The sequence below is a fragment of the Luteimonas endophytica genome (assembly GCF_029887875.1).
Classification (GTDB): Bacteria; Pseudomonadota; Gammaproteobacteria; order Xanthomonadales; family Xanthomonadaceae; genus Luteimonas; species Luteimonas endophytica.
Genome location: NZ_JARXRM010000025.1, coordinates 114,604 through 224,532, shown reverse-complemented (window position 1 = coordinate 224,532; position 109,929 = coordinate 114,604). Strand labels below are relative to the sequence as shown.

General features: G+C 72.6%; 104 protein-coding genes (2 of these 104 cut by a window edge). 48 read left to right on the top strand and 56 right to left on the bottom strand.

Features of this window, described 5'->3' with window-relative positions:
• Positions 1–2,207: the beginning of a putative Ig domain-containing protein gene (locus QFW77_RS06735; protein ID WP_280573656.1), read on the bottom strand. It extends 2,995 nt beyond the left edge of the window; only the first 2,207 of its 5,202 coding nucleotides appear in the window; it begins with the start codon at positions 2,205–2,207; its stop codon lies beyond the left edge, outside the window.
• Positions 2,208–2,582: 375 nt separating this feature from the next.
• Between QFW77_RS06735 and QFW77_RS06730 the strand changes: the two genes are divergently transcribed.
• The 4 genes from QFW77_RS06730 to QFW77_RS06715 all read left to right on the top strand — a co-directional run bounded on the left by QFW77_RS06730 (position 2,583) and on the right by QFW77_RS06715 (position 4,884).
• On the top strand, positions 2,583–3,131 hold the full coding sequence (locus QFW77_RS06730; protein WP_280573655.1) for a phage tail protein: 549 nt from the start codon (positions 2,583–2,585) through the stop codon (positions 3,129–3,131).
• A 48-nt stretch (positions 3,132–3,179) separates the two neighbouring features.
• Positions 3,180–3,710 (top strand): phage tail protein, encoded by a 531-nt coding sequence (locus QFW77_RS06725; RefSeq protein WP_280573654.1) that lies wholly within the window; start codon positions 3,180–3,182, stop codon positions 3,708–3,710.
• 75 nt (positions 3,711–3,785) lie between these two features.
• Complete coding sequence (locus tag QFW77_RS06720; protein ID WP_280573653.1) at positions 3,786–4,325, top strand: phage tail protein; 540 nt, start codon at positions 3,786–3,788, stop codon at positions 4,323–4,325.
• Position 4,326: 1 nt separating this feature from the next.
• Positions 4,327–4,884, top strand: a complete 558-nt coding sequence (locus QFW77_RS06715; protein ID WP_280573652.1) for a GNAT family N-acetyltransferase — start codon at positions 4,327–4,329, stop codon at positions 4,882–4,884.
• Here the strand turns inward: QFW77_RS06715 and QFW77_RS06710 are convergent.
• Positions 4,877–5,164, bottom strand: a complete 288-nt coding sequence (locus tag QFW77_RS06710; RefSeq protein WP_280573651.1) for a DUF6916 family protein — start codon at positions 5,162–5,164, stop codon at positions 4,877–4,879. The genes QFW77_RS06715 and QFW77_RS06710 overlap by 8 nt on opposite strands.
• Before the next feature lie 214 nt (positions 5,165–5,378).
• Here QFW77_RS06710 and QFW77_RS06705 point away from each other — a divergent pair, with 214 nt between their 5' ends.
• The 6 genes from QFW77_RS06705 to QFW77_RS06680 all read left to right on the top strand — a co-directional run bounded on the left by QFW77_RS06705 (position 5,379) and on the right by QFW77_RS06680 (position 9,648).
• Complete coding sequence (locus tag QFW77_RS06705) at positions 5,379–6,167, top strand: ABC transporter ATP-binding protein (protein WP_280573650.1); 789 nt, start codon at positions 5,379–5,381, stop codon at positions 6,165–6,167.
• Positions 6,168–6,201: 34 nt separating this feature from the next.
• On the top strand, positions 6,202–6,948 hold the full coding sequence (locus tag QFW77_RS06700) for an MlaE family lipid ABC transporter permease subunit (protein ID WP_280573649.1): 747 nt from the start codon (positions 6,202–6,204) through the stop codon (positions 6,946–6,948).
• Positions 6,949–7,021: 73 nt separating this feature from the next.
• Positions 7,022–7,561: an outer membrane lipid asymmetry maintenance protein MlaD gene (mlaD, locus tag QFW77_RS06695; protein ID WP_280573647.1), complete on the top strand. Its 540-nt coding sequence runs from the start codon at positions 7,022–7,024 to the stop codon at positions 7,559–7,561.
• Complete coding sequence (locus QFW77_RS06690) at positions 7,558–8,226, top strand: MlaC/ttg2D family ABC transporter substrate-binding protein (protein WP_280573646.1); 669 nt, start codon at positions 7,558–7,560, stop codon at positions 8,224–8,226. Before mlaD ends, QFW77_RS06690 begins: the two co-directional genes overlap by 4 nt.
• Positions 8,210–8,509, top strand: a complete 300-nt coding sequence (locus tag QFW77_RS06685; protein ID WP_280573645.1) for an STAS domain-containing protein — start codon at positions 8,210–8,212, stop codon at positions 8,507–8,509. The genes QFW77_RS06690 and QFW77_RS06685 overlap by 17 nt, the downstream gene beginning before the upstream one ends.
• A gap of 35 nt (positions 8,510–8,544) precedes the next feature.
• Positions 8,545–9,648 carry an MlaA family lipoprotein gene (locus tag QFW77_RS06680; RefSeq protein WP_425603287.1) on the top strand — a complete coding sequence of 368 codons (1,104 nt, stop codon included), beginning with the start codon at positions 8,545–8,547 and terminating at the stop codon, positions 9,646–9,648.
• A 46-nt stretch (positions 9,649–9,694) separates the two neighbouring features.
• Here QFW77_RS06680 and QFW77_RS06675 read toward each other — a convergent pair whose 3' ends face one another.
• Complete coding sequence (locus tag QFW77_RS06675) at positions 9,695–11,101, bottom strand: DNA recombination protein RmuC (RefSeq protein WP_280573643.1); 1,407 nt, start codon at positions 11,099–11,101, stop codon at positions 9,695–9,697.
• Positions 11,102–11,286: 185 nt separating this feature from the next.
• Complete coding sequence (locus QFW77_RS06670; RefSeq protein WP_280573642.1) at positions 11,287–14,160, bottom strand: TonB-dependent receptor; 2,874 nt, start codon at positions 14,158–14,160, stop codon at positions 11,287–11,289.
• A 132-nt stretch (positions 14,161–14,292) separates the two neighbouring features.
• Between QFW77_RS06670 and agaR the strand changes: the two genes are divergently transcribed.
• On the top strand, positions 14,293–15,069 hold the full coding sequence (gene agaR / locus QFW77_RS06665; protein WP_280573640.1) for a transcriptional repressor AgaR: 777 nt from the start codon (positions 14,293–14,295) through the stop codon (positions 15,067–15,069).
• Between the two features lie 4 nt (positions 15,070–15,073).
• On the opposite strand, the gene QFW77_RS06660 is transcribed toward agaR, so the two are convergent.
• On the bottom strand, positions 15,074–16,204 hold the full coding sequence (locus QFW77_RS06660) for an amidohydrolase family protein (protein WP_280573639.1): 1,131 nt from the start codon (positions 16,202–16,204) through the stop codon (positions 15,074–15,076).
• A gap of 111 nt (positions 16,205–16,315) precedes the next feature.
• On the opposite strand from QFW77_RS06660, the gene QFW77_RS06655 reads away from it, so the two are divergent.
• The 6 genes from QFW77_RS06655 to QFW77_RS06630 all read left to right on the top strand — a co-directional run bounded on the left by QFW77_RS06655 (position 16,316) and on the right by QFW77_RS06630 (position 23,468).
• Positions 16,316–18,412: a glycoside hydrolase family 36 protein gene (locus tag QFW77_RS06655; RefSeq protein ID WP_280573637.1), complete on the top strand. Its 2,097-nt coding sequence runs from the start codon at positions 16,316–16,318 to the stop codon at positions 18,410–18,412.
• Entirely contained in the window at positions 18,409–19,326 is a 918-nt protein-coding gene (locus QFW77_RS06650) for an EamA family transporter (RefSeq protein WP_280573636.1), read from the top strand. The genes QFW77_RS06655 and QFW77_RS06650 overlap by 4 nt, the downstream gene beginning before the upstream one ends.
• A gap of 15 nt (positions 19,327–19,341) precedes the next feature.
• Entirely contained in the window at positions 19,342–20,631 is a 1,290-nt protein-coding gene (locus QFW77_RS06645) for a D-tagatose-bisphosphate aldolase, class II, non-catalytic subunit (RefSeq protein WP_280573635.1), read from the top strand.
• Complete coding sequence (locus QFW77_RS06640; protein ID WP_280573634.1) at positions 20,618–21,793, top strand: SIS domain-containing protein; 1,176 nt, start codon at positions 20,618–20,620, stop codon at positions 21,791–21,793. Before QFW77_RS06645 ends, QFW77_RS06640 begins: the two co-directional genes overlap by 14 nt.
• Positions 21,790–22,758, top strand: a complete 969-nt coding sequence (locus QFW77_RS06635) for an N-acetylglucosamine kinase (RefSeq protein ID WP_280573631.1) — start codon at positions 21,790–21,792, stop codon at positions 22,756–22,758. The genes QFW77_RS06640 and QFW77_RS06635 overlap by 4 nt, the downstream gene beginning before the upstream one ends.
• 140 nt (positions 22,759–22,898) lie before the next feature.
• Positions 22,899–23,468, top strand: coding sequence for a DinB family protein (locus QFW77_RS06630; protein ID WP_280573629.1), 570 nt, complete (start codon positions 22,899–22,901; stop codon positions 23,466–23,468).
• On the opposite strand, the gene QFW77_RS06625 is transcribed toward QFW77_RS06630, so the two are convergent.
• Genes QFW77_RS06625 through QFW77_RS06605 form a run of 5 tightly spaced genes read right to left on the bottom strand, consistent with a single transcriptional unit; the run spans position 23,465 to position 30,896 of the window.
• The gene (locus QFW77_RS06625; protein ID WP_280573628.1) at positions 23,465–25,534 is read right to left on the bottom strand and encodes a S9 family peptidase; all 2,070 of its coding nucleotides are present in this window, start codon (positions 25,532–25,534) and stop codon (positions 23,465–23,467) included. The genes QFW77_RS06630 and QFW77_RS06625 overlap by 4 nt on opposite strands.
• Positions 25,524–26,552 (bottom strand): alpha/beta hydrolase, encoded by a 1,029-nt coding sequence (locus tag QFW77_RS06620; protein ID WP_280573627.1) that lies wholly within the window; start codon positions 26,550–26,552, stop codon positions 25,524–25,526. The genes QFW77_RS06625 and QFW77_RS06620 overlap by 11 nt, the downstream gene beginning before the upstream one ends.
• Complete coding sequence (locus QFW77_RS06615) at positions 26,549–27,196, bottom strand: FMN-binding negative transcriptional regulator (protein WP_280573625.1); 648 nt, start codon at positions 27,194–27,196, stop codon at positions 26,549–26,551. Before QFW77_RS06615 ends, QFW77_RS06620 begins: the two co-directional genes overlap by 4 nt.
• Positions 27,196–28,608 (bottom strand): amidase family protein, encoded by a 1,413-nt coding sequence (locus QFW77_RS06610; RefSeq protein ID WP_280573623.1) that lies wholly within the window; start codon positions 28,606–28,608, stop codon positions 27,196–27,198. The genes QFW77_RS06615 and QFW77_RS06610 overlap by 1 nt, the downstream gene beginning before the upstream one ends.
• A 47-nt stretch (positions 28,609–28,655) precedes the next feature.
• Entirely contained in the window at positions 28,656–30,896 is a 2,241-nt protein-coding gene (locus QFW77_RS06605) for a TonB-dependent receptor (protein ID WP_280573622.1), read from the bottom strand.
• A 346-nt stretch (positions 30,897–31,242) separates the two neighbouring features.
• On the opposite strand from QFW77_RS06605, the gene QFW77_RS06600 reads away from it, so the two are divergent.
• Complete coding sequence (locus QFW77_RS06600; RefSeq protein WP_280573618.1) at positions 31,243–31,731, top strand: Lrp/AsnC family transcriptional regulator; 489 nt, start codon at positions 31,243–31,245, stop codon at positions 31,729–31,731.
• A 24-nt stretch (positions 31,732–31,755) separates the two neighbouring features.
• On the opposite strand, the gene QFW77_RS06595 is transcribed toward QFW77_RS06600, so the two are convergent.
• A complete protein-coding gene (locus QFW77_RS06595) occupies positions 31,756–32,718 on the bottom strand; it encodes a LysR family transcriptional regulator (protein ID WP_280573616.1) in 963 nt (320 codons plus the stop codon).
• Positions 32,719–32,808: 90 nt separating this feature from the next.
• Here QFW77_RS06595 and QFW77_RS06590 point away from each other — a divergent pair, with 90 nt between their 5' ends.
• Positions 32,809–33,816 (top strand): DMT family transporter, encoded by a 1,008-nt coding sequence (locus tag QFW77_RS06590; protein ID WP_280573614.1) that lies wholly within the window; start codon positions 32,809–32,811, stop codon positions 33,814–33,816.
• Positions 33,817–33,915: 99 nt separating this feature from the next.
• Here the strand turns inward: QFW77_RS06590 and QFW77_RS06585 are convergent, their stop codons facing one another.
• Both QFW77_RS06585 and QFW77_RS06580 read right to left on the bottom strand, forming a co-directional pair.
• Entirely contained in the window at positions 33,916–36,051 is a 2,136-nt protein-coding gene (locus QFW77_RS06585; RefSeq protein ID WP_280573612.1) for a gluconolaconase, read from the bottom strand.
• Entirely contained in the window at positions 36,048–37,232 is a 1,185-nt protein-coding gene (locus QFW77_RS06580; RefSeq protein WP_280573610.1) for a class I SAM-dependent rRNA methyltransferase, read from the bottom strand. Before QFW77_RS06580 ends, QFW77_RS06585 begins: the two co-directional genes overlap by 4 nt.
• Positions 37,233–37,476: 244 nt before the next feature.
• Between QFW77_RS06580 and QFW77_RS06575 the strand changes: the two genes are divergently transcribed.
• A complete protein-coding gene (locus QFW77_RS06575; RefSeq protein ID WP_280573608.1) occupies positions 37,477–38,436 on the top strand; it encodes a TerC family protein in 960 nt (319 codons plus the stop codon).
• A gap of 90 nt (positions 38,437–38,526) precedes the next feature.
• Entirely contained in the window at positions 38,527–39,321 is a 795-nt protein-coding gene (locus QFW77_RS06570; RefSeq protein ID WP_280573606.1) for a rhomboid family intramembrane serine protease, read from the top strand.
• 178 nt (positions 39,322–39,499) lie between these two features.
• Here the strand turns inward: QFW77_RS06570 and QFW77_RS06565 are convergent, their stop codons facing one another.
• From QFW77_RS06565 to QFW77_RS06555, 3 genes are read right to left on the bottom strand one after another with little or no spacing between them, the layout of a single operon-like run.
• Positions 39,500–40,264 carry a methyltransferase domain-containing protein gene (locus tag QFW77_RS06565; RefSeq protein ID WP_280573604.1) on the bottom strand — a complete coding sequence of 255 codons (765 nt, stop codon included), beginning with the start codon at positions 40,262–40,264 and terminating at the stop codon, positions 39,500–39,502.
• Positions 40,265–40,298: 34 nt separating this feature from the next.
• Positions 40,299–41,789, bottom strand: a complete 1,491-nt coding sequence (locus QFW77_RS06560; RefSeq protein ID WP_280573602.1) for an ABC transporter permease/substrate-binding protein — start codon at positions 41,787–41,789, stop codon at positions 40,299–40,301.
• A complete protein-coding gene (locus tag QFW77_RS06555) occupies positions 41,786–42,520 on the bottom strand; it encodes an ATP-binding cassette domain-containing protein (protein ID WP_280573599.1) in 735 nt (244 codons plus the stop codon). Before QFW77_RS06555 ends, QFW77_RS06560 begins: the two co-directional genes overlap by 4 nt.
• Positions 42,521–42,694: 174 nt before the next feature.
• Here QFW77_RS06555 and QFW77_RS06550 point away from each other — a divergent pair, with 174 nt between their 5' ends.
• The 3 genes from QFW77_RS06550 (at position 42,695) to QFW77_RS06540 (ending at position 46,767) form a co-directional block, all read left to right on the top strand.
• Entirely contained in the window at positions 42,695–43,771 is a 1,077-nt protein-coding gene (locus QFW77_RS06550) for a serine hydrolase domain-containing protein (protein WP_280573597.1), read from the top strand.
• 2 nt (positions 43,772–43,773) lie between these two features.
• Entirely contained in the window at positions 43,774–45,483 is a 1,710-nt protein-coding gene (locus QFW77_RS06545) for a M28 family peptidase (protein ID WP_280573595.1), read from the top strand.
• A gap of 219 nt (positions 45,484–45,702) precedes the next feature.
• Positions 45,703–46,767 (top strand): patatin-like phospholipase family protein, encoded by a 1,065-nt coding sequence (locus QFW77_RS06540; RefSeq protein ID WP_280573593.1) that lies wholly within the window; start codon positions 45,703–45,705, stop codon positions 46,765–46,767.
• Between the two features lie 66 nt (positions 46,768–46,833).
• On the opposite strand, the gene QFW77_RS06535 is transcribed toward QFW77_RS06540, so the two are convergent.
• Together QFW77_RS06535 and QFW77_RS06530 are read right to left on the bottom strand one after the other, a co-directional pair.
• Positions 46,834–47,316: a DUF2269 family protein gene (locus QFW77_RS06535; RefSeq protein ID WP_280573592.1), complete on the bottom strand. Its 483-nt coding sequence runs from the start codon at positions 47,314–47,316 to the stop codon at positions 46,834–46,836.
• Positions 47,304–48,587 (bottom strand): SDR family oxidoreductase, encoded by a 1,284-nt coding sequence (locus tag QFW77_RS06530; RefSeq protein WP_280573591.1) that lies wholly within the window; start codon positions 48,585–48,587, stop codon positions 47,304–47,306. The genes QFW77_RS06535 and QFW77_RS06530 overlap by 13 nt, the downstream gene beginning before the upstream one ends.
• Here QFW77_RS06530 and QFW77_RS06525 point away from each other — a divergent pair.
• Positions 48,513–49,169: a hypothetical protein gene (locus tag QFW77_RS06525; protein ID WP_280573590.1), complete on the top strand. Its 657-nt coding sequence runs from the start codon at positions 48,513–48,515 to the stop codon at positions 49,167–49,169. The genes QFW77_RS06530 and QFW77_RS06525 overlap by 75 nt on opposite strands.
• On the opposite strand, the gene QFW77_RS06520 is transcribed toward QFW77_RS06525, so the two are convergent.
• From QFW77_RS06520 to QFW77_RS06490, 7 genes are all read right to left on the bottom strand, one after another.
• Positions 49,057–49,584 carry a hypothetical protein gene (locus tag QFW77_RS06520; RefSeq protein ID WP_280573589.1) on the bottom strand — a complete coding sequence of 176 codons (528 nt, stop codon included), beginning with the start codon at positions 49,582–49,584 and terminating at the stop codon, positions 49,057–49,059. The genes QFW77_RS06525 and QFW77_RS06520 overlap by 113 nt on opposite strands.
• A complete protein-coding gene (locus QFW77_RS06515) occupies positions 49,581–51,128 on the bottom strand; it encodes an FAD-dependent oxidoreductase (protein ID WP_280573587.1) in 1,548 nt (515 codons plus the stop codon). The genes QFW77_RS06520 and QFW77_RS06515 overlap by 4 nt, the downstream gene beginning before the upstream one ends.
• Positions 51,129–51,317: 189 nt before the next feature.
• Positions 51,318–51,998 (bottom strand): glutathione S-transferase family protein, encoded by a 681-nt coding sequence (locus tag QFW77_RS06510; protein ID WP_280573586.1) that lies wholly within the window; start codon positions 51,996–51,998, stop codon positions 51,318–51,320.
• Entirely contained in the window at positions 51,995–52,411 is a 417-nt protein-coding gene (locus tag QFW77_RS06505; RefSeq protein ID WP_280573585.1) for a PaaI family thioesterase, read from the bottom strand. The genes QFW77_RS06510 and QFW77_RS06505 overlap by 4 nt, the downstream gene beginning before the upstream one ends.
• A complete protein-coding gene (locus QFW77_RS06500; protein ID WP_280573584.1) occupies positions 52,408–52,776 on the bottom strand; it encodes a nuclear transport factor 2 family protein in 369 nt (122 codons plus the stop codon). Before QFW77_RS06500 ends, QFW77_RS06505 begins: the two co-directional genes overlap by 4 nt.
• Positions 52,777–52,840: 64 nt before the next feature.
• On the bottom strand, positions 52,841–53,020 hold the full coding sequence (locus QFW77_RS06495; protein WP_280573583.1) for a hypothetical protein: 180 nt from the start codon (positions 53,018–53,020) through the stop codon (positions 52,841–52,843).
• Between the two features lie 61 nt (positions 53,021–53,081).
• Positions 53,082–53,546, bottom strand: coding sequence for an Lrp/AsnC family transcriptional regulator (locus QFW77_RS06490; RefSeq protein ID WP_280573689.1), 465 nt, complete (start codon positions 53,544–53,546; stop codon positions 53,082–53,084).
• Positions 53,547–53,682: 136 nt separating this feature from the next.
• Here QFW77_RS06490 and phhA point away from each other — a divergent pair, with 136 nt between their 5' ends.
• The 3 genes from phhA (at position 53,683) to QFW77_RS06475 (ending at position 57,312) form a co-directional block, all read left to right on the top strand.
• A complete protein-coding gene (gene phhA / locus QFW77_RS06485) occupies positions 53,683–54,573 on the top strand; it encodes a phenylalanine 4-monooxygenase (protein ID WP_280573582.1) in 891 nt (296 codons plus the stop codon).
• Positions 54,566–54,964, top strand: coding sequence for a hypothetical protein (locus QFW77_RS06480; protein ID WP_280573581.1), 399 nt, complete (start codon positions 54,566–54,568; stop codon positions 54,962–54,964). The genes phhA and QFW77_RS06480 overlap by 8 nt, the downstream gene beginning before the upstream one ends.
• Before the next feature lie 224 nt (positions 54,965–55,188).
• Entirely contained in the window at positions 55,189–57,312 is a 2,124-nt protein-coding gene (locus QFW77_RS06475) for a TonB-dependent receptor family protein (RefSeq protein WP_280573580.1), read from the top strand.
• A 57-nt stretch (positions 57,313–57,369) separates the two neighbouring features.
• Here the strand turns inward: QFW77_RS06475 and QFW77_RS06470 are convergent, their stop codons facing one another.
• From QFW77_RS06470 to QFW77_RS06460, 3 genes are read right to left on the bottom strand one after another with little or no spacing between them, the layout of a single operon-like run.
• Positions 57,370–58,062 carry a helix-turn-helix transcriptional regulator gene (locus tag QFW77_RS06470; protein ID WP_280573579.1) on the bottom strand — a complete coding sequence of 231 codons (693 nt, stop codon included), beginning with the start codon at positions 58,060–58,062 and terminating at the stop codon, positions 57,370–57,372.
• Positions 58,063–58,108: 46 nt separating this feature from the next.
• Positions 58,109–58,792, bottom strand: coding sequence for an NIPSNAP family protein (locus QFW77_RS06465; RefSeq protein WP_280573578.1), 684 nt, complete (start codon positions 58,790–58,792; stop codon positions 58,109–58,111).
• Positions 58,789–59,277 (bottom strand): hypothetical protein, encoded by a 489-nt coding sequence (locus QFW77_RS06460; RefSeq protein ID WP_280573577.1) that lies wholly within the window; start codon positions 59,275–59,277, stop codon positions 58,789–58,791. The genes QFW77_RS06465 and QFW77_RS06460 overlap by 4 nt, the downstream gene beginning before the upstream one ends.
• Positions 59,278–59,486: 209 nt before the next feature.
• Here QFW77_RS06460 and QFW77_RS06455 point away from each other — a divergent pair, with 209 nt between their 5' ends.
• The 4 genes from QFW77_RS06455 (at position 59,487) to QFW77_RS06440 (ending at position 62,749) form a co-directional block, all read left to right on the top strand.
• Entirely contained in the window at positions 59,487–60,596 is a 1,110-nt protein-coding gene (locus QFW77_RS06455) for a sensor histidine kinase (protein ID WP_280573575.1), read from the top strand.
• Entirely contained in the window at positions 60,593–61,225 is a 633-nt protein-coding gene (locus QFW77_RS06450; protein ID WP_280573573.1) for a response regulator, read from the top strand. The genes QFW77_RS06455 and QFW77_RS06450 overlap by 4 nt, the downstream gene beginning before the upstream one ends.
• Positions 61,226–61,289: 64 nt before the next feature.
• On the top strand, positions 61,290–62,003 hold the full coding sequence (locus QFW77_RS06445; RefSeq protein WP_280573571.1) for a 2OG-Fe(II) oxygenase: 714 nt from the start codon (positions 61,290–61,292) through the stop codon (positions 62,001–62,003).
• Positions 62,000–62,749, top strand: coding sequence for a UPF0149 family protein (locus QFW77_RS06440; RefSeq protein ID WP_280573570.1), 750 nt, complete (start codon positions 62,000–62,002; stop codon positions 62,747–62,749). Before QFW77_RS06445 ends, QFW77_RS06440 begins: the two co-directional genes overlap by 4 nt.
• 54 nt (positions 62,750–62,803) lie before the next feature.
• Here QFW77_RS06440 and QFW77_RS06435 read toward each other — a convergent pair whose 3' ends face one another.
• The 3 genes from QFW77_RS06435 to QFW77_RS06425 form a co-directional block, all read right to left on the bottom strand.
• Positions 62,804–63,244, bottom strand: coding sequence for a response regulator (locus QFW77_RS06435; protein WP_280573569.1), 441 nt, complete (start codon positions 63,242–63,244; stop codon positions 62,804–62,806).
• A complete protein-coding gene (locus tag QFW77_RS06430) occupies positions 63,241–64,008 on the bottom strand; it encodes a sensor histidine kinase (protein ID WP_280573567.1) in 768 nt (255 codons plus the stop codon). The genes QFW77_RS06435 and QFW77_RS06430 overlap by 4 nt, the downstream gene beginning before the upstream one ends.
• A 78-nt stretch (positions 64,009–64,086) precedes the next feature.
• On the bottom strand, positions 64,087–65,193 hold the full coding sequence (locus QFW77_RS06425; protein ID WP_280573566.1) for a PA0069 family radical SAM protein: 1,107 nt from the start codon (positions 65,191–65,193) through the stop codon (positions 64,087–64,089).
• Positions 65,194–65,679: 486 nt separating this feature from the next.
• Between QFW77_RS06425 and QFW77_RS06420 the strand changes: the two genes are divergently transcribed.
• A complete protein-coding gene (locus QFW77_RS06420; protein WP_280573565.1) occupies positions 65,680–67,005 on the top strand; it encodes a sigma-54 dependent transcriptional regulator in 1,326 nt (441 codons plus the stop codon).
• Positions 67,006–67,027: 22 nt separating this feature from the next.
• On the opposite strand, the gene QFW77_RS06415 is transcribed toward QFW77_RS06420, so the two are convergent.
• The 6 genes from QFW77_RS06415 to QFW77_RS06390 all read right to left on the bottom strand — a co-directional run bounded on the left by QFW77_RS06415 (position 67,028) and on the right by QFW77_RS06390 (position 72,706).
• Positions 67,028–68,434 (bottom strand): transporter family protein, encoded by a 1,407-nt coding sequence (locus tag QFW77_RS06415; RefSeq protein ID WP_331487875.1) that lies wholly within the window; start codon positions 68,432–68,434, stop codon positions 67,028–67,030.
• Between the two features lie 13 nt (positions 68,435–68,447).
• Complete coding sequence (locus tag QFW77_RS06410; protein ID WP_280573563.1) at positions 68,448–69,215, bottom strand: hypothetical protein; 768 nt, start codon at positions 69,213–69,215, stop codon at positions 68,448–68,450.
• 11 nt (positions 69,216–69,226) lie between these two features.
• A complete protein-coding gene (locus QFW77_RS06405; protein WP_280573562.1) occupies positions 69,227–69,925 on the bottom strand; it encodes a C39 family peptidase in 699 nt (232 codons plus the stop codon).
• 108 nt (positions 69,926–70,033) lie between these two features.
• Positions 70,034–71,530, bottom strand: a complete 1,497-nt coding sequence (locus QFW77_RS06400) for a FapB/FapC family functional amyloid domain-containing protein (protein ID WP_280573561.1) — start codon at positions 71,528–71,530, stop codon at positions 70,034–70,036.
• A gap of 37 nt (positions 71,531–71,567) precedes the next feature.
• A complete protein-coding gene (locus QFW77_RS06395) occupies positions 71,568–72,194 on the bottom strand; it encodes a FapB/FapC family functional amyloid domain-containing protein (RefSeq protein WP_280573688.1) in 627 nt (208 codons plus the stop codon).
• Positions 72,195–72,196: 2 nt separating this feature from the next.
• On the bottom strand, positions 72,197–72,706 hold the full coding sequence (locus QFW77_RS06390) for a FapA family amyloid fibril periplasmic chaperone (protein ID WP_280573560.1): 510 nt from the start codon (positions 72,704–72,706) through the stop codon (positions 72,197–72,199).
• Positions 72,707–73,030: 324 nt separating this feature from the next.
• Here QFW77_RS06390 and cls point away from each other — a divergent pair, with 324 nt between their 5' ends.
• The 3 genes from cls (at position 73,031) to QFW77_RS06375 (ending at position 75,631) form a co-directional block, all read left to right on the top strand.
• Positions 73,031–74,473, top strand: a complete 1,443-nt coding sequence (gene cls, locus QFW77_RS06385; RefSeq protein ID WP_280573559.1) for a cardiolipin synthase — start codon at positions 73,031–73,033, stop codon at positions 74,471–74,473.
• Positions 74,474–74,573: 100 nt separating this feature from the next.
• On the top strand, positions 74,574–74,843 hold the full coding sequence (locus QFW77_RS06380; protein WP_280573558.1) for a hypothetical protein: 270 nt from the start codon (positions 74,574–74,576) through the stop codon (positions 74,841–74,843).
• Positions 74,844–74,890: 47 nt separating this feature from the next.
• Positions 74,891–75,631 carry a pyridoxine 5'-phosphate synthase gene (locus QFW77_RS06375; RefSeq protein WP_280573557.1) on the top strand — a complete coding sequence of 247 codons (741 nt, stop codon included), beginning with the start codon at positions 74,891–74,893 and terminating at the stop codon, positions 75,629–75,631.
• 21 nt (positions 75,632–75,652) lie between these two features.
• Here QFW77_RS06375 and QFW77_RS06370 read toward each other — a convergent pair whose 3' ends face one another.
• The 11 genes from QFW77_RS06370 to dnaA form a co-directional block, all read right to left on the bottom strand.
• Positions 75,653–76,066 carry an ExbD/TolR family protein gene (locus QFW77_RS06370; RefSeq protein WP_280573556.1) on the bottom strand — a complete coding sequence of 138 codons (414 nt, stop codon included), beginning with the start codon at positions 76,064–76,066 and terminating at the stop codon, positions 75,653–75,655.
• 200 nt (positions 76,067–76,266) lie between these two features.
• On the bottom strand, positions 76,267–76,680 hold the full coding sequence (locus QFW77_RS06365) for an ExbD/TolR family protein (RefSeq protein ID WP_280573555.1): 414 nt from the start codon (positions 76,678–76,680) through the stop codon (positions 76,267–76,269).
• A 12-nt stretch (positions 76,681–76,692) separates the two neighbouring features.
• Complete coding sequence (locus QFW77_RS06360) at positions 76,693–77,115, bottom strand: ExbD/TolR family protein (RefSeq protein WP_280573554.1); 423 nt, start codon at positions 77,113–77,115, stop codon at positions 76,693–76,695.
• A 27-nt stretch (positions 77,116–77,142) separates the two neighbouring features.
• Positions 77,143–77,904: a MotA/TolQ/ExbB proton channel family protein gene (locus tag QFW77_RS06355; RefSeq protein WP_280573553.1), complete on the bottom strand. Its 762-nt coding sequence runs from the start codon at positions 77,902–77,904 to the stop codon at positions 77,143–77,145.
• A gap of 101 nt (positions 77,905–78,005) precedes the next feature.
• Positions 78,006–78,674, bottom strand: a complete 669-nt coding sequence (locus QFW77_RS06350) for an energy transducer TonB (protein WP_280573551.1) — start codon at positions 78,672–78,674, stop codon at positions 78,006–78,008.
• 153 nt (positions 78,675–78,827) lie between these two features.
• Entirely contained in the window at positions 78,828–80,024 is a 1,197-nt protein-coding gene (locus QFW77_RS06345; protein ID WP_280573550.1) for a tetratricopeptide repeat protein, read from the bottom strand.
• Positions 80,025–80,109: 85 nt separating this feature from the next.
• The gene (locus tag QFW77_RS06340; RefSeq protein WP_280573549.1) at positions 80,110–80,916 is read right to left on the bottom strand and encodes a M48 family metallopeptidase; all 807 of its coding nucleotides are present in this window, start codon (positions 80,914–80,916) and stop codon (positions 80,110–80,112) included.
• Positions 80,917–81,055: 139 nt separating this feature from the next.
• A complete protein-coding gene (gene gyrB, locus QFW77_RS06335) occupies positions 81,056–83,515 on the bottom strand; it encodes a DNA topoisomerase (ATP-hydrolyzing) subunit B (protein ID WP_280573548.1) in 2,460 nt (819 codons plus the stop codon).
• 123 nt (positions 83,516–83,638) lie between these two features.
• The gene (gene recF, locus QFW77_RS06330; RefSeq protein WP_280573547.1) at positions 83,639–84,724 is read right to left on the bottom strand and encodes a DNA replication/repair protein RecF; all 1,086 of its coding nucleotides are present in this window, start codon (positions 84,722–84,724) and stop codon (positions 83,639–83,641) included.
• A gap of 79 nt (positions 84,725–84,803) precedes the next feature.
• Positions 84,804–85,904, bottom strand: a complete 1,101-nt coding sequence (gene dnaN / locus QFW77_RS06325; protein ID WP_280573546.1) for a DNA polymerase III subunit beta — start codon at positions 85,902–85,904, stop codon at positions 84,804–84,806.
• Positions 85,905–86,162: 258 nt separating this feature from the next.
• Entirely contained in the window at positions 86,163–87,479 is a 1,317-nt protein-coding gene (gene dnaA / locus QFW77_RS06320; protein WP_280573545.1) for a chromosomal replication initiator protein DnaA, read from the bottom strand.
• 218 nt (positions 87,480–87,697) lie between these two features.
• Between dnaA and rpmH the strand changes: the two genes are divergently transcribed.
• The 5 genes from rpmH (at position 87,698) to QFW77_RS06295 (ending at position 92,644) form a co-directional block, all read left to right on the top strand.
• On the top strand, positions 87,698–87,838 hold the full coding sequence (rpmH, locus tag QFW77_RS06315) for a 50S ribosomal protein L34 (RefSeq protein WP_013536759.1): 141 nt from the start codon (positions 87,698–87,700) through the stop codon (positions 87,836–87,838).
• A 55-nt stretch (positions 87,839–87,893) separates the two neighbouring features.
• On the top strand, positions 87,894–88,322 hold the full coding sequence (gene rnpA, locus QFW77_RS06310; protein ID WP_280573544.1) for a ribonuclease P protein component: 429 nt from the start codon (positions 87,894–87,896) through the stop codon (positions 88,320–88,322).
• A gap of 13 nt (positions 88,323–88,335) precedes the next feature.
• Positions 88,336–90,039, top strand: a complete 1,704-nt coding sequence (gene yidC, locus QFW77_RS06305) for a membrane protein insertase YidC (protein WP_280573542.1) — start codon at positions 88,336–88,338, stop codon at positions 90,037–90,039.
• A 137-nt stretch (positions 90,040–90,176) separates the two neighbouring features.
• On the top strand, positions 90,177–91,523 hold the full coding sequence (mnmE, locus tag QFW77_RS06300) for a tRNA uridine-5-carboxymethylaminomethyl(34) synthesis GTPase MnmE (protein WP_280573685.1): 1,347 nt from the start codon (positions 90,177–90,179) through the stop codon (positions 91,521–91,523).
• 101 nt (positions 91,524–91,624) lie between these two features.
• Complete coding sequence (locus tag QFW77_RS06295; protein ID WP_280573541.1) at positions 91,625–92,644, top strand: energy transducer TonB; 1,020 nt, start codon at positions 91,625–91,627, stop codon at positions 92,642–92,644.
• 99 nt (positions 92,645–92,743) lie between these two features.
• On the opposite strand, the gene QFW77_RS06290 is transcribed toward QFW77_RS06295, so the two are convergent.
• The 6 genes from QFW77_RS06290 to QFW77_RS06265 all read right to left on the bottom strand — a co-directional run bounded on the left by QFW77_RS06290 (position 92,744) and on the right by QFW77_RS06265 (position 97,511).
• Positions 92,744–93,928 carry an ABC transporter permease gene (locus tag QFW77_RS06290; RefSeq protein ID WP_280573540.1) on the bottom strand — a complete coding sequence of 395 codons (1,185 nt, stop codon included), beginning with the start codon at positions 93,926–93,928 and terminating at the stop codon, positions 92,744–92,746.
• Positions 93,925–94,671, bottom strand: a complete 747-nt coding sequence (locus QFW77_RS06285; RefSeq protein ID WP_280573539.1) for an ABC transporter ATP-binding protein — start codon at positions 94,669–94,671, stop codon at positions 93,925–93,927. The genes QFW77_RS06290 and QFW77_RS06285 overlap by 4 nt, the downstream gene beginning before the upstream one ends.
• Before the next feature lie 100 nt (positions 94,672–94,771).
• Entirely contained in the window at positions 94,772–96,289 is a 1,518-nt protein-coding gene (locus QFW77_RS06280) for an alpha/beta hydrolase (RefSeq protein ID WP_280573538.1), read from the bottom strand.
• Entirely contained in the window at positions 96,286–96,486 is a 201-nt protein-coding gene (locus QFW77_RS06275) for a helix-turn-helix transcriptional regulator (protein ID WP_280573537.1), read from the bottom strand. Before QFW77_RS06275 ends, QFW77_RS06280 begins: the two co-directional genes overlap by 4 nt.
• The gene (locus QFW77_RS06270; protein ID WP_280573536.1) at positions 96,483–96,662 is read right to left on the bottom strand and encodes a hypothetical protein; all 180 of its coding nucleotides are present in this window, start codon (positions 96,660–96,662) and stop codon (positions 96,483–96,485) included. The genes QFW77_RS06275 and QFW77_RS06270 overlap by 4 nt, the downstream gene beginning before the upstream one ends.
• Before the next feature lie 84 nt (positions 96,663–96,746).
• Positions 96,747–97,511 (bottom strand): ferredoxin--NADP reductase, encoded by a 765-nt coding sequence (locus QFW77_RS06265; RefSeq protein ID WP_280573535.1) that lies wholly within the window; start codon positions 97,509–97,511, stop codon positions 96,747–96,749.
• 175 nt (positions 97,512–97,686) lie between these two features.
• On the opposite strand from QFW77_RS06265, the gene QFW77_RS06260 reads away from it, so the two are divergent.
• The 6 genes from QFW77_RS06260 (at position 97,687) to QFW77_RS06235 (ending at position 105,647) form a co-directional block, all read left to right on the top strand.
• Positions 97,687–98,670: an ABC transporter ATP-binding protein gene (locus tag QFW77_RS06260; RefSeq protein ID WP_280573534.1), complete on the top strand. Its 984-nt coding sequence runs from the start codon at positions 97,687–97,689 to the stop codon at positions 98,668–98,670.
• On the top strand, positions 98,667–99,467 hold the full coding sequence (locus QFW77_RS06255; RefSeq protein ID WP_280573533.1) for an ABC transporter permease: 801 nt from the start codon (positions 98,667–98,669) through the stop codon (positions 99,465–99,467). The genes QFW77_RS06260 and QFW77_RS06255 overlap by 4 nt, the downstream gene beginning before the upstream one ends.
• Positions 99,468–99,604: 137 nt before the next feature.
• The gene (locus QFW77_RS06250; protein ID WP_280573532.1) at positions 99,605–100,156 is read left to right on the top strand and encodes an ECF-type sigma factor; all 552 of its coding nucleotides are present in this window, start codon (positions 99,605–99,607) and stop codon (positions 100,154–100,156) included.
• A gap of 5 nt (positions 100,157–100,161) precedes the next feature.
• Positions 100,162–102,996, top strand: coding sequence for a protein kinase domain-containing protein (locus tag QFW77_RS06245; RefSeq protein ID WP_280573531.1), 2,835 nt, complete (start codon positions 100,162–100,164; stop codon positions 102,994–102,996).
• A gap of 151 nt (positions 102,997–103,147) precedes the next feature.
• Positions 103,148–104,977, top strand: a complete 1,830-nt coding sequence (locus QFW77_RS06240) for a YadA-like family protein (protein WP_280573530.1) — start codon at positions 103,148–103,150, stop codon at positions 104,975–104,977.
• 142 nt (positions 104,978–105,119) lie between these two features.
• Positions 105,120–105,647, top strand: a complete 528-nt coding sequence (locus tag QFW77_RS06235) for a hypothetical protein (RefSeq protein ID WP_280573528.1) — start codon at positions 105,120–105,122, stop codon at positions 105,645–105,647.
• A gap of 12 nt (positions 105,648–105,659) precedes the next feature.
• On the opposite strand, the gene QFW77_RS06230 is transcribed toward QFW77_RS06235, so the two are convergent.
• Together QFW77_RS06230 and QFW77_RS06225 are read right to left on the bottom strand one after the other, a co-directional pair.
• Entirely contained in the window at positions 105,660–106,463 is an 804-nt protein-coding gene (locus QFW77_RS06230) for a TatD family hydrolase (protein ID WP_280573527.1), read from the bottom strand.
• Positions 106,464–106,630: 167 nt separating this feature from the next.
• Positions 106,631–108,430 carry an endonuclease gene (locus tag QFW77_RS06225; protein WP_280573525.1) on the bottom strand — a complete coding sequence of 600 codons (1,800 nt, stop codon included), beginning with the start codon at positions 108,428–108,430 and terminating at the stop codon, positions 106,631–106,633.
• Positions 108,431–108,556: 126 nt separating this feature from the next.
• Here QFW77_RS06225 and hrpB point away from each other — a divergent pair, with 126 nt between their 5' ends.
• A protein-coding gene (gene hrpB, locus QFW77_RS06220; protein WP_280573524.1) for an ATP-dependent helicase HrpB crosses the window boundary here: on the top strand, positions 108,557–109,929 show its 5' portion. The gene runs 1,177 nt beyond the window's last position; 1,373 of the gene's 2,550 nt are visible here — the first part of the coding sequence; its start codon is at positions 108,557–108,559; its stop codon lies beyond the right edge, outside the window.

Here is a 109,929-nt window from a genome sequence, read left to right as displayed (position 1 = left end):
TTGGCGGTGCTGCCGTAGCCGACCGTGACCGTGACCGCGTTGGCCACCGGCACCTGGTCGGCGATGGCGATCGAGAAGGCCTGGCTGCCGCTGTAGGGCCCGGTGCCGGTGCTGGAATCGGTGGCGGTGACGGTGAAGTTGAAGGTGCCGAGGACGCTCGGCGTGCCGGACAGCGCGCCGGCCGACGTCAGCGACAGCCCCGGCGGCAGCGCGCCGGCGGTGACCGCGTAGGTATAGCCGGGGGTGCCGCCGGTGGCGGGGCCTACGGCGGCGCTGTAGGGCTCGTCGCGGGTGCCCGCCGGCAGGCTGGCGGCCGGCAGGGTCACGGTGGCGGCGGCGACCGTCAGCGTGTAGGCGCGGCTGCCGAGGTACGGCCCGGGCGCCGCGCTGCTGTCGGTGGCGGTGACGGTGAAGTTGAAGCTGCCGCCGGCGGTGGGCGTGCCCGAGAGCGTGCCGCCGGGAGCGAGCGCGAGCCCGGCCGGCAGCGCGCCGGCGGTGACCGCGAAGGTGTACGGCCCGCTGCCGCCGCTCGCGCTCAGCACCTGGCTGTAGGCGGCGGCGACCGCGGCACTGGGCAGGGTGGCCGGCGCGACCGAGACCGGCACGTCGTCGTTGAGGATGGTGCCGGTGCCGGTGGCGTCGGCGATGGAGGCATTGGTGGCGCCGCTCAGGCCGACGCTGAAGGTCTCGTCGGGCTCCGGGGTGGTGTCGCCGTTGACGGTGACCGACACGGTGCCCTGGGTCTGGCCGGCGGTGAGGGTCAGGGTGCCGCTGGTGGCGGCGTAGTCGCTGCCGGCGGTGGCGGTGCCGTCGGCGGTGGCGTAGCCGACGGTGACGGTCTGGCCGCTGGCGGCGGAGAGCGCGACGGTGAACGTGGCGGTGACGGTGCCGGCGTTGCCTTCGGTCACCGAGACGTCGTCGATGGCCAGCGACGGCTGCGGATCGTCGTTGACGATCGTGCCCGTGCCCTGCGCGTCGGCCACGGTCGCGCCGGTCACGTTGGTGACATTGACGAAGAAGGTCTCGTCGGGCTCGTTGAGGGCGTCGCCGTCGATCTGCACGGCGAAGGTGTACGTGCTGGCGCCCGCGGGAATCGTCTGCCCGGTGAGCGAGCGCGCCACGTAGTCGCTGCCGGCACTGGCGGTGCCGTCGGCAGTGGCGATGTCGAACGTCACCCCGCCAGGCCCGGCCGGCGCATCGAGCGACACCGTGAAGTCGGCGGTCTTGGTGCCGGCATCGCCCTCGGCCAGGGTGACGTTGTCGATCGACAGGCTCGGCAATGCCACCACTTCGAGCGTGTAGCTCTCGAGCTCGAAGTACTGGCCGGAACCGGTGCTCGAATCGGTCACCCGCAGGGTCACCGGATAGCTGCCCACCGCGGCGGCGGTGGTGCCGCTGACCACGCCCGCCGACGAGATCGAGATCCCGGCCGGCAGGGTGCCGGTCTCCAGCAGGTAGCTGTACGGCGCGACGCCGCCGCTGGTGGCCAGGGCCTGGCTGAAGGCGACGCCCTGGGTGGCGGTGCCGGTGGCCGGGGTCAGGGTGAGGGAGGGGTCCTGCACGGTGCCGGTATAGCCTTTGACCGTGGAGTCGCCGACGTTGTCCTCGACCAGCACGCTGAAGCTATAGGTCCCGCGCTGGGTCGGCGTGCCGCTGAGCAGGCCGCCCGAGCTGAGGCTCAACCCCGCCGGCAGCGCGCCGGTGGCCATGCTGTAGGTGTAGGGGGCGATGCCGCCGCTGGCGGTGAGGGTCTGGCTGACCGCGGTGCCGGCGGTCAGGGTGGGCAGCGACTCCGGCGCCACCACGATCGCCGAGGTCGGCGCTTCGATGGTGACGTTGACGGTGACGATCTCACCGTCGTTATCCTCCAGGTAGAAGGTGTCGCTGGTGGCGGCGTTGCCGTTGTGCACGTAGGTGACGAACTGCACCCCGCCGCTGTTGGGACCTATTGTGACGGTGCCGTGCTGGGCCTCGTATCCGTTGGGCCAAGGATCACTCATTCCGAAGTCGAACGGGCCGTCGCAGGTGCTCACGTCGATGTCGACCGAGCCGCCGTTGGCGACGGTGGCGCTGAGCGTCGGGCAGTAGGCCGACTGCGCCGAGGCCAGCGCCGGCCACAGCAGCAGCGCGGCCAGCAGCCAGGCGCAGGCGCGCGCGAAACGCGCGCGGCCGCGGCCGCACGGACGAAAGCCAGTGGTCTGATGCATCTCCCTATCCCCCCGAGCGCCACCGGGTCGCGGCGGCTGTCGCTCCAGGCGCGCGCCCGGAAGCTTCCTGCGGTGGCGGCCCGTCCGGCGGGCGCCCCACCCCTGCCGCCCATTGGAACAGAAATCCGCGCCGGCCAGAAGGCCGCCGACCGGCGGCACCAGGGCCGGGCGCGACCGCGGTGGCTCCCACGTGCGCGGCCGGGCCGCGGCTCTTGCCGCTCTCGTGCGGGGCCGGGCCGCGGCTTCGACCGTTGAGGCGGCGATGCGGTCCGCGCGCGGAAACTTGATCGCGATCGCTTGTGTGTCGGGCGGGCTTTCTTCACAGTGTCGCGCAAGGGCGGCCGGGGACCGGCCGTATCGGAACCAGGGGAAGCGATGAGCGATTTCTTCGTCGGCCAGATCATGCTGGCCGGGTTCGGCTTCGCGCCGAAGTACTTCGCCCAGTGCAGCGGGCAGTTCCTGCCGATCAGCCAGAACCAGGCGCTGTTCTCGCTGCTGGGCACCCAGTTCGGCGGCGACGGCGTCACCAACTTCGCCCTGCCCGACCTGCGCGGGCGGGCGCCGGTGGGCTACCCGCCCTCGGCCGCCGGGAACTGGCAACCGCCGCAGGTGCAGATGGGCGAACGGGCGGGCGCCGAGCAGGTCGCGCTGACGGTCGGCCAGCTGCCGCCGCATGTCCACGCGGTGGCCGCGGCCACGGCGCCGGGCGACAACCGCATCCCCGCCGGCCGCGCCTACGCCACCAGCAACGATCGCAGCGGCACGGCGCGGCCGCTGTACGCCGCCGCCGGCGGTGCGATGGTGTCGATGGGACCGCAAACGGTGGCCGAGACCGGCGGCAGCCAGCCCCACCCCAACCTGCAACCGTATGCCGCGATCAACTTCTGCATCGCGCTGAACGGCATCTTCCCGTCGCGGAACTGAGCCCGGGCGCCACCCCCGTTCCAGCGAACTGCACTGAAGGACACACCCATGAGCACCCCCTTCGTAGGCGAGATCCGCATGTTCGGTTTCGGGCGCACGCCGCTGGGCTGGCAGGCCTGCGACGGCAGCCTGCTGCCGATCTCCGAGTACGAGATGCTGTTCATGCTGGTGGGCACCACTTACGGCGGCGATGGCCAGAACACCTTCGGAGTTCCGGACCTGCGCGGCCGGCTGCCGGTCAGCCAGGGCCAGGGGCCGGGGCTGGGGAACTACACGCTCGGCCAGACCGGCGGCGCCGAGACGGTGACCCTGACGCAGACCCAGCTGCCGGCGCACTCCCACCCGCTGCAGGCCACCACCGCCACCGCCACCGCGGTGACGCCGGGGCCGGGCCTGCTGCCCGGCGCGGTCGGCGGCGACACCTTCTACGTGAGCACCACCGCGGGCAATACCGCGGCCGCGATGTCCAGCCAGATGCTCCGCCCCATGGGCGGCTCGCAGCCGCACGAGAACTGCATGCCGACCCTGACCGTGCAGTACTGCATCGCCACCGAAGGGGTGTTCCCCCAGCAGGCCTGATTCCCCGGCGTTCCATCCGGGACGACACCCATTCCATCGCGCGCCCCAGCACCGCCATCGAGCAAGGACACCGAGATGACCGAACCCTACGTCGGCGAAATCCAGCTGTTCGGTTTCAACTTCAATCCAGTCGGCTGGGCGTTCTGCAACGGCGCGGTCCTGCCGATCAGCCAGCACACCGCGCTGTTCTCCCTGCTCGGCGTGAACTACGGCGGCGATGGCCACAGCAATTTCGCGCTGCCCAACTTCGCCGCGCGCGCAGGCGCCGGGCCGGGCCAGGGGCCGGGCCTGTCGGAGCGCACCCTCGGCGAGACCTACGGCCAGGAGAGCGTGACCCTGACCGACGCGCAGATGGCGGCGCACGGCCACGGCGCCAACGCCTGGTCGCAGAGCGCGCCGGGCAGCGGCAGCAGCGCCCCGGTGGAGGGCGGCGGCCTGTCGTTCCTGGCCGCCAGTACCGGGTCGCGGACCTTCCTGGCCTCGCCGCTGGACACCCAGCTGGCGCCGCAGGCGATCGGCCTGCAGGGCCAGGGACTCCCGCACGCCAACCGCCAGCCCTACCTGGGTGTCAACTTCTGCATCGCGCTGCAGGGGGTCTACCCCAGCTTCGGCTGAGATGGGCCCGCCCCCGGTTCCGTTTCCTCCGCCGCCGGCCGATCCGCTTCCCACCCCCGCGGCGCTGGCCGCGCGCGGCCTGGCGCTACGCGCGGCGGCCGATGCCGACCTGCCCTGGCTGCGCCTGCTCTACGCCGGCACCCGCGCCGACGAGTTCGCCCCGCTGCCGTGGCCGGACGCGGTGAAGCGCGCCTTTCTCGACCAGCAGTGCGCGGCGCAGCACGCCCACTACCTGGCCCACTTCGCCGATGCGCAGTTCCTGCTGCTGGACGGCCCGGGCGGGCCGTGCGGGCGCCTGTACCTGCTGCGCCGCGCGCCCGAACACCGGCTGGTCGACATCAGCCTGCTGCCGGAATGGCGCGGCCGCGGCATCGGCGGCGCGCTGGTCGCCGCCGCGCAGGCGGATGCGGCGGCGCTGGGGCGCGGGCTGGCACTGCACGTGGCGCACGCCAATCCCGGCGCGCGGCGGCTCTACGCGCGGCTCGGCTTCCGCGCCGATGCGGCGGCGGAGTCCGCCACCCACCTGGCGATGCGCTGGCGGCCCGCGCCGCTCAGTTGAACACCGCCTGGTAGAGGAAGCCTTCGCGCTCGCGCGCGACCGGCACCAGGAAGATCCCCAGTTCGCCCAGCCGCGCGTGGCGCATGCGATAGGTCTGCTGCGGCAGCAGGAAGGCCGCGCCGTTACGGAACAGCAGCGAGAACGGCGCGCGCATGGCGCCGGGCCTGGCGGGCAGGGGCCGGGCCTCGACCAGCACGAACGGCACCTCGGCCTCGGCGAATGCCGCCTCGAAGGTGTCGTTCACGCAGCCGGCGAAATGTTCGAGGGTCAGCAGCTGCATCGGGGGGCCGGAAACGGTCGAGCGGGGGATGTTGGCGCGCGCGCCCGCGCCGGGCAAGTCGCCGCGGCCGGTTGCGGGATGGCCGGGGATGGGAAGTAGTGGCCCGCCACCGGGACAATTTCTGGACTCGCCGGTACAGCTGCTGGGGTAAGATTCAGGCCTTGCCCGCGATGCTGCGTGGGTTTCGCCGCCCCTTCGTCCTTCCGACGGTTCGATGACCGACGCCGATTCCATTGCCGTGCGCCTTTCCGACGTCCGCCTCGACCGCGGCACGCGCACGATCGTGTCCGGGATCGACCTGGCGGTGCCGCGCGGCAGCGTGACCGCGGTGCTGGGGCCGTCGGGCAGCGGCAAGTCGACGCTGCTGGCCGCGCTGACCGGCGAGCTGGCGCCGGCCGCCGGGCGGGTGGAAGTGCTGGGCCGCGAGGTCCCGCGGCGCCAGCGCGAGCTGCTCGAGCTGCGCAAGGGCATCGGCGTGCTGCTGCAGGGCAACGGGCTGCTCACCGACCTGACCGTGGCCGAGAACGTGGCCCTGCCGCTGCGCGCGCACACCCGGCTGCCGGACGAGGTGATCCGCCGGCTGGTGGAGATGAAGCTGCACGCGGTGGGGCTGCGCGCCGCCGCCGACCTGTACCCGCGCGAGCTGTCCGGCGGCATGGCGCGGCGCGTGGCGCTGGCCCGGGCGCTGGCGCTGGACCCGCCGCTGATGCTCTACGACGAGCCGCTGACCGGGCTGGACCCGATCGCCATCGGGGTGATCACCAGCCTGATCTCGCGCCTCAACGCCACCCTGGGCCTGACCAGCATCATCGTCACCCACCACGTCCACGAGACGCTGCCGATCGCCGATCGGGCGGTGGTGATCGCCAACACCGGGATCGTGTTCTCCGGCACCCCGGCCGAGCTGCAGTCGAGCACGGATCCGCTGCTGCGGCAGTTCCTGGACGGCCAGCCGGACGGGCCGATCGGCTTCGACGCGGCGCCGCGGGAGCGTGCGGCATGAGCGGCCGCTTCGACCGGGCCGGGGGGATGCGCTGATGGCCGTCGTCGACGCCATCCGCTCGGTCGGCCGGGCCGGGATGTTCTCGCTGTCGGTGCTGCGCGCCTCGCGCCCGAGCCGCGACTTCTTCGCCGAGCTGGTGCGCGAGATCTACAAGATCGGCGCGCGTTCGCTGCCGATCATCGCGGTGGGCGGCGCCTTCGTCGGGCTGTCGGTGACCCTGCTGGGTTTTCGCGCGCTGGAGACCTACGGCGCCTCCAACCAGGTCAGCGTGCTGGTCGGGCTGGGGCTGTACCGGGAACTGGCGCCGGTGCTGACCGCGCTGCTGTTCGTCGGCCGCGCCGGCTCGTCGATCGCCGCCGAGCTGGGGCTGATGCGCGCCACCGACCAGATCACCGCGCTCGGGCTGATGGCGATCGACCCGGTGGCCAAGGCGGTGGCGCCGCGGTTCTGGGCGGCGGTGATCACGGTGCCGCTGCTGACCGGCTTCTTCTGCAGCTTCGCCCTCAGCGCCAGCTACCTCGAAGCGGTGCACGTGCTCGGCATCGACAGCGGCATGTTCTGGCAGGCGATGAAGGACGCGGTGGATTTCCGCGGCGATTTCCTGAACGCGTTCTACAAGTCGGCGGTGTTCGGCGGCACCGCGGCGCTGGTGGCCTCGTACGTGGGCTTCCACGCCGAGCCGACCATCGAGGGCACCTCGGTGGCGACGACCCGGGCAGTGGTCAACGCCTCGCTGCTGGTGCTGATGTTCAACTTCGTGATGTCGGCGTTCCTGTTCTGAGCGGCCACGCTTCGACAATGCCGGCCTCCGCCCTTTTTCCCGCTTCGCGCGGGCGCTTCCAAGGTGACACCCCATGAGCAGTTCCCGTGGTCCCCGTCTCGAGTTCGCCGTCGGCGCCTTCCTGCTGCTGGCGCTGGGTTCGCTGCTGGTGCTGGCGATCGCCTCCACCAACGGCCGTTTCGGCTTCTCGGGCGACAGCTACGAGTTGACCGCGCGCTTCAGCAACCTCGGCCAGCTACGCCGGCAGGCGCCGGTGCGGGTCGGCGGCGTGACCATCGGCCGGGTCGCCGGGATCGAACTTGACCCGGTGCGCTTCGACTCGATCGTCACCCTGGCCATCGACGCGCGCTACCGCGACATGCCGATCGACACTTCCGCCAGCATCCTGACCGGTGGTCTGCTGGGCGAGAGCTACGTGGACCTGCAGCCGGGCGGCGACATGGAATCGCTGCAGCCGGGCGAGGAGATCGCCTTCACCTCGCCGGCCGTCGACCTGATGCAGCTGGTCGGCCGCTACATGTTCAGCGGCCCCGGCGCCGGCAATGCCGCCGAGCCGGCGGCCGAAGGCACCACCCCCGATCCGCTTCCCTCCCCCGAGGAGCCCACGCCATGACCCGCATGCCACGACAGATCCTGCTACCGCTCGCCATCGCCGCCAGCCTGCTGGCCGCGACCCCCGCCCTCGCCCTGGCGCAGGACGCCCCGGCGCGGGCCGCCCAGGCCCAGGGCACGCCCAGCAAGCTGGTGCTGGACAACACCCAGCGGGTGCTGTCCACGCTGGAACAGCGCCGCGCCGAGTTCACCGCCGACCGCAGCCAGCTCGAGGCCTTCGTCAAGAAGGAGTTCGAGACCATGTTCGACCGCGACTACGCCGCCCGCCAGGTCCTCGGCCGGCACGGCCGCGGCGCCGACGAGGCCGAGATCAAGCGTTTCGCCGACGCCCTGGCCGACAGCCTGCTGCGCCGCTACGGCGACTCGCTGCTCGACTTCAACACCCGGCTGCGCGCGCGCGTGCTCTCCGAGACGCCGCTGCCGCGCGGCCTGGGCGTGCGCGTCTCGACCGAGCTGCTGCGCCAGGGCGGCGAACCGATCCCGGTCAACTACCTGATGCGCCAGTCCGGCGGCAGCTGGAAGGTGTTCGACGTGCAGGTGGAGGGGGTGAGCTTCGTCAGCACCTTCCGCCGCCAGTTCGACGCCGAGCTGCAGCGCAAGTCGATCTCCCAGGTGGCCGACGAGCTGCGCCAGGGCCGGCTGCAGGCCGATGCCGAGATCGACTGAGCCCGCGCTGCGGCGCGAGGACGACGCGCTCGCCTTCTCCGGCCCGCTGCTGGTCGGCGGGGTGGCGGCGCTGTGGCCGGCGGCGCTGCGCGCGATCGCCGGCGCGCGCCGCTTCGACCTGCGCGCGGTGCCACGCGTCGACAGCGCCGGGCTGGCGCTGCTGGCGGCGCTGGCCGAGCGCGCCGGCGGCACGGTCGAGGTGGACGGGTCGCCGGAAGGGCTGGCCGAACTGCGCGCCGCCTACCGTCTGACCCCCACGCTGGCCTTCGCCGACGCGCGCTGACGCCACTACCGACCCAGGATGGAACCAGGACCATGATGCTCCGCCGCCACGTTTCCACGGCGCTGCTGCTCGCGTTGCTGTTGGCCGGCTGCGCCGGCGGCCGCGAGCAGACCCGCGCCGCGCCGCCCGCCGATCCCGGCACCCCCGCGCCGGCCGACGCCGCGCCGGGCTCCGGGGCCTCGGCCGTCCCGGCGGCCGGGTCGACCCGTGCCGACGCCGCATCGGCCGCCGGCGCGACGTCGCCCGCCGACGGTGCGGCCCCTGGCGCCGCGCCCGCGACGGCCGAGACGACGGCGCCCGGATCCATTGCGGCCGGCGACCAGGCCGCCGCGGCGCTCCCACCCACCCAGGCCGAACTCGACCACGCGGCGATCTACGGCGAGCCGGTCTACGACCCGATCGCCGATCCGACCCTGCCCGATCCGGCGCGCCTGCCCGGCGCCTACGATCCGTGGGAACCGTTCAACCGGCGCATGCATCGCTTCAACAACGCGATCGACCGCGCCATCGCCAAGCCGCTGGCCACCGCCTACGTGAAGGTGGTGCCGCGCCCGGTGCGCCTGGGCGTGAGCAATTTCTTCGGCAATCTCGGCCAGCCGGTCAGCGCGCTCAACGCGCTGCTGCAGGGCAAGCCGAAGCAGGCCGGGCAGGCGCTGGGCCGCTTCGTGGTCAACAGCACGCTCGGCATCGGCGGGCTGTTCGATCCGGCCAGCGACGCCAACCTCGCCAACCGCAGCGAGGACTTCGGCCAGACCCTGGGGGTGTGGGGCTGGGAGCGCTCGCGCTATCTCGAGCTGCCGCTGTTCGGCCCGCGCACGGTGCGCGACGTGTTCGGCCTGGCCGGCGATGCGCCGCTCTCGCCGACCCGCCAGCTCAACGACGACCGGACCCGGATCTTCCTGCAGGGCCTGCAGCTGGTCGACGTGCGCACCCAGCTGATGGCGGTCGACCGGATGCGCGAGGGCGCCACCGACGAGTACGCGCTGGTGCGCGACGCGTGGATGCAGCGGCGCCAGTACCAGATCTTCGGCGACCGCGAGGGCGACGACGACGAGCTGCTGCCCGACTACCTGCTCGACGACGAGGCCAACCCCACCGTGCCGGTCGACGCGATGCCGGTGATCCCGGGCACCCCGTAGCCCCTGTAGGAGCGGCCGGGCATAGCGCCGGCAGGACGGCGGACGCTCATTCCTCGCTGTCGGCGCCGCCCGGGGCCGGCGCGGCGTCCTCGCCGTCGCCGGTGCCCAGCAGCGCCTGCGCTTCGGCACCGGGCAGCGACTCGACGGTCTTGAGCTTGCGCTCGATCTGGCGGGTGCGCACCCCGGCGCTCTTGAGGCTGCGCTGCACCGTGTCGAGCTGGCCGTGCGCCTTCTCCAGCACGGTGGCGAACTTGCCGAACTCGCTCTTCACCGCGCCCAGTACCTGCCAGACCTCGCTCGAACGCTTCTCGATGGCGAGGGTGCGAAAGCCCATCTGCAGGCTGTTGAGCAGCGCGGTGAAGGTGGTCGGGCCGGCCAGTACCACGCGGTGTTCGCGCTGCAGCAGATCGACCAGCCCGGGGCGGCGGATGGTCTCCGCGTACAGGCCCTCGGTAGGCAGGAACATCACCGCGAAATCGGTGGTGTGCGGCGGCACCACGTACTTCTCGCAGATCGACTTGGCCTGTACCCGGATCGCGCGCTCCAGTTGCACCGCGTTGACCCGCACCGCTTCGGCGTCTCCCTTCTCCTGGGCGTCGAGCAGGCGCTCGTAGTCCTCGCGCGGGAACTTGGAATCGATCGGCAGCCACACCGGCGTATCGTCGTCGCCGCGCCCCGGCAGGCAGATCGCGAAATCCACCGTCTCGCCGCTGCCCGGCCGCACCCGCACGCCGCGGGCGTACTGCTCCTGGGTGAGGGTCTGCTCGAGGATGTTCTCCAGCTGCACCTCGCCCCAGCCGCCGCGGTCCTTGACGTTGCTCAGCACCCGCTTGAGGTCGCCGACGCCGGTCGCCAGCTGCTGCATCTCGCCCAGGCCGCGCTGGACCTGCTCCAGGCGCTCGGACACCAGCTTGAAGGAGGCGCCCAGGCGCGTCTCCAGCGTGGTCTGCAGCTTCTCGTCGACGGTGGCGCGCATCTGCTCGAGCTTGGCGGCGTTGTCGGCCTGCAGCGCCTTGAGCTGCTGTTCGAGGGTGGCGCGCATCTCGCCGATGCGCTGCTCGTTGCGCTGGGTGAGCTCGGTCAGGCGCTGGCCGAGTCCGTCGCCGAACCGCTGCTGCAGCTCGGCCGCCTCCTGCCGCGCCTTGCGCGCGTCCTCGATCAGCGCCTCGCGCAGCAGGTCGAGGCGCTGGTCGGTGCGGTTGCTCAGTTCGTCCAGGCGCTGGTCGGTGCGCGTGGCCCCGCCCTGCAGCTGCGCGCCGAAGGCGTCGATGCGCTGGGCCTGCGCGGCCGACAGGCTGTCGAGCTGCTGGCGCAGTTCGACCCGGCCCTCGCGCAGTTCCTCGCGCAGGGCGCGCTCGAGCGGGCCGTGGTCGGCCCGGCGGAAAAAGAGCGCCAGCTGCAATGCGATGACCGCCAGCAGCAGGCCGCCGAGGATGAGCAGACCGGGTTCCATCCGCGCAGTGTAGCCAAGCGCGTCGCAGATGCTGCTACACCGCGCGGCCCCGGCGCCGCCGATGCGCGGCCGGAGCACCGGCTGGTTCCCCGCAGGAGCGGCCCATGGCCGCGTTTCCCGTATCGGCGGCCGCGGCCGCGAAGGCCCGCGTGGCGGAGCGGCGGCCGGGCCGCTTGCCGTCCGGGCTAGAACCGGTAGCTCAGGCCCAGCGTGACCGAGCGGCCGTAGCGGTAGTAGCCCTGCGACAGCAGCGGGTTGCCGTTGATGCTGTAGGTCTGCTCGTCGTCGAGCAGGTTGCTGCCCTCCAGCGAGGCGCTGAAGCGGTCGTTGAATTCGTAGGAGACATGCGCGGTCAGCCAGGTCAACGCCTCGGCCTGCTCGTTGTAGCCCACGCCGAGCACGTTGATCGCGGTGACGAAGCCGTCGGTATGGTCGGCGGTGGCCCCGAGCGACCACGGTCCCTGCTCGTACATCAGCCCCAGCGAGTACACCGACGGCGCGATGCCCTCCAGCGGCCGCTCCTGGTCGTCGACCCAGCTCTTGGACCAGTTGCGGGTGTACTGGGCGCGCACGCCGAAGCCGTTGTCCCAGAAGTGCTGCAGGCCCGCCTCGATGCCGCGCACCTTGGCGTAGTCGCCGTTGATCGGGCGCTGCACGTTGAACAGGGTCGGGCCGGTGGTGACCGGGTTGCCGTCGGTATCGACGATCGGCCCGACGCCGATGTCCTGGCCCGGCTCCCAGCTGGTGGTGATCTGGTTCTCGATGCGCTTGTAGAACACCGCCACGTTGGCGATCGAGTTCTCGGCGAAGTACCACTCCAGCGAGGCGTCTGCCTGCCTGGCGGAGTACGGCTTGAGGTCGACGTTGCCTCCGTAGATCTGGGTGAACTCGCCCCAGGAGACGCTGGCGGTGGTGTTGGTCGGCGCGAGCATGTTCACCGGCGGGCGCGCCATGGTCTTGGCGGCGCCCAGGCGCAGCTGCAGTTCGTCGGTGAAGCGCCAGGTGAAGTTGCCCGAGGGCAGGTAGTAGGTGTACTCGCCGTCCTGGCGGATCTCGCCCGGCTCGTCGTAGGCCGCGGTGTAATTGAACGCGCCGTTCTCGACGATCCGCAGGATCTGCGCGTCCCAGGCCTGCGCGGTTGTGCTGGTCTTGACCATGCGTACGCCGGCGTCGGCGTTCCAGCGCTCGCCGGACATCTCGAGCTGCAGCCACAGGCTGTCGGTCTTTTCGGAGACGCGATAGCTTTCCAGCGGGTTCCAGGCCGGGGCGGCGTTGGCGAAGTCGTAGGGGCTGCCGTCGGCGCGCAGGTTGCCGTCGTAGGCGGCGAGCTGCTGCAGGTAGTTGGGCACGTCGAAGCCGAGGAACGAGCGCGGAAACACCGCGTGCACCCCGGTCATGAAGTTGGGCGGCGCGATCGACTCGCCGATCACCTCGCCGCCGAGCTGCGCGACGTTGATCGCGTTGGCGCCCGAGTAGTAGTCGGCGCCGGCGTTGAGGGTGTTGTTGATCAGCTCGCGCGACTTCTCGCGGTCGGTCCTGCCGACGCCGAACCGCAGCCGGTCCAGGAACGAGCGGCCGACGAAGAGGTCGCCGTCGATGGTGGCGCCGGTGATCTCGTCGACGATGTTGTCGCCGAGCAGCTCCATGTAGTGGGTGTTGAAGTCGGCGGCGCCGAACTGCGGCGCGCCGAACCCGTTCTCCAGCGAGCGCCCGTCGTCGAGGTCCACCCACACGTTCGGCACCGCGGCCCCGCCCAGCTCGACGCGCGCGCTGTTGGGCTGGTTCATGCGCAGCACCACGTAGGTGTCCTGGCCGCCGGAGTAGCGCTCGGAGGTCGAGCGGTAGACGTCGCCGGTCAGGGTCAGGTCGGCGGTGGCGTTCCACTGCGCGTTGACGCCGTACAGGTCGGTGTCGACCACCCGGTGTTCGGTGACGTTGAGCAGCTCGGGGTTGAGGCGCTGTTCCGGGTCGGGGTTGTCCATCGTGAAGCCGGTGACGATGCCGTCGCGGATCACGAAATCGGACCAGCGGCCGGGCGCGAACAGGGTGTAGTACGACTGTTGGTAGCCGACCTTGGGCGCGTCCAGGCGGGTGCTGAGCCCGTCGAACACGATCCGCAGTTCGTCGCTGGGCCGCCATTCGAGCTTGCCGGAGAGCGCGTGGCGCTTCTTCTCCTCCACGATCGAGCCGACCCGGAACTGGCCCGGGGCGATCAGGCCGTACTCGTCCTCGTCCAGCACGCCGTTGCCGTTGGGATCGATGTTGCCGCCCCAGGCGTTGCCCCACAGCCAGCTCTCGTCGGTGGGATCGGGGTTGCGGGTCCAGCCGCCGTCGTTGCCGGCGATGTCGGTGCGGTCCTTGCGCCTGCTGTAGACCGCGCCCAGCAGCACCCCGACGGTCCCGTCGGCGAAGGTGTTGCTGTAGGCGGCGGAGAACTTGCCGCCGTCGAGCTCGGACATCAGGTTGCGGTCGCCTTCCAGGCGGACGATGCCGTGCTGGCCGGTGCGGTCGAAGGGGCTGGCCGAGCGCAGGTTGACCAGGCCGCCCACCGCGCCCTCGGTGTTCGCGGCCTGCGCGCCCTTGATCACGTCGGCGCCGCTGATCACGTCCGCCGGCAGCACGTCGAAGGCGAAATCGCGGCCGGCGCCGTCGGTGGCGAGGATGCGGCCGTTGAAGGTGGTCAGGGTGTACTCCGGGCCCAGCCCGCGCACGCTGACCGTCTGCCCTTCGCCGCCGGCGGTGCGGCTGATCGCCACGCCGGTGATGTGACTGAGCGAGTCGGCGACGTTGTCGTCCGGGAACTTGCCCAGTTCCAGCGCGCTGATCGAGTCCTGCACGGTGCCGGCATCGCGCTTGAGTTCGATCGCCCGGGCCTGGCTGGCCCGCACCCCGGTCACCACCACCGCGTCCAGCGTCTCGGTCGCCGCGCGCGCGTCCGCCGCGTCCTCGGCCGAGGGCTCCTGGGGCGGGGCGCCGGCAGGCTGCTGCGCGAACGCAGTTCCGCTGACCAGCAGGGCGAGCGCGATTCCACGGTAGAGCGGGTGAGGTGCGGCGTTCACTGGGTTCTCCTGGGTGGCGCGACGGGTAACCTGCGATAAGCAACGAAATCGAGCGTATTACAGGTTTCGTTTTGCATCAATAGCGAAACACAACGAAATTTGGCATACTCCGGCGGTCCCGAGGACATCCCCATGGCAGCGACCCGCGACACCAGCCAACGCCGTCTCCAGATCAGCGAACTCGTGCGCCAGCAGGGCAGCGTCCAGGTCGACGCCCTGGCCCGGCGCTTCGGTGTGAGCATGCAGACGGTGCGCAAGGACCTGCGCTACCTGGCCGAGCGCGGGGTGATGACCCGGGCGTACGGCGGCGCGATCGACAGCGGCGTGGTCGGCGGCGCGGTCGAACCGCCCTACGAGGCCAAGCGCACCGTCAACCTGGACCAGAAGCGCCGCATCGGCCGGCGCGCGGCCACCCTGGTCAGGCCCGGCGACACCATCGCCATCGATTCGGGCACCACCTCGATCCAGCTGGCCGAGGCGCTGCCGGACATCGACGTCACCGTGGTGACCAACGACTTCGGCGTGCTCGGCGCGCTCACAGCCAAGCCCAACGTCAACATCGTCATGCTCGGCGGCGAGCTGCGGCGCAAGAACATGGCCTTCTACGGCGGGCTGACCGTCGAGGCCCTGGGCGCACTGCACGTGGACCGTCTGTTCCTGGGCGTGGACGGGTTCGATCTGGAGCGCGGCATCACCACCCACTACGAGCCCGAGGCGCTGCTCAACCGGAAGATGGTCGAAGCCGCGCGCGCCGTGGTGGCGATCACCGACAGCTCCAAGTTCGGCAGGGTCTGCCTGCACCGGATCATCCCGGTGAGCGCGATGGACACGCTGATCACCGACACCGGCGCGCCGGAGGAGATCGTCGAAGCCAGCCGGGAGCTCGGCTTCGAGCTGTTGCTGGCCTGACACCTCAGCCGCCCGCCGCGCCGGGCGGCGCCGCCGGCGCGAACACCCGCGCCGCGTTGGCGTAGTAGATCTTGTCCACCACCGCGCGCGGCAGCGCCAGCCCCGGCACGTCGGCGTCGATCGTCTCCACCCGCTGGCTTTGCGCGGTGGCCAGGTAGCGCCAGTCGGCGCGCCAGACCGCATGCGCCTGGCGCCTGAACGCCTCCGGGTCGGCGCCGGGGCCGAGCGTGAGATCGGTGCCGTAGAGCACCCGGTCCTGGTAGCGGATGAAGAAGTCCCGCACCCGCTCGCGGTCACGGACGGACTGGTATTGCACCTGGCTCATCCGCGCCGCCATGTCGACGGTGGCGCCGGGAAAGCGGTCCAGGAACGCCGCCAGGCGATCGACGTCGTACTCCAGGCTGCCCAGGTGCGCGCCGACGAAACGCAGCCGCGGGTGCGCGGCGACGAAGCGGTCGCGGGCGGCGATCTGGTCCTCGTAGCCCGGCTGTTCCGGGTGCAGGTACATGTGGTACTCGGGATGGTTGCGGAAGTACTCGCGATCGTTCTCGGTGGTCATCCGCTCCAGCGGCAGCCAGCAGTTGTGCGGCTCGCCCTGGTGGCCGATCAGCGCCACGCCCAGCGCGCGGATCCGTTCGGCGACCGGCGCCAGTCCGGGGTGGTCGAGCATGACCAGGCGCCCGCCGGCATCGCGCTCGACCATACCGACGTTCTTCCAGATCTTCACCGCGCGCGCGCCGCGGGCGACGTCGCGGGCCAGCGCGGCCGCGACCGCGTCGGCCCAGCCCGGCTCGCCGAACCCCTCCATCGCGAAGGTGGTCGCCCAGTGGAAGCGCGACGGCTCCGCCGCCGCCAGCGCGAGGGCGGCGGCACGCTGCGTCTCGAGGGTCGGGAAGTCGGGATAGTCGACGTTGATCGACATCAGCTCGAAGCCGTCGGCGCGCGCCTGTTCCAGGAACGCGGGGTCCGCGGTGTTGGCGTGGACGTGGGCGTCGTATTTCCGCACCCGCGGGAAATCGGCCATCGTGTAGGGCGCGGCCGCGGCACCGGCGCTGGCGGCGGGCGCGGTGGTCGTGCAGGCGGCGAGGCCGAGGGCCGCCGCTGCGGCGAGCAGCTGCTGCAGGATCCTGGGCACCGTGCTACCCCGCTCGATAACGAAACTTACTGAAACCATATCGCAACAAAACGCTTGCATCAACCGGCGCGGCTCGCGCAGAATCCGATCGACCTCGACCGGATGGCGACCATGGCACCGATTGAACGCCGCACCCTGTTGAAATTGATGGCCGGCAGCATGGTCGGCGCCGCCTCCTGGGCTGCGCTGGCGCCGGCGCGGGCCGCCCAGGGCGGCGGCAGGCTCGCCGACGCGCGCCTGGAGGACGGCGTCATTTCGATCGCCTTCGACCGGCAGCTGCGCACCCGGATCGGCACGCGCGGCCGGCGCCTGACCCCGTACCAGGACAGCGAGCGCCTGCTGCTGGCCGGCGACGCCGCCGAGGCGTTCGCGTTCACCGGCACCCGGCAGGTTGCGCTCGACGATGCGCGCCATGGCCCGGGCCGCCAGCTGCTGGTGAGCGGCCGCTCGACGCGCGGGATCGAGAAGCAGGTCGCGGTGTCGCTGTTCGACCGCGCCCCGGGGATGGCGGTGCTGCAGGTGCGCTACCGCAACCTGGGCGAGGCCGCGGTGGAGGTGGCCGGCTGGCGCAACGCCGCCCACGAACTGGCCGACGCCCCCGGCGGCTTCTGGAGCTACTCCGGCGCCACCCACACCGACCGCCGCGACTGGGTGCAGCCGGTCGGCGAGGGCTTCGAGCAGCGCAATACCCTGGGCATGGATTCCTCCGACTACGGCGGCGGCACGCCGGTGGCCAACCTCTGGCGGCGCGACGTGGGCCTGGCCGTCGGCCATGTCGAACCGGTGGTCCGGCTGCTGGACATGCCGGTGCGCAAGACCGCCGGCGGTGCCGCCATCGCGGTCGAATCGCGGGCACCGGCGGTGCTGGCGCCGGGCCGCACCCTGACGACCGACCGGGTGCTGTTGTGCGTCCACGCCGGCGACCACTTCGCGCCGCTGGCGCGGTACCGCGAATTCATGCGCGCCGAGGGCCTGGTCGCGCCGCTGGCGCCGGAGTCGGCGTTCGCGCCGGTCTGGTGCGCCTGGGGCTACGAGCGCGACTTCACCGTCGAGCAGGTGCTGGCGACGCTGCCCAAGGCGCGCGAACTGGGCTTCGAATGGGCGGTGCTGGACGACGGCTGGCAGACCAACGAGGGCGACTGGCGCATCGACCGGCGCAAGTTCCCGCGCGGCGACGAGGACATGCGCGCCTTCACCCGCGCGGTGCGCGCGCAGGGCATGCGCCCGCGCCTGTGGCTGGCGCCGCTGGCCGCCGACCCGGGCAGCGACGTGCTGCACGAGCACGTGGACATGCTGCTGCTGGACGAGTACGGCGCGTTCCAGACCGTGACCTGGTGGAACGCGCTGACCCAGTGCCCGGCCTACCAGCCGACCATCGACTACTACGTGGCGCTGGTGAAGAAGGCCATCGGCGACTGGGGCTTCGAGGGCCTCAAGCTCGACGGCCAGCACCTCAACGCGGTCGCGCCGTGCCACAACCCGGCGCACCGGCACGCCCACCCCAACGAATCGTTCGAGGGCCTGGCCGGCTTCTGGAACGCGATCCACGCCGCCGCGCGCGAGGCCAATCCCGAGGCGGTGGTCGAGCTGTGCCCGTGCGGGACCGCGTTCGCCTTCCACAACCTGCCGGCCACCGACCAGTTCCCGTCGTCGGATCCGCTGTCGTCGTGGCAGGTGCGCAGCAAGGGCAAGAGCATCAAGGCGCTGATCGGCGAGCGCAGCAGCTACGCCGGCGATCACGTCGAGCTGTCCGATGGCGGCGCCGATTTCGCCTCCAGCGTCGGCATCGGCGCGGTGATCTCGTCCAAGTTCACCTGGCCCCGGGATACCCAGACGCCCACCGCGCCGCTGCCGCCGGGCGGCTACGTGCTGACGCCGGAGAAGGAAGCGCTGTGGCGCAAGTGGGTCGAGCTGTACCGCCGCCATATGCTGCCCAAGGGCGACTACCTGGGGTCGCTGTACGACATCGGCTTCGACCGGCCGGAGGCGCACGCGATCGCCCGCGAAGGCGCCATGTACTACGCCTTCTACGCGGACGCCTGGCAGGGCAGGGTGGAGCTGCGCGGGCTCGGCGCCGGGCGCTATCGGGTCCGCAACCTGTTCGACGACACCGAGCTGGGCAGCGTGGATGCGGAGCGCAACACGCTCGAGGTCGCGTTCTCCGACTTCCTGCTGCTGCAGGCGGCGCCCGTGGCCGCGGCCGCATGAGCGCCGTCGCCATTGCCGGCGCGAGCCGGCGCCCGTGGCTGGTCTACGCCCTGACCACGGTGCTGCTGTGGGGGGTGTGGGGGGCGCTGTCGGGGCTGTCCGCCGAGCGCGGCTTCCCCGAGACCCTGGTCTACGGCGTGTGGGCGCTGACCATGATTCCCCCGGCGCTGTACATCCTGTGGCGCGGCGGGTGGGCGCTGGACCGCTCGCCGCGGGCGGTCGGCTTCGGCATGACCATCGGCCTGCTCGGCGCGGGCGGGCAGATGCTGCTGTTCCACACGCTGACCATCGGCCCGGCGTACTTCGTATTCCCGATCATCTCGCTGTCGCCGGTGGTCACCATCGCGCTGGCCTTCCTGCTGCTGCGCGAACGCACCGGCTGGCGTGGCGCGCTGGGGATCGCCCTGGCGCTGGTGGCGCTGCCGCTGCTGGACCTCTCGTTCGGCCGCGGCGCGGGCGGTGGGCTGGGCTGGTTCCTGCAGTCGCTGCTGATCATGGCGGCCTGGGGGGTGCAGGCCTATTTCATGCGCCTGGCGAACCACACGGTGCGCGCCGAGAGCATCTTCTTCTACATGATGCTGGGTGCGGTGCTGCTGGCGCCGGTGGCGCTGGCGATGACCGACTGGACGCAGCCGATCAACCTGGGCCTGGACGGCCCGTGGATGACCGCGGCGATCCAGCTCCTCAACGCCGTCGGCGCCCTCACCCTGGTGTACGCGTTCCGCCACGGCAAGGCGATCGTGGTCGCGCCGCTGACCAATGCCGGCGCACCGCTGGTCACCGCGGTGCTGGCGCTGCTGTTCGCCAGCGTGGTGCCGGGGCCGCTCAAGATGGTCGGCCTGGCCCTGGCCCTGGTCGCCTCGCTGCTGCTGGTGAGCGAGCCCGAGCGCGACAGCGCGACCGTCCCCTCCTGACCGGACCCGTCCCAGATGCAAGTGCTGCTCGACCTCGTTGCGCGCCATACCCAGGGTCACGCCACCGGCGTGACCTCGATCTGCTCGGCGCACCCCATCGTCATCGAGGCCGCGCTGCGCCATGCGCAGCGGGACGACCGGCCGTTGCTGCTGTTCGAGGCGACCTGCAACCAGGTCAACCAGGACGGCGGCTACACCGGCATGACCCCGGCCGGCTTCGTCGACTTCGTGCACGCGATCGCCGACCGGGTCGGCTTCGACCGCGCGCGGCTGGTGCTGGGCGGCGACCATCTCGGGCCCAACCCTTGGACCGGGCTGCCGGCCGAGGCGGCGATGGACAAGGCCGAGGCGATGGTCGCGGCGTACGTGGCGGCTGGCTTCCGCAAGATCCACCTGGACTGCTCGATGGCCTGCAGCGGCGATCCCGAACCGCTGCCCGAGGCCGAGATCGTGCGCCGCGCGGTGCGCCTGTGCCGGGCGGCGGAAACCGCCCATGCGCAGGCCGGCGGCGAGCCGCCGGTCTACGTCATCGGCACCGAGGTGCCGGTGCCCGGCGGCGCCACCGAGTCGATCGAAGGCCTGGCGCCGACCACGCCCGAAGCGGCGTTGGCCACGATCCAGGCGCACCGCGACGCGTTCGCCGCCGCCGGGCTGGATGGCGCGTGGCCGCGGGTGATCGCGTCGGTGGTGCAGCCCGGCGTCGAGTTCGATCATCACGAGGTGATCGATTACCGGCCCGCGGCCGCGGCGCCGCTCAGCCGCGCCATCGAGCGGGTGCCGGGGATGGTGTTCGAGGCGCATTCGACCGACTACCAGACCCGCGCGGCGCTCGCCGCGCTGGTGCGCGACCACTTCGCCATTCTCAAGGTCGGGCCGGGCCTGACGTTCGCGCTGCGCGAGGCGCTGTGGGGGCTGGACGCGATCGAGCGCGAATGGATCGACCCGCCACGGCAGGCGCGGCTGCGCGAGGTGGTGCGCGAGCGCATGCGCGCGCAACCGGACCACTGGCAGCGCTACTACCACGGCCAGGGCCGGGCGCTGGCGGTCGATCTGGACTACAGCCTCAGTGATCGCATGCGCTACTACTGGCCCGATCCGGCGATCGAACAGGCGCGCCAGCGGCTGTTCGACAACCTGCGCGCCGACCCCCCGCCGATCTCGCTGATCGGCCAGTACCTGCCCCACGCCCAGCGCGCGCTGCGCGGCGGACGCGCGGCCAACGACCCGCTCCGGCTGGCGATGGCCCATGTCGACGTGGTCCTGGACGACTACAACGATGCCTGTGAGCCCCATGAACCCCACTGAATCGCTCGGCATTCCCGAGCACGACCTGATCGCCGCCGGCGCCCTCTGGACCGCGCGCGAGATCGCGCAGCAGCCGCGCATGCTCGAACGCACCCACGCCCTGGTGGCGGCGCTCCACGCGCAGCTGCAGGCGTTCGTCGCGCCGGCGGCCGGGAACCCGAGCGCGCGGGTGATCCTCACCGGCGCCGGCACCTCGGCCTACATCGGCCAGTGCCTGGCGCCACTGCTGGACCGCAGCCTCGCCGCGCGCGTGGACGCGGTGCCGACCACCGACATCGTCAGCGCACCGGGCCTGTACCTCGACCCCGGCCAGCCGCTGCTGCTGGTGTCCTTCGGCCGCTCCGGCAACAGCCCGGAAAGCATCGCGGCGATGGAGCTGGCCGAGTCGCTGGTCGCCGACGTCCGCCACCTGGTGGTGACCTGCAACCCGGCCGGCGCGCTGTGCCGCGCCCCGGTCGCCACGGCGATGACCCTGCAGCTGCCGGAGGAGACCCACGACGCCAGCTTCGCCATGACCTCCAGCTTCAGCTGCATGATGTACGCCACGCTGGCGGCGCTGGGCGAGGCGGGGGCGATGGACGCGAGGATCGGGCCGATCGCCCGGGCGACACGGCGCGCGATGAGCGAGGCCCACGCCGTGCTCGGCGCGCTGGCCGGGGCCGGTTACGACCGCGTGGCCTACCTGGGCAGCGGCGTGCTGCAGGGACTGGCCCGCGAGGCGGCATTGAAGCTGGGCGAGCTCAGCAACGGCGCCGTGGCGACCTGCTTCGAGTCGCCGCTCGGGTTCCGCCACGGCCCCAAGACCTTCATCACCGCGCGGACCCTGGTGATTGTGTTCGTGTCGAACGACCCGCTCACCCGACGCTACGACCGCGACCTGATCGACGAATTGCGCCGGGACGGGTGCGCGGCGCGGGTCGTCGAAGTGACCGCCCAGCCGCGCGCCGCCGACGGCCCGCACGCCACCGCGCCGGACACCATCGCGGTCCCCGGCATGGCCGGCGCGGCCGACGTCGACCTGCTGTGGCCGTTCGTGGTGCTCGCGCAGCTCTATGCGTTCGAGGCCTCGCGCGCGCTCGGCCTGTCGCCGGACAACCCGAACGCGCAGGGCCTGGTCAACCGGGTGGTGCAGGGCGTCCGGCTGTACGCACCGGGCGCATGACCGGCGCGCGCTTCCTCGGCGTGGACGGCGGCGGAACGAAGACCCGTTTCGCGCTGATCGACGGCGAGGCCCGGCTGCTCGCCGAGGCGCGGCTGGGCACCACCTACCACCCGCATGCCGGGCTCGACGGCGTGCGCGAGATCCTCGCGTGCGGCGTGGAGCGGGTGCTCGCGCAGGCGGGCGCGCGGCCGGCCGAGGTGGCACATGCGTTCTTCGGCCTGCCCGCCCATGGCGAGGACAGCCGCATCACCCCGTTGCTGGATGCGATGCCCGCCGCGATCCTCGGCCACGAACGCTACGCCTGCGACAACGACATGGTCTGCGGATGGGCCGGTTCGCTCGGCTGCGCGGACGGCGTCAACATCGTCGCCGGCACCGGCTCGATCGGCTACGGGCAGCGACAGGGGCGCTCGGCCCGCGCCGGCGGCTGGGGCGAGGCCTTCTCCGACGAGGGTTCGGCCTACTGGATCGCCATCCAGGGCCTGAACGCGTTCTCGCGCATGAGCGACGGGCGGCTGGCGAAGGGCCCGCTGCACGCCATCTTCAGGGAGGCGCTGGGGCTCGGGCACGACCTGGACATCTGCGCGCACGTGTACGGCACCCGGAACTACGCCCGCGGCGAACTGGCCCAGCTCTCGCCGCTGGTGGCGCAGGCGGCGCAGGCCGGCGATCCGGCCGCGCTGGGCATCTACCGGCAGGCGGCGCAGGAACTGGCCGCGATCGCGGCCTCGCTGCGCACGGCATTGGAATTCGAGCCGCGCGAGAGCGTTCCGCTGTCGTATTCCGGCGGCGCCTTCGCCGCCGGCGAGCTGCTGCTGCAGCCGTTCGCCGCCGCCCTGCACGCGGCCAGTCCGGCGTTCGAACTGCGCCGGCCGCTGCACCAGCCGCACTACGGCGCGGCACTGTATGCGAGGAAGCTCGCGCACGACCGGCCACACGGGGCCGCTGCCGGGGCCGTCGGCTAGCGCCCGGTCTCCGGACGCGCGGCGCGGCGGCGCGCGCACGGCGATTGCAATCGGTCCGGTGCATCGGGCAGGCTTTCCGGGCGCGTGGGCCCGGCATCGCCGGCGGCCCCGCGGCGTTGCCGCCGACCACGGAGCGCACGGTGTCCCGAACCGATCATGTCGCGCTGATGGCGCGCTACAACCGCTGGATGAACGAGCGCCTGTACCGCGCCGCGGCGACGCTGCCGACGGCGGAGCTGGCGCGCGACCGCGGCGCGTTCTTCGGCTCGATCCTGGGCACCCTCAACCACCTGCTGGTGGCCGACCTGATCTGGCTGCGGCGCTTCGCCGCCGCGCCCGGCGCGCATCCGCTGCTGGCGCAGCTGGAGGCGATGCCGGTGCCGCGGACGCTGGACGCCGTGCTGTTCGACCGGCTGGACGCGCTGGCCGACGCGCGCGCGCGCGTCGACGCGCTGATCGAGGCCTGGGCCGGCGCCCTGGACGAGGCCGCGCTGGCCGCGCCGCTGCGCTACCGCAACACCGCCGGCAAGGCGTTCGGGCGCGAGGCGTTCGGCCTGCTGATGCACCTGTTCAACCACCAGACCCACCACCGCGGCCAGGTCACCACGCTGCTGTCGCAGGCCGGCGTGGACATGGGCGTGACCGACCTGCTGGCGCTGCTGCCGGTGGCGGACGCGCCGGCGGCGGGCGACGGCACCCACCCGCACTAGTCCCGTGCGCGCTCGACCGGTGCGGCGGGCGCGGCCGCGAGATGCCGGTCGAGCCAGCCCAGCACCCGCTCGAGCACGTCGCGCTGGTGCTCGCGCTCGCGGAACCAGTGCGGTTCGCGCGGATAGCGCACCATCTCCACCGCAGTGCCGTTGAAGCGCAGCGCGCCGTACAGCATCTCGCCCTGCGACAGCGGCACCCGGGCGTCCTCCTCGCCGTGCAGGATCAGCACCGGCACGCCGATGCGGCCGGCGTGGCGGATCGGCGAGTGGCGGTCGTACACGGCGCGCGCGGCCAGCGGGTCGCCGAAATAGCCGGGCAGGTAGTCGGGGGTGTCGGTGGTCAGCGCCATCGCACCGATGTCGGTCACGCCGGCGCCGACGATCGCGGTGCGGAACCGCCCGCTGTGCGCGACCGCCCAGGCCGCCAGGTACCCGCCGTAGCTCCAGCCGCCGATCGCCACCCGCTCCGGGTCGGCGATGCCCTCGCCGACCACCAGGTCGAGCCCGTCGAGCACGTCCTGGAAGTCGCCGCCGCCCCAGTCGGCGCGCGCCAGCCGCGCGAACTCCGGCCCCTGCCCCTCGGAACCGCGCGGGTTGGGCAGCAGCACCGCGTAGCCGTGCGCGGCCAGAAGCTGCGCCCATTCGTGCCAGGAGCCCAGCCAGCCGGACCACCACGCCCACGCGGGGCCGCCGTGGATCTGCACCAGGGTCGGCAGCGGACCGTCCCCGGCGCGCCACCCCGGCGGCAGGACCAGCACGCCGTGGATCTGGCGGCCATCGCGCGAACTGCGCCACGACAGTTCGCGAAGCTGCCCGCGCGCCCAGCCGGCGACCTGCGGGTTGTGGTCGCTCAGCGCTTGGCGGGCGGTGCCGTCGAGCAGCCAGACGTCGCCGGGGCGCGCATCGCCCATGCCGACGAAGGCGATGCGGCCGTCGGGCGCGAGATCGAACTCCGGCGCGGCGGCCTGGGCGTCGGCGAATTCGCGCCACGCGCCGGTCTGGGCATCGATGCGGAGGAAGCGCGCGCGGACCCCGCGCAGGCCCTGGCCCACCAGTCCGCCGCGGCCGTCCCACTGCGCCCGCCACAGCGTGCCGGGCCAGTCCGGGGCCAGCGCGACGCGGGTGTCGCGGTCGAGGTCGTGGACCACCGCCTGCGCGGTCATGCCGTGCGCGCCGAGCACGCCGTAGAGCAGCCGCCGCCCGTCCGGCGACCACTGCGGCGGGGTCGCGGACGCGCGCGGGTGCAGGGTGCGCAGGTGGCGGCCGTCGGCGGCATCGACCAGGACGATGCGCGAGCGATACCAGTAGTCGTTGAGGCCGGGGCGGTCGGAGATGCGCAGCGCCAGGCGCCGGCCGTCGGGCGACCAGGCCAGGTCGTGCACCTGCAGGCCGGGCGCGGTCAGCGCGCGCGGTGCGGCGCCGGGTTCGGCCGGATCCTGCAGCCACAGGCGCGCGCTGCGGCCGGCGCGATGCACCTCGACCGGATCGTCGCGGCGCTCGCGCCGCAGCCGCGCGGCCGGCGGCTCCGGCTCGGTGGCCAGATACGCCAGGCGCCGGCCGTCGGGGGACCAGGCGAAGCCGGTCACGCCGCCCGGGGCCGCGGTCAGCGCGGCCGCGGCATCGCCATCGGCGGCCACGCGCCAGACCTGCACCGTCGGCGGCGGGGCGTCGCCGGCGACCGCTGCGGCTTCGCCGCGCCGGCGATCGGACAGGAACGCCAGCGCATCGCCGCGCGGCGACCAGGCCGGGGCGTGGTCGCTGGCCTCCGCGGGGGCGGGCAGTTCGCGCGGCTGCGCGCCGGCGGCGAGGACGCGTCGCCAGATCCGCTGGCGCGGCGGCCGGCCCTCGGGCTGCGGCGTCGCCACCACCCAGGCCAGGCGGTGGCCGGCGGGGTCGAAACGCGGGCCGGTCACCTGGCGCAGGGCGACCAGGTCGGCGGCGTCGAACGCCGCGGCCGACGCCGACCCGCAGGCGATCAGCAGCGGCAGCGCCCACCGCGCCAGCCGACGCCGCTGCGGGGGCGGTGGTGCGCCCGTCATCCGCGCCGCGCCGCGCTCATCGCGCATCTTCCGGCGATTCGCCGGCCTGCGCCGGATCGCTGCCTCCATCTTCCTCGTCCCCCGCGAACAGCCGCCCACGCAGCCAGTCTGCACTCTCGGCGATCGCGCGGCGCGCCAGCGGCGCGACCGACATCGCCTCCAGGAAGCTGTGCGCGGCGCCGGCATAGGCGCGCAGCGCGGCGGTACCGCCCGCTGCCCACAGGCGGCGCGCCAGCTCGACGCTCTGGCCGTACAGCAGATCGCGTTCGGCGGCGACCAGCAGCGCCGGCGGCAGCCCGTGCAGCGCGGCGCGCAGCGGCGCGGCCAGCGCGGGCACGCGTGCCGGATCGTGCGGACCGAGGTAGTCGTGCCAGTAGCCGTCCATTTCCGCGGCGGTCAGCATCGCGCCCTCGGCGCCCAGCAGCGCGCGGTCGCCTGCCGGCATCACCGGGTCGTAGCCGCCATAGTTGAGCAGCAGCGCGCGCAGGCCGGCGGAGGTGCCGGCATCGCGCTGGCGCAGCGCCGTTGCCAGCGCCATGTTGGCGCCGACCGAGTCGCCGCCGAGGGCGATGCGCAGCGGGTCGATGCCGAACGCGGGCGCGGAGGCGCGCAGCCATGCGAGCGCTTCGCCGATCTGCTCCAGGGCCACCGGGAACCGGTGCTCGGGCGCCAGCGCATAGTCGACGCCGAGCACCGCGATGCCGGCGGCCGCGGCGTACTCGCGCATCAACCGGTCGTGGGTGTCGATGCTGAACATGCACCAGCCGCCGCCGTGCAGGTAGAGCAGGACCGGCAGCGGCCGCGCCGGCGCCGCGGGCAGGTACAGGCGCAGGCGGAGCGCGCCGACCGCGCAGGCCAGTTCGACTTCGCGGGTGACGGCCATCGCCGGGCCGCCGGCGCGCCACGGCGCGCGCACCCGCTCCGCGATCGCCCGCGCTTCGGCCAGATCGCGCGCGCCGGCGCCGCGCAGCCGCGCCGATTCGCGCATCACCGCTTCGGTGAAGCGGCGCACGTCGGGGTCGAGGCGGTCGTCGCCGGTGCTCATGCGGGCGCATCCCCGGCGCCGCCGCGGCTGTCGAACGCGCGCATCCAGCGCACCAGCGCATCCTCGCCGTTGGCGGCCAGGCCCTGCAGGATCTGCCCGAAGTCGTGCTCGGCCTCGTCCTGGCCGAGCTTGAAGGTGGCGCGCACCTCGACGATCTCGCCGCGCAGCGCGGTCACGCCGCTGGCGAGCCGGGCATAGCGCGCGCCCATCTCTTCCAGGTGCCAGGCGTCGGCATGGCCGGCCTCCATCTGCGCCACCAGCGCCTGCAGCTCGGCGGCGATGTCGTCCGGCGCCTCGCTCAGGGACACGCGCAGCGCGAACGCCGCGGCGGCGTAGTTCCAGGTCGGCGCCTGGGTGCGGTCGTCGAGCCAGCGCGGCGAGACGTAGGCCTGCGGGCCGAGCAGCAGCGCGTGCGCCTGCGGATCCCGGCGCAGCCGCGCCAGGTGCGGATTGCGCCGCGCCAGGTGCCCGCGCAGCGCCACGAGTGCGCCGTCGCGGCCGCGCTCGGCGCGCAGCGGCAGCGGCGTGAACGCCGCATCGGCGCCGCCGGGCGAGACCAGCCACGCCAGCGGCTGCGCCGCCAGCAGCTCGATCAGGTCGGCCTGCGAGCGTGCGCCGTAGCGCGGGTCGCGGGCGTGTCCCATCAGTCCGCCCCCTTCGGCGTCGCGGCCGGCGGCCAGCGCCCGTGCCAGGGCGCGGCGGCCTCCAGCTCGCAGGCCAGCGCCAGCAGCGTCTCCTCGCCGCCGCGGTCGGCGGCGAACTGCACGCCCAGCGGCAGGCCTCCGGCGCCGGCGGCCAGCGGCAGCGAGATCGCCGGGGTGCCGGCCAGGTTCTGCAGCGGGGTGTACGCCATCCAGTCGAATACCGCCTCCAGCAGCGCCGCGAAGGGGCGGTCCGGGGCCAGGGTGCCGAGCGGCGGCGGCGGGGTCCGCACCACCGGGGTCAGCAGCACGTCCCAGTCGCGGTGAAAAGCGGCGAACGCCGCCGGCAGCGTGCCCAGCACCGCGAACGCGCGCTCCACCGCGCCGGTGTCGCAGTGCGTGCGGTGCCAGCTTGCCAGCTGCTGCGTCCAGGGTTCGAGCGTACGCGTCGCTTCCGCCGCACCGATGCGCGCGACAGTACGCTCGACGCCGTCGGCGGCCAGCTGCGACCACAGCGTGCGCAGGGCCTCGCCGGCTTCGCCGACGTGCACCGGCAGGCGCGTTTCCTCCACGCTGTGGCCCAGCCCGGCGCACAGCGCTGCGGCGCGCGACACCGCCTGCGCCACCTCCGGATGCGGCGTCACGCCGCCCAGGCCCAGCGTCGACACGCCGATGCGCAGCCGCCGCGCTGCCGGCCCGGAGATCGGCGCCGAGGGCACCGGCCGGCACGTGGCGAACGCCCAGGCCGCGTCGCGCACGCTCCGCGCCAGCAATCCATCCCCGACCAGCAGGTCCTCGAGCAGGTGCGGCGCGCGCGCACGGACCACGCCGCCGCGCCCCGGCTTGAGCCCGACCACGCCGCAGCAGGCGGCGGGCATGCGGATCGAGCCGGCGCCATCGCTGCCGTGGGCCAGCGGCACGAGGCCGGCGGCCACCGCCGCGGCGGCGCCGCCGCTGGAGCCGCCGGGCGAGTGCGCCGGCGACCAGGGGTTGCGGGTCACCGGTCCCGACAGCGGTTCGGTCGAGGGCAGCAGGCCGAACTCGGGCATCGCGCTCTTGCCGATCGCCACCAGCCCCTGCGCGCCGAGCCGGCGCGCGAACTCGGGCGCCGCGGCCGCGGCCGCATCGCCGACGCTGCGCGAGCCGCCGCGGGTGGGCATGCCCGGCATCGCCAGCGAATCCTTGGCCAGCCACGGCACCCCGGCGAACGGCGCGTCCGGCGGCAGCGCCGCGGCGGCGGCGCGGGCGGCGGCGAAGGCGCGGTGGCTGAGCGCGCCCAGCGACGGATCGAGCAGCTGCGCGCGCACGATCGCCGCCTCCACCAGCTCCGCCGCCGCCAGTTCGCCGGCGCGCACGCATGCGGCCTGGGCGTGGGCGTCCAGCCGGCCCAGCGCCAGCGCGCGTTCGTGCGGCACGCCGCCGTGCGGCGCCTGCGGCTCAGCACCCCGAGATGCCGCCATGCTCAGAACCGCCAGTGGGCGGTCACGCCGAAGGTGCGCGGGCGGACGATGCCCTGGCCGAGGCCGTTGGCCTCCGGCACCGTGCGGGTCACCCCGCGCTCGTCGAACAGGTTGCTGCCGAACAGGGTGACGTCGGTGTTGCCGAAGCTCATGCGCAGGCGCAGGTCGACCAGGTGGTAGTCGCCCTGCTCGTTCGGCACCACGCCCGGCACCGCCGAGTTGAGATCGCTGATGCCCTCGGACAGGTACTGGTGGGCGAGCATCAGGGTCGGATACCAGCGCCCGGCGAAGCGCCAGGTCGCGGTGTTGCTCACCGACCAGTCCGCCGAGCCCGGCAGCCGCGCGCCTTCCGGCGCGGTGCCGTACCAGAGGATGAACAGATCCTCCTCCAGCCGCGCCTGCTGCCAGGTCACCGCGCTGTGCAGGTCGAACGTCGCGTTGGGCCGCCATGCCGCCGCCATCTCGATGCCACGGCTGCTGGCCTGGCCGCCGTTGGCGGCGTAGTTGAAGTTGTCCGGCGTCTGCAGCCGCAGCTGGATGTCGCTCCAGTCGACGTAGAACGCGGTGGCGTCGAGCAGCAGCCGGTTGTCCAGCCAGGCGGTGCGCACGCCGAGCTCGTAGTTGGTCAGTTCGTCGCTGCCGGAGCCGTCGGGAATCGGGTATGCGCTCAGGCCCGGGGTGTTGGGCGTGCCGAAGCGGAAGCCCTCGGAGACCAGGCCGTAGACCATCAGGTCCTCGCGCGGGGTCCAGGTGAGCGCCGCCTTGGGATTGAAGCCGCTCTCCTCGGTGCGCGAGGTGGACACGCGCGGCGCCCCCGGATAGGTCCCGAAGCCGGCTTCGGTCGAGGTCTCCTCGACCTCGGTGCGGAACGCGCGCCCGCCGAGGGTGAGCTTCCAGCTGGAAGCGAAGTGCAGCGAGGCCTCGCCGAACACCGCCCGCTCGCGGCCGTCCAGATCGGTGTAGAAGGCATTGAAGATCTCGCCGTCCGGGGCGATCGCCGCGCCGCTGCCGGGGCCGTACAGCGGCGAGCGGTCGAACGCGCCGGCGGCGCCGGCCGCGCCGAGCTGCTCGAACAGCGCCTTCTCGGTGTCGAACAGCATCGCGCCCACCAGCCACTCGAAGCGCTGGCCGGAGGGCGAGGCCAGGCGCAGCTCGATGCTGCGGCCCTCGCTGTCGCCGCCCGAATTGATGTACAGGGGCTCGCTCAGGTCGAGGCCGAGGTCGGCGTTGTAGGCCGCGCGATAGGGCGTGAAGTCGAAGCGCCAGTCCTGCGACTTGTCCTGCCAGGCGGCCAGCGCGGTGAACCCGGCCCAGCCGAAGTCGTGGTCCAGGCGCAGGCTGTGCACGGTGATGTCGGTCTGGGTGTACTCGGGGATCGCGGTGTCGCGGACCAGGTCGCCGAGCGCGGGCATCCGGTACGCGTTGTCGTCCGAATCGATCTGCTGGAACAGGCTGAGCCAGGACAGCGTGGTGGCCTCGCCCGGGCTGAGCACCGCCGACAGCCGGCCGCCGCCGACGCTGGCGTCGTTGCTGCCGTCGACCCCGGTCCCGACGTTGTCGATGTAGCCCGGGTCGTCGCGGTAGTTGACCACCGCGCGCACCGCGAACACGTCCTCGGCCAGCGGCAGGTTCACCATCGCCTTGCCGCTGGCGCCGAGATCGGCGTTGCGGGTCTTGCTGAGCGTGCTCTCCAGCGCGGCGTCGAAGCCGCCGGCATCGGCGGTGTTGGCGATGTAGTTGATCGCGCCGCCCATCGAGGCGGAGCCGAACAGCGTGCCCTGCGGCCCGCGCAGCACCTCCACCCGGTTGAGGTCGAAGGTGTCGATGTCCGGCACGGCGATGGTCCAGCCGGGTTCGGTCAGCGGCACGTCGTTGAGGAAGTACCCGGTGGTGGTCTGGCCCTGCACGTTGCCGGCGCTGGTGGCGATGCCGCGCACCACCACGTGCGAGACCCCCGGCTGGTAGCTGTTGAAGACCACGCCCGGGGTGCGCTGCACGTAGTCGGCCAGGCCCTGGGCGCCGCTCTCGCGCAGCTGCTGGCCGGTCACGGCTGACACCGAGCCGGAGACCTCGCGTACCGATTCCTCGCGCTTGCCGGCAGTGACCACGATCCGATCGAGGGTCACCGGATCGGCGGCATCCGCGGCGGCGGCAGCGGACTGCGCCATCGCCGGCGCTGCGGAGAGCAGGCCCAGGCAGCAGCAGACCGCGAAACTGAGCGGGTGGACGGCGGGTGTCTTCATGGTTCGGTTCCCCTGGTTGCGGCAGGCGGCACTGCGGAGCTGGGAGGACTGCGGCCGGGGCGAGGACCACCGGTGCAGGGACGCCTCGCTGTTTTCATCAGAGATGACCGGCGCCACCCTGTCCACCACCGCCGGCGCGCGCCGCGATGCCGGTAAAGCGTTGCGCTCACGCGCTTTGCGGCCGGGCGCGGGGTGCGGTCCTGCGCCTGCGCGGGCCAAATAACGCAGGATGTCCGGTGCGCGGGTTGCAATTCCACAGGATCTGCGGCGGGGAACCGCGTTGCAGCGGCGCCAGGGCCGCCGCGAAGGCCTAGACTCGGGGGGCCGCCACCCGCTCCGGACCCCGATGCCGCCCCGCAGCCTCGACCGCACCGACCTGAAGATCCTCAACGTGCTGCAGCAGGACGCGCGCATCACCAACCAGGCGCTCGCCGACAAGGTGGCGCTGTCGCCCAGCGCCTGCCTGAGCCGGGTGCGCGCGCTGGAGGCGCGGGGCCTGATCAACGGCTATCGCGCGCACGTGGCGGTGGACCGGATCCGCTCGGCGACGATCGTGCTGGCGCAGGTGTCGTTCAAGGACCACGCGCTGGACGGTTTCAGCGCCTTCGACCAGCGGATCCTGGCGATGCCCGAGGTGGTGGAGGCCTCGCGGGTGAGCGGCGCCTACGACTACATGCTGCGGGTGATCGTCAACGACGTGCACGAGTGGAAGGACATCGCCCGGATCCTGCTCGGCGGCGACTACGGCGTGGAGAAGATCGTCTCGCACTTCCTGATGGACGAGGTCAAGCCGTTCAGCGGCTACCCGCTGGCATCCAAGCCCACTCGCGCCTGAGCGCGCCCCCGACGACCGGCGCGATCAGCGGCGGCGCATCGCCGCGGCGGCGGGCGGCCGCCGCCACCCCGGCGACGCCCGCCAGGCCTCGGCCATGAAGTCGACGAACGCCCGCGTCTTCGCCGGCACCTGGCGCCGTGCCGGCATCACCGCGTGTACGTCGAGGCCGGGCAGGCTCCACTCCGGCAGCACCCGCTCCAGTTCCCCGCCCGCCAGCGCGTCGGCGACGGCGAAGGCCGGAATGCGGGCGATGCCGGCGCCGGCGATGGCGGCGGCCTTCAACGCCAGGCTCGAGTTCGCATCCAGGCGCGCGCCCAGGGCCACGCGCACCGTTTCCCCGGCGCGCTCGAATTCCCAGGTGCGGCCGCTCGCTGCGAGACTGAAGTGCAGGCAGTCGTGCCCGCCCAGCTCGTCCGGGCGCAGCGGCCGGCCGGCGCGCTCGAGATAGGCCGGCGCCGCGCACAGCAGCACCCGGCTGCGCGCGATGCGGCGGGCGACCAGGCTCGAATCCAGCAGCCGGCCGACACGGATCGCCAGGTCGAAACCCGCCTGCACCGGGTCGAGCTGGCGGTCGTCGAACTGCAGGTCCAGGGAGACCGCGGGATGGCGGGCCAGGAACGCGGCGGCATGCGGAGCGACGTGCAGCAGGCCGAAGGTCATCGGCACCGTCACCCGCAGTCGGCCCTGCGGCTCGCGCTGGCTGCCGGCGACCGCGTCCTCGGCCGCGCGCGCCTCGGCGAACGCGCTCTGCGCGTGCTGCAGGTAGAGCTGGCCCGCCTCGGTCAGGCTGAGCCTGCGCGTGGTCCGGTGCAGCAGGCGCGCGCCAAGCCGCCGCTCGAGCGCGGAGACCTGCTTGCTGACCGCGGCCTTCGACAGACCCAGCGCGTCGGCCGCACGCACGAAGCTGCCCAGCTCCGCCACGCGTACGAAGGCGAGCAGGCCGGGCAGGTCGGGGGTGGGCAGTCGCGCCTGCGGGATTGTTGACATGGGGAAACAGTCTAGCCACTCCCGGGCCGGTTATCCGCGTCGGCCGCCTCGCTACCTTGGAACCGCACCCCCGCCCACCGGAGCGCTTCCATGAACGCCATCGCACAACGCTTCGCCCTCACCCTCGCCGCCGGCGGCCTGATCGGCAGCGGCTTCGTCGTCGCCAAACTGCTGCTCGACGCCGGGGCCAATCCGGCGGCGATCGCACTGGTCCAGGTCGGCGGCGCCGGCCTGTTCCTCGGCATCGCGCTCAAGCTCGGCGGCGGCACACTGCCGTTCCGCCGCGACACCTGGCGCTACCTGCTGATCTCGGCGTTGATCGGCATCGCCGCCGGACCGCTGCTCGGGCAGTGGGTGCTGGCGCGCATCCCGGCCGGCATCTTCACCGTGGTGGTGACGCTGTCGCCGCTGTTCACCACGCTCGTCAGCGCCACCCTCGATCGCCGCTTGCCGACAGCGACCACCACGTTCGGGATCGGCCTCGGTCTGGCCGGGGTGCTGCTGGTGCTGGTGCCGCGCGCGCAGGCGGTCGGCCCCGAACAGGGCCTGGCACTCGCGTTGGCGCTCGGCGTGCCGGTGCTGCTCGCGGTCGGCAATGTCTACCGTTCGCGCCGCTGGCCGGACCGCCTGCCCGCGCCCGCAGCGGCGACCGGCACCCTGCTGGTCCAGGGGCTGCTGCTGTTGCCGCTGTTCTTGGCCCGGCCCGCCGCAGGAAGCGCCGAACTGCTGCCGCTGTGGCCGCTGCTGGCCGCGCTGGTGACGATCGCCATCGCCGGCAGCCTCGCCGCCTCGACCCTGCAGCGCGTCGCCGGCGCCGCCGCCTTCAGCCAGATCGGCTACGTGATCGCGCTGACCGGCGTGGCCGCGAGCGCGCTGGTGTTCGGCGACGCGCTCGGCACGCTGTTCTGGCCGGCACTGGCACTGGTGTTCGCCGGCATCGCGATCGGCAACCGTCCTGCCGCGGCGGCGCCCGCGACGGCGGGGCATCCGGTTCCCGCTCGTGGATCATCCCCTCGAGGCGACCGGCTCGGACTGCACTCGCCGAGCTGGCCGCAGCTGCGCTCGTCCAGCACTCGGCAGAGCGCGGCCTTCAGATAGCGCGACTCCGCCGGCCAGGAACGGTTCGCCGCCCTGCACGACGGCGCCGACCTCGTCCGGCTGGACAGCGTGTGGTCGCGGCCGGGGCTGATAGTGCCGCTACGGCATCGAGGCGAACACCGTCACCGGCAGGTCGCGGCTGCCGACGGCCTGGTTGCCGCCGTGGTCCTCGCCGAAGGCGCGGATGATGTAGTCGCCCGGCGGCAGCTCGGCGGGCTGCCAATGCGACACCGCCAGGTCGTCGGCGCGCACGCGATTGCTGGCCACGTACAGGAACCGGGTGCGGGCGGCGCCGTGCACGGTGATGCCGCTGTTGGCGGCGTACGCGACCTTGACCGCATCCGGATGCGCGGGCATGCGCGAGAAGTCCAGGTTCATCGCCGGCGCCGCCCGGCCCGGCAGCATGCTGCCGTCTGCCGCGAGGATCTGGTAGCCGACGCGGTGCAGCCCGAGCCGGCGGCGGGCGAGGTTGCCGTTCACCTGGTCCCAGGCATCGACCACGATCTGCACCCCGCCGCGGTCCTGCGGCACCAGCACGCGCCCGTCCTCGCGCCGGTCGAGCGGCTGGTCGCGCTCGTCGAGCAGGAACACGCCGTCGATCCGCGGCGGCACGCTGTCGACGAAATTGCGCAGGCCCAGCCGGATCGCGTTGTGCTGGTAGCCGTAGGGGCCGACGATCAGGTGCACGTGCGCCTGCGCGTTGACCGTGCCCAGCGCGTCGCCGGCGGCGAAACGGGTGCCGCGCGGCACCCGCACCCGCTGCGGGTGGCCGTCGTCGCCGTCGAGGATCTGGAACTTCTCCGGATCTAGATTGCGCCCCTGCGGCGTGCGCCCGGCCCGCATGTGCACATAGGCCAGTTCGTCGACCGCGAAGCCCTCGGCCTGGCCGCCGAAGCTCCACGCGGCCAGCGGGGAGGCGACCTTGGCGTCGGCGATGGCCAGCACCCGGGCCCCCACGGCGCCGCGGATGTCCAGGCCGTTGTGCAGGTGGCTGCGGCGCTCGCCGCGGAAGTTGCCGCGCACCTCGCCGAGCGTGCCGACGACCTCGTGCCAGCCGTCCTGTGGCGCCAGCGGCCAGCGCTCGCCGGTCTCGGGCAATGCGCGCCCGGGCGCCGGACCCACGGGACCGTCGGCGGCGCCGCCGGCCCGTGGCGCCAGCCGGTGCAGGCGGTGGCCCGCGGCATCGGCCAGCAGCAGGCTGCCGTCCGGCTCCAGCCACAGCGCCGAGGGCCGAGCGAACCAGGGCCCGGCCCCGCCGCCGGCCAGCACCCGGCTGCGGCCGTCGCCGGTCAGCTGCAGCACCCGGCCCGGCGAGAGCTCGGCGACGTAGAGATGCCCGTCATGGGTGACCGCGAGCGCCAGCGGGCGGCCGAAACCGTCGCGCTCGTCTTCCCGCCACTCCCATGGCGCAGGCCGCCAGGTGTCGACGGCGCCATCCGGGTCGATGCGCCGCACCGCACGGTTGCCGGTGTCGGCGATCCACACGGTGCCGTCCCCGGCCACGGCGAGCGCCGCCGGCGTATCGAAGCGCGCGTTCGCGCCCCAGCCGTTGCGGAATCCGGGCCGGTCGCCGCCGGCGATGGTGCGCACCTGTCCGTCGGGCTCGATCAGGCGGATCCGGTCGTTCCAGGTGTCGGCGACGAAGACCCGTCCGGCCGCGTCCACCGCCACCCCCATCGGCGCATGGAAGCGCGCCTGCGCCGCCGCGCCGTCGCGGAACCCGGCCGTGCCGTCGCCGGCCAGCGTGCTCACCTGGCCGTCCGGCGTGATTCGCCGGATCGCGTGGTTGCCGGTGTCGGCCACGTACAGATTGCCCACCGCATCCACCGCGAGCGCGGACGGGGTATGGAAGGCCGCCGCCGCGCCACGGCCGTCGGCGAAACCCTCGCTGCCGCCGGCGAAGGGCAGCACCCGGCCGTCGGGCGCGATCCGGCGGATGCGGTTGGCCTCGCCGCCGTCGGCCACGAACAGGCTGCCGTCCGGCCCGCGCACCAGTCCCCAGGGCTCGTCGAAGCGCGCACGCGCCGGGCCGCCATCGCGCAGGCCGCGCTGGCCGTCGCCGGCGAGCAGCGTGACGCGCGCCTGCCAGCCGAACGAGGTGGGGGTGGGGCCGGGGGCGGGGGCCGGCTCGTCCGGAGGCAGGAGGAAGGTCGCCGCCAGCGCCAGCGCCAGCAGCGCCGCGGCCCCGGCCAGTGCGCGCCGCGCCCAGCGGCGCGGCGCCCGGCGTCGGCTCAATCCAGCACGCGGCAGAACGCCGCCTTCAGGTAGCGCGACTCCTGCACGTCGGCCAGGAACGGGTGGTCGGCGCCCGCGCCGGACACCTTCAGCACCTGCAGGGTGCGCCCGGCGTAGAACGCGGCGCGGCGCAGCATGTCGAGGAACTGTTCCTCGCTGACCAGCCCGGTGCAGGAGAAGGTGGCGAACAGACCGCCCGGCGCCACCACGCCCAGCGCCAGCTTGTTCATGTCGAGGTACTTCTTCAGCGCCGGGATCACCTGGTCGCGGTCGCGGGTCATCTTGGCCGGGTCCAGCACCACCGCGTCGTAGCGCTGGCCGGCGGCGGCGGCGTCGCGCAGCCACGGGAAGATGTCCGCCTGCACCCAGCGCGGGCGCACGTCGTTGAGCTTGGCGTTGCCGCGGGCGATGTCGAGCACGTCCTGGTCGATGTCGACGCCGGTCACCTCGCTGGCGCCGTGCACCGCGGCGTAGATGCCGAAGCCGCCGGTGTTGCAGCACAGGTCCAGCACCCGGCGCCCGGCGGCCTGCTGCCCGAACCACTGGCGGTTGTCGCGCTGGTCGGCGAAGAAGCCGGTCTTGTGGGCGCCGGCGGGATCGGCGCGGAAGCGCACCCCGTGTTCGGCGATGACCGCCGGCGCGACGGTGCCGGTGCCTTCGCTGCTGAACGGCCGGCAGTCGAAGCTCTCCTGCTTCTGCACGTGCTCGTCGGCGAAGCCGTAGAAGCGGCAGCCGGGGAACTGCGCGCGCAGCGCCTCGTTGATCCATTCGCGGTGCCGGTACATGCCGGCGCTGAAGTACTCGACCACCAGCAGGTCGGCGTAGCGGTCGACCACCAGCCCGCTGAGCCCGTCGCCTTCGCTGTGGACCACGCGCCAGGCGTCGGAGACCTCGCCAAGGCGCAGGATCTCGCGGCGCAGCCGCACCGCTTCGGCGATCTTCGCGGCGAACCAGGCGGCGTCGACCGGCACGTCCGGGTCGCGCTCCAGGATCCGCACCGCGATCCGCGAATGGCCGTTGTAGAAGCCGCGGCCGATCCAGACCCCGTCCTGGCCGACGATGTCGACGATGCTGCCCGGCTTCGGCCGGGGCGTGGGCTTGTCCACCAGCTTCTGGAAGAGCCAGGGGTGGTTCGACCGCCAGGCGTTGCGCAGGCGGATGGTGGGCAGGGCGTCGGTCATCGCGCCAGTGTATCGCCCGGTTGACGGCGCGGGGCGCGCGCCGCCAGAATGCGCGCCGAAGGGGAGTAGCTCCCAGCGCGCCGGCCGTCATTTCGAGCAGTCATGCTCCGGTCCCGCGGCAGCCCACACCGGGCTGTGAGCAAGACCTTCGCCGCGTCGGCGAAGGTGCGTTCCCGGATTCCGTGCATGGACTCCGCGCCGCCCGCGCCCGCGGCCGTCCTCCACCTTTCGCCCGGAATCCTCGATGGAAACGATCGGCAACCTCTGGCTGTGGGCCGGCTTCTCCGGCCTGGTCCTGCTCGCGCTCATGGTCGACCTGGTGCTGATGCGCCACGGCGGCGCGCACAAGGTCACGTTCAAGGAAGCGGCGTGGTGGAGCCTGGGCTGGGTGGCCCTGGCGCTGGCGTTCAACGCCGCGCTGTGGTGGTACGTGGGCCAGGACGCCGGGCCGGACGAGGCACGCCGCGTCGGACTGGAGTTCCTCACCGGCTACCTGGTCGAGAAGGCGCTGGCGGTCGACAACATCTTCGTGTTCCTGATGCTGATGACCTACTTCGCGGTGCCCGAGGAGCAGCGCCAGCGGGTGCTGGTGATCGGCATCCTGCTGGCGATCGTGCTGCGCGCGATCCTGATCTTCGCCGGCGCCGCGCTGATCGCGAACTTCCACTGGATGCTGTACGTGTTCGGCGCATTCCTGCTGCTGACCGGCGTGAAGATGTGGTTCGCGGCCGGCAAGGAACCGGACCTGGAGAACAACCCGGTGCTGCGCTGGCTGACCGGGCACGTGCCGTTCGTGCGCCGCTACTACGGCAGCGCTCTGTGGCTGGGCGGCGGCCGCCGGCGCAAGTTCACCCCGCTGTTCATCGTGCTGGTGATGATCGGCATCACCGACGTGATCTTCGCGGTCGATTCGATCCCGGCGATCTTCGCCATCACCACCGACCCGTTCATCGTGCTGACCTCGAACGTGTTCGCGGTGCTGGGCCTGCGCGCGATGTTCTTCCTGCTGGCGGGCATGGCCGAGCGCTTCCACCTGCTGCCCTACGGCCTGGCGGTGGTGCTGGTGTTCATCGGCGCGAAGATGCTGCTGATCGACCTCTACAAGATTCCGGTGCTGTGGTCGCTGGGCGTGGTGGCGGTGATCCTGGCGATCACCGTGGCCCTGAGCCTGGCGCGGCCGGCGCGACCGGCGGCCGGGCACTGAGGCCGGGCACCGGAGCGGGCGCGGCCCTGCCGGCGCCCGCCCACCGGCGCACGCCCTTGCATCCGCGCAAACAGCCGCCACTTCCGAGCGATGTACCTGCCCTCGCCCGACGATCCGCTCGACCCCGAGGCCCAGCGCGCCGCCGACAAGCGACGCTTGGCTTCGGCCGCCAAGGGCAGCGTGGTGTTCGTGCTGGCGCTGGTGATCGTGTTCGGCCTGCAAGGGCTGGGCGACTACCGCGCGTTCGCGGTCGAGCCGCGCGTGCTGGCCGGGCTGCCGGGGCTGTTCACCGCGCCGCTGCTGCACGGCTCGCCCGAGCACCTGGTGGCGAACGCGACCGCGCTGCTGCTGCTGGGCACGCTGGCGCTGGCGGTGTATCCACGCGCCACACTGCGCGCGCTGCCGCTGATGTGGCTGGGCTCGGGCCTGGGCGCGTGGCTGCTGGGCGATGCCGGCTCTTTCCACCTCGGCGCCAGCGGCGTGACCCACGGGCTGATGTTCCTGGTGTTCGTGCTCGGCCTGCTGCGGCGCGACCGCCCGTCGATCGCCGCGGGCATGATCGCGTTCCTGTTCTACGGCGGCATGTTGCTGACGATCCTGCCGCAGGAGCCCGGCGTGTCCTGGCAGTCGCACCTGGGCGGCGCGCTCGGCGGGGTGCTGGCCGCGTGGCTGTTCCGGCGCAGCGATCCGCAGCCGCCGCGGCGGCGCTACAGCTGGGAGATCGAGGAAGAGGAGGCGCTGGCCCGCGAACACGCCGCCGACCTCGACGAGACGTTCGAGCCGCCGTCGCCGCGCGAGGTGCCGGTGCTCTGGCGCCGCGAGCCGGAGCCGCGCGGCACGGTGCTGGAATTCCCCCGGAGCCGCGGCGAGCGCGACGACCCGTAGGCCGTCGCCGCAGGCGCGTGCCATGCACGCGAAAACCGGCGCGTCGGCCACGCCGGGGATCACCGCCAACCGGAACGGAGCCCCGCGCGGCCTTCGCGGCCGTGGGCCGCTCCTACCGTGCACCCGTCGCGTTCGAGCCGCGTCCGAGCCGGACGCGAGTCGGCCCCGATCGCGCGGCTCAGGGGCTGTCGGGCATCGCCGCGAGCTTGCGGCCGATCACCGCGCAGTAGTGCAGCGGATTGCCCTCGATCGAGATGCGGTGGCGGTACCGCTCCAGGTGGTAGAGCTGCAGGAACTCGCCGGCGACCAGGCGCTTGATGAACAGCGCAAGTCCGCTCTCGTCGGACTGACCGAGGAAGGTCTCCTTGATGTTGAACGCGATCCAGCCGCCGTCGGCGATCAGGTTGAAGGCGCGGTGGAACGCCGCCACCGGGATGTCGTCGTAGCCGAGCGCGGCGATGGTGGTGAGGCAGTTGAAATCCCAGCCGCCGAGCTGCTCCATCAGCGCATCGTCGTGGCGGCTGAGGTCGCCGACGTAGTAGGCGTCGTAGATGCCGGGGCGGTCGCGCCACAGCGCATCCTTCGCGGCCACGGAGATGTCGGCGCCGACCAGGCGCGAGACGCCGTAGTGCGCCAGCTCCTCGCCCATCATCCCGTTGCCGGCGCCGAAGTCGAGCACGCGCTGGCGGTTGAGATCGTCGCCGGCGGCGGCCAGCACTTCGCGCATGCGCATGGCGAGGAAGCGCGGCGAATCGCACTTCAGCCGCTCGTAGAAGATCTGCTCGTACAGCCCGGGCAGGCTGTAGATCCGGTCGTAGTCGTGGAAGCGGACGTGCTCGGCGCGGCCGTCCTCGTGGTCGAGGACGAAGTAGACGTCGCTCTCGCGTTCGCGGCTGAAATCGAGCTGCGGCAGGCGGATGCGGTGGCGCGGGATCTTCGTCATGCGGGTTCCTCGTCTTCGATGTGCGGTGGCCGGATCAGCGCCGCGCCGCCAGGCGCAGCCCGCGCGGGGTCAGCGCGCGCTCGACCAGTTCGAACGCCCCCTGCGCGGCCAGCGCCAGCAGCGCCGCCGGCACCGCGCCCTCCAGGATCAGGCCGATGTCGTCCAGCCGGATGCCGGCGAGGATCGACTGGCCGTAGCCGCCTGCGCCGATCAGCGCGCCGAGCGTGGCGGTGCCGACGTTGATCACGGCGGCGGTCTTGATCCCCGCCAGGATGGTGCGCAGCGCCAGCGGCAGCTCGATCCGCCACAGCCGCGTCGTCGGCCGCAGGCCGATCGCGGCCGCGGTCTCGCGCAGGTCGCGCGGGATGCCGGTCAGCCCGGCGTGGGTGTTGCGAACGATGGGCAACAGACTGTACAGGAACAGTGCTGCGATCGCAGGCCACGCGCCGATGCCGAACAGCGGGATCATGAAGACGAACACCGCCAGCGAGGGCAGCGTCTGCAGCAGCCCGGTGAAGGTGAGCACCCCCTGGCCGAGGCGCGGCCGGCGCGCCGCCAGCACCCCGAGCGGCAGCGCCACCAGCAGCGCCAGGCCCAGCGAGATGCCCACCAGGGCGAGGTGCTCGCGGGTGCGCTGCCACAGCCGCGGCCAGCGCCCGGCCGCCTGCGGCGCGTCGATGCCGAGCCAGTCGGCGGCGACCGCAGACTCGGCTTCGCGGTCCAGCTTCACCCGCGCGTTGAGGCGCCGCATCGTCTCCGCATCCAGGCGCCCGGCCAGCCCCTCCAGCGCCGCGACCCATTCCGGGGCGCGTTCCGCCAGGTCCTCGCGATACAGGAACACCGCCTGGTACGACGGAAAATGGCCGCGCCCGTCCTCCAGCACGGCGATGTCGTAGTACGGGATCTCGGCATCGGTGCGGTACAGGTCGGTGACGTCGATCGCGCCGCTGGCCAGGCCGCGGTAGGCCAGGTCGTGGTCGAGCCCGTTGGCGTCCTGCGGCAGGCGGTAGGCGGCGCGCAGCCCCGGCCAGCCGTCGGCGCGCTGCATGAACTCGTTGCCGAAGCCGAAGCGCAGCGTGGGATGGTCGCGCAGGTCGGCGATGCCGCGGATCCCCAGTTCCTGCGCGTGCGCGGCACGCATGCCCAGCGCGTAGCTGTTGTCGAACCCGAGCGGCGCGGTCATGCGGATGCCGCGGCGGGCCAGCTCGGCGCGCAAGGCGTCGAGGTCGGCCCCGGGCATCCGCAGCAGCTCCTGCGCCAGGGTGCCGGTGTATTCCGGATAGGCGTCGATCTCTCCCCCCAGCAGCGCGCGCCACACGATGCGGGTGCCGCCGAGCTGGCGGCGATGCCGCACCGCAGTGCCGCTTTGCCGGCCCAGGCCGGCGGCGATCTCGCCGAGCACCACCGATTCGGTGAAGCTCTTCGAGCCGACCGCCACCCGTGCGCCCGAGGCATCGGGCTGCTGCGCCCATCCGGTGGCGGCGATGCAGCACAACAGCAGCAGCGCGAGCAGGCGCCGGGTCATGGCGCCTCCAGGCTGCGCTGGGCGGTCATGAACGCACGCACGAACGGCTCGGCCGGCGCCTGCAGCAGCGCCCGCGCCGGCCCCTGCTGGATCACCCGGCCGCCGCGCAGCAGCACCAGGGTGTCGGCCAGGTACGCCGCCTCGGCGACGTCGTGGGTCACCAGCACCACGGTCTTGCCCAGCGCGGCGAACAGCTCGCGCATCTGCGCCTGCAGCTCATGGCGGACGATCGGATCGAGCGCGCCCAGCGGCTCGTCCAGCAGCAGCACCTCGGGATCGAGCATCAGCGCGCGGATCAGGCCGACGCGCTGGCGCTGGCCGCCGGACAGCTCCGCCGGGTAGCGCCGCAATGCGTCGCCGGGCAGCTGGCAGAGTTCGGCCAGTTCGCGCACGCGCGCGTCGATGCGCGCGCCGGTCCAGCCGAGCGTGCGCGCCAGCAATGCCGCGTTGCCGGCGGCGGTCAGATGCGGGAACAGCCCGCCCTCCTGGATCACGTAGCCGATCCGCCGCCGCTGCTCGAGCAGGCGCGCGCGCTGCAGCGGCTCGCCGCGGAACAGCACGGTGCCCGCATCCGGCCATTCCAGGCCGATCAGCATGCGCAGCACGGTGGACTTGCCGGCGCCGCTGGGCCCGATCAGCGCGGTGCTGCGGCCGGCCGCGATGCGCAGGTCGACGTCCTCGAGCGCGACGCTGCTGCCGTAGCGCCGGCTGACATGGCGGAGCTCGAACATCCCGCCACCTTAACGCAGCCGCGTGCGCGGCCCGGAGCCGGCGACGCCACCGCCTCTGCGCTCGGCGGCAGTTCACCGGCCCCGGCCCGGCGCGGCGCGGCGCGGGGGCAAGGGAGGCAAAGGGCGCTGGATCGGGAGACGGTGGAGTGCGGCGCACTGGATTAGAATCGGTCGATGCGCGCTTTCGCCGCCATCGCTGCATGCATCCTGCTGCTCGGCGCCGGCGCGGCGCGGGGAGGGACGATGGAGGAACGCGTGGAACGGATCGACCGGCTGATGCACGACTACGGCGGCGCCGTCCCCGGTGCCGCGGTGCTGGTCCTCCACGATGGCGAAGCGGTGGTCCGCCGCGGCTACGGCGTGGCCGATCTGGAGACCGGCGCGCCGGTCGCGCCGGCCACCAACTTTCGCCTGGCGTCGCTGACCAAGCAGTTCACCGCCGCGGCGATCCTGCTGCTGGCCGAGGACGGCCGCCTGCGCCTGGACGATCCGGTGCGCCGCTGGCTGCCGACCCTGCCCGATGCCGCCGATCCGGTCACCCTGCACCACCTGCTCAGCCACACCTCGGGGCTGATCGACTACGAGGAGGCGATGCCGGAGCACCCCGCCGCGCAGCTGCGCGACGCCGACGTGCTGGCGCTGCTGGAGCAGCACGACAGGCTGTATTTCCCGCCCGGCACCCGCTACCGCTACAGCAACAGCGCCTATGCGCTGCTCGCGCTGGTGGTCGGCAAGGCCTCCGGACAGGATTTCGCCGCCTTCCTGCACGCGCGCATCTTCGCCCCGCTGGGGATGGACGGCACGGTGGCGTTCGAGGACGGGGTGTCCAGCGTGGCGCGGCGCGCCTACGGCCACAGCCTGGTCGACGGCGCCTGGCGCCGCACCGACCAGAGCCCGACCAGCGCGGTGCTCGGCGACGGCGGCATCTACAGCTCGATCGACGACCTGGCCAGGTGGGACGCGGCGCTGTACGACGAGCGCCTGCTGTCCGGCGCTTCGCGCGCGCTCGCGTTCGCCGCGCAGACCGACGGCGACACCGGCGAGGACGACGTCGACGCCTACGGCTACGGCTGGCGCCTGGCGGGCGACATGCTGTGGCACTCCGGTGAGACCATCGGCTTCCGCAACGTCATCCTGCGCCATCCGCGCCAGCGCCTCACCGTGATCGTGCTGAGCAACCGCAACCACCCCGAGCCCTACCGGACCGCGCGCGCGATCGCGGACCTGTGGCTCGCGCCCGGAACCGATTGAGCATGTCCCGAACGCTGCGCATCGTTCTCGCCCTGGTCGCGCTGGCCGCGGTCTGCCTCGCCCTGTGGCGCTGCACGCGGCCCGATGGGGCGCCCGCCGGCCCTGATGCCGGCGCGCCGATGGCCGACGCGGTGGCGCAGTCGTCCGACCCCGCCGCGCAGCGCATCGAGGCCGACCTGCGGCGGCTGGCGGACGATGCCATGGAAGGCCGCGAGACCGGCAGCCGCGGCTACGAACTGGCCGCCTCCTACGTGGCGGCGCGGTTCGCCGACGCGGGGCTGGCGCCGGCCGGCGAGGACGGCGGCTACTACCAGCGCGTGCCGCTGCTCAAGGCCACGGTGGAGCAGGAGGGCGCGCGGCTGGCGGTGGAGCGCGGCGGCCGCACCATCGAGCTGCGCTTCGGCGAGCACTTCCTGCCATGGGCCAACTTCAACGCGCCGGCGCATGCGCTGGCGGCGCCGGCGGTCTTCGTCGGCCACGCCATCCACGCACCCGAGGTCGGCCACGACGACTTCGAGGGCCTGGAGCTGCGCGGCCGCATCGCCGTGGTGCTGCCCGGCACCCCGGAGACGTTCGCGCCGCACCTGCGCGCCTACCACTCGGCGCAGCGCGAGAAGCTGCACGCGCTGGCAGCGCGGGGCGCGGCCGGCGTGGTGTTCGTTTCCACCCCGCAATCCGAGGCGCGGCTGCCCTGGGCGCGGGTGCGCGCCGGCTGGGACAAGCCGGCGATGCGCCTGCGCCGCGAAGACGGCGCCGTGATCGACGGGTTCCCGCAGCTGCAGGCGATCGCGGCGGTGGGCGTGGCCGCCGCCGACTTCATCTTCGCCGACCAGGCGCGCAGCGCCGCCGAGCTGTTCGACGCGGCCCGCGCCGGCACCCTGCGCGGCTTCGAACTGCCCGGGGTGCTGCACCTGGCCGGCCGCACCCGCCACGAGGCGATCGAGTCGCGCAACGTGGTGGCCAGGCTGCCCGGCAGCGATCCTGAACTCGCCGCCGAACACGTGGTGCACACCGCGCACCTCGACCATGTCGGGTTCGGACCGGCCGATGCCGAGGGCGACACCATCAACAACGGCGCCCTGGACAATGCGCTGGGCGTGTCGATCATGCTCGAGGCCGCGCGCACCCTGGTGGCCGCCGAATCCGCGCCGCGCCGCAGCCAGCTGTTCGTCGCCCTCACCGGCGAGGAGCAGGGCCTGCTCGGCGCGCAGTGGTTCGTGACCCACCCCACGGTCCCACGGGCCGGTCTGGTGGCCAACATCAATCTCGACATGCCGGTGCTGATGGCGCCGAGCACCGACGTGGTGGCGATCGGCAGCGAGCATTCGTCGCTGGGCGCGGCGGTCGAGACCGCGGCGGCCGACCTGGGCGTGGAACTGTCGCCGGACGCGTTCCCGGAGGAAGTGGTGTTCGTGCGCAGCGACCACTACGCCTTCGTGCGCGCCGGGATCCCCGCGCTCTATCTCGACGGCGGCACCACCTCGGCCGACGGCGAGCGCGACCCCAAGCTCGCCCTCGCCTACTTCCTGCGCAACTGCTACCACCAGCCCTGCGACGACGCCAGCCAGCCGATCCAGTACGACGACGCGGCGCGGCTGGCGCGGCTGAGCGCGGGCCTGGCCACGGTGGTCGGCAACGACCCGGAGCGCCCGCGCTGGAACGCGGGCGACTTCTTCGGCGAACGCTTCGGCGGCGCGGCGGCGCCGGAGTAGGCCGGCCGTCGACCCGGGGCGCGGCGGCGGCCGCGGGACCGGCGGGACGGGGATCGGTCGCGGCGTGTCTGCCGGCGGGCGCGGGCATCGCGACAGCCGTCGCCTCCCACAGCGGTGCGTGCGGGCCGCCCCGCACAGGCCCGGCCCCACCATCGTTCAGCCCGGGATCAAGGTGGCGGCCGCTATGCTGGCCGGCCGCTTCCGCCGAGCCCGTCGTCGATGTCCGTCGCCCGCCGCCCCCTGCTGCGCCCGATCTGGCTGCTGGCGCTGGCCGCGCTGCTGGCCGCCTGCGGCGGCCGCGATGCCCGTCCCACCCCGCCACCCGCCCCCGCAGCACCCGCGGTGCCGTCACCCGCACCACCGCCGCCGCGGATCGGGCTGGCGCTGGGCGGCGGCGCCGCCAAGGGGTTCGCCCACATCGGCGTGATCAAGATGCTCGAGGCCAATGGCATCGAGCCGGCGGTGGTGGCCGGCACCAGCGCCGGCAGCGTGGTCGGTGCGCTGTACGCCGGCGGCATGGATCCGTTCGCGCTGCAGGAGCATGCGGTGGCGCTGGACGAGGCGAGCATCCGCGACGTGCGCCTGTTCTCCGGCGGGCTGATCCAGGGCCGCAAGCTGCAGGATCACGTCAACGCCCAGCTCGGCGCGCGCCCGATCGAGCGGCTGCAGCGGCCGTTCGCGGCGGTGGCCACGCGCCTGGACAGCGGCGCGCGGGTGGTGTTCACCCGCGGCAACACCGGCCAGGCGGTGCGCGCATCGAGCAGCGTGCCCGGGGTGTTCGAACCGGCGGTGATCGGCGGCCACAGCTATGTCGACGGCGGCATCGTCAGCCCGGTGCCGGTGGACGCCGCGCGCCAGCTCGGCGCCGACCTGGTGATCGCCGTGGACATCTCCAACAAGGCCACCGGCAGCGCGCCGCAGGACATGCTCGGGATCGTCAACCAGTCGATCGCGATCATGGGCCAGCGCCTGGGCGCCGAGGAGCTGGCCCGCGCCGACGTGGTGATCCGCCCCGAGGTCAACGACATCGGCCCGGCCGACTTCACCCGGCGCAGCGCCGCGATCCTGCAGGGCGAACGCGCCGCGCTGGCGGCGCTGCCGCGGATCCGCGCCCGGATCGCGGAGTTCGAGCGGCAGCGCGCCGCTGCGCTGGCGCCGCGGCCGGCGCCACGACCTGACGCGCCCGAGGACGCCGCCTGCGAGCGCGGCTGGCTGCAGGCGCTAAACCCGTTCCGCGACGGCGACGGATGCGAACCGGACTCGGGCGCAACGCCTCGGCTCTAGTGCGGCGACCCGGGGAGGCGCGGCACACGGCCGCGCCGGTACCCGACCACCGTGTCGTGTCGGCGGTCAGCCTGCGAGGAACGCCAGCGGCGGCCTGGCCACCATCAGCCAGAACACGATCAGAAAGGAGAACAGCGCCGGGACGCCAAGCGCGGCCCAGATGCCGAGCGTGGCGTCGTAGCGGCGCGGCAGCGGCACCCCGCGCGCGGCGGCCTCGGCCGCGATATCGCGCAGCCGCATCTGCAGCCACACAACCGGCAGCCAGCACAGCGCGGCGATCAGGAACAGCACGATCGACCAGTACAGCCAAGGCGTGGTGAGCGGGATGCCCATGCGCCGCGCCAGGTACAGCCCGCTCAGGGGCTGGAACACGATGGTGGTGGCGGTGAACAGCCAGTCGGCGATCACCACGTAGCGGGCCACCACCGCCACCACGCGGGCATCGCGCGTGCGGCTGATGAAGAACAGGTAGAACGCGGTGCCGACGCCGGTGCCGAACAGGAACGTCGACGACAGCACGTGCAGGTACTTGACGATCAGGTAGTCCATCGCGGGCGGTCCAGTTCGTGCAGCGCGACCAGCACCGCCAGCAGCGGCAGATTCTTCAGCACCGGCCCGTACGGGTGCGCCCAGTATTCGGGCAGGAACACGCTGATGATCAGGGTGTAGCCGGCGACCAGCGCGATCTGCGCCCGGTAGGCCCAGGTCCGCCAGCGCGGGACGAACAGCGCGATCCCCAGCAGCAGATCGAGTGCGGCCGCGCCATGGAGCGCCGCCTGCGCCGCGCTGCCGGTCAGACCGGTCCGCGCCAGCAGCGCCAGGCTCTCGGCGACGGGAAACACGAACGCGGACACCAGCGCGGTACCGATCCACATCGCCGCCATCGCGTAGCGCAGCAGCGGCACCAGCCACTGCAGCCTCGCGCCGGCGCCGAGCCGCAGCTGCGCGGCCGGGTCGAAGAACCGCGCTGGCGGCCTGGGCGGCCGCCCCAGCAGCCGCGTGACCGGCGCCGCGTCGGCCACGCTGCCGGCCTCCAGCATCTGCAGCGAATCCGGGGTCACCAGGCTGCCGGGCAGGCGCGCCGCCAGAGCGGCGCCGAGGCGCGCGAGCGCCGCGGGCACCGGCAGGAAGCCGCGCGCAAGGCCCAGGCCGCGCTTGAACTCCAACAGGTAGTCGCGCAGGGTCAGCGCCTGCGGGCCGACCGCGTCGACCACCGGCGGCGGCGAGGGCATCTCCAGCACACGCAGCACCAGCGCGGCCAGGTCGTCCAGGTGCAGCGGCTGGACGGGCTGCCGCCCGCCGCCAGGCAGCGGGGTGAGCGGCAGCGCCGCCAGCCGCGCGAACCAGCGGGTGCTGGCGCCGGCAGGCGCGAACACCAGCGAGGGCCGCACCACGACCGCCTCGACCGGCAGCGCCGCCAGGGCGGCATCGGCGCGGCCCTTCGACGCCAGGTACCCGGTGGCGGCGGCCGGGTCGGCGCCGAGCGCCGAGATCTGCACGATGCGCCCGACCCCCGCGGCTGCCGCGGCCGCGAACAGCGCCGCCGGCCCCTTCACATGGAGCGCGGCGAAGTGCTGGCTATGCTGCTCCCGGAAGATGCCGACCGCGTTGACCACCGCATCGACGCCCTGCAGCGCGCGGGTCCAGGTGTCGGGGTCCGGCGCGGCGTAGTCGATTTCCAGAGGTTCCAGCGCCGGCCAGCGCCGGCGGACCGCTTCCAGGCTTCTCGCACCGGGGATCACCGCATGACCCGCCAGCAGCAGGCGCTCCACCAGTTCGGCACCGATCAGGCCGGTGGCGCCGGTCACCAGGATGCGCATCGCCACACCTGGCTGCGCGCTTCGGGGTTGCCGGCGCGCGCGATGGTCTCCGGGTCGGTGGCGAGCATCCTGTCCACGCTCACCGTGTCCTGGCTGTGCAGCCGCGACGGCGGCGCGCCCGCGCGCGGCAGCAACGCCACCAGCCACTGGATCTGGGGCGAGCCGGCACGCTATCGCGATGCCCCCAGCCTGCGCCACACCGCCGCCGGATACGCGATCCATCACGCCAGCTCGGTGTTCTGGGCCTGCGGCTTCGAGGCGACGGCCGGCCGCCGCGGCAACGCGGCGCGGATTGCGGCCGGAGCCGCCGCGACCGCCGCGCTGGCCTACGTGGTGGACTACCACGTGGTGCCGAGGCGGCTGACGCCGGGATTCGAGCGGCACCTGAGCGCGGCCGGGATGGCCGCCACCTACGGTGCCTTCGCGATCGGTTTGTGCCTCGGCAACCGCGCATTCCGGCAGGACCTGCTCAGACTGGTGCGCGGCGCCGGGCGGCGAGCGCGGCACGCAGTTCCAGCAGCGCAGGCACCCCGCACAACAGCGCCGGCGGCACCAGCGCCAGCGCCCACACCGCCGCGCTGAGCGGCGGCTGGCGCAGCCGCAGGGCCCAGCCCGGCTCGGCCGCGGAGGACCAGCTGGCGGCGATCACCAGTCCGAGCCCGATCCACGGGGCCATGTCGAGCACGCTGTGCACGTGCTGCTCTAGCGGCCGGATCTCGCGGCGCCCGTACGCGCGCCGGGTGTCGATGTAGCCGACGACGGCATGCGCCAGCGCCAGCAGCCCCAGCAATGCCCACACGCCCCAGCCGCTCTCCAGCAGCAACAGGGCGAACACCCCGGTACCGATCAGGCCGAGCTGCAGCAGATGCATCGCCGACTCGCCGAGACCGGAGGTGTGCGGCAGGTCGGTGGCGCGATGGCAGAGGAAGTCCGCGGTGCCGGCCAGCAGCCATGCCAGGTACCCGGCCCACGCCAGCCAGAGCATCCCCGGGGTCACCGGTGGTCCGGATCCAGACGGGCCGGGTCGAACGGCTCGAGCGGCCTGCTGGCCGGGCCGTTGAGCACCGCGCCGCTCTGCGCATCGAAGCGCGAACCGTGGCAGGGGCAGTTCCAGGACTTCTCCGCCGCGCTCCAGCGCACCGCGCAGCCGAGGTGGGTGCAGCGCGCACTATGGCTGCACAGCTTGCCGTCGCCGTTGCGGTACACCGCCACCCGATGCATCCCGTGGCGGATCACCGCCCCTTCGCCAAGTCCCAGTTCGTCGAGCGCGTGGATGTCCCCGGCGCCCACCCAGTCGGCATATTGTGCGGCGACGTTCGCGTTCTCGCGCAACCATTCGCCGGCACCGCGGAACATCTTGCGCTTGGGGTCGTAGAGTTCCGACCAGGGACTGTCGCGCCCCAGGATCAGGTCGGTCAGCAGCAGCCCCGCGAGGGTGCCGTGGGTGATGCCGTTGCCGGAATCGCCGGTGGCGATGTAGACGTTGTCCTCGCCTCCCGGATCGCGGCCGATGAAGGCCAGGCCGTCGTTGGGCTCGATGACCTGGCCGGACCAGCCATGGCTGAAGCCGGTGACCGCGGGGAACATCTGCCGCGTCCACTCCTGCAGCCGCACGTAGGCGGTCGGATCCTCGTTCTGACCGGTCTTGTGGTCCGCACCGCCGACGATCAGCAGCGGAGCGCCGCCGTCGCGCGCATCCACCAGGCGCACATAGTGGTACGGATCGCCGTCGTCCCAGAACAGCGCATCGGGCACCGCTTCGGCCGGCAGGCTCGCGGCGACCACGTAGCTGCGGTAGGCGGCCTGCTTGGTGTGGATCGCGACCGCCTCGTGGAAGGGAACGTTGGTGGCGAGCACGATCGCCCCGGCATGCAGGGCCACCCCCTCGGCCAGATGCGCCACCGGCCGCTGGCCACCCTTCACTTCGACCGCCTCGGCGCGGAAGCAGCGCACCCCGGCGGCCTGCGCGGCCGCGACCAGCGCGCCCAGGTAGGCGTCGATGTCGATGCGGGCCTGGCCGGAGAAACGCAGCGCCGGGCGCATCGCCGGCACCCCGGGCACGCCGTCATCGAGCAGTTCCACGGCCAGTCCTGCATCGCGCGCGGCCTCGAGCTCGCGGCGGAGGCGGCTGTCGTTGCCGTCGTGCGGGAACAGGTATCCAGGCACGCGCCGGAATCCACAGCCGCCGTTTTCGGCCGCGAACCGCTCGACCCAGTCGATCGCCGCGGCGTGGCTGGCGGCGGCCTGGCGCGCGCCGTCGGCGCCGTGCCAGCGCGCCAGGTGGTAGAAGCGGTCGTCGAGCGCCGAGGCCAGGTGCGCGGTGCTGCGCAGGGTTTCGCCGGCGCCCGGGCCCTCGCGGTCGATCACCACCACCTCGCGGCCTTCCTGCGCCAGGCGCAGCGCCGTGGTCATCCCGGCCACGCCGGCACCGATCACCAGCACGTCCGGAACCTGCTCGGCAGGCATGTCGCCCGCGAGCCGGCGTTCGAAGGCAGGCAGCCGGTCCCAGACCGGAAGGGTGCGCGCATTGCCGGTGGTCATCGTCCCTCCTGGGGGAGTGCCGGGCCGTGCGCGCAACCGGGTGCCGGCGCCGCGGCCGTGGTGGGCGGCAGTATTCGGCGCGGATCGTGAGTGGTCGGTGATGCCGCGCGCTCTGGCGCCCGCGGAAGTCGGATGGAATCGACCGCGGCCATGCAGGCCAGCCGGCGCCAGGGCAGCTGCGCCGTCGAATCAGCGGTCGAAGCGATATGCTGTCGCCGCGGCCGACGGCCGCGCACCGAACTCGTCGCGCAGCCCGCGCAGGCGCGGATACGGCGCCAGCGGCAGCACCTCGCGAAACTCGAGGTGCTCGAGCAGGCAGTACAGCGTGACCTCGAGCGTGCCGAGCGCGCGGCCGGGCGGCTGCAGCGCCAGCGCTTGCGGGGCATTGGCCTCGAGCCAGGCCAGGCTGCCCAGCAGGCTGGTGCGCAACTTGGTCTGCCGCGCGGTCGGGCCGCCACCCGCCAGTCCGCCCATGATCAGCGCCACCTCGGTGGACATCGCCTGCAGCACCAGTTCCTGGGCGTTGGCCGCGAGCGGCCGGTCCAGGTCCTCGGGCCAGGCCACGGCCGGGCGCTGCGCCGAGCGCCGCCACAGCTCGCGACAGATATTGATCGCCCCGAACCAGGGCCCGTCCGGCGTGCGCAGCACCGGCAGGCGCAAGGCCGGGTTGCCGCCGAAGGCCGCGGCGTCGGTGGCCGTCAGGTCGGGGACCACCTCGAAGTCGTGTTCGACGCGCAGTTCGGCGGCGAAGATCCGCGTCACCCGGGTGAAGTGCGAACTGGATCGGCCGACGATGCCGATCGCGCCGGCCGGCGCCGTTGCGCGCGGCGACGCGCCCGAATCCCCCGAAGGCGCCGACGCCTGCCTCATGTCTTCGGCTCCGCCTTGATGATCGTGCCCTGCGCCACCGCTACCAGCCGTTCCTCGCCGCCGCCGGCGGCGAACACCTCGCAGCGGCACACCGCCTGGCGCTTGCCGGAGGAGAGCACCTCGGCGCGGGCGAGGAGGCGCTCGCCGAGCGCCGGGCGAAGATAGTTGATCTTGTACTCGGAGGTGACCGAATCGCCGAGCACCGAACCCCCGGCATAGGTCAACGCGTTGTCCGCCAGGTAGCCCACCACGCCGCCGTGGACGAATCCGTGCTGCTGCCTCAGCTCGTCGCGGACGCGCAGCGCGAGCACCGCCCTGCCCGGCTCGAACAGCTCCAGGGTGGTGCCGAGCAGCACGCTGAACGGCTGCTCGCGCAGCACCCGGCGGCCGAACTCGAACAGCGACGGGTTCATTCCAGATAGCGCTCCGGCACAGGCAGACCCTGCAGCCGGAAGAAGCTGAGCTGGTCGAAGTAGCCGCGCTGGAACACGATCTGGCCGCCCTGGACCCGGAAGAACCCGCAGCCGCGCAGCCCGGTGGGGTCGCGCCACTCCAGGATCGCCCAGTCGCCGTCCTCGAAGACCTGCTCGATGATGCAGGTCATGCGGGCGCGGCCGAACTCGGTCGCGAACATCGCCCGGATCGCCTCGCGCCCATGCAGCGGCTCCATCACCACCTGGTGGTTGACCGCGGCCACCGCGTAGAGCGCGGCGAGGCCGTCGATGTCGGCGCGATTGAAACGCGCCACCCACTCCTGGACCAGCTGCTTCGGCGACATCCGACCATCTCCGGCTCGTGGCGGGGCGCGTCGCGCCGCCGTCCGGCGCGCACGCTGCGGAGGATTATTGGTTGGGCGGCATGCCGCGTTCAAGCTGCGCGCGGATCGTTTCGGCGTAGCGCTCCAGCACGTCCCTGCCCGGCGTGGGCGGCGCGCGCGGATAGACCTGCAGGACGCCGTCGAGCTTGCGCGGATGCACGTGGATGTGCAGGGGTGGGGCCTGCCACCGGTGTCGGGTCGTCATCACCGTGCGACGGCGCACTGGCAAGCAGCATCGCATGCTGCGCGTGCCCAGTGCGGCCGGGCTACGGGAGCGGCACGCCGCCGTAGGCCTTGACCGTGCGCAGCACGAAACTGGAATTGACGTCGGCCACGCCGCTGGCGTTGAGCAGGCGGTCGAGCAGGAAGCGGGAGAAGTGCTCGAGGTCCTGCACCATCACGTGCAGCAGATAGTCCATGTCGCCGGTCAGCGCGTGGCAGGCGACCACTTCGTCCCAGCTGTGCACCGCGGCGGTAAATCGTTCGACGTGGTCGGCGTCGTGCTTCTCCAGCTGCACGCGCACGAAGGCCTGCAGGCCCAGCCCCACCCGCTCCGGGTCGACCTGGGCGCGGTACCCGGCGATCACCCCGCCGCGCTCGAGCCGCTGCACCCGGCGCAGGCATGCGGAGGGCGAGAGGTGGACCCGGTCGGCCAGCTCGGCATTGGTGAGCCGGGCGCCGCGCTGCAGCTCGGCGAGCAGCAGCAGGTCGGTGCGGTCGAGGGCATGCACTGGCAATTTATGCGCCTGTTCACCTGATCAACGCAATGATATTGCGCCAAGGGCCGGATTTCACGCAACGACGCAACCCTGTTGCGCGCCCACGGCGCTACAGTCGAGGGCCGAGAGCAGCCCGGAGGACAGCGCCATGAACAGCCAGCCGCGTCGGGTGGAGAACCTGCAGACCGACAAGGGCAAGGTGCCGGTCTACGCCACCGGCATCGTCGAGCAGCCCTGGGACGACTACAGCCCCGCCGACCACGACACCTGGTCGAAGCTCTACGCGCGCCAGCGCGAGATCCTGCCCGGCCGCGCCTGCGACGAGTTCCTGGCCGCGCAGGACGCGATGGGCATGACCCCGGACCGCATTCCCAGGTTTTCCGAGCTCAACCGGGTGCTGTCGGCGGCCACCGGCTGGACCCTGATGGGCGTGGAGGGGCTGCTGCCGGAACTGGACTTCTTCGACCACCTGGCCAACCGCCGCTTCCCGGTGACCTGGTGGATCCGCCGGCCCGACCAGATCGACTACATCGAGGAGCCGGACCTGTTCCACGACCTGTTCGGGCATGTGCCGCTGCTGATGAACCCGATGTTCGCCGACTACATGCAGGCCTACGGCAAGGGCGGGGTGAAGGCGCACGGCATCGGCGCCGATGCGCTGCAGCACCTGACCCGGCTGTACTGGTACACGGTGGAGTTCGGGCTGATCCGGCAGGCCGACGGGCTGCGCATCTTCGGCGCCGGCATCGTCTCCTCCAAGGGCGAATCGATCTACGCGCTGGAGTCGGCGGCGCCCAACCGCATCGGCTTCGACCTCGAGCGGGTCATGCGCACCCGCTACCGCATCGACAGCTATCAGAAGACCTATTTCGTGATCGACGGGTTCGAGCAGCTGATGCGCGCCACCGAGCCGGACTTCGGCCCGATCTACGCGCGCCTGGCCGGGCAGGAGTCGCTGCCGGCCGGCAAGGTGCTGGACAGCGACCACGTCTATCAGCGCGGCACCGGCGAGGGCTGGCCGACCGACGCGGATGTCTGAAGCGCCCGGACAGCCGGCGCGGGGCGCGGCCCCGGGCCGGCGCACAGCGCTGGCCGCGGCGGCCTGGTTCGCGGTGCTGCTGCTGGTAGCCGCGCTGGCGTTCTACGGCCTGTGCGCCGGCTACTACGTGGCCGCCTGCCACGATCCCTCGGGTGCATTCGGCATGGCGCTGCTGCTGCTGGTGGTGCTGCCGCTGCTGGGCTGGCCGGTGACGCTGGCGCTGCTGGCGGCGCTGGGCGGCGCGGCGGTGGCGCTGGCGCGGCGGCGTGGCGCGGTCGCGCTGCGCCAGGCGGCGATCGCGGCGGTGGCGGCCGGGCCGGGGTGCTTCGGGCTGGCGTGGCTGCTGGCCGGCGCGCTCGACGTGCGCGAGCGCTGCTCGTTCGGATTCTGAAAGGAGGACGGGCAATCGCCGCGCCGCGGCTTTTTCTTGTGGCAGCGGCCCATGGCCGCGAAGGCCGCGGGTGGTTCCGGTCGGGTGGGCGGTGATCCCGCGCACGGCCGACCGCGCCGGTTTTCGCGTGCATGGCACGCTCTGCGCGTTCACCGGCGCCGCCCTTGATGGAATGGCGACGCCACCGCGTGCACACTGTGGCGCCCCCGTCCGATGCCCGATCGATGCTGAGCCTGTGCCTGGCCTGCGCGCTGTCGCCCGCCGGCGCCGCCGTGCTGGATCCCCCCGGCCGCGATGCGGCCACCGAAGCGCCGACGCTGGAGCGGGTGGTGGTGGAAGCGACGCGCCTGCGCGGCGTGCCCGCGTTCGAGACCCCGGCGTCGACCGCGACGATTTCCCTGCGCGGCGAATCGAGCGGCGCTGGCGGCGACGTCTCCGAGGCGCTGCGCGGGGTCCCGGGCCTGCTGGCGCGCGACCGGCAGAACCTGGCCCAGGACACCCAGCTGTCGATCCGCGGCTTCGGTGCCCGCTCCACCTTCGGCGTGCGCGGCGTGCGGCTGTACGCCGACGGGATTCCCGCATCGATGCCGGACGGGCAGGGCCAGCTGTCGCACTTCAGCCTGGCCGGCGGCGACCGCATCGAGGTGATCCGCGGGCCGTTCTCGGCGCTGCACGGCAATTCCTCCGGCGGCGTGGTGCAGATCTGGAGCGCCGAGGGCGCGCCCGGCGATCCCTGGCGCGCCCGCGTCGCCGCCGGCAGCGACGACACCTGGTCGGCGGCGGCGCAGCTGCTCGGTGCCGGCGCACGGGTCGACTACAACCTGGCACTCTCGCGCTACGACACCGGCGGCTGGCGCGACCACAGCGCGGCGCGGCGCGATACCGCCAATCTGCGGCTCGGTGTCGACCTCGGCGAGCGCCGGCGCCTGCAGCTGGTGCTCAACCGGGTCGACGTGCCCGAGGCGCGCGATCCGCTCGGCCTCAGCGCGCAGCAGGTGCGCGACGACCCGCGCCAGGCGGTCGCCAACGCGCACCTGTTCGACACCCGCAAGACGGTGCGCCAGGACCAGGCCGGCGCCACCTACGAGCACGGACTCGGCGAGGCGCACACGCTGCGGCTGATGGCCTACGGCGGCCGCCGCGAGGTCGTGCAGGTGCTGCCGATCCCGCCCGGGGCGCAGGCCAACCCGCTGAGCTCGGGCGGGGTGATCGACCTGGACAACCGCTACGACGGCCTGGACGCGCGCTGGTCCTGGCAGGGCGGGGCCGCGCGTCCACTGGAACTGACCGTCGGCGGCAACCTCGACCGCCAGCGCCAGCGCCGCCGCGGCTACGAGAACTTCGTCGGCGAGACCCTCGGGGTGCGCGGCGCACTGCGGCGCGACGAGCGCAACCGCGTCGACAACGCCGACCTCTACGCGCAGGCGTGGTGGCGTTTCGCCGAGCGCTGGTCGCTGCTGGCGGGCGTGCGCCGCAGCGAGGTGACCTTCGCATCCCGCGACCGCTACGTCACCGGCGCCAACCCCGACGACAGCGGCCGGGTACGGTTCTCGCACACCGCGCCGGTGGCAGGGCTGAGCTTCGCGCCGCGCGCCGACGTGCGCGTGTACCTGTCGGCCGGGCGCGGGTTCGAGACCCCGACCTTCAACGAGATGTCGTACCGCGCCGACGGCGGCGCCGGGCTGGCGTTCGGGTTGCGGCCGGCGGTCAGCGACAACCTCGAGCTTGGAATGAAATGGCGCGGCGCGGACGGGGCGACGCTGGAGGCGGCGCTGTTCCGTGCCGACACCGACGACGAGCTGGCGGTGGCGCGCAACGTCGCCGGCCGCAGCAGCTTCCGCAACGTCGGCAGCGCCCGGCGCCAGGGCATCGAAGCGGCGTGGGCGACGCCGCTCGGCGAGGCCTGGGATCTGCGGCTGGCCTGGTCCCGGCTGGACGCGACGTTCCGCGATGCCTACCTGATCTGCCAGGGCGTGGGCTGTACGGTGCCGGATGTCGAGGTGGCCGCCGGTGCACGCATCCCCGGGGTCCCGCAACAGCAGCTGTTCGCACGCCTGCAGTGGCGCGGCGCGGCCTGGAGCGCGGCATTCGAGGGCGAGGCGACCGGCGACGTGGTGGTGAACGATCTGGGCAGCGAAGCGGCCGCCGGGTACGGCCTGCTGCACCTGGAGGCGGCACGGCGCTGGGACGGCCGCCATGGCGGGCTGCGCCTGTTCGCGCGCATCGACAACCTGCTCGACCGCGACCACGTCGGCTCGGTGATCGTCAACGAGGGCAACGGCCGTTTCTACGAACCCGGCGCCGGCCGCACCTGGCTGCTGGGCGCGCAGTGGGACTGGGCGCGCTAAGGGCGCGCCGCGCGTGGCCGCGCCCGCGAAGGAGGGCGGTCCATCGCACCGGGCCGCTCAGATCCAGCCGTCGCTGCCCACGGCGCGCAGGTACGCGCGCAAATCGCGCTCCGGGGTCTCGGCGAAGGTTTCCCCGGTGTCGGCCGGATCGCCCATGCGGTCGGGCCGGAAGTTGCGGAAGTCCGCGCGCAGCCGGCACCAGGCGCCGAGCGTCCAGGCGCCGCCCCAGAACGCCAGGCACAGCGGCTCGACCTGGCGGCGGCTGGGGCGGCCGGCCTCGTCGCGGTAGTCGAACGCCAGCACCCGGCGCGATTCGATCGCCGCGTGGAGGCGGTCGATGATGCCCGTGGCCTCGACCCGGTCGGCGCGCGCCGGGGCGTAGATGCGGGTCCGCTGCGCGCGCGCCTGCAGCTGCGGCGGCAGCACCGCCTCGATCTTCAGCAGCGCCGAGCGCGCGCCGGCCGCGAGGCGGCTGCCGCCGAACGCGCGTACGAAACGGGTGCCCGCGACCAGCGCCTCGAGTTCGTCGGCATCGAACATCAGCGGCGGGATGTCCGAACCCTTGCGCAGCACGTAGCCGACCCCAGCCTCGCCTTCGATCGGCACGCCGGACAGCTGCAGGTCGGCGATGTCGCGGTACACGGTGCGCACCGAGACGCCGAGGGTCTCGGCCAGCGCCCGCGCCGGCAGCGCCGCACGGCGGCCGCGCAGGGCGTGGATGACGAGGAACAGCCGGTCGGCGCGGCGCATGCGCGCATCATCGCCCGCGGCCGCGCCGCCCGCCAGCCGGCGGCGCTCACCAGGGCGAGGCCGCGGTCGGTCGCAGGCGCATCGTTTCGCAGCCCCGCGGCGCGGGTCCACCGGCATCCGCATGCCAGACGGCGGCGGCCGCGCCCTCCGGCCACGCCGGTACCCGCGCGAACCAGGCGAACACGTGCTCGCCCTCGCGCACCGGCAGCGCCGGGAAGGTGTTGCGGGCATGCTCGCTCGCGAATCCGCCGAGCAGCACCGCGCCACGGTTTCGCCAGTACGGCCACGCCTGGGCGCGGAAACGCTCGGGCAGGGCGGCGTCGAACGGCGCGTCGAAATGGCAGATCACCCCGAGCACCCCGGCCGCCGCGCCGTCCGCCGGTCGCGCGCCCGCCGCCGGGTCCGGCGCCAGCACCGGCCGCAGCAGCAGCACGTCGTCCGAATCGATCATCGTGGCGTTGGCGGCGTCGCGGTGCCGCCGCCAGACCGGGCCGCCGTAGAACGCCTGCAGCGCGCGCCGGCGCGCCTGCATGTCCGCGAACCCGCGCAGCCAGACGAAACGCTCGGGCGCGTCGAGATCGGCGAAGCGGCCGAGCAGGCGCATCCCGCAGGCCTCCTGCGGCGCCGCGAGGCTGCCCTCGAACAGGCCGATCAGGGTGTCGCGCCTGCCCGGATGCAGCAGGTAGCGACGCAGTTCCACCACCGCCGGCAGGGACCCCGGAAGGCTCATGCCGCCTCCCGGGTGAAGTGCATGTGCCAGTTGGTTTCCCAGGTCACGCCGCCATCGGGCGACAGCGCCTGCTGCCAATGCGCGCTATCGGTGCCGATCTCGCTCCAGACGAAGCGCGCCAGCACCACCCGGCCCTGGTGCCGGTCGAGCCCGTGGAAGGTGCCCACGCCGTCGGCGAAGCCGCCGGTCACCGGCGCCTCCAGCTCGCCGGCGCGGTTGCTGGCCCAGTAGATGCTCCACTGCCGCGCCTGGGGATTGAACAGGCGCAGGGTCATGCCGAGCAGCCCGCCCTGCCAGGCGCTGCAGAATTCGTCGGTGTTGCCGAGCCCGCCCAGCACCGGCCGGCAGCTGGCCCGCGCCTCGAACTGGTCCCAGTCCCGGCAGCCGCACAGCCGCGCCCGCAGGCGCCGGTTGCCGACCCGCCAGCGGCCGTGGCTGAAGTCGAAGTCGTGGCGTCCGTCGTCCTGCTCGCTGGGTTCCTGCATGGCACTGTCTCCGTCGATGGGTGGTTCCCGGCGGGCCGCGGGGCGGACCGACGCGGGGGCGCGGAACCCGCCGCTCCGCCGGCCCCGCCGGGAAGGAGGGAGCTTGCGCGGGGGCTGCTGACACCGTGCTGTCAGCAGCGGCCTGCCGGAAGTCACTTTCTGGCCGCGGGCCGTTGCCCCCGGGCCGCCCCGGGCCGCAGCATGTGGCCATGCCCGCCGCGTTGCGCACCCTGCTGCATCCCTTGAACCTGGCCGCGGTGCTGACCTGGCTGGCGGTGGGGCTGGCGCTGCGCACCGAATCGGCCGACCTCAATCGCCCGCTGGTATGGAGCCTGCTGGCCGGGTTCCTGGCGGCCATGCTGATCAGCGACTACGTGCCGATGCAGCGGCGGCGCTGGCGCATCGCCCTGCACCTGGTCCAGGCCGGGACCGCACTGGCGGTGATCTGGCTGGCGCCCACCGGCGGTACCGCACCGGTGCTGCTGGTGATCCTGGTAGCGCAGCTGGCGATGGAGTATCCGGCGCGCACCACCGCGGCCGCCACCGTGCTGCTGAACCTGGCGATGCTGGCGCTGCTCGAGCACGGCGGCCACGATGCCGCCTGGCTGGTGGTGATGATCTACACCGGCTTCGAGAGCTTCGCGGCGATGACCGCGTACTACATGCGCCGCTCGGAGTACGCGCTGGAGTCGCTGTCGCGGGTCAACGGCGACCTGCTGGCGACCCGCGCGCTGCTGGCCAACAGCGCCCGCGACGGCGAGCGCGTACGGGTGGCCCGCGAACTGCACGACGTGGCCGGCCACAAGCTCACCGCGATGACGCTCAACCTGCGCGCGCTGACCAACGACCCGCAGCTGGCCGGCCGCGAGGAGCTGCGCATCGCCCTGCGCATGTCGCAGGAGCTGCTGGGCGACATCCGCGGCGTGGTGCAGTCGCTGCGCGACGCGCGCGGTCTCGACCTGGCGACCGCGCTGCATGCGCTGGCCGCGCCGCTGCCGCGGCCGAAGCTGAAGCTGGAGATCGACGGCGACGTGCAGATCGGCGACCCGGCGCTGGCCGAGACCGTGCTGCGGGTGGTGCAGGAGGCGCTGACCAACAGCGCCCGCCATGCCGATGCCGACACGGTCTGCGTGCGGCTGTCGATGCAGGACGGGATGCTGCGGATGCAGGTGGAGGACGACGGCCGCCTGCGCGGACCGCTGCGCGAGGGCAACGGCCTGGCCGGCATGCGCGAGCGCGTCGCCGCGCTCGGCGGTTCGCTGGCGTTCGGCGCCGGCCCGCGCGGCGCGCTGCGCATCGACGCGAGCCTGCCGGCGTGAGCGGCCTGCGCATCGCCCTGGCCGACGACCAGGCGCTGGTGCGCGCCGGCCTGCGGGCGTTGCTGGAACAGCAGGGAGTGACGATCGCGTTCGAGGCCGAATGCGGCGAGAGCCTCCTGCGCCGGCTCGAGGACCAGCCGGTCGACGTGATCCTCAGCGACATCCGCATGCCCGGGGTGAACGGCGTGGATGCGGTCACCGCGCTGCGCGCGCGCGGCGACCTCACCCCGGTGCTGCTGCTGACCACCTTCGACGAAGCCGACCTGCTGTTGCGCGCGCGCGACGCCGGCGCGCAGGGGTTCCTGCTCAAGGACGCCGCCCCGGAAGACCTGCGCGAGGCGATCGAGCGGCTCGCCGCCGGCGAGAGCCTGCTGCAGCCGGTCAGCACCGACCCGGTGCGCGCGCGCTACCGGTATCACGACGACAGCGCGCCGGTGGACACCTTCAGCGAGCGCGAGGTCTCGATCCTGCGGCTGCTGGCCGGGGGCTACTCCAACCGCGAGATCGCCCGCAGCCTGTTCCTGGCCGAGGGCACGGTGAAGAATTACGTCTCGGTGATCCTGGACAAGCTCGGCACCCGCGACCGCACCCGCGCGGTGCTCAAGGCGATCACCCTGCGGGTGATCTGAGCGGGGAATGCGCGCGCCGGCGGCCCCGTGAGAGGATGGCGGTTCCCGTAACGGCCCGCCGCGCATGTCCGACACCGCTCCCGCCCGTGACGACTTCATCCAGGTCACCCCGGGGGTGCTCGACGCCGCGACCTGCGCGACGATCGTCGCGCGGATCCGCGCCAGCCAGGCGCTGCGTCCCGGCGAGGTGGGCGGCGGAGTGTACCCGGAGCTCAAGCACAGCCGCGACCTGTCGCTGGCCGGGAACCGCGACTGGGCCGACGTGGAGCAGGCGCTCAACGTGGCGGTCTACGGCGGTCTGCTGACCTATCTGCGCCGTTGGCCGCAGGCGCTGATCGCGCCGCTGATGCTGCAGCAGCCCGGCGCCGGCGGGGCGCTGCGCCGGCTCGAGGCCGACGACGTCGCGGCGATGGACGACCGCCGGCTCGGCGAGCTGGCGCGCACCTGCCTGCGGCCGGGCGCGATCAACCTGCAGTGGTACCGGGCGGGCGAGGGCGGGTATCCGTACTGGCATTGCGAGCTTTACCCGCGCGATCCGCAGTGCGAGACCCTCCACCGTCACCTGCTGTGGACGGTCTATCTCAACGACGGTTTCGACGCGGGGGAGACCGAGTTCCTGTTCCAGCGGCGCAAGGTCGCGCCGCGCACCGGCGACCTGCTGCTGGCGCCGACCGCGTTCACCCACACCCACCGCGGCAACCGGCCGCAGGGCGGCGACAAGTTCATCGCCACCAGCTGGATCCTGTTCCAGCGCGCGGAGCGGATGTTCGGGCGATGAGCTCGCCGATGGCGATGCCGGGAACCGGCCACCCGATCCTGGACGATGCCGGCGTCGACCGGCTGTCGGAACTGCTCGAGCGCGACGCGGTGCCGTTCGGCGGGATGGGGCTGGAGATGCTGGACGGGTTCCTGTCGGCCCTGGCGGTCGCGCCGGAACAGTTGCCGCCCGAGCGCTGGGAGCCGGCGGTGTGGGGCGGCCGCCGCCCCGGCGGGCTCGACCCGGAGCGCGAGCGGGAACTCGACGCGCTGCTGGCCGCGCACCAGGCACTGGCCAGCCAGCGCGCACGTCACGGCGAGGCGCCGCTGCCGGACCGGCTGGGCCTGCTGCTGTGGCTGCCGGAGGATCCGGACGAGGAAGGCGACGACGGCCTCGACATCGGCGTCGACTGGGCCCTGGGGTTCTTCCGCGCGGTGGAGCTGGACGAGGCCGGCTGGGACGCGTGGCTGGAAGCGGAGAGCTGGATCGTCGATGCGCTCGCGCTGATCGACCGGCTGGTGATCACGCCGAACCTGCCGGCGGACGTGCGCGCCGGGCTGGCCGGCGTTCCCGGCTTCGAGATGCCGACCTACGCGGAGCGTCTGGAGATCGTGCTGGCGCTGCCGGGGATCCTCTCCGACCTGCACCATCACCGCATCCGGATGCTCACCCCGCGCGTGCCGCTGCAGCGCGCCGCGGTGCCGGAGCGCAACGCACCGTGCCCCTGCGGCAGCGGGCGCAAGTACAAGAAGTGCTGCGGCGGGTGAGCGCTCCGGCGACCGCGGCGGAGCGCCGGACGAAGGCGCTGCCGCGGCGGCGGATCAGGCGCCTTCGCGCGGCTGGTTGAGCACCAGCCAGTACAGCCCGACCTGCTTGACCGCCCAGACGAACTGCTCGAAGTCGACCGGCTTGCGGATGTAGCTGTTGACCCCGAGCGCATAGCTGGCCTCGACATCGAACGGCTCGTTGCTGGTGGTCAGCACCACCACCGGCAGCGCGCGGGTGCGGGCGTCGCCGCGGATCGCCTGCAGCACCTCGCGGCCGTCGACCTTGGGCAGGTTGAGATCGAGCAGCACGATCGACGGCAGGTCGTCGGGGTCGCGGCTGGCGTAGGCGCCGCGGGTGAACAGGAAATCCAGGGCCTCGGCACCGTCGCGCACCACGGTCAGGGTGTTGGCGATCTTGGCCTCGGCGAAGGCGATGCGGGTCAACTCGACGTCGTCGGGGTTGTCCTCGACCAGGAGGATTTCCTTTTGCTTCATGCTGGACTCCGCGGCGCCGGAAGCTCGACGTGGAACGCGCTGCCGGTGCCGGGCGTCGATTCCGCCCACAGGCGGCCATCGTGGCGTTCCGCGATGCACTGCACCACCGCCAGCCCGAGCCCGTGCCCGCCGCCCTGTTCCGGTCCGTGCAGGCGCTGGAAAGGTTCGAACATGCGGTCAGCATAGCGCATGTCGAAGCCGCTGCCGTGGTCGATCACCGAGACCAGGGTGCGCCCGTCGCGACGCTCGCCGCGCACCTCGATGCGCACCCGCTCGCGCCCGGCCGAGAACTTCCACGCGTTGTGCAGCAGCCGCTCGAACAGCTGCTTGAGCAGGCGCTCGTCGCCCCAGGCGGACAACTGCGGCTGCACGCCGATTTCGGCGGCGCGGCCGGGCTCGGCGTCCTGCAGCTCGGCGATGCTCCACTCGGCGAGCAGGCTGACGTCGACCTCTCCCTCGCGCAGCGGCGCCCGCGCCGCATGCGACAGCGCCAGCAGGCCTTCGATCAGCCCCTCCATGCGCGCGGCGGCCTCGCCGATGCGATCCAGATACTCGCGCCCGCGCGGATCCAGGCCGTCGGAGTGGCTCGCGCCGAGGATCTGGGCGTAGCCGGCGATCGCGCGCAGCGGCGCGCGCAGGTCGTGCGAAATGCCATGCGCCAGCACTTCCTGCTGCCGTCGCAGCAACTGCAGCGCGCGCTCGACCTCGGGCGGCCGGTGGGCGGCGTCGCCAGAGGGCGGTGCGGCGGCGGGGTCGGGGGGCATCGCGCGATCCGGACGGTACGCGCGCAGTCTAGCGAGACTGCGGGGTCGGTGGGATGTATCGCGGCTAAATCGCGCCGCTCAGAACAGCTGGCCCTGCGGCGAATGCGCGCGCGGCGCGACGAACAGGCCGTCGTCCAGCGGCGGCAGGCGGCCGAATCCCAGCCTGCGGTGGGCGCGGGCGAAGCGCGCGGCGATCAGCGCCGCGAACGGCCCCTCGCCGCGCATGCGCGTGCCGAAGCCGCTGTCGTAGTCGCGGCCGCCGCGCATCTGCCGGATCAGGCTCATCACGTGCGCGGCCCGCTCCGGGTAGTGCAGTTCCAGCCACTCGCGCCAGATCTGTTTGAGCTCGTGCGGCAGCCTCAGCATCACGTAGCCGGCGGCAGCGGCGCCGTGTTCGCGCGCCGCGGCCAGGATCGCCTCCAGCTCGCTGTCGGTGATCGCCGGCACCACCGGCGCCACCAGCACGCCCACCGGCACTCCGGCGGCGGCCAGTTCGCGCACGACCTTGAGCCGGGTGTGCGGCGCTGCCGCGCGCGGTTCCATCCGTGCCGAGAGCCGGTTGTCGAGGGTGGTGATCGAGAGGTGGACGGTGACCAGGCGCTGCGCCGCCATCGGCGCCAGCAGGTCGAGATCGCGCAGCACCAGCGCGCTCTTGGTCACCAGGCTGACCGGATGCCGGCATTCGGCCAGCACCTGCAGCAGTTCGCGGGTGATCAGGTGGCGGCGCTCGACCGGCTGGTAGGCATCGGTGTTGATGCCCAACGCGATCGGCGAGCAGCGGTAGGAAGGCCTGGCGAGCTCTGCGCGCAGGCGCTCGGCGGCGTTGGTCTTGGCGTAGAGCCGGGTTTCGAAGTCGAGCCCCGGCGAGAGGTCCAGATAGGCATGCGACGGCCGCGCGAAGCAGTACACGCAGCCGTGTTCGCAGCCGCGGTAAGGATTGACCGACTGGCTGAAACCGACGTCCGGCGAGTCGTTGCGGCTGACGATGCTGCGCGCGCGCTCCTCGGTGACGGTGGTGGCGGGGTGGCTGGCCTGCGCCGCCTCGACGATGCCTGCCAGGGTGTCCCAGCCATCGTCCTCGGCGGCCACCGCGCGGGTCTCGTAGCGGCCGGCCACGTAGGAGGCCGCGCCGCGGCCCCGGGTCGCGGCGCTCGCCGGCAGCCGCAGCTTGTCGTCTTCGCGCATCCGCCCAAGGGTACGCCGCCGCGGTCGCAGCCGCCGCGACGGCGGCCTGCCGAACGCGGCCGACGGCCCGCGGCGCCGCGGCGAAACGGCTGCCGTTCGCAGTGCCGGAGCGCGGATTGGCCGGACCGCGGCCGGGTCCGCGTTGTTGTTCGATACCAGTCGCCACACCCCCGGGTCTCCGGGGGCGAAGTACGGGGGAAATACGTGATGCTGGCCGAACCGAACCTTCGCCGGGCCCGTCCCGGCCGCGCCGGAGCCGTTCCGGCGCGATTCGCCGCGCTCCACGCCCGGGCCCGAAGCGCCCGTGTCGATGCCCAGCCCGGCCCGCGCTGATGGCGGCGGCGGGCGGCGCGTGACGGCGCCCGCCCGGAGGGCGGTTCGCCCGCCGGACATCGCCCCGTCATCCGCCCGGTCGATACTCCCGGTCGCCGGCGACCGGCGGCCTGCCCTGTGCCGCCCCCGGCGGCCCGCACGGGGGGCGTGAAGATGGCAGCCGTTCCCAATTTCAGTCCGCATTGCGTGATCTGGTTCGGGCACCCGTCGCAGCGCGAGCGGGACCTGCTCTCGGCGGCCGGGTGGCGCCTGCGCATCGCCGATCCGGCCCGCGACGTGCGGGTGGGGATGCGCGGCGAGGACCAGGTGGTCGGCCTGGTGGACCTGCGCTGCGGCGTGGCCGAAAGCCTGGAGGCGCTGGAGCGGCAGGTCAACGACCATGCCGACCTGCCGCTGCTGGCGCTCACCTCGGAGCGCACTCCCGACGACGACGCCGCGGTGCGGCGGATCCTCAGCGCCTGCGGGGAACGCCTGGTGGCGCCGCTCAACACCCGCCAGCTGGGCCAGGCGCTGGCGGCGTTCGACCAGACCGGGCTGGCGCCGGTGGAGGCCACCGGGCTGGTCGGCCAGAGCCCGCCGATGCTGGAGGTGCACGCCACCGTGCACCGCTACTCGCGGGTCGACCTGCCGGTGCTGATCACCGGCGAGACCGGCACCGGCAAGGAGCTGGCGGCGCGCGCCCTGCACGAGCGCTCCTCGCGCCACCGCGGTCCGTTCGTCGCCGTCAACTGCGGCGCGCTGCCGCCGAGCCTGGTCCACGCCGAGCTGTTCGGACACGAGCGCGGCGCCTTCACCGGCGCCAGCGCGCGCCGGATCGGCCTGTTCGAGTCCGCCGACAACGGCACCGTGTTCCTCGACGAGATCGGCGACCTGCCGATGGACGCGCAGACCAACCTGCTGCGGGTGCTGCAGGAAGGCACCCTGGAGCGGATCGGCAACAGCCGCTCGCTGCGCATCGACGTTCGGGTGCTGGCCGCGACTCACGTCGACCTGGAAAAGGCGGTGGCCGAGGGGCGGTTCCGCGAGGACCTGTACTACCGCCTCGACGTGCTGCGCCTGGCGATGCCGCCGCTGCGCGACCGCGGCGAGGACGTGGAGCTGCTGGCGCGGCGGTTCCTGGAGGAGTTCCGCGAACAGCACGCGGTGACGGCGCGCGGCTTCAGCGCCGCCGCCCGCCAGGCGCTGCGCGCGCACCGCTGGCCAGGCAACGTGCGCGAACTGCTCAACCGGGTGCGCCGCGCCGCGGTGATCGCCGAGCAGGCGCTGATCGGGCCGGCCGACCTGCACCTGGGCGACGGCCGCGCCGGCGGCGCCGGGCTCGACCAGAAGCGAGAACAGGCCGAGCGCGAGGCGGTGCTGGCGGTGTTGCGCGAGACCGGCTACAACGTCAGCGCCAGCGCGCGGCGACTGCGGGTCTCGCGGGTCACCGTCTACCGGCTCTGCCGCAAGCACAGCCTGGCCCTGTCGGAACTGCGTTGAAGCCGGCGCGGCGCGCCCGCCCTCACAGCATGTAGGGCACCTTGAAGGTCAGGTTGAAGTCCGGCGCGTCCGGGGTCAGGCCGATGCCGAGCAGCCCGACCACGGTGGTGTCGGCGTTGAGCGCGTGGGTCACGCCGAGATTGAAGGTCGCGGCGTTGGCGTCGCTGCCGATCACCTTGATCCAGTCGGCGTTCTCGTAGCGGGTGCGGGCGCGCGCGTTGAGCCGGTCGCTGAGCGAGATGCTCAGGCTGGTGCGCTCGTTGAAGGCGAAGGCGACGCCGGCGCCGAAGTAGAACGCGCGGCCCAGCTTCACCTCGCCCGGGTTGGTGGTGGCCGGGTTGTTGTCGAGGTCGTCGAACTCGCCGGCGAACGAATGCACGTAGCCGATGTTGCCGAACAGGATCGCCGGGTCGGTGGTCTTGACCGCCGACAGCCCCACGGTGGCCTGCCACACGCCGTTGCCGGTGGGCTGCTCCTCGGGCACCGCGAAGCGGATGAAGTCGTCCTCGTCGCGCTCGAGCACTTCCCACGGGATCCCGTACGGCTCGCGCCCGGTGGGTGCGGTGACGCCGAAGTTGAGCACGGTCTCGGGCAGGAAGCCGCGCTCGCCGAACAGCTTGTAGTTGGCGCTGGCCGACACGTCGCCCAGGCCGGTGCCGGTGGTCTGCTCCTGGGCGATCGAGGCCGCCGCACCGCCGGCGCCGCCCTTCTGGTACACGGTCTTGCGGGCGATGTAGGGCACGTCCAGGTTCAGGGTCAGCCGCGGGCTCAGCCCCCAGCGCGCGGCGAAGTTGTAGTTCAGCGTGTCCGACTCGACGTTCTCGATGGCGATGTTGCCCAGGAAGATCGCGTCCAGCGCCAGGAAGCCGTTGAGGGTGAGCTGCTTGCGATCGTAGCGGTTGTAGCTGACGCTGTTCTCCAGGATCAACCGCTGGTTGAACAGCGCCTGGTTCTGCTGCTTGACGTCGGCGACGCTGCGGCTTTCCTCCTCCTGCGCGCGCTGGGCGTCCTCGGCGCTGCTGGCGTAGCCCTCCTGCGGCGGCGGCGACGGGGACGGGGGCGCCGCGGCGTCCAGCTGGGCTGGGGTCGCAGGCGTCGGCGCCGGTGCGGGGGAGGGTGCCGCTGCCGGCCCGACGGCGACCGCCGTGTCCGCGGCCACGCCCTCGGGCGCGACCCGGCCGCTGACCCGCGCCTGCAGCGCCTGCATGCGCATGTCCAGTTCGCGCAGGCGCCGCACCTCCTGGGCGTAGCTGGCCTTGAGCGCGGCCAGCTCCTGCATCAGCTCGCCCATTTCCTTGTATTCGGCCGGGCTCGGCGTGGCCGGATCCTGGGCGGCGGCGGTGCCGCACAGTACCAGGGAGAGTGCGGTGGCCAGCAGTCGCGGCCGGGCGAGCGGGGTCCTTTTCAAGCGGAGCTCCTGGACGGTCATCGGGATGGGCCGGTCAGATGCCGCCGAGCCCGCGGGTGAGCGAGATCGCCTGGGCCACGCCCTGGTCGAGCGCGGCGCTGGCCGGCAGCGACTGCCGCACCAGTTCCATGTGCAGCTGGTTGCTGACCGCCTGGCCGTCGCCGGTCAGGGCGACGCTCTGGCCGAGGCTGCCGGGGCGGATCCACTGGCGGGCAATGCCGTGGCCGTCGACCTGCAGCAGCACCTGCGCGGCACTGCCGTCGAAGCCGGCGCTGGCGCTCATCCCGGCGCCGGTGGCGGACGCCTGCGCGCTGCCGACCTCGAGCCCGCCCGACGGCGCCTCGCCGTCGCGCACGGTCAGGGTGGTGAGGTTGCGTGCGGCGTTGCCGTCGCCGGCCACCTGCACGCCCTGGACCAGGCCGGAGACGTTGTCCAGGCCGGCGGTGTCGACGCTGCGCTGGCCCTGCGGCGCCGAGAGCGGCGCGTCGGCCGCGGTGATGCTGACGCTCGGCATGAAGCTCACGCTGGGCTTGCCCTTGCTGAAGTCGAAGCCGACGTTGAGCTGGCCCTGCAGGGTCTGCCCGGCCTGGGTCTGCCAGGTCGAGACCATCGACACGCCGAACCAGAGCACGGCGTCGTTGCCGACGGTATAGCGGCCGCGCATGGCGCCGAGCTCGGCATCGGGGATCTCGGTCAGGCCGCGGGGCGCGGGCCCTTGCGGCGTGCTCTGACCCCAGGCGGGGACCGCCGCCAGCCCGGCGAGCAGCACCGGCAGCAGTCGAAGTGTTCGGGTGATGTCCATCTTTCGCTCCTTCAGAACAGGTCCGCGTGCGTGAACCCGAAGTCGAGCAGTTCGGCGTCGGTGATCGGGCCCTGGCGCGCGTACAGCGTCTTCGCGCTGGGCCGGGCCACCGGCTGCAACAGCACCGTGTTCCGGTCGAAATCACTGGCGATAACGACGAACACGGCGCGGGACGGCCACGACTCGAGGAATTCGGGCATCGGGACGCTGCGGTTGCCGAGGATCGGATCGGCCACCTCGACCAGGTCGCCGTCGACCTGCTTGAGCACCACGAAGTGGCGGAAGCCGCGCACGTCCATCAGGATCAACGCGGGCACGCGCAGGCTGCGCAGCCGCTCCTCGTCGACCCGGTAGCCGCGCCCGCGCATGCCGAGCGATTCGACGTAGCGCTTGATGTCGAGCAGCGAGAACCCGCGCTCCTGGACCACGGCGGGATCGGCCACGCCCATCATGCCCTCGATCACGGTCGCCTCGTCCGCGTCGAGGCGGTAGGCATAGCGAAGGATGGTGGCGAGTGCGGCGGCGCCGCAGCTGTAGTCGGTGTGCTGGCGTACCAGGTGGCGGAAGCGCGCCTCGTGCATGCTTTCCACCGGCTTGGTGAACAGCGCGCCGTTGGGCAGCACGCCGGAGAAGCGCACCTCGGCGGCGCTGGCGCCGGCAACCGCCGCCGCCAGCCACAGGCATGCGCCGGCCACGATCTTGTGCAACATCCGGATCTCCTTCGGGAGGAAGGCCCCGCTCCGCGGGGGATGCGGAGCGGGGCTTCCAGAGAATCCCGGCTCAGGGGAGGGCCGGGAGTTCACCTCTTGCGACGGCGCCTACTGCTCGCCGCCACCACCGCCACCGCCGCCGCCGGTGGAGGGCTGGGCCACGGCCATGGACAGGCTGTTGGCCTGCAGGTTGCCGGTGCCGGCCGCCACGTTGACGCCGATGTTGCCGGAGGCGCCGCTGAAGGCGCTGCCCGACAGGCTGGCGGTGTTGGTCGCATCGACCACGATCCACTGGGTCGTGCTGACCGTGCCGCTCAGGCTGGCGACCAGGTCGCTGTAGGACAGCTCGACGAAGCCCAGCTCGCCTTCCTCGGAGCCCTGGTAGCTGCCGGCCTCGTCGGTGTCGAACGCCAGTCCGCCCACGCCCTGCCGGTACGGGTTCTGCACCGCGCCCTGGCTCTCGTTGTCGAAGTCGGCGTGGCCGATGTTGTCGCCGGCCGGGTGGTCCTGGCCTTCCCACATGTCGGCGTAGAAGTTGCTCTGCTGGTAGGCGTTGCCGCGGCCGGCGTAGCGGCCCTGCTCGCTGCCCTCGTAGGCGCCCACGCCCACGCCCAGCGACAGGCCCTCGACCGAGCCGCTGAGGGTGATGTCGACGCTGTCGGTCATCTGCTCGATGCGCCCGGAGTTGCTGACGGCGTTGCCGGTCGAGACCTGGTTGGAGCTGACGCTCGACTGCGCATACGCCGAGGTGGCGACCGATGCGGCCAGCGCGTTCTTCTGCTCGTTGTTGTTGCCCGAGGCGACGTTGGCGCCGATGTTGCCGGAGGCGTTGGCGAAGGCGTTGCCGCCGATGTCCGCGGCGTTGGTGACCCCCATGTTCATCGTCTGGTTGCCGGCGCCGTACTGGTTGACGAAGATCTCGGCGTCGGCGAGGCCGAAGGCGAAGCTGGCGTCGGCGGCCGACAGGGCGACGGCGTTGTCCTGGGCGTTGTTGTCGCCGGCGGCGACGTTGAACGCCAGGTTGCCCGAAGCCTCCGAGCCGACGTCGTCGCCGATCGAGGCGTCGTTGGTCAGCATGTCGTTCATGCCGGCGTTGCCGGTGATCGACTGGCGGTTGTCGACCACCGCGATCGCCGCGGAGTCGATCTCGATGTCGCCCGAGAGGGTCGGGTCGCCGGTGAAGGCGATGTCCGAGCTCAGCGAGAGTTCCTTGTCGAGCTGCACGTTGACCCCGTGCTCGTTGCGCTCGGAGCTGACGTTCTCGGTCCGCTCGATGTTCTCGTACTCTTCATTGGTGGTCAGGCTGTGCGACTCGGTCAGGCTCTGGTCGATGCGCTGGCGGGTGCGGCGGTCGAAGCTGTCGCTGTAGGACATCGCGACGTCGATGTCCTTGTCCACGTCCATGTTGAAGTTGGTGTTGCTGGTATTGGTACTGGTGTTGGTGTTCGTGTTGGTGTTGGTGGTGTAGTTGCGGGTGTCGTCGACGGTGATGTCGTGGTCGATCACCACGGTCTCGTTGTACTCGACGTCCTGCGCCTGGGCCGCACCGGCCGTTACCGCGGCGACCGCAATCGCGAGCGCCGTCCATTTCGTATTCGCTTTCATGATGTCCTCTGCTTTCTCTCTGGAGTGAAGTGCCGGTTCACGGAACGGTCTGCACGGACATCACGAAATGGTTGTCCGTGGCATTGCCCGACCCCGCGATCTGATTGAGCTGGAACACGCCCTCGAATCCCTGCAGCGCAGAGGCTTCCACGGCGACCTTCCGGTCCCCCGCATCCGCCTCCCCCTGGTTGGGTCGGTGTTCCAGCCCTGCTGACGCGAACAGCGGCGACGAGAGCTGCTCGTCGCTGGTTTCGCGTATGCCCTGTTGCGCCAGCGTCACGGCGATCGCGTTGAGTTCCGCGTTGCCGCTGCCGCTGGCCTGATTGATGGAAACCATCCCGTTCGCACCGTCGAACGCCTGGCCGCCGATCACCGCGGTGGCATCGCGCGGCGCGTTGGCGTCGTCGCCGAGGCTGCGCTGGCGCGCGTCGATACCGGCGCTGGCGCCGGTGCCGACCGCCATGCTGCGCAGGTTGGCCTGCTGATTGAGATCGCCGGCGGCCATGTTGACGGCGATCGCGCCGCTGGCGCCGGCGAGCGCGCGTTCGTCGATGCGGGTCTCGGCCAGCCAGTCGAGCATCGCCGCGTACTCATCGGCATGCTGTGCCCGCGCCCCACCGAAGGGTCCCGCCAGCAGCGCCGCGGCCACCACGAGCGCGCGCATGCTCACGGACCGCCGTTCCCGGCCGGCGCCTGCCCGAAGGGAAACTGCGACAGCGCGCGGTTGACCTGGTCGCCCACGCCGCGGGTGGCGCCGCCGATGGCGCCGAGCGGCGTGGAGAGCGCGCCGTTGATGCCGCCACCGGACAGGGTGCCACCGTCGCCGGTCGCCCGGCCCAGGCTGGCGCCCACCGCGGTACTGGTCATGCGCTCGACGGTGCCGGCGCCGTGGCGCCCGGCCAGGACCATGCTGTTGCCGGAATCCATCGCCGCGAAGTCGGCGTCGGACAGTTCGCCGGTCCCCAGCACCCCGTCGATCTGGGCGTTCGGGGTCGGGTCGACGATGGTCGCGATGCTCGGCGGCATCGGCCGGTAGGCGTGGCGCGTGTTGACGTCGCGCAGCAGCACGATCTCGCCGTGTTTCGGCTCGACGCCGGTACGCGCGCCGGCGGCCTGCGCCAGGCCGGGGGCGGCGCAGGCCAGCAGCAGCAGCGCGATGGTTCGGGTCGTGGTCATCGGGGGTCCCCAGCGAAGATTGCGAGGGAACCAACGCAGGGCCCGTGCCAACTCTAAAATTGCTTGTATTTCAATGTGTTGCGACGACCCTGCAGTGGCTACGGCCGGCCTGGGCGTTACGTCCGCTTGGCAGTCCGCGCGCACCGGCAGCGGCGCGCGTGGCGCGGCGCCGCGGTTTGCGGGGGAACGCCGGGTGTCTCGCGCCTGTTACACCCCCGCGGGTGACGGTTTACACGCACCGGCACAACACGATGGTTCCGCTGGCGCGAGCGCGGCGCTAGCCTAGGAGGCCGCTTCCGCGCCGACCGAACGCAGGCTCCACAGATGCCCGAACTGCTGCAGCGCGGCTGGGACGCGCTGGTTTCGACCCCCGGCCTGGCCGCGCTGCTGGTCGGCGTCTGGCTGCTGTACCTGGTCTGGCTGGGCGGCTGGATCGTGCTGCAGAAGCGCGAGCCGGTGGCCACGCTGAGCTGGCTGCTCGGTCTGGCGCTGCTGCCCTACGTCGGCTTCCTGATCTACCACGTATTCGGTCCGCAGCGGATCCGGCGCCAGCGCCTGCGTCGCGCCCACAGCCGCGCGCGCATTCCCCAGGACCAGGACGGGTTCTCGGCGCATGCCGATGCCGCGGAGCTCGCCAAGCTGGCGCGCGCGGCCTCGGGGCTCGCGCCGGCCTCGGCCACCGCTGTGCGCCTGCTGATCGACGGGGGAGGCACCTACGAGGCGCTGCTGGCGGACATCGCCCGCGCCCGCGACCACGTCCACCTGGAGTACTACATCTATCACCCCGACAGGTGCGGCGCGGCCTTGCGCGACGCCCTGGTCGAGCGCGCCCGCGCCGGGGTGAAGGTGCGGTTGCTGATCGATGCGATCGGCGGTTCCCGGGCCCGGCACTTCTTCGGCGCCCTGTCCGCCGCCGGAGGCGAGGTGGCCTGGTTCCACCCGACCCGCTTCGGCCGCTTCTGGCAGCGCCCGTGGCTCAATCTGAGGACCCATCGCAAGATCGTGGTGATCGACGGCCGCATCGGCTACACCGGCGGCATCAACATCAGCGAGGACCACGACGAGCGGCGCCGCGACGACGCGTTCCGCGACCTGCACGTGCGGATCGAGGGAGAAGCGGTGCGACGCTTGCAGAAGGTCTTCGTGGAGGACTGGATCTACGCCGGGGCCGACGATCGCTGCCTCGACGGGATCGCCGCGCAGACTCCGGAAGCGGATCGCGGCCCGGTCGCCGCCCAGGTGCTGACCTCGGGCCCCGATTCGCCGTGGGAGTCGATCCACCGGATCTACGTCAGCGCGATCCATGCGGCGCGCGAGCGGGTCTGGCTGGTGACCCCCTACTTCGTCCCCGGCGAGGCGGCGATGATGGCGCTGACCTCGGCCGCCCTGGCCGGGCTCGACGTGCGGCTGCTGCTGCCCAAGCGCAGCGACTCGCTGCTGGTCACGCTGGCTGCGCGCTCCTACTTCGACGCGCTGCTCGACGCCGGCGTCAAGGTCTACGAATACGGGCCACGGATGCTGCACACCAAGGCGCTGGTGATCGACGATTCGCTGGCATTGGTGGGCAGCGCCAATTTCGACCACCGCAGTTTCCGGCTCAACTTCGAGGTCTCGGTCCTGTTCGACGACGCCGCGCTGGCTTCGGAACTCGCCGCCCACGTCGAGGGCGAGCTGCGCCAGGCCGCGAGGGTGCGCCCTGCCGGCCGACGGCCGCTGCGCCAGCGCCTGCCGGAGGCCCTGGCGCGGTTGCTTTCGCCGCTGCTCTAGCCGGCCAGCGACGGGCGGCGTTTCCGGCCGCCCGGGCGGCTGCCAGCGCCCACGGCAGGCGCTAGACTGGCGGGGATTTCATGGACCGAAGGACCCCGCCATGCCCTGGCTGTTCCTGCTTCTGGCGATCGCCGCATTCGCCATCGCGATGTCGACCAAGTCGCTGGCGCTGGCGGTGGTATGCATTCTCGCCGCGCTGGTGCTGCTGGTGATCTGGGTGATGGGCCTGCTGGCCCAGCGCGTCGGTAGCCAGACCCGCGACGACTCGATGATGATCGATCCGCAGGAGTTGCGCCGCCTGCGCGAACAGGCGGAGGCCCGGCGCTCGGCCGAGGCGCCGGCCGCGCCCGGCGACGTGCCGCAGCGTTGACGCGCCCCCGTGGCGCCGGGCCGGGACCGGCGCATGCGATGACGGCGATGACGCGGCTTAGCGTCAACCTCAACAAGATCGCGCTGCTGCGCAACGCCCGCGGCGGTCGCGATCCGGACGTGCTGCAGGCGGCGCGCGCCTGCCTGGATGCCGGTGCCCACGGCATCACCGTGCACCCCCGGCCCGACGCCCGCCACGCCCGCGCCGACGACGTACTGGCGCTGGCGACGCTCTGCCGGGAGCGCGGCGTGGAGTTCAACCTGGAGGGCAACCCGTTCGCGCCGGCGCGGCCCGGCTACCCGGGCTTCGTGGCGCTGTGCCGCCAGGCCCGCCCCGACCAGGCCACCCTGGTCCCGGACGCGGACGGCCAGCTGACCTCCGATCACGGCTTCGACTTCGCGCGCGACGCTGCCGTGCTTCGGCAACCGGTCGCGGCGCTGCGCGCACTCGGCTGCCGCGTCAGCCTGTTCGCCGATGCCGGCGCGGATGTCGCGCAGGCCGCGGCGGTGGGTGCCGACCGGATCGAGCTCTACACCGGCCCCTTCGCCGAAGCCCACGCCCGCGGAGACGCGTCCGAGGCGCTGGAGCGCTGCGCCGCCACCGCGCGGCTGGCGCGCGAAGCCGGGCTGGGCGTCAACGCCGGGCACGACCTGAGCCAGCAGAATCTGGCGGCGTTCCTCGCCGCCGTTCCCGGCGTGCTGGAAGTCTCGATCGGCCACGCGCTGGTGGTCGAGGCCCTGTACGGCGGCCTGGTCCCGACGGTGCGCCGGTACCTGGAGCTGCTGTAGCGGCCCGGTCGAGCGGCGCGCTCAGGGTTGGCGGACGAACCCCACCCGGTGCATCCCGGCGTTGCGGGCGATCGCGAGAACCGAGGCCAGGGCCTGGTAGTCGCTGTCCGGATCGGCGGAGATCGCCAGCAGCGGCGGCTCGCCGGACTCGGCCGTGGCCGCCGCCTCGCGCATCTGCGCGGCGAGCGCCTGCGTGGTGGTGGCCGAACCATTCCAGTACAGCTGGCCGGCGCCATCGATCCGCAGCGCCTGCGGGCGGCTCGGCGCGGGCTCGGCGCGATGCGGGCCGGGCTGCGGCAGGTCCAGCGGGATGCGGTGGCTCGAGGCCGGCGAGGCGATCATGAAGATCACCAGCAGCACCAGCATGATGTCGGCGAGCGGGATGATGTTGATCTCGGCGACGGCGGGTTGCGCGGACACGGCGGAGTACGTCATCTGACACCTCGCAGGTCGGAACCACGCCTCGAGCCTACGCCCGGGCCGGCGCCCGACGCAAGCGGAGCGCTCAGGGCTTGGAGCGCCCCCTGGCGCAGGCCCCCCGCCCGCCAAAAAAAACGCCGCCCGGAGGCGGCGTCGAAGGTTGCGGTAAGCGTACGGGCCGGCGCGCTGCAGGGGCGACGGCCCGGGTGGTGCGGCTACTTCTTGACGAAGCCGATCTTCAGCATCTGCGCGTTCTTGGCGTGCGCCAGCACCTTGGCCAGCACCCCGTAGTCGGAGTCCTCGCTCGCGTCGATCTCCAGCGTCGGCTGGTTGGTCGGATCGCGCTGGACCTCGGCCTCCATCATGTTGCGCAGGGCGCTGATCGGGGTCGGGCTGTCGTTCCAGAACACCTGCCCGGCCGGGTCGATCCGCAGGCGGATCGGCTCGGGCGGCTCCACCGGATTGTCCGGCGGATTGATCGAGCGCTGCGGCAGGTCGATGTCGATCGGATACGACAGCTGCGGCGCCGTCACCATGAAGATGATCAGCAACACCAGCATCACGTCCGCGAGCGGAATGATGTTGATGTCGGCCATCGGGCCTTCGCCGGCATCGGAACTGAATGCCATCGTGGGTCTCCGTTAGTTCTGTTCGCGGGTCGCCACGAAGCCGACCTTGCGCATGCCCTGGGCCTGCGCGATGGTCACGACCTCGTTGACGATCCGGTACTTGGTGGTGGCGTCTCCGCGCACGTTGACCGGCGGCTGCGGCGTCTTCTGCGCCTCCACCGAGAGCGCGCTTTCCAGCAGCTCCCGGCTCACCGGCTGATCGTTGAGGTAGATCTGGCCGCTCTCGGTCACCGCGATGGTGATCGGGGGAGCCGGCGGGGCCTCTTCGGGACGTTCGTCCAGGTTGGCCTGCGGCAGCTCCACCTTGATCTTGTGCGCCATCAGCGGTGCCGTGACCATGAAGATGATCAGCAGCACCAGCATCACGTCGACCAGCGGCACGACGTTGATCGCCGCCATCGGCTTGCCGCCGCCCTCGTTGCTACTGAAAGCCATGTCGGACCTCCCTCAAGTCGATCCGGATCAGCGCTGAACCGGCGGTGCGACGTCGCCCACGCGCGAACCGGTGGCGAAGAAGTCGTGCAGGTCGTGCGCGAAGGTATCGAGCTTGTTGTTGGTGATGCGGTTGGTGCGGGTGAAGAAGTTGTAACCCAGCACCGCCGGGATCGCCACGCCCAGACCGATCGCGGTCATGATCAGCGCCTCGCCGACCGGACCGGCGACCGCGCCGATGTCGGCCTGGCCGCTGGCGCCGATGCGGATCAGGGCGCGATAGATGCCCCAGACCGTACCGAGCAGACCGACGAACGGGGCGGTCGAGCCCACCGTCGCCAGCAGGGTCAGGCCGGCCTCGAGCCGCAGCGACTCGCGGGTCACGCCCTGGCGCAGCGCGCGATCGACGAACTCGGAGCGGTTCAGCGACTCGACCAGGCGCGAGCCCTCGTGACGCTGGTGGTGGGCCGCGGCCTGGGCCGCGTCGAGCGCGACCTTGGAGAACGGCTCGCTGCGCGGCTGCTCTTCCATGTAGCGGATCGCATCCTGCGCGTTAGGAGTTTCCCAGAACGTGCTGATCACGCGGTCGGAGCTCGAACGCAGACGCGCGTTCTTGATGAAGTTGAAGATGATCCAGTAGATCGACATGGCCGACATGGCCAGGAGGGTGCACAGCACCAACCAGCCGACGATGTCGAGGTGCTGGATCATGTCCGCGAAGCCCATCTGCTGCAGCGCTGCGGCGCTGTCGGCGGCTCCGGAGACAGGGGCGTTGGTGGTTTCCTGCAGCATGACGCTTACCTTTGAGTGGTGAAGTTTGGAGTTATGGATGGATCGGTGACGCGAAACGGGTGGTGCGGGCGAAGCAACTCAGATGATGCGCCCGGCGCGGGTCAGCCGCCGAGGTTGAAGTCGACCGGAACGCGCACGCGACCGGCGGCCGGGCGGCCGTCGACCGTGGCGGGATTGAACCGCCAACGGCGCGCCGCCTGTACCGCGGCGCGATCGAGATCGCGGTTGCGGCTGGAGGTCTCGACCGAAACGTTGGTGACGTTGCCCTGGGCGTCGACGTCGACGATCAGCACCACGGTGCCCTGGATCCCGGCGCGCAGCGCGGACGGCGGGTACTTGGGCGGATTCATGTTCTTGGAGGAGATATCGACGCTGGCGCCGATGTCGGCGACCGGGGCCGGTGGCGCCGGCGGCGCCGGCGGCGGCGCCGGCGTATCGATCGGCGAGGGCTCGTCGAAGACCACCGGCGGCTCCTCCGGCGGCGGCGGCGTCGGGGTCGGCTGCGGCGGCACCAGTTCCTTGATCTCGCGCGGCTTGGGCGGCTCTGGCGGCGGCGGTGGCGGCGGCGGTGGCGGCGGCGGCGGCTCGATGATGACCACCTGGGTCACCTCCTCCGCTTCGGGGCCGGCGCTGGGAGGGTTGACCGGGGCCAGCAGCAGCAGCACGGCGGTCGCATGGAACGCGATCACCATGGTGAAGCCGGCGATGCGCGCCCAGTTGAGGCCTTCGTCTTCGTCGCTCTTGTCGATCGTCGGCAAGCGTTGCGTCATGCGGGGAACTCAAGTCTGTCCGGACGCCGGAGCGCCCCGGTCTAGTTGTTCGGAATCCTGTTGCCCTTCGCAGGGCAACGGGAATCCCCAAGTCTATACCAATCCTGACAGCGGTTACCAACTCCCCGGAAACGTTTTCCCGGGGCCGGCCGCCTAGCGGGAGAGGATCTGCGTCGCCTCCTGCGGGCGCGCCAGGCCCTTGTCCAGCGCCTGCTGCGCGGCCTCCTTGGCTTCGGCGTCGCGCCCCTCGCCCGCCAGCACCTTGGCCAGGTTGAGATAGGTCTCGCCATCCTCGTCCAGGGGCGCCGCCTTGCGATAGGCCTCGATCGCAGGCTCGGTCTGCTCGGAGAAGTAGTGGGCCTGGGCCAACGCGACGTAGGTCTGGTGGTTCTCCTCGAGCACGCCCTTCTGCAGGCCGTCGTTGATCACCTCGATCGCCTTCTGTTCGCCGCCTTCGGTGTTGAGGTGCAGCGCGAAGAGGTTGCGGTATTCGCGGTCCTCGGTCAGCTGGCCCTCGGCACGCAGCTTCTCCAGCACTTCGATCGCCTTGTCCATCTGCTCGGCCTGCATGTACATGCTGGCGAGATTGATCTGCGCGCGCTTGTCGCCGGGAGTCTTCGCGGCCATCTCCTCGCCCAGCGCCGTGGCTTCGGCAGTCTGGCCGGTCTCCGCATAGGAAGCCATCAGCGCCTGCACCCAGCCGCCGTTCGGGTTCTCGGACGCCTCGATCGCCGCCTTGAGAGCCGGAATCGCCTCGGCGTACCGCTCCGCCTGGTAGAGCAGCTGGCCCTTCAGCGCCAGGTCGTCTGCCTTGTCCGACTGGGTCTCCTGCAGGTAGCGGTCGAGCGTGGCCAGGCTGGCGTCGGTCTGTTCCTCCTGGGCCTGCAGCTGCGCCAGCATCAGCATCGACTGGAAGTGACCGTTGTTGTCGAGCGCGTCGAACTCGACCGCCTGCTGAAGGTAGGCGATGGCGGCGGCGCTGTCGTCCTCGCTGTAGGCGGCATTCGCGGCCAGCTGCGCGGCATAGGCCTTGTCGTAGTCGTTGGCGCGCTCCTCGGCGATGATCGCGTCGGCCAGCTCGCGGACCTCGGCGTACTGTTCCTTCTCGAACGCCTCGCCCAGCTTGTTCAGGCGCTGGCCCATCCGCTGCGAGGCGCCTTCGCTCGGAGCCTCGCGGGTCGCCTGCGGATACAGCGGCTCGGCCTTGGGCGTGGAGCGCCCGCGCCGCTGGCACTCCTCGGCGGCAGCGTCGACCTTGGGCTGCAGCGCCGCGGCCGCCGGAGCGGCGGTGCCGAGGGCGGTGGCCATCGCGAGCGCGAGCAGGGCGGGCGCGGGAATCATCGCTTTCATTGCTTCACCTTTCTGTCGTTGCTGGACCGGCGTCCGCCGGGTATCGGAATCGGTACGGCGACGATGCTTCGCCCGGCCCGCGCGGTCAACCGCAACGGGGAACCCGCCCCGCGGAGCGCGCCTGTTCGTAGGCCGGCATCAGGCTGGCGGCACGCGACTGGAGTTCGCCGATGCGGCTCTGCGGATCGGGGTGGGTGGACAGCCACTGCGGCGGGCGGCTGCCCCCGGCGGCGATCATGTTCTGCCACAGATTGACCGCCGCGCGCGGATCGAACCCCGCGCTGGCCATCAGCCGCTGGCCGACCACGTCGGCCTCGCTCTCCTGGGTGCGCGAACCGGGCAGCAGGAACCCGGCCTGGGCGGCGATGCTTCCGCCCTGCACCGCGGCATTGCCGACGCCTTCGCCGTAGCGCGAACCCAGCAGCGCGCCGACCACCTGCAGCGCGCCGCTGGCGCCGGCCTGGCGGGTGATGCGCTCGTCGTGGTGGCGCGAGATCACGTGGCCGATCTCGTGGGCGATCACCGCCGCCAGCTGGTCCTGGTTGCGGGCCACGCTGAAGATCCCGGTGTAGACGCCGACCTTGCCGCCCGGCAGGGCGAAGGCATTGGGATTGTCGTCGGCGAAGACCGCGGATTCCCAGCCGATCTGCCGGGACTGCGCCGGCAGCTGGGCGACGATGGCGTTGACCACGCAGCCGACGTAGGCGGTCTGGCGGCGATCGTTGCTCAGCTTCTGTTTGGCCTTCATTTCGGCGAAGGCCTGGCTGCCGAGCTGGTCGAGCTGCGCCTCCGGCACCGCGCCGACGTACTGGGTGCGCCCGGTCGGCGAGGTGGTCGTGGCGCAGGCCGCCAGCACGACGACGGCACCGAGCGCGAGCAGGAACGGTTTCATGGCGGGCTTCTGGGGAGGCAAGGGGGCCGTTGTAGACCGGCCCAGATTAAAAATTCGTCAAACGCCGGAGCACCGCGGGGCCCGGACGCAGGCGCACCGATGCTACGCGCCGAACATGGCACCGCAATGACCGCTTCGCTCAGACATCGAGATTGGCGACCTTCAGCGCATTGTCCTCGATGAAGCCGCGCCGCGGCTCCACCACGTCGCCCATCAGGGTGCTGAAGATCTGATCGGCGGCCACCGCATCCTCGATCCGGACCTGGAGCAGGCGCCGGGTTTCCGGATTGACCGTGGTTTCCCACAGCTGCTCGGGATTCATCTCGCCCAGACCCTTGAAGCGCTGGATCTGCCGGCCCTTCCTGGCCTCGTCGAGCAGCCACGCCTGGGCTTCGGCGAAGCTGGCCACCGCCTGGCTGCGGTTGCCGCGGGCGATGCGCGCGCCGCTGCGGATCAGCTCGTGCAGCAGCGCTGCGGCCTCGCGCAGGCTCCTCAGCTCACCGCCCTCGAACGCGGCCAGTGGCAGGACCTGCTGCTGCTCCAGGCCCATGTGGCGCCGGACCACCAGCAGGGTGGTCGGCGTGCCGCCGGCGTCGCGCTGCAGCTGCAGGGCGTAGCGCGGCCGCCCCAGCCCGCTGCGATTGAGCCTGGCTTCGAGCCCGTCGAGCACCTGCCGGGCCTGGGCGTCGTCGCCGAGGTGCGCGGCGTCCAGCGGAGCGGCATCGATCAGGCTCTCGAGCACCGCCGGATCGTAGCGGTGGGCGTTGCGGGCGATCGCCTCGCGCGCGCCGGCGTAGGCGAGCAGCAGCTTCTCCAGCTGCACCCCCTCGATCGCCGGTTCGCCCTCCGCCGGCACCAGCGCCGCGCCCTCGACCGCATTGCTGGCCAGGTAGGCGTCGAGGGCCGCGTCGTCCTTGAGGTACAGCTCGCTCTTGCCCTGCTTGATCTTGTAGAGCGGCGGCAGGCCGATATAGATGTGGCCGCGCTCGATCAGTTCCGGCATCTGCCGGTAGAAGAAGGTCAGCAGCAGGGTGCGGATGTGGCTGCCGTCGACGTCGGCATCGGTCATCAGGATGATGCGGTGGTAGCGCAGCTTGTCGGGGTTGTACTCGTCCTTGCCGATGCCGGTGCCCAGCGCGGTGATCAGGGTGCCGACCTCGGCCGAGGCCAGCATCCGGTCGAAGCGCGCGCGCTCGACGTTGAGGATCTTGCCCTTGAGCGGCAGGATCGCCTGGGTCTTGCGGTTGCGGCCCTGCTTGGCCGAGCCGCCGGCCGAATCGCCCTCGACGATGAACAGTTCCGAGAGCGCCGGATCCTTTTCCTGGCAGTCGGCGAGCTTGCCGGGCAGCCCGGCGATATCGAGCGCGCCCTTGCGCCGGGTCAGGTCGCGGGCCTTGCGCGCCGCCTCGCGGGCGCGCGCGGCATCGACGATCTTGCCGGCGATCGCGCGCGCCTCGGCGGGGTTCTCCTGGAGGAACTCCTCCAAACGTGCGGCGAACGTGCCCTCAACCACCGGTCTCACATCGGATGAGACGAGCTTTTCCTTGGTCTGCGAGGAGAAGCTCGGGTCCGGCACCTTGACCGACAGCACCGCGATCATGCCTTCGCGCATGTCGTCGCCGGAGAGGGTGATCTTGGCCTGGCGGGCGATGCCGTTCTGCTCGATGTAGGTGCTCAGGGTGCGGGTCAGCGCCGCGCGGAACCCCTGCAGGTGGGTGCCGCCGTCCTTCTGCGGGATGTTGTTGGTGAAGCAGAACATCGTTTCCTGGTAGGCGTCGGTCCACTGCAGCGCCACCTCGACGGTGATGCCGTTCTGCTCGCCCGAGACCGAGATGACGTTGGGGTGCAGCGGGGTCTTCAGTTGCGCCAGGTGCTCGACGAACGAACGGATGCCGCCCTCGTACTCGAACGTGTCGCGGCGCGGCTCGCCGCGGTCGTCGCCGCGCTCGTCGAGCAGGGTGATCCGCACCCCGGAATTGAGGAACGACAGCTCGCGCAGGCGGCGGGCGAGGATGTCGTAGTGGAACTCGGTGTCGGTGAAGATCTCGGCCGCCGGGCGGAACCGCAGCAGGGTGCCGCGCTTGTCCGAGGGGCCGAGGACCTTGAGCGGATACAGGGGCTCGCCCAGCGCGTACTCCTGGCGGTGATGTTGCCCGTCGCGCCAGACGTCCAGCCAGAGATGCTCGGACAGGGCGTTGACCACCGACACGCCGACGCCGTGGAGGCCGCCCGAAACCTTGTAGCTGTTGTCGTCGAACTTGCCGCCGGCATGCAGCACGGTGAGGATCACCTCGGCCGCCGACACGCCCTCCTCCCGGTGGATATCGACCGGAATGCCGCGGCCGTTGTCCGAGACCGAGACCGAGCCGTCGACGTGGATGGTCACCAGGATCTCGTCGGCATGGCCCGCCAGCGCCTCGTCGACGGCGTTGTCGACCACCTCGAACACCATGTGGTGCAGGCCGGTTCCGTCGTGCACGTCGCCGATGTACATGCCGGGCCGCTTGCGCACGGCCTCCAGGCCGCGCAGCACGGTGATCCTGGACGAATCGTAGGGGTTGCCGCCCGGCTGGGGCTGCTCTGGAGTCTGTTCGGTCATTCGCGTCTTCTGGGCTGGGCGGCCCCGGCCCCGCGGCGTACTCGCCGCCGGACACATTAACTATAGGGGCGCAACCGGTCGATTATAGCATCCGGGCGATGCGCCAACCGCGCCGCGGACCGGTCAGGCCGGCGCCACCCGCCCCTGTTCCACGTGGAACAGGTTGGCCTGGCCCAGCCCGGGCAGCTGGGTGTCCGGCCAGTCGGTGCCGCTCACGAACACCTGGGCGCCGCCCTCGCGCAGCGTCGCAAGCACCCGCTGGCGGTGCGTCCTGTCGAGCTCCGAGGCGAGGTCGTCGAGCACCATCACCGGCCATTCGCCGCGGCAGGCGGCGTAGTCGCGGGCCTGGGCGACCAGGCAGGCCAGGGCGGCCAGCTTGGTCTGTCCCCGCGACAGCGGCTCGCGGTTCGGGGCGCTACTGAAGCCGAGCCGCCAGTCGGCACGATGGGGTCCCACCGAGGTGTGCCCGAGCGCGCGGTCGCGGTCGCGCGCCAGCAGCAGCGCATCCTCCAGCGGAAGCTCGTCGCGGCGCCAACCTGGCTGCAGCTGCAGCGTCGCCGTACCGAGCATCGGCGCCAGCCCGGCGACGGCCTCCCGCAGTAGCGGTTCGAGCCGCTCGAGGTAGCGCTGCCGCGCGGCGGTCAGCGGCTCGCCCGCCAGCGCGAGTTCCCGGTCCCAGGCCTCGAGCTGGTCGGTCGGGGCAAGCGACTTCAGCAGGGCATTGCGCTGGCGCAGGGCACGTGCGTAGCGACGCCACACCGCGAGGAAATCCTGTTCCACGTGAAACAGACCCCAGTCGACGAAGCGCCGGCGCGGTTCGCCGCCTCCGGAAATCAGCGCGTGGCTGCCCGGCTCGAAGCTCACCACGGCCAGCGCGGCGCACAGATCCCCCAGCTGCGCCACCGCCTCGCCATCGAGGCGGCCGCTCCAGTCGCCGCCGGCATGGCGCAAGCCGGCACGGCGCGGCTGCCCGCACTGCCGCTCGATCCACTCCACGAACACTTCCAGCGCCGGGCAGCCGCTACGCACCAGCCCGTCGCGGACCCGGCCCCGGAAACTGCGCCCGTAGGCCATCAGATGCAGGGCCTCGAGCACGCTGGTCTTGCCGGCTCCGTTGTCGCCTATCAGGAAGTTGAGCCCCGGCCCCGGTTCGAGCTCGATGCTCTCGAGCCTGCGCAGATTGCGCACGTGCAGGCGGGTCACCCGCATCGGCCGCTCCGAGTTGGCTGAATGGCAAAACGCCCGGACCAGGCCGGGCGTTCGCGTTTCACGTGGAACCTCGGCGGCGTCACAGGCGCAACGGCATCACCACGTGGCGGCAGCGCTCGTTGCCGGCCTCGCGCACCAACGCGGAGGAGTTGGCATCGCGCAACTGCAGGACCACGTGTTCCTCGCGCAGGGCGGAAAGTGCATCCAGCAGGTAGTTCACGTTGAAGCCCACGGCCAGGTCGTCGACGCTGGTGTCCGCCTCGACTTCCTCCTGGGCCTCTTCCTGCTCGGGGTTGTGGGCACTGATCTTCAGCAGCCCCGGCGACACCTCCACCCGCACGCCGCGATACTTCTCGTTGGACAGGATCGCGGCGCGCTGCAGCGAGGCGCGCAGCACCTCGCGGTCGATCCTGACTTCGCGATCCGCGCCGATCGGAATCACCGCCTCGTAGTCGGGAAAGCGGCCATCGATCAGCTTGCTGGTGAAGGTGACATCGTCGCGCTTGACCCGCAGGTGGCTGCGGTCCATCTCCAGTTCGAGCTCGCGGTCGCCGCCCTCGAGCAGCCGCTGCAGCTCCTGTACGCCCTTTCGCGGCACGATGATCTGGCGCTTGGTAGCGACCGTGGCTTCCAGTTCCGCTTCGCAAAGCGCCAGGCGATGGCCGTCGGTGGCGACACAGCGCAAGCGGCGGTCGCCGAGGTCGAACAGCAAGCCGTTGAGGTAGTAGCGCACGTCCTGCTGCGCCATCGCGAAGGCGGTGCGCTCGATCAGCTCCTTGAGCACCGCCTCCGGCACCTGGACCCGCTCGGTGGTCTCGACGTCGTCGATCGCCGGGAAGTCGTTGGCGGGCAGGCTCGCCAGAGTGAAGCGGCTGCGACCCGCCTGCACCGTGACCTTGTCGCCGGACTGCGACACCGTGACCTTGCTGCCGTCGGGCAGGGCACGGACGATCTCGAACAGCTTGCGCGCCGGGATCGTGGTCTCGCCATCCTGGGCATCGTCGACCGGGGTCCTCGCGACCATCTCGACCTCGAGGTCGGTCCCGGTCAGCGACAGCCGCCCGTCGCTCACCTGGGCGAGCAGATTGGCCAGCACCGGCAGGGTCTGCCGGCGTTCGACGACGTTGACCACCTGCGCCAACGGTTTCAGAAACACTTCGCGTTGCAGACTGAAGCGCATGCCGGTCCTGTCTCCCGATGCCCTGGTTCCAAAAGATTGGATAAATCAGAAAGCTGGTGGTGATGGAGCCCGGAAAATCGGGCGATAACTCATATAAACACTTGAATTTGAAAGAAATTTTCTACCGGCAACCGGGTGGATAACCGTTCCTGCCCGGGCTGGCAACCTGTGGACAGTTCTGCGGGGCGGTTTCGCTCCCCAGCTTGTCCACAGGCCTCCGGGGGCCTTGTCCCCAGCATCCAGCACGCACCCGGCCGCCTATTCACTGAGCTTGCGGATCAGCTTGTCCCAGTCCTCCCGCAGCTTTCCGTCGGTCTCCTGCAGGGTCTTGATCTGCCTGCAGGCGTGCAGCACGGTGGTGTGGTCGCGTCCCGCGAACGCGTCGCCGATCTCGGGCAGGCTGTGCTCGGTCAACTCCTTGGCCAGCGCCATCGCCACCTGGCGGGGGCGGGCCAGCGAACGGGTACGACGCTTGGACAGCAGGTCCTTGATCTGCAGGCCGTAGTAGTCTGCCACGGTCTTCTGGATATTGGCGATGCCGACGCTGTGCATCTGCGCCCGCAGCAGGTCGCGCAGGGTTTCCTGGGCGAACTCCGGCGTGATGCTGCGGCCGGTGAAGTTGGCGCGCGCGGTCAGGGTGTTGAGCGCGCCCTCGAGGTCGCGCACGTTGGAGCGCATCTTCTTGGCGATCAGGAACGCCACGTCCTCGGGGATCTGGGCGCCGCGCTCGCGCGCCTTGGACAGCACGATCTGCGCCCGGGTCTCGAAATCGGGTGGGTCGATCGCCACCGAGAGGCCCCAGGCCAGGCGCGACTTCAGCCGCGGCTCCAGGCCTTCCACTTCGCGGGGGAAGCGGTCGCAGGTCATGATGATCTGCTGGCGGCCGTCGAACAGCGCGTTGAAGGTGTGGAAGAACTCCTCCTGGGTGCGCTCCTTGCCGGCGAAGAACTGGATGTCGTCGATCAGCAGCGCGTCGACCTGCTGGAAATGGCGCTTGAAACCGTCCATCGCCTTGTCCTGCAGCGCCCGCATCATCGCGCTGAAGAACTGCTCCGAACGCAAGTAGAGGACCCGCACCGCGGGGTTCTGCCGGCGCATCTCGTTGCCGGCCGCGAACATCAGGTGGGTCTTGCCCAGGCCGGTGCTGCCGTACAGCAGCAGCGGGTTGTGGGTGCGGTCGCCGGGCTTCTGCGCCGCCTGCCAGGCGGCCGCGCGGCCGAGCTGGTTGCTGCGGCCCTCGACGAAATTGTCGAACGTGTAGTGGGTATCCAGGTTGCCGTGGAACGCCTCGGCCACCGGCGCCGGCGCCATCACCGGCTGGGTATCCAGCGCCACCGCGCGCGGCAGCGAACCGATCTCCAACGCCACCTCGTCGCTATCGCCGAAGTGCCCGAGCAGTTCGCGGATGCGGGTCAGGTAGCGGGCGCGGACCTCGTCGCGGACGAAGGCGTTGGGCGCGTACAGCACGGTGGTGTGGTCGCGGCGCGTGGCCTGCAGCGGTTTCAGCCAGGTGTGGACATCCTCGGCCGGCAATTCGGCTTCGAGGCGTTCGAGACAGCGGGGCCATGCATCCATCGAGTGTTGCGTCCAGCGTCGGCGAAGGCGCCGGACAACGGCAGGCGTCGCGGCGCGGGCGGGCATCGGGTGTGATCGCGCAGCCTACCACCGCCCCCCCGGGGCTACCATTGCCAGCCGCTCCCGCGGGGCCGGGCCCGGCAGCGCGGTTGACCCTCGTGCGGCCCGCCGGCTAGAATCGCCGGTTCTTTCCGTTGCGTCTGCACGAGAGCGTCACCATGGCCACCAAGCGCACCTACCAGCCCAGCAACCTCAAGCGCAAGCGCGACCACGGCTTCCGTGCCCGCATGAAGACCGCCGACGGCCGCAAGATCCTGGCCCGCCGCCGCGCCAAGGGGCGCAAGCGCCTGACGGCCTGATCCGTCGCCCGCGTGGCCGCCCGCTGGCGGCCCGGTCCCCAGCTTCCACCTTCCGATGACCGCCCGCTTCCCCAGGCAGGCCCGGGTGCGCGCGCGCGCCGATTTCGACCGGGTCTTCAAGCAGGGCCGCCGCACCGCAGCGCCGCTGCTGGCGCTGCACTGGCTCGACGACGGCGCGCCGCCGCGGCTCGGCCTGGCGGTGTCGCGCAAGGTGGACGCCACCGCGGTCGGCCGCAACCGCATCAAGCGCGCGCTGCGCGAACAGTTCCGTGCGTTGCGCCCACGGCTGCGCCCCGGCGCCTATGTGGTGGTGGCGCGTCCGGCCGCCGCGAATACCGCATCCGCGCTGCTGCGGGCCGCGATGGTGTCGGTGCTCGCCAGGGCCGCCGCGTTGCCGCCACCGCCCCCGGGCGGCACAATGCCCGGCGCTTCCTCCGCGTGCGATCCGATCCCCGCCCCCACGCCGGCCGCTTCCGGCGAATGAGCCTGCCTGCCTGATGAACCAGACCCGTACCTTCCTGATCCTCGCCTGGCTGATGGTGGCGACGCTGCTGTGGATGGAGTGGAACCGGGACAAGGCAGCGTTGCCGGAAGTCGCGCCGAGCGGCCAGAGCGCCGGGGCGACGCCGGCCGCACCGGCAACGGACGGCGGCAGCGGCGCGATCCCGGCGGCCCCGCAGGGCCCGGTGGCGCCATCCGCGGCCGCGGTTCCGGAACCGGGGATGCAGGCGGCCGCGACGGATGCCGGCGATGCGGCGGTCACCGTGACCAGCGACGTGCTGCAGCTCACCCTGCGCGCCGGCAACGTGGTCGACGCCGCGCTGCTGGGCTATCCCCAGACCCGCGACGAGGGCAGCCCGCCGGTCAAGCTGTTCGACAGCGATCCTGCCGGCTACTACGCCGCGCAGAGCGGCTGGGTGAGCGCGGCCAGCGCCGCCCCCAACCACGAGAGCGGGTTCGTCCCGGAAGGCGGCGAGCGCGCCTACCGGGTGGTCGAAGGCGCCGGCGAGGTGAGCGTGCCGTTCCTGTGGCGCGGACCCGATGGCGTGACCATCCGCCGCACCTTCACGGTGCGCCGCGGCTCCTACGCGATCGACGTCCAGGACACCGTGGTCAACGCCGGCGCCGACCCCTGGCAGGGCTTCGTCTACCGGCAGCTGACGCGGGTGCCCCCGGCGGTCAAGCGCGGCATGACCAACCCGGAATCCTTCAGCTTCAGCGGCGCCACCTGGTACAGCGACGGCGAGGGGTACGGCAGGCGCACCTTCGGCGATTTCGCCGACGACGGCCCGCTCAACCTGGAAGCCCGGGAAAGCTGGATCGCGATGCTCCAGCACCACTTCTTCAGCGCCTGGATCCCCGAGCCCGAAGCCGAGACCACGATCTCGCTGCACGTCGACGGCCCGCGGCACCTGATCCGCGAGGTCGGCCCGGGCCTCAGCGTGGCCGCCGGCCAGCAGGCGACGACCAGCGCACGGCTGTGGGTCGGGCCCAAGCTGGTGCAGCAGATCAACGCCCAGGAAGTCCGCGGACTCGACCGCGCGGTCGACTACTCGCGGTTCGCGGTGTTCGCGTTCCTCGGCGAGTGGCTGTTCTGGCTGCTCGACAAGATGCACGGCTTGTTCAACAACTGGGGCTGGGCGATCGTCGGCCTGGTGGTGGTGGTCAAGGCCGCGCTGTATCCGCTCTCGGCCGCGCAGTACAAGTCGATGGCGCGGATGCGCAAGTTCCAGCCGCGCATCGCCCAGCTCAAGGAGCGCTACGGCGACGATCGCCAGAAGTTCCAGATGGCGATGATGGAGCTGTACAAGAAGGAGAAGATCAACCCGGTCGGCGGATGCCTGCCGATCCTGCTGCAGATGCCGATCTTCTTCGCCCTGTACTGGGTGCTGCTCGAATCTGTGGAGCTGCGGCACGCGCCGTGGATGCTGTGGATCCAGGACCTGACCGCGCGCGATCCGTACTTCATCCTTCCGGTGATCAACATCGCGGTGATGTGGGCCACCCAGAAACTCACCCCGATGACCGGCATGGACCCGATGCAGCAGCGCATGATGCAGCTGATGCCGGTGGTGTTCGGCGCGGTGATGATCTTCTTCCCGGCGGGCCTGGTGCTGTACTGGGTCACCAACGGGCTGCTCGGGCTGGCCCAGCAGTGGTGGTTCATCCGCAAGTACAGCGACCGGCCGGCGAAGGCCTGAGCGCCGCTGGCCGCCACCGCGCTGGCCGGGCGCCGGCGGCCCCGGGGACTCGGCATCGCGGTCCGCCGGCCGACGCCGCCCGGTTCGGCCGGCGCTTCCGGGCGCCGCCACGTGCCGTCTCTCTGCGCGCATAGACCCTGCCTGCCACCGTGACCAACGACACCATCGTCGCCATCGCCACCGCCCCCGGGGCCGGGGGGATCGGCGTGGTACGTCTGTCCGGGCCGGCGGCGCCAGCCATCGCCGAGGCGATCTGCGGCCGCAGCCTGCGTGCGCGCCACGCCCACCACGTCCGCTTCCGCGACGCCGCCGGCGAACCGGTCGACGACGGCCTAGCGCTGCTGTTCCGGGCGCCGGCCAGCTACACCGGCGAGCACGTGGCGGAACTGCAGGCGCACGGCAGCCAGCCGGTACTGCAGCTGCTGGTCGAACGCTGCTGCGCGCTCGGCGCGCGGCCGGCGCGGCCGGGCGAGTTCAGCGAACGCGCCTTTCTCAATGGCCGGCTCGATCTGGCCCAGGCGGAAGCGGTTGCCGACCTCATCGCCGCCGCCGATGTCCATGCCGCGCGCGCCGCCCGGCGCTCGCTGGAAGGAGAGTTCTCCCGGCGGGTCGAAGCGCTGGCGGCCCAGCTGTTGGCGCTGCGCGTGCAGGTGGAGGCCTGCATCGACTTCGCCGACGAACCGCTCGACACCCTCGGCGGCGAGGCGCTGGGCGCCGCCCTGGAGGCCGCCGTCGAAGCCATGGCCGAGCTGACGGCGGCCACCGAACGCGGGAGGCGCCTGCGCGACGGTCTGCACGCGGTGATCGTCGGCCCCCCCAACGCCGGCAAGAGCTCGCTGCTGAACGCCCTGGCGGGCAGCGAGCGCGCGATCGTCGCCGAGGTGGCCGGGACCACCCGCGACCTGCTGCGCGAGACGGTGCGCGTCGACGGCATCGAGCTGACCCTGGTCGACACCGCCGGGCTGCGCGAGGGTGGCGACGCCGTCGAGCGCGAGGGCATGCGCCGCGCCGCCGCCGAGCTGGCCCGCGCGGACCTGGCGGTGGTGGTCCTGGACGCGCGCGACCCCGCCGCCGGTCGCGCCGCCGTGGCCGAGGCGCTCGCGGGGGTGCCGCAGCGGCTGTGGCTGCACAACAAGGCCGACCTGCTCGGCGCCGCCGTCGAGCCGCCGCTGGAACCGGACGCGCTGCGGGTCTCCGCACGCACCGGCGCCGGTCTCGATGCGCTGGCCCGGCGGCTGCGCCAGGCGGCGCTCGGCGCAGCCCCGGCGGAGGGGGCGTTCAGCGCTCGGGCTCGCCATGTCGAAGCGCTGCGGCGAGCCGCGCGCGAGCTCGAGGCGGCCCGTGTCGCGCTGGGCGACGAGACGCTCGAGCTCGCGGCCGAGGCGCTGCGTGGCGCCCACGACGAGCTGGGCGCCATCACCGGCCGGGTGGCGCCCGACGATCTACTCGGTCACATTTTTTCGGCGTTCTGCATCGGAAAATGACCGCGGTCGCCACTGACGGAGGCGCCGGGGTGTTGACAAACCGGCGGTACTGTCGCGTCCTAGGCGCACGTGCGCCTGTGCACTCAGGGGGAGTTTCGGCAATGGTTTCCACACACGAGGGGCGCCCGCGCCCGCATTGGTATCGCTTGGCCGTCGGCGCGGGGCTCGCCTGCGCGCTGCTGGCCTGTTCCCGCGACGAGCCCGAGCCGGCCGCGCCGCCTGCGGCGGAACCCGCCGCGCCGGCCGTGCAGCAGCCGCCGCCGGCGGAGGTCGACCAGACCGCGAAGATGAGCGTCGAGGAGCTGCGCGAGGCGGCTTCCAAGGCCTACCAGGAGAGCCGGCTGTACTCTCCGGCCGGCGACAACGCCATGGAGTACTACCTGAGGCTGCGCGAGCGGCAGCCTGGCGATGCGGGGGTCTCCAGCGCGCTGACCGACCTGCTGCCGATGACCGTGATCGCCACCGAGCAGAGCCGCGACCGCGAGGACTTCGAGGAGGCGCGGCGCCTGCTGGCGCTGATCCAGCGCGCCGACGAGGAGCATCCGGCGCTGCAGCGGCTCACCGCCAGCATCGACACCGCCGAGGAAAGCGCGGCGCAGCGGATCGCCCAGCAGGAGCTGACCGCCGAGCAGGAAGCGCAGCGCCAGGCCCAGCTCGAGCAGGAGCGCCAGCGCCAGCAGCAGCAGCAGCAGGAACAGGCCGCCCGCGAACTGGCCGCGCAGCAGGAAGCGGAACGCGAAGCGGCGGCCGCCGAACAGCAGGCCGCTGCACAACGCGCGGCGGAACAGCGCGCAGCCGAGCAGCGTGCCGCGGAACAGCGCGCGGCCGAACAGCGCGCCGCGCAGCCAGCGGCCGCGCCGACGGCCGCGGACCTGCGCCCGATCAGCACCCCGGCGCCGCGCTATCCGGTCGAGGCGCTGCGCAGCGGCCAGGCCGGCGAAGTGCTGGTGGAGTTCACCATCGCCCCCGACGGGTCGGTCAGCAACGCGCGGGTGGTGCGCGCGGATCCGCCGCGGGTGTTCGACCGGGAGGCGGTCTCGGCGGTACGCCGCTGGCGCTTCGAGCCGGTCGGCGAGCCGGTCACCACGCGCCGCTCGATCGCCTTCACCCCGGGGGGCTGAGCCAGCCGGTCCGCCACCTGCGCCTGCGCAGCGAAACGCCCGGCCCAGGCCGGGCGTTTCGCTGTCCGGTTCGCATCGGGCATCGCCGCCCGGCATGGTTCAGCCGGAAACCGCGAGCTTCTCCTGCTGGTAGCGGCGCACCGCCCCCAGCCACAGCAGCGCCGCGAGCGCCAGGCTGGCGCCCAGATAGATCCCCCACACCTGCGGCGCGATCGTCTCGGCACGGATGATCTTGAGCAGCAGCTGGTTCTGCGCCAGGAACGGCACCGCGAACTGCCATAGCTGGGTCTTCACCGGGTTCACCATCAGCACGAAGGTCGGCACCATCGGCAGCAGCATCAGCCAGGTCATGTGACTCTGCGCCTCCTTCATGCTCTTGGCCGAGGCCGCCAGCAGGGTGAGCAACGAGGTGCCGATCAGCAGCATCGGTACCAGCACCAGCAGCATCCGCGCGATGGCGTGGAAGCTGACATCGAGCATGCGCGCGGTTTCCGCCATCTGCGCGCTGGCCTTGAAGGCCAGCAGCGTGAGCAGCAGCGACAGCAGGCCGAGCGTGCAGGCGGCGGCGATCTTGCCGGACACCAGCGCGCCGCGCGGCGCCGGGGTGGCCAGCAGCGGTTCGAGCGACTGCCGTTCGCGTTCGCCGGCGGTGGCGTCGAGGATCAGGTAGGCGCCGCCGAGGAAGCTCGAGAGGATCAGCAGATAGGGCAGCAGGATCGACAGCAGCATGCCGCGCCGCGCCTCGTCGCTGGCCAGGTCGCGGCTGCCGAGCGCGACCGGGCGCACCACCGCCGGGCTGATTCCGCGCGCCATCAGCCGCAGCATGCCGACCTGTTCGCCGTAGCCGGAAAGCGCGGCGCGGACGCGCGCCACGGGCACCTCGGCATTGCGGCGGGTGCTGTCGCTGATGATCTCGACCATCGCCGGGCGCCCGGCGTGCCAGTCTTCGGCGAAGTCCCGGTCGAGCTCGATGGCGACATCGACTTCCTGGCGCGCGATCGCCGCCTCGAGATCCGCGGGCGGCGCGATCGCGCGAATCCCCAGCGTCTCGAGGTGGGCGATCAGGTTCGGGGCGCGTTCGGCACCGATGACCGGGACCTCCAGCAGCTTGTCCTGCTGGGTCTTCGCACGGTTCTCGGCGAGCGCGCCCATGCCCAGCATCAGCAGCGGATACAGCAGCGGGCCCATCAGCAGGATCAGCGCCAGGGTGCGGCGGTCGCGGCCGATGTCGCGCAGTTCCTTGCGCATCACCGCCCACATCGCGGAAACGTTGTAGCGGTTCATGCCTGCAGACCCTCCTCGGAACCGATGGCGCGGACGAATGCGTCCTCCAGGTTGTGTTCGCCGAAGCGCGCGCGCAGTTCGTCGGCGCTGCCGGCCGCCACCACCCGGCCCTTGGCGATGATCACGATGCGGTCGCAGAGCGCGGCGACCTCCTGCATGATGTGGCTGGAAAAGATCACGCAGCGGCCCTCGTCGCGCAGCCGCAGCAGGAACTCGCGCATCGCCCGGGTGGTCATCACGTCGAGGCCGTTGGTCGGCTCGTCGAGGATGACGTTCTTCGGGTCGTGCACCAGCGCGCGGGCGATCGCGGTCTTGGTGCGCTGGCCCTGGCTGAAGCCCTCGGCCTGGCGATCGAGGATGTCGTCCATGTCGAGCTTGGCCGAGAGCGCGCCCGTGCGCTCGGCGATGGTCGCCTTCGACAAGCCGTGCAGTTCGCCGAAATAGGCGATGTTCTCGCGTGCGGTCAGGCGCTTGTAGATGCCGCGCGCGTCCGGAAGCACGCCGAGGATCCGGCGCACCGCGGCGGGATCGGCGGCGGCGTCGAGCCCGTCCACGCGGACCTCGCCGCTGTCCGGGCGCATCAGCGTGTAGAGCATGCGCAAGGTGGTGGTCTTGCCGGCGCCGTTGGGGCCGAGCAGGCCGGTGATGCGCCCGTCCTCGGCGCTGAAATCGACGCCGTCGACCGCCTTGACCGTACCGGTCCTGGTCTTGAACGCCTTGTGCAGTTGCTGGGCTGTGATCATCGGGATGGGCCGTGGTCGGGAATGGAGATGCGGGCGTCGCAGGCGCGTCGCCCGGTCGGTCGCGCGGCGGCGGGAAGCCGCCCCGTCGCGGCTGGGCGCGCTATGGATCCCAGCCGTTGAAGCTGGTGAACGGCGGCACGTAGGTCATGCTGTCGAGGCAGGTGGCGTCCAGCGCGGCGGCATCGGTCGACTCGACGAACTGCGCCAGCAGCTTGGGCATGCAGCCCAGCGCCAGGGTGCCGTGGCCCTGGCCGCGCAGTACCAGGTGGCGCGCGTTCGGCAGGGTCTCCAGCACCCGTTCGGCGTAGGCGGGCGGGGTGACAGGGTCGAGTTCGCCGGAGAGCAGCAGCGCCGGCAGCTCGCTGCGCAGCGGCTCGGTGAATCCTTCGCTGCGCTCGCCGCGCGGCCAGACCGCACAGGGGGCGAAGAACATCTCCGCCACCTCCGGCCCGAGCAGCGTCGCACCGGGGTCGCGGTCGGCGCCGCGATAGCGGTCGGCGTCTTCGGCGCACAGCACCGACCATTGCATGCCGCGGTTGATCTGGCCGCCGACCTGTTCGCCCATCAGCTGGGTCAGCGCCATCAACGGCGCGTAGCGCCCGTTGGCGGCCTCGTCGATCACCAGCGGCAGCAACGCGGCGGTCTGCGGGGCGTACGAGAACACGAAGGCCAGGCTGGTGACGGTGTCGGCGGTGACCGTGTCTTCGCGGCTCTCGCCGGTGGCCGGGTGGCGGTACTGGACCTCGACCGGCGCATCCTCCAGGTTGGCCATCACCGCGCGCAGTTGCGCGCGCAGGTCGGGGGAGAAGCGCTCGCGGCAGGCCGGCAGGCGCTCGCACTGCCGCGACTGCAGCCGCAGCGCCTGTTCGAAGGTATCGGCGAACTCGCCACCGATCACCAGGTCGTTCGGCACCACCCCATCGAGCACGATGCTGCGTACCCGGTCCGGGTGCCGCGCGGCGTACTGCTGCGCGACGCGGGTGCCGTAGGAGCCGCCCACCAGATTGATGCGTTCGGCGGCCAGCGCCGCGCGCACCGCGTCGAGGTCCTCCACGGCCTCGGCGGTGGTATAGAAGCGCGCATCGACCCGGCCCTCCAGCTCGGCCGCGCAACGCCGGGCATAGGCGGCCAGGGTGGCGGCATCGGGCGCCGCGAAGGCGTCCACCGCCATCTGGCGGCCGGCGCCGTCGCGACATCCGAACGGATTGGACGCCCCGGTGCCGCGCTGGTCGACCAGGACGATGTCGCGGCGCTTGCGTACCTCGCGCAGGGCGTGGGCGATATGCGGCGCCAGCTCGGTCGCCGCCTGGCCGGGCCCGCCGGCCAGGAAGAACACCGGGTCCTCCTCGGCACCGCCGCGCCCGCTCGCCGCCAGCACCGCGATGTTGAGGGCGATCTGCCGGCCCTCGGGTTCGCTGCGGTTCTCGGGCACCTCCAGGGTGCCGCAAAACGCCTCGACCCTGCTGCCGTCGCTGCCGGCGGTGCAGGGGCGCAGGGTCAGCTCCCCGAAACGGCGCGCGCCGGCGATCTCGCCGGCGGCGCCCGCCGGAACCCCGGCCTCGCAGCCGGCGAGCAGCGCCGCGGCCAGCAACATCGGTGGGATCAACCTCGCTTTCATGCCTCGTCCTCGAACAGGAATATGGATTCGATCGATTCGCCGAACATCCGGCCGATGCGAAACGCCAGCGGCAGGCTCGGATCGTACTTGCCGGTCTCGACGGCATTGACCGTCTGCCGTGAAACCCCTAGACGCCCGGCCAGTTCCGACTGTGACCAGCCGCGCGCCTCGCGCAGTTCGCGCAGGCGGCTCCTCACCGGTAGCGCCGCGCGGCCACCAACTTGCAGGCGGTGTACGGCAGCAGGTACGCCGCACGCAGCGCGGAGCTCTCGACGGCGCGCAGCGCGAAAGCCGACGCCGTCAACACCAGCGCATAGGCGGCCATGGCCGGAAGGAATTCGCGGGCGAGGGGCTTGCGGGTGTCGGGTTGCATGGCGGCGATGTCAAGGCTGCTTGACACCCAGCCTGGAGGAGGGCCCGGCCGATGTCAAGCGGACTTGACACCCGCCATGCCGCCCTACTTGCTGCTGACGTACTTTTCCCGGCGGATCCGCGCCACCGGCAGGCCATGCCCCTTCAGCGCCTCGAAGCAGGCATCGACCATGTTCGGGTTGCCGCAAAGATAGGCGATGTCGCCTTCGGCGTCGGGGGCGAACTCGTCCAGGAACTGCTGCACGTAGCCATGGCGCACGTCGGGGTGCGCCTGCGCGGAGCCGGGGTCCGGCAGTTCCCGGGAGAAGCACGGCACGAAGCGGAAGGCCGGGTGGGCGGCGGCGAAGGCGCGGAACTCGTCGCCGTACAGCAGCTCCGCCGGCCGGCGTGCGCCGAACAGCAGCACCACTTCGACGCCGCGCTCGGCCAGCGCCCGCTCCAGCAGCGGCAGCATCGCCCGGTACGGGGTCACGCCGGTGCCGGTGGCGATGAGCAGGTAGCGGCGGTTGGCATCGGTGGGCATCAGGCAGAAGCGCCCGAACGGACCGCTGGCGTCGACTTCGCCGCCCGGCTCCAGACCCTCGAACAGGGCGGTGGCGGCGCCGCCGGGGACGTAGCTCACCGCGATCTCCACCGCCTCGCCCGGGCCGAGGGCGTGATCGTGCACCGTCGCCAGGGAATAGCTGCGCTTGGTCGGCGTGCCATCGGCGTAGTGGAAGTGCACCTGCACGAACTGGCCGGGGATGAAGTCGAGCGGCTGCCCGTCGCTGCGCACGAAACTCAGGTGCGCGATGCCGGGCGCGAGCATGCGCCGATCGACGAGCTTGAGGGGAAAATGCTGGATGGCCAAGGGGGACCCGGTCGGGCGGCCGGCGGCCGCGTGAGGTGAGGGATGCGCGCCGCGGCGGTCGCAACCCCGTGCCGGCCGGCGGGGCGCCGGCGCAACGCTACGTCGCGCAGGCCTCGCCGTACGGCCGCCTATAATACCGGGATTCGTCGCGCGTCTCGCGGCACAGGCCTTCACCATGTCCCCGATTCCAGCGGAAACCGCGCCGGCGCTGTCGGTGCGCGAGCTGCGCAAGACCTACGCCGGCGGCGTGGAAGCGCTCCAGGGCGTCTCGCTCGACGTCGCCCCGGGCGACTTCTACGCCCTGCTCGGCCCGAACGGCGCCGGCAAGAGCACCCTGATCGGCATCATCTCCTCGCTGGTCAACAAGACCAGCGGCGAGGTGTCGGTGTTCGGCGTGGACCTCGCGCGCCAGCGCGACGCGGCGATGCGCCTGCTCGGCCTGGTGCCGCAGGAGATCAACTTCAACCTGTTCGAGAAGCCCTTCGACATCCTGGTCAACTACGCCGGCTTCTACGGCATCCCGCGCCGCGAGGCGCTGCTGCGCGCCGAGCAGGAGCTGCGCGCCGCGCAGCTGTGGGAAAAGGCCCAGGTGATGAGCCGCACGCTGTCGGGCGGCATGAAGAGACGGTTGATGATCGCGCGCGCGATGATGACCCGGCCGCGGCTGCTGATCCTCGACGAGCCCACCGCCGGGGTCGACATCGAGATCCGCCGCGGCATGTGGCGCACCCTGCGCGAGATCAACGCCGCCGGCACCACCATCATCCTCACCACGCACTATCTCGAGGAAGCCGAGAGCCTGTGCCGCAACCTGGCGATCATCGACCATGGCCGGATCATCGAGCAGGGTCCGATCCGCACCCTGCTGGCCGGGCTGGACGTGGAGGGCTTCGTGCTCGATATCGACGGCCCGCCGCCGGCGCCGCTGCCGCGGATCCCGGGCGTCGGCCTGCAGGCGTCAGACGATCACACCCTCGACGTCGAACTGCCGCGGGCGATGGACCTCAACCGGGTGTTCGCAGCGCTCGACGCCGCCGGCGTGCGGGTGCGCTCGATGCGGACCCGCTCCAACCGCCTCGAGGAACTGTTCGTGCGCCTGACCGGCGAGGCCGGCGCGCCGCCGGCGCGGGCGCCTGCCGTGGCGGAGCCGCGCGCATGAGTGGCGCCGCCGCCGGCGCCCCCACCACGCTGCAGCGCAACCTGGTGGCGCTGGGCACCATCGTGCGGCGCGAGATCGCGCGGATCCTGCGCATCTGGGCGCAGACCCTGGTGCCGCCGGCGATCACCATGACCCTGTACTTCCTCATCTTCGGCGGGCTGATCGGCTCGCGGATCGGCGAGATGGGCGGGGTCCGCTACATGGACTTCATCGTCCCGGGGCTGGTGATGATGAGCGTGATCCAGAACAGCTACGGCAATATCTCTTCGAGCTTCTTCGGCGCCAAGTTCGGCCGTCACGTCGAGGAACTGCTGGTCAGCCCGATGCCGGCCTGGGTGGTGCTCTCGGGCTACGTCGCCGGGGCGGTGGCGCGCGGCCTGGCGGTGGGGGTGATCGTGCTGGGCATCGCCATGCTGTTCACCACGGTGCGGATCCCGCACCCGGTGGTGACCTTCACCACGGTGCTGCTCGGCGCGACCATCTTCGCCCTGGCCGGTTTCGTGAACGCGGTCTACGCCAAGAAGTTCGACGACGTGGCGATCGTGCCGATCTTCATCCTCACCCCGCTGACCTACCTGGGCGGCGTGTTCTATTCGGTGCAGCTGCTGCCCGGCTGGGCCGAGGCGGCCACCCACGCCAACCCGATCTTCTACATGGTCAACGCATTCCGCTATGGCCTGCTCGGCCAGAGCGACGTGTCGCTGTGGACCGCCTACGCGCTGATGCTGCTGTTCGTGGCCGCGCTGGCGGCGTTGGGGTTGTGGCTGCTGCGGCGCGGGGTCGGGCTGCGCAGCTGAACGGCCGCGGGCGGCGCCCGGCCGCCCCGCCGCCACCGCGGGCCGGCCGCCCGGCCCGGTGGCCGCAATGCGCCGCGGCCTGCGTAACCGTCCGGACGGGCCGGGATTCGTTCGCCCGGGACGCACGGGGGACGGGCATGGAAAGCGAGGCGATCACAGGTTTGCTGGGGCGGGCGCGGGCTGGCGAGCCGGAGCGGTTGTCGGCGGTCTTCGAGCAGCTGTATCCCGAACTGCGGCGCCTGGCCGCCTCGCGGCTCGCCGGCGGCGACCACACCGTGACGCCCACGGTGCTGGTGCACGAGCTCTACCTGCGCGCGACCACCGGCGAGCCGCTGTCGGTCACCGATCGCCATCACTTCTTCGCGGCGGCCGCCAAGGCCATGCGCTGGATCCTGGTCGACCATGCGCGCCGCCGCCAGAGCGAAAAGCGCGGCGGCGGGCAGATCGCGGTGACGCTCACCGAGGGACTGCCGATGGACGCCGCCTCCGAGCAGGTGCTGGCCCTGCACGAGGGCCTGGAGGCGCTCGGCGAGCTGCAGCCGCGCCAGCGCGAGGTGGTGGAGCTGCACTACTTCGCCGGCCTCGAGTTCGGCGAGATCGCCGAGCTGCTGGGGATCTCCACGCGCACCGCGCGTCGCGAGTGGGAGCGCGCCCGCGCCTTCCTGTACGCGCTGCTGGGAACGCCCTGAACGCCATGGACGCCCGGCGGAAGGCGGCCTGGCGCGAGGCCGACCGGATCCTCGACCAGCTGCTCGACCTGGCCCCGGAGCGCCGCGCCGCGGCGTTGGCCGCGGCCGCCCCCGACCCCGCCATGCGCGCCCTGGTCGAGCGCCTGCTGGCCGCGCATGCCAGCGCCACCGGCCCGCTCGAGCGTGCTCCGGACCTGGCGGCGGCCGGTCCGGCCGGAGCCGCCACCCTGGTCGGCCGGCGCCTGGGCCGCTGGCGGCTGCTCGAGCAGATCGGCTGCGGGGGCATGGCCGCGGTCTATCGCGCCAGCTCGGAAGAGGCCCCGGCCGGCCAGCTGGCGGCGATCAAGGTCCTGACGCTGGGCGCCCTGGCCGCCGGCGGCCACGAGCGGTTCCTGCGCGAACAGCAGCTGCTGGCCCGGCTGCGCCATCCGGGCATCGTGCCGCTGTACGAGGGCGGCGTGGGCGAGGACGGGACGCCCTGGCTGGCCATGGCCCTGGTCGACGGCGAGCGCATCGACGCCTGGTGCCGCCGCCGCGGCGCCGACCTGGACCTGCGCATCGGCCTGCTGCTGCAGATCGCCGGAGCGCTCGCCTACGCGCACCGCACCCTGGTGATCCACCGCGACATCAAGCCGTCCAATGTGCTGGTCGACGAGCACGGCCACGTGCGCCTGCTCGATTTCGGCATCGCCCGGCTCGCCGACGAGCTGGAGCCGGAGCGGACCGCCACGGCGCTGCGCGCGCTGACCCCGCAGTACGCGGCGCCGGAACAGTTCGAGGGCGCCGCCCCGGGAACGGCGATGGACGTCTACGGCTTCGGTGCCCTCGCCTATTGCATGCTGGCCGGGCAGCCGCCGCACGGCGCGACGGGCCGCGACGACGACCGGCCGGTGCCCCCGCCTTCGCGCGCAGCCCGCGAAGACGCGGGCGGGCACGCGCGGTGGCAGTGGACGCGGCGGCTGCGCGGCGATCTCGACACCATCGTGATGACGGCCCTGGCGCTGCGGCCGGAGGACCGCTACGCCAGCATCGAGGCGATGGCGGAGGATCTGCAGCGCTGGCGACAGCGGCGTCCGATCCGCGCGCGCGCGCCCAGCCTCGGCTACCGCCTGCACCGCTATGTGGCCCGCAATCGCTGGGGCGTGGCGGCCTCGGTGGCGCTGGCGACGGCGCTGCTGGCCGGGGCCGCCGGCACCCTCTGGCAGGCCGAGCGCGCGCGCCAGGAAGCGCTGCGCGCGCGCGCGGCCGCCGAGGAGTCGCAGGCGCAGCTGATCTATCTCGGCGGGGTGCTGGAGGCGCTGGCGCCGAGTACCGAGGAGGCGCGCGAACAGGATCGCCACCAGCTGATCGCCGCCTCGGCACGGCGTGCCCGCCGCGACCTGGCCGGGCGCGAAGCGCTGCTGGCGGCGGTGGAGCTCACCCTCGCGCAGGTGGCCGAGCGCGCCGGCGACTACGCCCAGGCCGCGGAGCTGGCGGGCGCGGCGCTGGCCCGGCGCGAGGCCCGCTTCGGCGCCCACAGCGCCGAGGCCGCCGAGGCGATGGTGGTGCTGGCCAGCGTCGTCGAGCAGACCGATCCCCCCGACCGCGCGCGCGCCCAGGCGCTGGCGACGCGCGCGCTCGACATCCTGCGCCGCGCCGCGCCGCGGTCGGTCGTGCTGGTGGAGGCACTGACCCGGCGCGCGGTGCAGCTTGGCGATGACGACCGCCATGCCGACGCGATGACGCTGCTCGGCCAGGCCCAGGGCATCTGCACCCACCTGCACCAGCCGCCCGCCTGCGAGCAGGTGTTGCTGACCGAGGGTTCGCTGGCATCGCGGCAGGGCCTGCATCGCCAGGCCGAGGCGCCACTGCAGGCGTTGTGGACGCTGCGCAGCGAACGCTACGGCCCGGCCGAGGCGCGCACGCTGTTCGCCGCCAACCTGCTGGCGCAAAGCCACAGCCGCGCCGGCGAGCCGCAGCGCGCGGCCGCACTGCTGGAGCGCATCCACGCGCAGCAGCAGCGCATCTACGCCAGTCCCACCCGCGAAACCCTCGCCACCCTGCAGAACCTGGCCGAGGCCCTGGCGACCGCGGGCCAACTCGACCGGGCCCTGGAACTGCGGCTGCGGCATCTGCGCGAGGGCCATGCGCTGTTCGGCGAACGGCATGCGGAGCTGGCGGTCGGCTACGGCAACCTCGGCAGCCTGTACTTCGCGATGGGCCGCTACCAGGAGGCCGCCGACGCCTATCTGCGCGGACGCGACCAGTACGCGCAGCTGTACGGCCCCGCGCACGCCGGCGTGCGGATCTGCGAAGGCAACCATGCCGACGCGTTGCGCGAGCTCGGGCGCGCCGGCGAGGCGCTGCCGCTGCAGGCGCGTTCGCTGGCCGGACTCGGCGAACTGTTCGGCACCGACTCGGCACGCTACGCCACGCGGCTCGGCAACCTGGCGCGCACCGAGGCGGCGCTCGGCCGGGCCGCGGCCGCGCTGCGCCACTACGACCAGGCGATCGCCCTGTCTCGGGCGCGGTCGCCCGATGGTCACGAAGCCTGGGTGCTCGAGGCCTACCGCAGCCTCGCGCTGCTGCAGCTCGAGCGTGTCGCCGAGGCGCGCGCGGGCGCGGCTCGCGCGCTGCACGAGATCGAGGCCCGGCTCGGACCCACCCACCGCTACAGCGGCGAGGCCCTGGCGGCGCTGGTCGCGGTGGCCTGCGCCAGCCCGGCCGATGCCGGCTGCGCCACGCTGCGCGCGCGGGCCGAGCAGGCGCTGCTGCGCCCCGGGCTGGCCGGGGGGGTCCGGCACAAGCTCGTCGCCACCCTCGGCGCCGCCGCGCCGCAGGCGCTGGCCGGGGGAGACTGAAGTACCCCCGCCGAGGCCGCCGGCGCGCCGGCTGGCCATCGCGGGCGCCGAACTGCGGATGCATGCCCAGGTGCGATCGCACCGCGGCCGCGCGGCGGCCGCCACGGGCCGGGCCGGCCGCTTCCGGCCCATGCATACGGGAACATGGCACATGAAGATCTCCTGCACGCGTCATCCGCTGAGCGCGGCGTCGCTCCTCGTCCTGGGCCTGATGGCCGGTTCCGCGGTGGCGGGCGAGACCTGCGAACTGAGCAGTGGAGGCGACGGCGGCGCTTCCGCGGTGCCGCTGGACGCGCTCGCCTGCGGCAGCGCCGCAGCCGCCTCCGGGACCGTTTCCACGGCGTTCGGAACGGGCGCCACCGCATCCGGGCTGGCTTCGACCGCGATCGGCAACATCGCCGCCGCGTCGGGCAACCAGGCCACCGCGGTGGGCAGCAACGCCGAGGCGAGCGGGTTCGATGCCGCCGCCTTCGGTGCCAACAGCAACGCCAGCGGTGGGCTGAGCGCCGCGGTCGGCACCAACAGCGACGCCTCCGGCGGCTACGCCACCGCCATTGGCGTGCAGAGCACGGCGGCCGGCCTGCGCAGCACCGCGCTGGGTTTCGGCAGTCAGGCCAGCGCCGCCGGCAGCACCGCGCTCGGCTTCGAAAGCCTCGCAGACGCGGCCGGCGCGGTCGCGGCGGGCGGCTGGCTCGATGAAAACGGCAACGGCATCGTCGACGCGCACGAGACCACCGACGCCAGCGCGAACGGCGCCAGCGCGTTCGGCGCCGCGGCCAAGGCGACCGGTTCGTTCAGCATCGCCAGCGGGGCCTTCAGCCGCGCCGCGGGGGTCGCGTCCACGGCCAGCGGCCTGCGCAGCCACGCCGAGGGTCTGCGCACCACCGCGATCGGCGTGGACAGCCATGCGCTCGGCATCAGCAGCCTCGCGCTGGGCGACTCCAGCGCCGCGGAGGGCGACTTCAGCGTCGCAGTCGGCCGTTCGGCGCTGACGCAGGCCGAATACGCGGTGGCGGCCGGCTACGACAGTCGCGCGACCGACCGAGAAACGGCCGCATTCGGCGCCAACAGCCTGGCCAGCGGCGCGGGAGCAACGGCCTTGGGCGCATCCGGGACCGCCGCGGGCGCCAACGCGACCGCGGCCGGATACTTCAGCAGCGCCGCCGGCAGCCAGGGTGCGGCGTTCGGTGCGATCAGTTCGGCCGGCGGCGCCCAGAGCACGGCGATCGGTGCGGTCTCCAGCGCCAGCGCGGACGCCGCCAGCGCGCTCGGCCACACCAGCCTGGCGAGCGGCTTCGGCAGCACCGCGCTGGGCAACAGCAGCCAGGCCACGGCGGTGGGCAGCGTCGCGCTGGGGTACGGCTCGGTCGCCGAGCGCGACGGCACCGTTTCGGTCGGTACAGCGGTCAGCGGGCGCCAGATCGTCAACGTGGCGGCCGGCACCCAGGGCACCGACGCGGTCAACCTCGACCAGCTGCAGTCCACCCTGGCCACCGCCAACGCCTACACCGACACCGCGGTCGCCACCGGCGGCACCGCCACCAATGCCTACACCGACAACCGCGAGGCGGCGATCCGCACCGACATGGACGCCGGCGACGCCGCCACCCTGAGCGCCGCCAACGCCTACACCGACACCAGGATCGCCGATCTGGCCGGCTTCGACCCCACCGCTCTCGACGGGCGGATGGAAGCGCTCGAGGACGGCTTCGCCGACATCGACGGGCGCCTGCACCGCCAGGACCGCCGCATCGACCGCCAGGGCGCGATGGGCTCGGCGATGCTCAACATGGCGATGAACGCCGCCGGCAGCGCCAGTCCGCGTGGACGCATCGCGGTCGGCGCGGGTTTCCACGGCGGCGAGCAGGCGCTGTCGATCGGCTACGGCAGGCGCATCGGCCAGCGCGCCTCGTTCTCGCTCGGCGGCGCCTTCAGCGGCGGCGAGCGCTCGGGCGGCATCGGCTTCGGCGTGGACCTCTGAGGGCGGGCCGCGGTGCGGCCCGCTGACCCGGCGGTCGCGAAAGGCGCGGTGGCAGGCGCGGCTACAATGGCCCGCCATCCACGCCCGCGCGTCGTCGTGCCGAGCAGCTTCGGCACCGCCGGGATCCTCCCAAGGAGTCTTCGTGTCCGCAGCCAAGCCGGTAGCCCTGTTCCGACTCGCCTTCCTCGCCGCCCTGATGCTGGGAGCCGCCGCCTGCAGCGGCGAGCCGCCGGCGGAGCAACCGGCCGGGTCCGCGCCCCCCGGCGCCCCGGCCGGCGGCATCGCCGCCCCGCCGGAGATCGAGGCGGCGCCCACGCGGCCCGAGGGCGATGCCGCGCCGGCAGCGCCGAGCGAACACATGCCCGCGGTCGGGCTCAGCGCCGACGGGCACCCGCACACCTGGGCTTCGGCGGCGCAGATCGGCGGCAGCATGTTCGCGTTGGCCGAAGCCTGCGATCACCCCTCGGTCGAAGATCCCGCGGCGGCGCGTGCCGAACAGCGCCGCGCCAGCGAATCCCTCGGGGTCGACCCGGACGATTTCATGGCAGTACTGGACTGGGCCCACGCCCAGGCCAGCCGCAAGCTCGATGCCGCCTCCGACGAGCAGCGCGAGGAGTCGTGCCGCGAACTGCGCGGCCTCGAGGCCATGGTGACCCCGGATCCGGCCTGATCCCGGGTGCGGTCAGGCCCGCGCCGCCGCGGGCAGGCGGAAGAACGCCGCGGCGGTCGCGGCCGTGGCGGCCGCGGTCGCGGCGGGTTCCTCGCCGCGGTCGCGCGCCAGCTCGGCGACGATGTGCGGCAGGAACGCCGGTTCGTTGCGGCGCTCCTTCGGCGGCGGCCGGAGCGTGCGCGGCAGCAAATAGGGGGCGTCGGTCTCGACCATCAGCCGGTCCGCTGGGATGCTCTTCACCAGTTCGCGCAGGTGCGCGCCGCGGCGCTCGTCGCACAGCCAGCCGGTGATGCCGATGTACCAGTCGCGGTCCAGGCATTCGAACAGCTCGGCGCGGCCGCCGGTGAAGCAGTGCACCACCGCAGGGCCGATCCGGCCCTCGAACCCGCGCATGATCGCCACGAAGTCGGCGTGGGCATCGCGCTGGTGCAGGAACAGCGGCTTGCCGGTATCGGCCGCGATCTCGAGCTGACGTTCGAACGCGCGGCGCTGCGCCGGCCGTGGCGAGAAGTCGCGGAAATAGTCCAGCCCGCACTCGCCCACCGCCACCACCTCCGGGTGCGCGTGCAGCGCGCGCAGCTCGGCGTCGCATTCGTCGGTGTACTCGGCGGCGTGGTGCGGGTGCACGCCGGCGGTGGCGTACAGCGTTCCCGGGTGCGCCCGGGCCAGCGCCAGCGCCTTCGGCGAATGTTCGCGGCTGGCGCCGGTCACCACCATCCTCGCCACCCCCGCTGCAGCGGCGCGCGCCAGCACCGCGTCGCGGTCGCGGTCGAAGCTGTCGTGGGTGAGGTTGGCGCCGATGTCGATCAGTTGCATGGGGCGGTCTTGGAACCCGGGGGCCCCATTGTAGGAGCGCGCCATGCGCGCGAAGGCCGGCGGGTCGCCCACGCCCGGGATCACCGCCAACCTCCCCGGCGCCTCCCGGGTTATTCACGGTGGCGGGCCGCTTCGCCGGGGGTGCGCCGCCCCGCGCCGTCCGCCGCTCAATCGAGCAACTGGCAGGTGGCGGGGGCGCTGCTCTCGAACAGCGCCGCGGTGGCCCATTGCGGATGGTCGATGAAGGGATTGCGGTTGCCCTGGAAGCTGTACACCACCTGGTTGCGTTCGCGCTCGGCGCTGTCCGGCGGGTCGGCGGCATGCCAGGCGAGCAGGGTCGACAGCAGCCCCATGTAGGCCGGCGAACTCGAAGTGACCACGATGCGGCTGCGGTCGTCGGTCAGTTCCAGGTCCGGTTCGGACTGCCCGGTGGCGGGATCCGCGCCGCCCTCGTAGCGGATCGCCATGTACATCACCGCGCGCGCGATGTCGCCCTTGCGGTGACCCCAGACCTCGAACGCGCCGCCGTTGCCGTCCGGGCTGCGCACCCAGTTGGAATTGCCCGGGTAGGCGCCGCTGCCGCCGCCGACGCCGCCGTTCGCCTCGGTGACCCGTTCGCCGCAGTTGGCGCTGGCCGGGCAGTCGGCGAAGGGCCGGTTGCCGCGCGCGGCGTTGTAGCCGGTGTCGCTGAGGTAGAGCATGTGCGCGTCCGTGTAGGGCGCATTCGGCAGGCCGCGGTCGCCGGTGCGGCTGCCGAAGCCCAGCGAGTTGGGCCAGGTGTGCTCGCGGTTGTAGGTCGCGCCGCTGCCGGTACCGGCGCGCGCATCGCCCTTGGCGTAGCTGCGGTTGCGGTACACGTCGCGGACCCGGCCCGGGTCTGCGGGATCCTCGTCGGCGATCTCCAGGATCGCCCAGGCGTCGGTGCCGCCGCCGCTGTACGGATACACGGTGTGGCCGCGGAGGGTGTGGTGCAGCGAGCAGCGCAGCTGCTCCGGGCTGGAAGGATTGACCCGCCCGTAGTAGTCGCCGCTGTCGCCGCCGCCGCCGGCCACCGTGAACCCGACTTGCAGATCGCTTTCGGGATGGCTGCCGTCCTGGTCGGCGACCGCGGCCGCCAGCATCGTCAGGGTGCACGCTTCGCCGCCATGCAGCGCGGTGCCGGTGGAGATCGCGAGGACGTCGCCGCTGGCGGCGTGATCCAGCGCCACCGGGCCCGAGACCGAGCATTCCAGCACCAGAGCGCCGGCGGCCAGCGCCACCGGCTCGCTGAACTCGATGGCCAGATCGCCCGCCGCGGGAAAATCGGCGGCGCCGTCGGCGGGGGTGGTGGCGACGACCTGCGGCGCGGCGTTGCCGCTCCCGCCGCCGAAGGTCTGCCCGTCGTTGCAGGCGCCGAAGCTCGCCGGCACGCCGCCGGTCCAGGCGAAGCCGGGTGCGCCGACGCCGTCGCCGTGCAGCTGTAGCGAGGTGCCGGCGGCAGTCGCGGATCCCTCGGCCAGCGGCAGGTTGTCGCTGGTCGTGCCGGCGGCCGGGCCGTCGGCCGCGGTGATCGTGCCTTCGTAGCTGAGGAACTGGACGACCCGGCCCTGGCCATCGACCAGGGCCATTCCGTCCGCCGCTCCGTTCTGCAGTCCGTTGGCCGGGAAGGCGACGGTGGCGACGCGCACGCTGCCCCCGCAGCTGGCGGCCTGGCCGTCCGGGACCGCGTGGCTGCCGTAGCTGCGGGCGCTGCCGGGCGTGCTGCCGCCGTTGTAGAGATGCAGGCGATAGCCGCCGAGATCCTCGCCCGCGGTGGACACCACCTCCACCGCCTCGCCGCGGTCGGCCCCGGCGTTGTCGTAGTGCAGCTCGTTGACGAACACCGCGGCCGACAGCGGCAGCCCCGGCAGCAGCAGCGCCATGCCGAGCGAGAGCGCGGGCAGCGGCCCGCGCAGCGGGGAGCGGTGGCGCGTGCGGGGATTTCGCATCCGGGATGTCCTGTGGTGAGATGACCGCAACGAATCTATCGGCCGCCTGCGACCGCCGACACCGGGGTAAACCCTTGCGCCGGCGCCCGATGTCGCGGCGTCCGCCTTTTCGAGGTGACCGCCGTCGTGGAATTTCCGATCGCCGCATTGCTGCCGCGGATCGCGGACAGCCTTGCCGCGCATCCGCGGCTGGTGCTCGAGGCCCCGCCCGGCGCCGGCAAGACCACCCAGGTGCCGCTGGCGCTACTGGAGTGCGGCTGGCTGGCCGGGCGCCGGATCGTGATGCTCGAACCGCGCCGCGTCGCCGCCCGCGCCGCCGCCGGGTTCATGGCGCGGCAGCTCGGCGAGGAGGTCGGCGAGACCGTGGGCTACCGGATCCGCTTCGAACGCAGGACCAGCGCGCGCACCCGCATCGAGGTGGTCACCGAGGGCATCCTCACCCGCATGCTGCAGGACGACCCGCTGCTCGACGGGGTGGGGGCGCTGCTGTTCGACGAATTCCACGAACGCCACCTGGCCGGCGACCTGGGGCTGGCGCTGGCGCTGGACGTGCAGGCCGGGCTGCGCGAGGACCTGCGCATCGTGGTGATGTCGGCGACCCTGGACGGCGAGCGCCTCGCGCAGTGGCTCGACGCGCCGCGGCTGGCCAGCGCCGGGCGCGGCTTCCCGGTCGACATCGCGCACTTCCCCGCGCGCCGCGAGGAAACCCTCGAACACCAGGCCCGCCGCGCCGTCGAGCACGCGCTCCACGAACATCCCGGCGACGTGCTGGTGTTCCTGCCCGGCCGCCGCGAGATCGACCGGCTGGGGGCGCTGCTGCGATCGCCCGAGTCGGGGCAGGATGCCCCGACCGAGGGAAAAGCGGCGCCCCCCGGCCCCCGGGACCGGGATCGGACGACACCCGCGAACGGCGCGGTCGAACTCCTCGCCCTGCACGGCGACCTTCCCGTCGAGCAGCAGTCGCGGGTGCTGCAGCCGGCTCCGGATGGCCGCCGCCGCGTGGTGCTGGCCACCAACGTCGCCGAATCCAGCGTCACCCTGCCCGGGGTGCGCGTGGTCGTCGACACCGGCCTGGCGCGCGAACCCCGCCACGATCCCGGCAGCGGCTTCTCGCGCCTGGACGTGGTCGCCATCGCCCAGTCCTCGGCGGACCAGCGCGCCGGCCGCGCCGGCCGCGTCGCCGAAGGCCACGCCTACCGGCTGTGGCCGCAATCGCAGCGGCTGGAGCCGCAACGGCGGCCCGAGATCGCGCAGCTCGACCTGGCCGCGCTGGCACTCGAACTCGCGGCCTGGGGCAGCGACGCGCTGCGTTTCCCCGATCCGCCGCCGCCGGGTGCGCTGGCCGCGGCGCGCGACCTGCTGCGCCGGCTCGATGCGCTGGGCGAGGACGGCCGGATCACCGCCGCCGGGCGTCGCATGCTGGCGCTGGGCACCCATCCGCGGCTGGCGGCGATGCTGCTGGCGGCCTTGCACGACGGCCGCGGCGCGCTCGCCTGCGA

What these genes read in the sequence shown, in the direction of transcription:
- QFW77_RS06575 (WP_280573608.1), top strand. Translation starts at nt 37,477, where the DNA reads ATGGAAACGATCGGCAACCTCTGGCTGTGGGCCGGCTTCTCCGGCCTG.
- QFW77_RS06720 (WP_280573653.1), top strand. Translation starts at nt 3,786, where the DNA reads ATGACCGAACCCTACGTCGGCGAAATCCAGCTGTTCGGTTTCAACTTC.
- QFW77_RS06640 (WP_280573634.1), top strand. Translation starts at nt 20,618, where the DNA reads ATGAACCCCACTGAATCGCTCGGCATTCCCGAGCACGACCTGATCGCC.
- QFW77_RS06470 (WP_280573579.1), bottom strand. Translation starts at nt 58,062, where the DNA reads ATGCGCCGCGCCGACCGGCTGTTCCTCGTCATCCACGCCCTGCGCGGC.
- QFW77_RS06250 (WP_280573532.1), top strand. Translation starts at nt 99,605, where the DNA reads ATGGAAAGCGAGGCGATCACAGGTTTGCTGGGGCGGGCGCGGGCTGGC.
- QFW77_RS06230 (WP_280573527.1), bottom strand. Translation starts at nt 106,463, where the DNA reads ATGCAACTGATCGACATCGGCGCCAACCTCACCCACGACAGCTTCGAC.
- QFW77_RS06505 (WP_280573585.1), bottom strand. Translation starts at nt 52,411, where the DNA reads ATGAACCCGTCGCTGTTCGAGTTCGGCCGCCGGGTGCTGCGCGAGCAG.
- QFW77_RS06615 (WP_280573625.1), bottom strand. Translation starts at nt 27,196, where the DNA reads ATGGGACACGCCCGCGACCCGCGCTACGGCGCACGCTCGCAGGCCGAC.
- QFW77_RS06650 (WP_280573636.1), top strand. Translation starts at nt 18,409, where the DNA reads ATGAGCGCCGTCGCCATTGCCGGCGCGAGCCGGCGCCCGTGGCTGGTC.
- QFW77_RS06400 (WP_280573561.1), bottom strand. Translation starts at nt 71,530, where the DNA reads ATGAAAGCGAATACGAAATGGACGGCGCTCGCGATTGCGGTCGCCGCG.
- QFW77_RS06600 (WP_280573618.1), top strand. Translation starts at nt 31,243, where the DNA reads ATGCCGCCCCGCAGCCTCGACCGCACCGACCTGAAGATCCTCAACGTG.
- QFW77_RS06700 (WP_280573649.1), top strand. Translation starts at nt 6,202, where the DNA reads ATGGCCGTCGTCGACGCCATCCGCTCGGTCGGCCGGGCCGGGATGTTC.
- QFW77_RS06255 (WP_280573533.1), top strand. Translation starts at nt 98,667, where the DNA reads ATGAGTGGCGCCGCCGCCGGCGCCCCCACCACGCTGCAGCGCAACCTG.
- QFW77_RS06295 (WP_280573541.1), top strand. Translation starts at nt 91,625, where the DNA reads ATGGTTTCCACACACGAGGGGCGCCCGCGCCCGCATTGGTATCGCTTG.
- QFW77_RS06675 (WP_280573643.1), bottom strand. Translation starts at nt 11,101, where the DNA reads ATGGAACCCGGTCTGCTCATCCTCGGCGGCCTGCTGCTGGCGGTCATC.
- QFW77_RS06565 (WP_280573604.1), bottom strand. Translation starts at nt 40,264, where the DNA reads ATGACGAAGATCCCGCGCCACCGCATCCGCCTGCCGCAGCTCGATTTC.
- QFW77_RS06360 (WP_280573554.1), bottom strand. Translation starts at nt 77,115, where the DNA reads ATGGCTTTCAGTAGCAACGAGGGCGGCGGCAAGCCGATGGCGGCGATC.
- QFW77_RS06415 (WP_331487875.1), bottom strand. Translation starts at nt 68,434, where the DNA reads ATGACCGTCCAGGAGCTCCGCTTGAAAAGGACCCCGCTCGCCCGGCCG.
- QFW77_RS06395 (WP_280573688.1), bottom strand. Translation starts at nt 72,194, where the DNA reads ATGCGCGCGCTCGTGGTGGCCGCGGCGCTGCTGGCGGGACCCTTCGGT.
- QFW77_RS06285 (WP_280573539.1), bottom strand. Translation starts at nt 94,671, where the DNA reads ATGATCACAGCCCAGCAACTGCACAAGGCGTTCAAGACCAGGACCGGT.
- QFW77_RS06245 (WP_280573531.1), top strand. Translation starts at nt 100,162, where the DNA reads ATGGACGCCCGGCGGAAGGCGGCCTGGCGCGAGGCCGACCGGATCCTC.
- QFW77_RS06260 (WP_280573534.1), top strand. Translation starts at nt 97,687, where the DNA reads ATGTCCCCGATTCCAGCGGAAACCGCGCCGGCGCTGTCGGTGCGCGAG.
- QFW77_RS06645 (WP_280573635.1), top strand. Translation starts at nt 19,342, where the DNA reads ATGCAAGTGCTGCTCGACCTCGTTGCGCGCCATACCCAGGGTCACGCC.
- QFW77_RS06500 (WP_280573584.1), bottom strand. Translation starts at nt 52,776, where the DNA reads ATGTCGCCGAAGCAGCTGGTCCAGGAGTGGGTGGCGCGTTTCAATCGC.
- QFW77_RS06525 (WP_280573590.1), top strand. Translation starts at nt 48,513, where the DNA reads ATGACCCGCCAGCAGCAGGCGCTCCACCAGTTCGGCACCGATCAGGCC.
- QFW77_RS06595 (WP_280573616.1), bottom strand. Translation starts at nt 32,718, where the DNA reads ATGTCAACAATCCCGCAGGCGCGACTGCCCACCCCCGACCTGCCCGGC.
- QFW77_RS06705 (WP_280573650.1), top strand. Translation starts at nt 5,379, where the DNA reads ATGACCGACGCCGATTCCATTGCCGTGCGCCTTTCCGACGTCCGCCTC.
- QFW77_RS06580 (WP_280573610.1), bottom strand. Translation starts at nt 37,232, where the DNA reads ATGACCGACGCCCTGCCCACCATCCGCCTGCGCAACGCCTGGCGGTCG.
- QFW77_RS06510 (WP_280573586.1), bottom strand. Translation starts at nt 51,998, where the DNA reads ATGAGGCAGGCGTCGGCGCCTTCGGGGGATTCGGGCGCGTCGCCGCGC.
- QFW77_RS06445 (WP_280573571.1), top strand. Translation starts at nt 61,290, where the DNA reads ATGTCCGACACCGCTCCCGCCCGTGACGACTTCATCCAGGTCACCCCG.
- QFW77_RS06635 (WP_280573631.1), top strand. Translation starts at nt 21,790, where the DNA reads ATGACCGGCGCGCGCTTCCTCGGCGTGGACGGCGGCGGAACGAAGACC.
- QFW77_RS06535 (WP_280573592.1), bottom strand. Translation starts at nt 47,316, where the DNA reads ATGGACTACCTGATCGTCAAGTACCTGCACGTGCTGTCGTCGACGTTC.
- QFW77_RS06390 (WP_280573560.1), bottom strand. Translation starts at nt 72,706, where the DNA reads ATGACCACGACCCGAACCATCGCGCTGCTGCTGCTGGCCTGCGCCGCC.
- mlaD (WP_280573647.1), top strand. Translation starts at nt 7,022, where the DNA reads ATGAGCAGTTCCCGTGGTCCCCGTCTCGAGTTCGCCGTCGGCGCCTTC.
- QFW77_RS06435 (WP_280573569.1), bottom strand. Translation starts at nt 63,244, where the DNA reads ATGAAGCAAAAGGAAATCCTCCTGGTCGAGGACAACCCCGACGACGTC.
- QFW77_RS06465 (WP_280573578.1), bottom strand. Translation starts at nt 58,792, where the DNA reads ATGAGCCTTCCGGGGTCCCTGCCGGCGGTGGTGGAACTGCGTCGCTAC.
- QFW77_RS06380 (WP_280573558.1), top strand. Translation starts at nt 74,574, where the DNA reads ATGCCCTGGCTGTTCCTGCTTCTGGCGATCGCCGCATTCGCCATCGCG.
- QFW77_RS06345 (WP_280573550.1), bottom strand. Translation starts at nt 80,024, where the DNA reads ATGAAAGCGATGATTCCCGCGCCCGCCCTGCTCGCGCTCGCGATGGCC.
- QFW77_RS06715 (WP_280573652.1), top strand. Translation starts at nt 4,327, where the DNA reads ATGGGCCCGCCCCCGGTTCCGTTTCCTCCGCCGCCGGCCGATCCGCTT.
- QFW77_RS06280 (WP_280573538.1), bottom strand. Translation starts at nt 96,289, where the DNA reads ATGAAAGCGAGGTTGATCCCACCGATGTTGCTGGCCGCGGCGCTGCTC.
- QFW77_RS06430 (WP_280573567.1), bottom strand. Translation starts at nt 64,008, where the DNA reads ATGCCCCCCGACCCCGCCGCCGCACCGCCCTCTGGCGACGCCGCCCAC.
- QFW77_RS06605 (WP_280573622.1), bottom strand. Translation starts at nt 30,896, where the DNA reads ATGAAGACACCCGCCGTCCACCCGCTCAGTTTCGCGGTCTGCTGCTGC.
- QFW77_RS06530 (WP_280573591.1), bottom strand. Translation starts at nt 48,587, where the DNA reads ATGCGCATCCTGGTGACCGGCGCCACCGGCCTGATCGGTGCCGAACTG.
- recF (WP_280573547.1), bottom strand. Translation starts at nt 84,724, where the DNA reads ATGCGGGTGACCCGCCTGCACGTGCGCAATCTGCGCAGGCTCGAGAGC.
- QFW77_RS06495 (WP_280573583.1), bottom strand. Translation starts at nt 53,020, where the DNA reads ATGACGACCCGACACCGGTGGCAGGCCCCACCCCTGCACATCCACGTG.
- QFW77_RS06355 (WP_280573553.1), bottom strand. Translation starts at nt 77,904, where the DNA reads ATGCTGCAGGAAACCACCAACGCCCCTGTCTCCGGAGCCGCCGACAGC.
- gyrB (WP_280573548.1), bottom strand. Translation starts at nt 83,515, where the DNA reads ATGACCGAACAGACTCCAGAGCAGCCCCAGCCGGGCGGCAACCCCTAC.
- QFW77_RS06625 (WP_280573628.1), bottom strand. Translation starts at nt 25,534, where the DNA reads ATGCGCGATGAGCGCGGCGCGGCGCGGATGACGGGCGCACCACCGCCC.
- QFW77_RS06480 (WP_280573581.1), top strand. Translation starts at nt 54,566, where the DNA reads ATGTCTGAAGCGCCCGGACAGCCGGCGCGGGGCGCGGCCCCGGGCCGG.
- QFW77_RS06590 (WP_280573614.1), top strand. Translation starts at nt 32,809, where the DNA reads ATGAACGCCATCGCACAACGCTTCGCCCTCACCCTCGCCGCCGGCGGC.
- QFW77_RS06405 (WP_280573562.1), bottom strand. Translation starts at nt 69,925, where the DNA reads ATGTTGCACAAGATCGTGGCCGGCGCATGCCTGTGGCTGGCGGCGGCG.
- cls (WP_280573559.1), top strand. Translation starts at nt 73,031, where the DNA reads ATGCCCGAACTGCTGCAGCGCGGCTGGGACGCGCTGGTTTCGACCCCC.
- QFW77_RS06370 (WP_280573556.1), bottom strand. Translation starts at nt 76,066, where the DNA reads ATGACGTACTCCGCCGTGTCCGCGCAACCCGCCGTCGCCGAGATCAAC.
- QFW77_RS06620 (WP_280573627.1), bottom strand. Translation starts at nt 26,552, where the DNA reads ATGAGCACCGGCGACGACCGCCTCGACCCCGACGTGCGCCGCTTCACC.
- phhA (WP_280573582.1), top strand. Translation starts at nt 53,683, where the DNA reads ATGAACAGCCAGCCGCGTCGGGTGGAGAACCTGCAGACCGACAAGGGC.
- QFW77_RS06420 (WP_280573565.1), top strand. Translation starts at nt 65,680, where the DNA reads ATGGCAGCCGTTCCCAATTTCAGTCCGCATTGCGTGATCTGGTTCGGG.
- QFW77_RS06550 (WP_280573597.1), top strand. Translation starts at nt 42,695, where the DNA reads ATGCGCGCTTTCGCCGCCATCGCTGCATGCATCCTGCTGCTCGGCGCC.
- QFW77_RS06290 (WP_280573540.1), bottom strand. Translation starts at nt 93,928, where the DNA reads ATGAACCGCTACAACGTTTCCGCGATGTGGGCGGTGATGCGCAAGGAA.
- agaR (WP_280573640.1), top strand. Translation starts at nt 14,293, where the DNA reads ATGGCAGCGACCCGCGACACCAGCCAACGCCGTCTCCAGATCAGCGAA.
- QFW77_RS06570 (WP_280573606.1), top strand. Translation starts at nt 38,527, where the DNA reads ATGTACCTGCCCTCGCCCGACGATCCGCTCGACCCCGAGGCCCAGCGC.
- QFW77_RS06730 (WP_280573655.1), top strand. Translation starts at nt 2,583, where the DNA reads ATGAGCGATTTCTTCGTCGGCCAGATCATGCTGGCCGGGTTCGGCTTC.
- QFW77_RS06680 (WP_425603287.1), top strand. Translation starts at nt 8,545, where the DNA reads ATGCTCCGCCGCCACGTTTCCACGGCGCTGCTGCTCGCGTTGCTGTTG.
- QFW77_RS06515 (WP_280573587.1), bottom strand. Translation starts at nt 51,128, where the DNA reads ATGACCACCGGCAATGCGCGCACCCTTCCGGTCTGGGACCGGCTGCCT.
- QFW77_RS06555 (WP_280573599.1), bottom strand. Translation starts at nt 42,520, where the DNA reads ATGTTCGAGCTCCGCCATGTCAGCCGGCGCTACGGCAGCAGCGTCGCG.
- QFW77_RS06440 (WP_280573570.1), top strand. Translation starts at nt 62,000, where the DNA reads ATGAGCTCGCCGATGGCGATGCCGGGAACCGGCCACCCGATCCTGGAC.
- QFW77_RS06340 (WP_280573549.1), bottom strand. Translation starts at nt 80,916, where the DNA reads ATGAAACCGTTCCTGCTCGCGCTCGGTGCCGTCGTCGTGCTGGCGGCC.
- dnaN (WP_280573546.1), bottom strand. Translation starts at nt 85,904, where the DNA reads ATGCGCTTCAGTCTGCAACGCGAAGTGTTTCTGAAACCGTTGGCGCAG.
- QFW77_RS06690 (WP_280573646.1), top strand. Translation starts at nt 7,558, where the DNA reads ATGACCCGCATGCCACGACAGATCCTGCTACCGCTCGCCATCGCCGCC.
- QFW77_RS06240 (WP_280573530.1), top strand. Translation starts at nt 103,148, where the DNA reads ATGAAGATCTCCTGCACGCGTCATCCGCTGAGCGCGGCGTCGCTCCTC.
- QFW77_RS06225 (WP_280573525.1), bottom strand. Translation starts at nt 108,430, where the DNA reads ATGCGAAATCCCCGCACGCGCCACCGCTCCCCGCTGCGCGGGCCGCTG.
- QFW77_RS06475 (WP_280573580.1), top strand. Translation starts at nt 55,189, where the DNA reads ATGCTGAGCCTGTGCCTGGCCTGCGCGCTGTCGCCCGCCGGCGCCGCC.
- yidC (WP_280573542.1), top strand. Translation starts at nt 88,336, where the DNA reads ATGAACCAGACCCGTACCTTCCTGATCCTCGCCTGGCTGATGGTGGCG.
- QFW77_RS06425 (WP_280573566.1), bottom strand. Translation starts at nt 65,193, where the DNA reads ATGCGCGAAGACGACAAGCTGCGGCTGCCGGCGAGCGCCGCGACCCGG.
- QFW77_RS06455 (WP_280573575.1), top strand. Translation starts at nt 59,487, where the DNA reads ATGCCCGCCGCGTTGCGCACCCTGCTGCATCCCTTGAACCTGGCCGCG.
- QFW77_RS06410 (WP_280573563.1), bottom strand. Translation starts at nt 69,215, where the DNA reads ATGGACATCACCCGAACACTTCGACTGCTGCCGGTGCTGCTCGCCGGG.
- QFW77_RS06685 (WP_280573645.1), top strand. Translation starts at nt 8,210, where the DNA reads ATGCCGAGATCGACTGAGCCCGCGCTGCGGCGCGAGGACGACGCGCTC.
- QFW77_RS06710 (WP_280573651.1), bottom strand. Translation starts at nt 5,164, where the DNA reads ATGCAGCTGCTGACCCTCGAACATTTCGCCGGCTGCGTGAACGACACC.
- QFW77_RS06270 (WP_280573536.1), bottom strand. Translation starts at nt 96,662, where the DNA reads ATGCAACCCGACACCCGCAAGCCCCTCGCCCGCGAATTCCTTCCGGCC.
- QFW77_RS06375 (WP_280573557.1), top strand. Translation starts at nt 74,891, where the DNA reads ATGACGCGGCTTAGCGTCAACCTCAACAAGATCGCGCTGCTGCGCAAC.
- QFW77_RS06545 (WP_280573595.1), top strand. Translation starts at nt 43,774, where the DNA reads ATGTCCCGAACGCTGCGCATCGTTCTCGCCCTGGTCGCGCTGGCCGCG.
- QFW77_RS06655 (WP_280573637.1), top strand. Translation starts at nt 16,316, where the DNA reads ATGGCACCGATTGAACGCCGCACCCTGTTGAAATTGATGGCCGGCAGC.
- QFW77_RS06365 (WP_280573555.1), bottom strand. Translation starts at nt 76,680, where the DNA reads ATGGCATTCAGTTCCGATGCCGGCGAAGGCCCGATGGCCGACATCAAC.
- dnaA (WP_280573545.1), bottom strand. Translation starts at nt 87,479, where the DNA reads ATGGATGCATGGCCCCGCTGTCTCGAACGCCTCGAAGCCGAATTGCCG.
- QFW77_RS06350 (WP_280573551.1), bottom strand. Translation starts at nt 78,674, where the DNA reads ATGACGCAACGCTTGCCGACGATCGACAAGAGCGACGAAGACGAAGGC.
- rpmH (WP_013536759.1), top strand. Translation starts at nt 87,698, where the DNA reads ATGGCCACCAAGCGCACCTACCAGCCCAGCAACCTCAAGCGCAAGCGC.
- rnpA (WP_280573544.1), top strand. Translation starts at nt 87,894, where the DNA reads ATGACCGCCCGCTTCCCCAGGCAGGCCCGGGTGCGCGCGCGCGCCGAT.
- QFW77_RS06540 (WP_280573593.1), top strand. Translation starts at nt 45,703, where the DNA reads ATGTCCGTCGCCCGCCGCCCCCTGCTGCGCCCGATCTGGCTGCTGGCG.
- QFW77_RS06560 (WP_280573602.1), bottom strand. Translation starts at nt 41,789, where the DNA reads ATGACCCGGCGCCTGCTCGCGCTGCTGCTGTTGTGCTGCATCGCCGCC.
- QFW77_RS06460 (WP_280573577.1), bottom strand. Translation starts at nt 59,277, where the DNA reads ATGCAGGAACCCAGCGAGCAGGACGACGGACGCCACGACTTCGACTTC.
- QFW77_RS06725 (WP_280573654.1), top strand. Translation starts at nt 3,180, where the DNA reads ATGAGCACCCCCTTCGTAGGCGAGATCCGCATGTTCGGTTTCGGGCGC.